92 protein-coding genes and 3 pseudogenes (2 of these 95 running past the window's edge) are annotated in these 114,366 nt (G+C 72.5%); 49 read left to right on the forward strand and 46 right to left on the reverse strand.

Annotation, left to right across the window (positions count from 1 at the left end):
* The 3 genes in view from STRBO_RS0125815 to STRBO_RS0125825 are tightly spaced (at most 8 nt apart) and all read left to right on the forward strand, a layout consistent with a single transcriptional unit that may run on beyond the window.
* Window positions 1–670, forward strand: the final stretch of a protein-coding gene (locus STRBO_RS0125815; RefSeq protein ID WP_005483873.1) for an STM4012 family radical SAM protein. It extends 713 nt beyond the left edge of the window; 670 of the gene's 1,383 nt are visible here — the last part of the coding sequence; the start codon falls outside the window, past its left edge; the stop codon is at window positions 668–670.
* An 8-nt stretch (window positions 671–678) separates the two neighbouring features.
* Window positions 679–1,557, forward strand: a complete 879-nt coding sequence (locus tag STRBO_RS44230) for an STM4011 family radical SAM protein (protein WP_005483874.1) — start codon at window positions 679–681, stop codon at window positions 1,555–1,557.
* Window positions 1,554–2,303 (forward strand): thioesterase II family protein, encoded by a 750-nt coding sequence (locus tag STRBO_RS0125825; protein WP_005483876.1) that lies wholly within the window; start codon window positions 1,554–1,556, stop codon window positions 2,301–2,303. Before STRBO_RS44230 ends, STRBO_RS0125825 begins: the two co-directional genes overlap by 4 nt.
* A 67-nt stretch (window positions 2,304–2,370) precedes the next feature.
* Here the strand turns inward: STRBO_RS0125825 and STRBO_RS0125830 are convergent, their stop codons facing one another.
* Together STRBO_RS0125830 and STRBO_RS0125835 are read right to left on the reverse strand one after the other, a co-directional pair.
* The gene (locus tag STRBO_RS0125830) at window positions 2,371–3,084 is read right to left on the reverse strand and encodes a response regulator (protein ID WP_005483878.1); all 714 of its coding nucleotides are present in this window, start codon (window positions 3,082–3,084) and stop codon (window positions 2,371–2,373) included.
* Window positions 3,081–4,790, reverse strand: a complete 1,710-nt coding sequence (locus STRBO_RS0125835) for a sensor histidine kinase (RefSeq protein WP_005483879.1) — start codon at window positions 4,788–4,790, stop codon at window positions 3,081–3,083. Before STRBO_RS0125835 ends, STRBO_RS0125830 begins: the two co-directional genes overlap by 4 nt.
* 293 nt (window positions 4,791–5,083) lie before the next feature.
* Here STRBO_RS0125835 and STRBO_RS0125840 point away from each other — a divergent pair, with 293 nt between their 5' ends.
* From STRBO_RS0125840 to STRBO_RS0125845, 3 genes and pseudogenes are all read left to right on the forward strand, one after another.
* Window positions 5,084–6,067, forward strand: a complete 984-nt coding sequence (locus tag STRBO_RS0125840) for a Bug family tripartite tricarboxylate transporter substrate binding protein (protein WP_020665615.1) — start codon at window positions 5,084–5,086, stop codon at window positions 6,065–6,067.
* 58 nt (window positions 6,068–6,125) lie between these two features.
* Window positions 6,126–6,274 (forward strand): annotated as a pseudogene (locus STRBO_RS45085) (tripartite tricarboxylate transporter TctB family protein); the annotation flags it as partial.
* Window positions 6,254–6,538, forward strand: a pseudogene (locus STRBO_RS0125845) (tripartite tricarboxylate transporter permease); the annotation flags it as partial. The pseudogenes STRBO_RS45085 and STRBO_RS0125845, both read left to right, overlap by 21 nt.
* Before the next feature lie 37 nt (window positions 6,539–6,575).
* On the opposite strand, the gene STRBO_RS0125850 reads toward STRBO_RS0125845, so the two are convergent.
* Entirely contained in the window at window positions 6,576–7,103 is a 528-nt protein-coding gene (locus STRBO_RS0125850) for a hypothetical protein (RefSeq protein WP_020115068.1), read from the reverse strand.
* A 316-nt stretch (window positions 7,104–7,419) separates the two neighbouring features.
* On the opposite strand from STRBO_RS0125850, the gene STRBO_RS0125855 reads away from it, so the two are divergent.
* The 3 genes from STRBO_RS0125855 (at window position 7,420) to STRBO_RS0125865 (ending at window position 11,286) form a co-directional block, all read left to right on the forward strand.
* The gene (locus STRBO_RS0125855) at window positions 7,420–9,342 is read left to right on the forward strand and encodes an AMP-dependent synthetase/ligase (RefSeq protein WP_005483886.1); all 1,923 of its coding nucleotides are present in this window, start codon (window positions 7,420–7,422) and stop codon (window positions 9,340–9,342) included.
* Between the two features lie 87 nt (window positions 9,343–9,429).
* A complete protein-coding gene (locus STRBO_RS0125860; protein WP_245170622.1) occupies window positions 9,430–9,864 on the forward strand; it encodes a hypothetical protein in 435 nt (144 codons plus the stop codon).
* 174 nt (window positions 9,865–10,038) lie between these two features.
* Complete coding sequence (locus STRBO_RS0125865) at window positions 10,039–11,286, forward strand: DUF4032 domain-containing protein (protein ID WP_005483889.1); 1,248 nt, start codon at window positions 10,039–10,041, stop codon at window positions 11,284–11,286.
* 31 nt (window positions 11,287–11,317) lie between these two features.
* Here the strand turns inward: STRBO_RS0125865 and STRBO_RS0125870 are convergent, their stop codons facing one another.
* A complete protein-coding gene (locus STRBO_RS0125870; protein WP_020115070.1) occupies window positions 11,318–12,190 on the reverse strand; it encodes a universal stress protein in 873 nt (290 codons plus the stop codon).
* A gap of 57 nt (window positions 12,191–12,247) precedes the next feature.
* Between STRBO_RS0125870 and STRBO_RS0125875 the strand changes: the two genes are divergently transcribed.
* From STRBO_RS0125875 to STRBO_RS0125900, 6 genes are all read left to right on the forward strand, one after another.
* Window positions 12,248–12,604, forward strand: a complete 357-nt coding sequence (locus STRBO_RS0125875; protein WP_020115071.1) for a VOC family protein — start codon at window positions 12,248–12,250, stop codon at window positions 12,602–12,604.
* Between the two features lie 96 nt (window positions 12,605–12,700).
* Window positions 12,701–14,377, forward strand: a complete 1,677-nt coding sequence (locus tag STRBO_RS0125880) for an NAD(P)/FAD-dependent oxidoreductase (RefSeq protein WP_005483891.1) — start codon at window positions 12,701–12,703, stop codon at window positions 14,375–14,377.
* Between the two features lie 19 nt (window positions 14,378–14,396).
* Window positions 14,397–15,914 carry an ATP-binding protein gene (locus STRBO_RS0125885; RefSeq protein WP_005483893.1) on the forward strand — a complete coding sequence of 506 codons (1,518 nt, stop codon included), beginning with the start codon at window positions 14,397–14,399 and terminating at the stop codon, window positions 15,912–15,914.
* On the forward strand, window positions 15,911–16,261 hold the full coding sequence (locus tag STRBO_RS0125890) for a UBP-type zinc finger domain-containing protein (RefSeq protein ID WP_005483896.1): 351 nt from the start codon (window positions 15,911–15,913) through the stop codon (window positions 16,259–16,261). The genes STRBO_RS0125885 and STRBO_RS0125890 overlap by 4 nt, the downstream gene beginning before the upstream one ends.
* Window positions 16,262–16,726: 465 nt before the next feature.
* A complete protein-coding gene (locus tag STRBO_RS0125895; RefSeq protein WP_020115072.1) occupies window positions 16,727–17,704 on the forward strand; it encodes a threonine/serine dehydratase family protein in 978 nt (325 codons plus the stop codon).
* Window positions 17,705–17,734: 30 nt separating this feature from the next.
* Window positions 17,735–18,934 carry a 4-hydroxybenzoate 3-monooxygenase gene (locus STRBO_RS0125900; RefSeq protein WP_005483900.1) on the forward strand — a complete coding sequence of 400 codons (1,200 nt, stop codon included), beginning with the start codon at window positions 17,735–17,737 and terminating at the stop codon, window positions 18,932–18,934.
* Window positions 18,935–18,965: 31 nt separating this feature from the next.
* On the opposite strand, the gene STRBO_RS0125905 is transcribed toward STRBO_RS0125900, so the two are convergent.
* From STRBO_RS0125905 to STRBO_RS0125920, 4 genes are all read right to left on the reverse strand, one after another.
* Window positions 18,966–22,181, reverse strand: coding sequence for an amidohydrolase family protein (locus STRBO_RS0125905; RefSeq protein WP_020115073.1), 3,216 nt, complete (start codon window positions 22,179–22,181; stop codon window positions 18,966–18,968).
* Between the two features lie 430 nt (window positions 22,182–22,611).
* Window positions 22,612–23,097 (reverse strand): DUF6328 family protein, encoded by a 486-nt coding sequence (locus STRBO_RS0125910; RefSeq protein WP_005483902.1) that lies wholly within the window; start codon window positions 23,095–23,097, stop codon window positions 22,612–22,614.
* A gap of 126 nt (window positions 23,098–23,223) precedes the next feature.
* Entirely contained in the window at window positions 23,224–24,042 is an 819-nt protein-coding gene (locus STRBO_RS0125915) for a DUF1206 domain-containing protein (RefSeq protein ID WP_020115074.1), read from the reverse strand.
* Window positions 24,042–24,431, reverse strand: a complete 390-nt coding sequence (locus tag STRBO_RS0125920) for a hypothetical protein (RefSeq protein ID WP_005483904.1) — start codon at window positions 24,429–24,431, stop codon at window positions 24,042–24,044. Before STRBO_RS0125920 ends, STRBO_RS0125915 begins: the two co-directional genes overlap by 1 nt.
* A gap of 156 nt (window positions 24,432–24,587) precedes the next feature.
* Here STRBO_RS0125920 and STRBO_RS0125925 point away from each other — a divergent pair, with 156 nt between their 5' ends.
* The 5 genes from STRBO_RS0125925 (at window position 24,588) to STRBO_RS0125945 (ending at window position 29,204) form a co-directional block, all read left to right on the forward strand.
* Window positions 24,588–25,511, forward strand: a complete 924-nt coding sequence (locus tag STRBO_RS0125925; RefSeq protein WP_005483905.1) for a MurR/RpiR family transcriptional regulator — start codon at window positions 24,588–24,590, stop codon at window positions 25,509–25,511.
* A 280-nt stretch (window positions 25,512–25,791) separates the two neighbouring features.
* The gene (locus tag STRBO_RS0125930; RefSeq protein WP_020115075.1) at window positions 25,792–26,175 is read left to right on the forward strand and encodes a hypothetical protein; all 384 of its coding nucleotides are present in this window, start codon (window positions 25,792–25,794) and stop codon (window positions 26,173–26,175) included.
* Between the two features lie 105 nt (window positions 26,176–26,280).
* The gene (locus STRBO_RS0125935) at window positions 26,281–26,598 is read left to right on the forward strand and encodes a YkvA family protein (RefSeq protein WP_005483907.1); all 318 of its coding nucleotides are present in this window, start codon (window positions 26,281–26,283) and stop codon (window positions 26,596–26,598) included.
* A gap of 40 nt (window positions 26,599–26,638) precedes the next feature.
* Window positions 26,639–27,958: a CAP domain-containing protein gene (locus STRBO_RS0125940; RefSeq protein WP_005483909.1), complete on the forward strand. Its 1,320-nt coding sequence runs from the start codon at window positions 26,639–26,641 to the stop codon at window positions 27,956–27,958.
* Between the two features lie 130 nt (window positions 27,959–28,088).
* Complete coding sequence (locus STRBO_RS0125945; RefSeq protein WP_167336831.1) at window positions 28,089–29,204, forward strand: serine hydrolase domain-containing protein; 1,116 nt, start codon at window positions 28,089–28,091, stop codon at window positions 29,202–29,204.
* Window positions 29,205–29,228: 24 nt separating this feature from the next.
* Here the strand turns inward: STRBO_RS0125945 and STRBO_RS0125950 are convergent, their stop codons facing one another.
* Genes STRBO_RS0125950 through STRBO_RS0125960 form a run of 3 tightly spaced genes read right to left on the reverse strand, consistent with a single transcriptional unit; the run spans window position 29,229 to window position 33,273 of the window.
* The gene (locus STRBO_RS0125950; RefSeq protein ID WP_005483912.1) at window positions 29,229–31,589 is read right to left on the reverse strand and encodes a glycoside hydrolase family 65 protein; all 2,361 of its coding nucleotides are present in this window, start codon (window positions 31,587–31,589) and stop codon (window positions 29,229–29,231) included.
* Window positions 31,586–32,344 carry an HAD family hydrolase gene (locus STRBO_RS0125955; RefSeq protein WP_005483914.1) on the reverse strand — a complete coding sequence of 253 codons (759 nt, stop codon included), beginning with the start codon at window positions 32,342–32,344 and terminating at the stop codon, window positions 31,586–31,588. The genes STRBO_RS0125950 and STRBO_RS0125955 overlap by 4 nt, the downstream gene beginning before the upstream one ends.
* 56 nt (window positions 32,345–32,400) lie before the next feature.
* Window positions 32,401–33,273, reverse strand: a complete 873-nt coding sequence (locus tag STRBO_RS0125960) for an ANTAR domain-containing protein (protein ID WP_020115079.1) — start codon at window positions 33,271–33,273, stop codon at window positions 32,401–32,403.
* 91 nt (window positions 33,274–33,364) lie between these two features.
* Here STRBO_RS0125960 and STRBO_RS0125965 point away from each other — a divergent pair, with 91 nt between their 5' ends.
* A complete protein-coding gene (locus STRBO_RS0125965; protein ID WP_028796851.1) occupies window positions 33,365–34,018 on the forward strand; it encodes a nucleoside/nucleotide kinase family protein in 654 nt (217 codons plus the stop codon).
* Window positions 34,019–34,211: 193 nt separating this feature from the next.
* Here STRBO_RS0125965 and STRBO_RS0125970 read toward each other — a convergent pair whose 3' ends face one another.
* The 5 genes from STRBO_RS0125970 to STRBO_RS0125990 all read right to left on the reverse strand — a co-directional run bounded on the left by STRBO_RS0125970 (window position 34,212) and on the right by STRBO_RS0125990 (window position 40,605).
* A complete protein-coding gene (locus STRBO_RS0125970) occupies window positions 34,212–35,930 on the reverse strand; it encodes a hypothetical protein (RefSeq protein ID WP_005483920.1) in 1,719 nt (572 codons plus the stop codon).
* Window positions 35,931–35,932: 2 nt separating this feature from the next.
* Window positions 35,933–36,835 (reverse strand): carbohydrate ABC transporter permease, encoded by a 903-nt coding sequence (locus STRBO_RS0125975; RefSeq protein ID WP_020115080.1) that lies wholly within the window; start codon window positions 36,833–36,835, stop codon window positions 35,933–35,935.
* A complete protein-coding gene (locus STRBO_RS0125980) occupies window positions 36,832–37,743 on the reverse strand; it encodes a carbohydrate ABC transporter permease (RefSeq protein ID WP_005483927.1) in 912 nt (303 codons plus the stop codon). Before STRBO_RS0125980 ends, STRBO_RS0125975 begins: the two co-directional genes overlap by 4 nt.
* Window positions 37,744–37,888: 145 nt before the next feature.
* The gene (locus STRBO_RS0125985) at window positions 37,889–39,211 is read right to left on the reverse strand and encodes an ABC transporter substrate-binding protein (RefSeq protein ID WP_005483928.1); all 1,323 of its coding nucleotides are present in this window, start codon (window positions 39,209–39,211) and stop codon (window positions 37,889–37,891) included.
* A 275-nt stretch (window positions 39,212–39,486) separates the two neighbouring features.
* A complete protein-coding gene (locus STRBO_RS0125990) occupies window positions 39,487–40,605 on the reverse strand; it encodes an ROK family transcriptional regulator (protein WP_020115082.1) in 1,119 nt (372 codons plus the stop codon).
* A 261-nt stretch (window positions 40,606–40,866) separates the two neighbouring features.
* On the opposite strand from STRBO_RS0125990, the gene STRBO_RS0125995 reads away from it, so the two are divergent.
* Entirely contained in the window at window positions 40,867–41,781 is a 915-nt protein-coding gene (locus STRBO_RS0125995) for a BadF/BadG/BcrA/BcrD ATPase family protein (RefSeq protein ID WP_005483931.1), read from the forward strand.
* 96 nt (window positions 41,782–41,877) lie between these two features.
* The gene (locus STRBO_RS0126000; protein WP_005483933.1) at window positions 41,878–43,782 is read left to right on the forward strand and encodes a phosphatase PAP2 family protein; all 1,905 of its coding nucleotides are present in this window, start codon (window positions 41,878–41,880) and stop codon (window positions 43,780–43,782) included.
* Window positions 43,783–43,833: 51 nt separating this feature from the next.
* Here STRBO_RS0126000 and STRBO_RS0126005 read toward each other — a convergent pair whose 3' ends face one another.
* From STRBO_RS0126005 to STRBO_RS0126015, 3 genes are all read right to left on the reverse strand, one after another.
* Window positions 43,834–46,224 (reverse strand): SpoIIE family protein phosphatase, encoded by a 2,391-nt coding sequence (locus STRBO_RS0126005; protein WP_005483935.1) that lies wholly within the window; start codon window positions 46,222–46,224, stop codon window positions 43,834–43,836.
* An 89-nt stretch (window positions 46,225–46,313) separates the two neighbouring features.
* Window positions 46,314–47,120, reverse strand: coding sequence for a peptidoglycan-binding protein (locus STRBO_RS0126010; protein ID WP_005483936.1), 807 nt, complete (start codon window positions 47,118–47,120; stop codon window positions 46,314–46,316).
* 76 nt (window positions 47,121–47,196) lie between these two features.
* The gene (locus tag STRBO_RS0126015) at window positions 47,197–48,441 is read right to left on the reverse strand and encodes a sensor histidine kinase (protein ID WP_005483938.1); all 1,245 of its coding nucleotides are present in this window, start codon (window positions 48,439–48,441) and stop codon (window positions 47,197–47,199) included.
* Between the two features lie 163 nt (window positions 48,442–48,604).
* Between STRBO_RS0126015 and STRBO_RS0126020 the strand changes: the two genes are divergently transcribed.
* From STRBO_RS0126020 to STRBO_RS0126035, 4 genes are all read left to right on the forward strand, one after another.
* Window positions 48,605–48,973 (forward strand): hypothetical protein, encoded by a 369-nt coding sequence (locus STRBO_RS0126020; RefSeq protein WP_005483940.1) that lies wholly within the window; start codon window positions 48,605–48,607, stop codon window positions 48,971–48,973.
* 21 nt (window positions 48,974–48,994) lie between these two features.
* The gene (locus STRBO_RS0126025; RefSeq protein ID WP_005483941.1) at window positions 48,995–49,678 is read left to right on the forward strand and encodes an ABC transporter ATP-binding protein; all 684 of its coding nucleotides are present in this window, start codon (window positions 48,995–48,997) and stop codon (window positions 49,676–49,678) included.
* Between the two features lie 118 nt (window positions 49,679–49,796).
* Window positions 49,797–51,800 carry an FtsX-like permease family protein gene (locus tag STRBO_RS0126030; protein WP_005483943.1) on the forward strand — a complete coding sequence of 668 codons (2,004 nt, stop codon included), beginning with the start codon at window positions 49,797–49,799 and terminating at the stop codon, window positions 51,798–51,800.
* Between the two features lie 81 nt (window positions 51,801–51,881).
* Window positions 51,882–52,583 carry a response regulator gene (locus tag STRBO_RS0126035; protein WP_005483944.1) on the forward strand — a complete coding sequence of 234 codons (702 nt, stop codon included), beginning with the start codon at window positions 51,882–51,884 and terminating at the stop codon, window positions 52,581–52,583.
* Window positions 52,584–52,622: 39 nt separating this feature from the next.
* Here STRBO_RS0126035 and STRBO_RS0126040 read toward each other — a convergent pair whose 3' ends face one another.
* Complete coding sequence (locus STRBO_RS0126040) at window positions 52,623–53,012, reverse strand: PPOX class F420-dependent oxidoreductase (protein WP_005483945.1); 390 nt, start codon at window positions 53,010–53,012, stop codon at window positions 52,623–52,625.
* A 91-nt stretch (window positions 53,013–53,103) separates the two neighbouring features.
* The gene (locus STRBO_RS0126045) at window positions 53,104–53,739 is read right to left on the reverse strand and encodes an HAD family acid phosphatase (protein WP_005483946.1); all 636 of its coding nucleotides are present in this window, start codon (window positions 53,737–53,739) and stop codon (window positions 53,104–53,106) included.
* 288 nt (window positions 53,740–54,027) lie between these two features.
* Between STRBO_RS0126045 and STRBO_RS0126050 the strand changes: the two genes are divergently transcribed.
* The 3 genes from STRBO_RS0126050 to STRBO_RS0126060 all read left to right on the forward strand — a co-directional run bounded on the left by STRBO_RS0126050 (window position 54,028) and on the right by STRBO_RS0126060 (window position 56,879).
* The gene (locus STRBO_RS0126050; RefSeq protein ID WP_005483948.1) at window positions 54,028–54,867 is read left to right on the forward strand and encodes an SAM-dependent methyltransferase; all 840 of its coding nucleotides are present in this window, start codon (window positions 54,028–54,030) and stop codon (window positions 54,865–54,867) included.
* A gap of 238 nt (window positions 54,868–55,105) precedes the next feature.
* The gene (locus tag STRBO_RS0126055) at window positions 55,106–55,399 is read left to right on the forward strand and encodes a hypothetical protein (RefSeq protein WP_005483950.1); all 294 of its coding nucleotides are present in this window, start codon (window positions 55,106–55,108) and stop codon (window positions 55,397–55,399) included.
* Window positions 55,400–55,499: 100 nt separating this feature from the next.
* Window positions 55,500–56,879, forward strand: a complete 1,380-nt coding sequence (locus STRBO_RS0126060; protein WP_028796852.1) for a S1 family peptidase — start codon at window positions 55,500–55,502, stop codon at window positions 56,877–56,879.
* A gap of 58 nt (window positions 56,880–56,937) precedes the next feature.
* Here the strand turns inward: STRBO_RS0126060 and STRBO_RS43930 are convergent, their stop codons facing one another.
* Both STRBO_RS43930 and STRBO_RS0126070 read right to left on the reverse strand, forming a co-directional pair.
* The gene (locus tag STRBO_RS43930; RefSeq protein WP_020115084.1) at window positions 56,938–57,120 is read right to left on the reverse strand and encodes a hypothetical protein; all 183 of its coding nucleotides are present in this window, start codon (window positions 57,118–57,120) and stop codon (window positions 56,938–56,940) included.
* Between the two features lie 78 nt (window positions 57,121–57,198).
* Window positions 57,199–58,359: an ROK family transcriptional regulator gene (locus tag STRBO_RS0126070; RefSeq protein ID WP_005483953.1), complete on the reverse strand. Its 1,161-nt coding sequence runs from the start codon at window positions 58,357–58,359 to the stop codon at window positions 57,199–57,201.
* Window positions 58,360–58,526: 167 nt separating this feature from the next.
* On the opposite strand from STRBO_RS0126070, the gene STRBO_RS0126075 reads away from it, so the two are divergent.
* Window positions 58,527–59,729, forward strand: a complete 1,203-nt coding sequence (locus tag STRBO_RS0126075; RefSeq protein WP_005483954.1) for a Gfo/Idh/MocA family protein — start codon at window positions 58,527–58,529, stop codon at window positions 59,727–59,729.
* A 40-nt stretch (window positions 59,730–59,769) separates the two neighbouring features.
* On the opposite strand, the gene STRBO_RS0126080 is transcribed toward STRBO_RS0126075, so the two are convergent.
* A complete protein-coding gene (locus STRBO_RS0126080; RefSeq protein ID WP_005483955.1) occupies window positions 59,770–60,465 on the reverse strand; it encodes a L,D-transpeptidase family protein in 696 nt (231 codons plus the stop codon).
* Between the two features lie 134 nt (window positions 60,466–60,599).
* On the opposite strand from STRBO_RS0126080, the gene STRBO_RS0126085 reads away from it, so the two are divergent.
* Entirely contained in the window at window positions 60,600–61,085 is a 486-nt protein-coding gene (locus tag STRBO_RS0126085) for a carboxymuconolactone decarboxylase family protein (RefSeq protein WP_037627549.1), read from the forward strand.
* A 107-nt stretch (window positions 61,086–61,192) separates the two neighbouring features.
* Here STRBO_RS0126085 and STRBO_RS0126090 read toward each other — a convergent pair whose 3' ends face one another.
* From STRBO_RS0126090 to STRBO_RS0126115, 6 genes are read right to left on the reverse strand one after another with little or no spacing between them, the layout of a single operon-like run.
* Window positions 61,193–61,987, reverse strand: a complete 795-nt coding sequence (locus STRBO_RS0126090; protein WP_005483957.1) for an aminotransferase class IV — start codon at window positions 61,985–61,987, stop codon at window positions 61,193–61,195.
* A 25-nt stretch (window positions 61,988–62,012) separates the two neighbouring features.
* The gene (locus STRBO_RS0126095; protein ID WP_005483958.1) at window positions 62,013–63,194 is read right to left on the reverse strand and encodes an FAD-dependent monooxygenase; all 1,182 of its coding nucleotides are present in this window, start codon (window positions 63,192–63,194) and stop codon (window positions 62,013–62,015) included.
* Window positions 63,191–64,819, reverse strand: a complete 1,629-nt coding sequence (locus STRBO_RS0126100; protein ID WP_005483959.1) for a class I adenylate-forming enzyme family protein — start codon at window positions 64,817–64,819, stop codon at window positions 63,191–63,193. Before STRBO_RS0126100 ends, STRBO_RS0126095 begins: the two co-directional genes overlap by 4 nt.
* A gap of 4 nt (window positions 64,820–64,823) precedes the next feature.
* Complete coding sequence (locus tag STRBO_RS0126105; protein ID WP_005483962.1) at window positions 64,824–66,410, reverse strand: benzoate-CoA ligase family protein; 1,587 nt, start codon at window positions 66,408–66,410, stop codon at window positions 64,824–64,826.
* Window positions 66,407–68,527 carry an aminodeoxychorismate synthase component I gene (gene pabB, locus STRBO_RS0126110; protein WP_005483964.1) on the reverse strand — a complete coding sequence of 707 codons (2,121 nt, stop codon included), beginning with the start codon at window positions 68,525–68,527 and terminating at the stop codon, window positions 66,407–66,409. The genes STRBO_RS0126105 and pabB overlap by 4 nt, the downstream gene beginning before the upstream one ends.
* A gap of 30 nt (window positions 68,528–68,557) precedes the next feature.
* On the reverse strand, window positions 68,558–69,199 hold the full coding sequence (locus STRBO_RS0126115) for an antibiotic biosynthesis monooxygenase (protein WP_020115087.1): 642 nt from the start codon (window positions 69,197–69,199) through the stop codon (window positions 68,558–68,560).
* Between the two features lie 176 nt (window positions 69,200–69,375).
* On the opposite strand from STRBO_RS0126115, the gene STRBO_RS0126120 reads away from it, so the two are divergent.
* Window positions 69,376–70,155 (forward strand): DUF3050 domain-containing protein, encoded by a 780-nt coding sequence (locus STRBO_RS0126120; protein WP_028796853.1) that lies wholly within the window; start codon window positions 69,376–69,378, stop codon window positions 70,153–70,155.
* 125 nt (window positions 70,156–70,280) lie between these two features.
* Here the strand turns inward: STRBO_RS0126120 and STRBO_RS0126125 are convergent, their stop codons facing one another.
* Window positions 70,281–71,090 (reverse strand): SDR family NAD(P)-dependent oxidoreductase, encoded by an 810-nt coding sequence (locus tag STRBO_RS0126125; protein ID WP_005483969.1) that lies wholly within the window; start codon window positions 71,088–71,090, stop codon window positions 70,281–70,283.
* Between the two features lie 79 nt (window positions 71,091–71,169).
* Between STRBO_RS0126125 and STRBO_RS0126130 the strand changes: the two genes are divergently transcribed.
* Window positions 71,170–71,769 carry a hypothetical protein gene (locus STRBO_RS0126130; RefSeq protein ID WP_020115088.1) on the forward strand — a complete coding sequence of 200 codons (600 nt, stop codon included), beginning with the start codon at window positions 71,170–71,172 and terminating at the stop codon, window positions 71,767–71,769.
* A 7-nt stretch (window positions 71,770–71,776) separates the two neighbouring features.
* Here the strand turns inward: STRBO_RS0126130 and STRBO_RS0126135 are convergent, their stop codons facing one another.
* From STRBO_RS0126135 to STRBO_RS0126145, 3 genes are all read right to left on the reverse strand, one after another.
* Window positions 71,777–72,691 carry an SDR family oxidoreductase gene (locus tag STRBO_RS0126135; protein ID WP_020115089.1) on the reverse strand — a complete coding sequence of 305 codons (915 nt, stop codon included), beginning with the start codon at window positions 72,689–72,691 and terminating at the stop codon, window positions 71,777–71,779.
* 217 nt (window positions 72,692–72,908) lie between these two features.
* Window positions 72,909–73,538: an MBL fold metallo-hydrolase gene (locus STRBO_RS0126140; protein ID WP_005483973.1), complete on the reverse strand. Its 630-nt coding sequence runs from the start codon at window positions 73,536–73,538 to the stop codon at window positions 72,909–72,911.
* On the reverse strand, window positions 73,538–74,626 hold the full coding sequence (locus STRBO_RS0126145) for an S-(hydroxymethyl)mycothiol dehydrogenase (protein WP_005483974.1): 1,089 nt from the start codon (window positions 74,624–74,626) through the stop codon (window positions 73,538–73,540). Before STRBO_RS0126145 ends, STRBO_RS0126140 begins: the two co-directional genes overlap by 1 nt.
* A gap of 307 nt (window positions 74,627–74,933) precedes the next feature.
* Between STRBO_RS0126145 and STRBO_RS0126150 the strand changes: the two genes are divergently transcribed.
* The gene (locus STRBO_RS0126150) at window positions 74,934–76,694 is read left to right on the forward strand and encodes an ABC transporter ATP-binding protein (RefSeq protein ID WP_020115091.1); all 1,761 of its coding nucleotides are present in this window, start codon (window positions 74,934–74,936) and stop codon (window positions 76,692–76,694) included.
* 14 nt (window positions 76,695–76,708) lie between these two features.
* On the opposite strand, the gene STRBO_RS0126155 is transcribed toward STRBO_RS0126150, so the two are convergent.
* Together STRBO_RS0126155 and STRBO_RS0126160 are read right to left on the reverse strand one after the other, a co-directional pair.
* Window positions 76,709–78,169 (reverse strand): aldehyde dehydrogenase family protein, encoded by a 1,461-nt coding sequence (locus tag STRBO_RS0126155; RefSeq protein WP_005483977.1) that lies wholly within the window; start codon window positions 78,167–78,169, stop codon window positions 76,709–76,711.
* Between the two features lie 183 nt (window positions 78,170–78,352).
* Window positions 78,353–78,649: a hypothetical protein gene (locus STRBO_RS0126160; RefSeq protein ID WP_005483979.1), complete on the reverse strand. Its 297-nt coding sequence runs from the start codon at window positions 78,647–78,649 to the stop codon at window positions 78,353–78,355.
* A gap of 165 nt (window positions 78,650–78,814) precedes the next feature.
* On the opposite strand from STRBO_RS0126160, the gene STRBO_RS0126165 reads away from it, so the two are divergent.
* Complete coding sequence (locus STRBO_RS0126165) at window positions 78,815–79,180, forward strand: nuclear transport factor 2 family protein (protein WP_005483981.1); 366 nt, start codon at window positions 78,815–78,817, stop codon at window positions 79,178–79,180.
* Window positions 79,181–79,269: 89 nt separating this feature from the next.
* Complete coding sequence (locus tag STRBO_RS0126170; protein WP_028796854.1) at window positions 79,270–80,496, forward strand: glycosyltransferase; 1,227 nt, start codon at window positions 79,270–79,272, stop codon at window positions 80,494–80,496.
* Window positions 80,497–81,148: 652 nt separating this feature from the next.
* Here STRBO_RS0126170 and STRBO_RS0126175 read toward each other — a convergent pair.
* A complete protein-coding gene (locus tag STRBO_RS0126175) occupies window positions 81,149–81,811 on the reverse strand; it encodes a TetR/AcrR family transcriptional regulator (RefSeq protein ID WP_005483984.1) in 663 nt (220 codons plus the stop codon).
* 216 nt (window positions 81,812–82,027) lie between these two features.
* Here STRBO_RS0126175 and STRBO_RS0126180 point away from each other — a divergent pair, with 216 nt between their 5' ends.
* Entirely contained in the window at window positions 82,028–83,293 is a 1,266-nt protein-coding gene (locus STRBO_RS0126180) for a YncE family protein (protein WP_005483985.1), read from the forward strand.
* On the opposite strand, the gene STRBO_RS0126185 is transcribed toward STRBO_RS0126180, so the two are convergent.
* Both STRBO_RS0126185 and STRBO_RS0126190 read right to left on the reverse strand, forming a co-directional pair.
* On the reverse strand, window positions 83,286–85,151 hold the full coding sequence (locus STRBO_RS0126185) for a cellulase family glycosylhydrolase (RefSeq protein WP_037627967.1): 1,866 nt from the start codon (window positions 85,149–85,151) through the stop codon (window positions 83,286–83,288). The two genes, STRBO_RS0126180 and STRBO_RS0126185, sit on opposite strands and share 8 nt — an antisense overlap.
* 226 nt (window positions 85,152–85,377) lie before the next feature.
* On the reverse strand, window positions 85,378–87,408 hold the full coding sequence (locus tag STRBO_RS0126190; protein WP_005483987.1) for an elongation factor G: 2,031 nt from the start codon (window positions 87,406–87,408) through the stop codon (window positions 85,378–85,380).
* Window positions 87,409–87,631: 223 nt separating this feature from the next.
* Here STRBO_RS0126190 and STRBO_RS0126195 point away from each other — a divergent pair, with 223 nt between their 5' ends.
* Window positions 87,632–88,771 carry an XdhC family protein gene (locus STRBO_RS0126195; protein ID WP_005483988.1) on the forward strand — a complete coding sequence of 380 codons (1,140 nt, stop codon included), beginning with the start codon at window positions 87,632–87,634 and terminating at the stop codon, window positions 88,769–88,771.
* 33 nt (window positions 88,772–88,804) lie between these two features.
* On the opposite strand, the gene STRBO_RS0126200 is transcribed toward STRBO_RS0126195, so the two are convergent.
* Together STRBO_RS0126200 and STRBO_RS0126205 are read right to left on the reverse strand one after the other, a co-directional pair.
* Complete coding sequence (locus STRBO_RS0126200; RefSeq protein WP_005483990.1) at window positions 88,805–89,308, reverse strand: metallophosphoesterase family protein; 504 nt, start codon at window positions 89,306–89,308, stop codon at window positions 88,805–88,807.
* Window positions 89,309–89,471: 163 nt separating this feature from the next.
* Window positions 89,472–91,892, reverse strand: a complete 2,421-nt coding sequence (locus STRBO_RS0126205; RefSeq protein WP_005483992.1) for a SpoIIE family protein phosphatase — start codon at window positions 91,890–91,892, stop codon at window positions 89,472–89,474.
* Window positions 91,893–92,143: 251 nt separating this feature from the next.
* On the opposite strand from STRBO_RS0126205, the gene lanKC reads away from it, so the two are divergent.
* The 4 genes from lanKC (at window position 92,144) to STRBO_RS0126225 (ending at window position 99,092) form a co-directional block, all read left to right on the forward strand.
* Complete coding sequence (gene lanKC, locus STRBO_RS0126210) at window positions 92,144–94,906, forward strand: class III lanthionine synthetase LanKC (RefSeq protein ID WP_005483993.1); 2,763 nt, start codon at window positions 92,144–92,146, stop codon at window positions 94,904–94,906.
* An 84-nt stretch (window positions 94,907–94,990) separates the two neighbouring features.
* A complete protein-coding gene (locus STRBO_RS0126215) occupies window positions 94,991–95,107 on the forward strand; it encodes a SapB/AmfS family lanthipeptide (protein WP_005483995.1) in 117 nt (38 codons plus the stop codon).
* Window positions 95,108–95,331: 224 nt separating this feature from the next.
* Entirely contained in the window at window positions 95,332–97,140 is a 1,809-nt protein-coding gene (locus STRBO_RS0126220; protein WP_005483996.1) for an ATP-binding cassette domain-containing protein, read from the forward strand.
* On the forward strand, window positions 97,140–99,092 hold the full coding sequence (locus tag STRBO_RS0126225) for an ATP-binding cassette domain-containing protein (RefSeq protein WP_020115094.1): 1,953 nt from the start codon (window positions 97,140–97,142) through the stop codon (window positions 99,090–99,092). Before STRBO_RS0126220 ends, STRBO_RS0126225 begins: the two co-directional genes overlap by 1 nt.
* On the opposite strand, the pseudogene STRBO_RS42240 reads toward STRBO_RS0126225, so the two are convergent.
* Window positions 99,015–99,653: pseudogene (locus STRBO_RS42240) on the reverse strand (response regulator); the annotation flags it as partial. The gene STRBO_RS0126225 and the pseudogene STRBO_RS42240 overlap by 78 nt on opposite strands.
* A 164-nt stretch (window positions 99,654–99,817) precedes the next feature.
* On the opposite strand from STRBO_RS42240, the gene STRBO_RS0126230 reads away from it, so the two are divergent.
* A complete protein-coding gene (locus tag STRBO_RS0126230) occupies window positions 99,818–101,962 on the forward strand; it encodes a SpoIIE family protein phosphatase (RefSeq protein ID WP_020115095.1) in 2,145 nt (714 codons plus the stop codon).
* Window positions 101,963–102,175: 213 nt separating this feature from the next.
* Here STRBO_RS0126230 and STRBO_RS0126235 read toward each other — a convergent pair whose 3' ends face one another.
* Window positions 102,176–103,633, reverse strand: coding sequence for a S1 family peptidase (locus STRBO_RS0126235; RefSeq protein ID WP_202500362.1), 1,458 nt, complete (start codon window positions 103,631–103,633; stop codon window positions 102,176–102,178).
* A 785-nt stretch (window positions 103,634–104,418) separates the two neighbouring features.
* On the opposite strand from STRBO_RS0126235, the gene STRBO_RS0126240 reads away from it, so the two are divergent.
* The 4 genes from STRBO_RS0126240 (at window position 104,419) to STRBO_RS0126255 (ending at window position 110,601) form a co-directional block, all read left to right on the forward strand.
* Window positions 104,419–104,634, forward strand: coding sequence for a hypothetical protein (locus STRBO_RS0126240; protein WP_005484006.1), 216 nt, complete (start codon window positions 104,419–104,421; stop codon window positions 104,632–104,634).
* Between the two features lie 102 nt (window positions 104,635–104,736).
* Entirely contained in the window at window positions 104,737–105,543 is an 807-nt protein-coding gene (locus tag STRBO_RS0126245; protein ID WP_005484007.1) for an HlyD family efflux transporter periplasmic adaptor subunit, read from the forward strand.
* Window positions 105,544–105,659: 116 nt separating this feature from the next.
* The gene (locus STRBO_RS0126250) at window positions 105,660–107,777 is read left to right on the forward strand and encodes an NHLP family bacteriocin export ABC transporter peptidase/permease/ATPase subunit (RefSeq protein ID WP_237547784.1); all 2,118 of its coding nucleotides are present in this window, start codon (window positions 105,660–105,662) and stop codon (window positions 107,775–107,777) included.
* Window position 107,778: 1 nt separating this feature from the next.
* On the forward strand, window positions 107,779–110,601 hold the full coding sequence (locus tag STRBO_RS0126255; protein ID WP_005484009.1) for an NHLP bacteriocin export ABC transporter permease/ATPase subunit: 2,823 nt from the start codon (window positions 107,779–107,781) through the stop codon (window positions 110,599–110,601).
* A 103-nt stretch (window positions 110,602–110,704) separates the two neighbouring features.
* Here STRBO_RS0126255 and STRBO_RS46065 read toward each other — a convergent pair whose 3' ends face one another.
* Complete coding sequence (locus STRBO_RS46065; protein ID WP_078531589.1) at window positions 110,705–111,340, reverse strand: ISAs1 family transposase; 636 nt, start codon at window positions 111,338–111,340, stop codon at window positions 110,705–110,707.
* Window positions 111,282–111,926 carry a hypothetical protein gene (locus tag STRBO_RS46070; RefSeq protein WP_005484012.1) on the reverse strand — a complete coding sequence of 215 codons (645 nt, stop codon included), beginning with the start codon at window positions 111,924–111,926 and terminating at the stop codon, window positions 111,282–111,284. Before STRBO_RS46070 ends, STRBO_RS46065 begins: the two co-directional genes overlap by 59 nt.
* Before the next feature lie 409 nt (window positions 111,927–112,335).
* Between STRBO_RS46070 and STRBO_RS42245 the strand changes: the two genes are divergently transcribed.
* Window positions 112,336–113,043, forward strand: coding sequence for a CDP-diacylglycerol diphosphatase (locus tag STRBO_RS42245; RefSeq protein ID WP_078531591.1), 708 nt, complete (start codon window positions 112,336–112,338; stop codon window positions 113,041–113,043).
* Between the two features lie 217 nt (window positions 113,044–113,260).
* On the opposite strand, the gene STRBO_RS0126265 is transcribed toward STRBO_RS42245, so the two are convergent.
* A protein-coding gene (locus tag STRBO_RS0126265; protein WP_005484014.1) for an MDR family MFS transporter crosses the window boundary here: on the reverse strand, window positions 113,261–114,366 show its 3' portion. 235 nt of this gene lie beyond the right edge of the window; only the last 1,106 of its 1,341 coding nucleotides appear in the window; its start codon lies off the right edge, out of view — the gene reads right to left on this strand; its stop codon occupies window positions 113,261–113,263.

Consider the following 114,366-nt stretch of genomic DNA (forward strand, 5'->3'; position numbering starts at 1 on the left):
GGCCCTCGCCTGGCGGCCGGAGGAGATCTACCTCTATCCGCTGTACGTCCGGCCGCTGACCGGACTCGGCCGCCACGCGGACCCGGCGGTCGCGGACCGCGCCTGGGACGAGACCCGGCTGCGGCGCTACCGCGAGGGCCGCGACCATCTGCTCACGCACGGCTACGAGCAGGTCTCCATGCGGATGTTCCGCCGCACGGACGCGCCGCCGCAGGGCCCGGACGACTACGCCTGCCAGACCGACGGCATGATCGGCCTGGGCTGCGGCGCCCGGTCGTACACGTCGAGGCTGCACTACTCCTTCGACTACGCGGTCGGCATGAGCCGGATCCGCACGATCATCGACGAGTACACGGCCACCGAGGACTTCGGCCGCGCCGTGCACGGCCGCGCGGTCGACGAGGACGAGGCACGGCGCCGTCATCTGCTGCAGTCGCTGCTCCAGGCCCGGGGGCTGCCGGTGGCGGACTACCGGCGGCGGTTCGGATCGGACCCGTACGCGGACTTCCCCGCGGAGCTGGAGCTGCTGGCCGGGCGCGGCTGGCTGACGGAGGCGGGCGAGGGGATGCTGCGCCTGTCCGCCGAGGGACTGGCCCACTCCGACGCGATCGGGCCCGGCTTCTTCTCGCCCGCCGTCCGGGCCGCGATGACCGAGTACGAGCTGCGGTGACGGAGCCCATGGACCTGACGATCCTGTACCGGGGCCCTCTCGCCTCCTGCGACTACGACTGCCCGTACTGCCCGTTCGCCAAGCGCCGTGACTCCACGGACCGGCTGCGGGCCGACCGCGCGGCCCTCGACCGCTTCACCACCTGGGCCCGGGAGCAGACCGGTGACCGGCTCTCGGTCCTCTTCACGCCGTGGGGCGAGGGGCTGGTGCGCTCCTGGTACCGCGAGGCGCTGGTCGGCCTCTCCCACGAGCCGCACATCGACCGGGTGGCGATCCAGACGAACCTCAGCTGCCGTACGGAGTGGCTGGCGCGGGCCGACCGGGACACGGTGGCCCTGTGGTGCACGTACCACCCGGGGCAGACCCCGTACGAGCGGTTCCTCGACAAGACGCGGCGGCTGGCCGGGATGGGCATCCGGTTCAGCGTGGGGGTCGTCGGGCTGCCCGAGCATCTGGAGGACGCGCGCCGGCTGCGCGGGGAGCTGCCGCAGGAGGTGTACCTGTGGGTGAACGCCGCCGAGGGGCACACCTACACCGACGAGGAGGCGGCGGTGTGGAGCGGGCTGGACCCCCTCTTCCCCTTCAGCCGTCATCCGCACCGCTCGGCGGGCCGGGCCTGCCGTACGGGCTCCACGGTCGTGTCGGTGGACGGCACGGGGACGGTGCGGCGCTGTCACTTCGTCAAGGCGGAGCTGGGCAACCTCTACGACGGTTCCTTCCGGGCGGCCCTCGCCCCCCGCCCGTGCCCGCTGTCCGTCTGCGACTGCCACATCGGCTACGTCCATCTGGAGACACTGCCCCTGTACGACGTCTTCGCGGGCGGCGTCCTGGAACGCGTACCGACGGTGGAGGCGCGACAGGTGATCGGAAAGCGAGTGGGTTCATGACCTCGGCGGTCGACGGCGGCGCGTGGATCCGCCGGTTCCGGCCCGCCCCCGAGGCGGCGGTCCGGCTGCTGTGCCTCCCGCACGCGGGCGGCTCGGCGAGTTCCTGCCTCGCCATGGCGCGCGCCCACGCCCCGGCGGCCGAAGTGCTGGCCGCGCAGTACCCGGGGCGTCAGGACCGCTACGCCGAGCCGCCGTCGCGGAGCATCCGGGAGCTGGCCGAGCGGGTCGTCGAGGCCGTCGGCGGGGACGACGGCCGTCCGCTCGCCCTCTTCGGCCACAGCATGGGCGCGGTGGTCGCCCACGAGGCGGCGCTGCGGCTGGAGGCGGCGGGCCGGGCCCCGGTCCGGCTGTTCGTGTCGGGGCGGCGCGCTCCCTCCACGCTCGGCCACCGCGGGAGCCTGCACACGGCGAGCGATGCCGAACTCCTCGCGGCGGTACGCGCGCTGAACGGCACCGCCGGCCAGGTCTTCGAGGACGAGGAGCTGCTCCGGCTGGTCCTGCCGGCCCTGCGCGGTGACTACCGGGCCCTGGAGACGTACGAGCCGCGCCCCGGCGACCGGCTGGGCTGCCCGGTCACCGTCCTCACCGGCGACGCCGATCCCGTGACCCCGGTGGCGGACGCGCGTGCCTGGGCGGACCACACCGACGGGCCGACCGAGGTGTGCGTGTTCCCCGGCGGCCACTTCTACCTCGACGACCGGCCGGAGGAGGTCTTCGACGTCGTGCGACGGCACCTGGGGCTGTAGTACGGAGACGGCGGCGCGGGCCGGCACCCGCCGGCCCGCCGGCGGGTGTCAAGGCGACGCGTGTGCGTCACACCCGCCAGCTGTACCGGCGCTCCGGCCGTCCGGCCACCCCGTAGCGCAGGGACACGTCCGCGCTGCCGGTGCCGTGGAAGTACTCCAGGTAGCGGCGGGCGCTGACGCGGGAGATGCCGGTGAGGGTGGCGCACTCGGTGGCGGACAGGCTGCCGTCGGTGCCGCGCAGGGTGCCTTCGATGAGCTCGGCGGTCTCGACGCTCATGCCCTTGGGCAGGGCGCCGGCCGCCGAGGCGGGCGTGGCGGCTCCGGCGAGGACACGGTCGACGTCGGCCTGGCCGCGGACGACGGTGGTGAGGAGGCGGCCGCGCTGGGCGGCGTACCGCTGGAGCCGGGAGCGCAGTTCCTCGAACTCGAAGGGTTTGAGGAGGTAGTCGACGACGCCGTGGCGGACCGCGCCGCGCACGCTGTCGGCCTCCCGGGCGGCGCTGATGACCATGACGTCGCAGTCGTGGCCGGCGGTGCGCAGCCGGGGTATGACGTCGAGGCCGAAGCCGTCGGGGAGGTAGAGGTCGAGCAGGACCAGGTCGGGGCGGAGTTCGTCGACGGCCAGGACGGCCTGTTCGCCGGTGCTGGCGACGCCGACGACGCGGAACGGCTCGACGCGTTCGACGAAGGTGCGGTGGACCCGGGCCACCATGAAGTCGTCGTCGACGACGAGCACGTCGATCGGGCCGGGTGGGCTGCTCGTGCCGTTCGTGCCGCTCATGGTGTCGCTCCTTCCGCCACCGCGTCGGCGAGGTGGCTGACGGTCATGCGGGCGGTGAACATGGCCCCGTCGGGGGTGTTGGTCACCGAGATCTCCCCGCCGTGGCGTTCGCAGACCAGACGGGTGAGGGCCAGGCCGATGCCGCGTTCGCCCTCCCGCGCGGCCTTGGTGGTGAAGCCGTGGGAGAAGACCTCACGGGCGAGTTCGGGGGCCACTCCGGGGCCCGAGTCGCGGACGACGATCTCCACGCTGGAGGCGTCCTGGCGCAGCTCCACCTCGACCCAGGCCTCGTGGGCCTCGGACACGGTGGTGGTGGCGGCCGCGTCCACGGCGTTGTCGACGAGGTTGCCGACGACGGTCGCCACGTCGGCGGCGTCCTCGGGGGCGAGCCGGTCGAGCGCGGTGCTCTCCGAGACGCGCAGGATGACCCGGCGTTCGGCGGCGAGGGAGGTCTTCGCCATGAGCAGCGCGGCCACGGCGGTGTCGCGGACGCGGCGGCTGAGGGTGACGTCGAGGGAGTGGCGGTGGCGGCTCAGCGCGCGGATGTAGTGGACGACCTCGTCCTGCTCGCCGATCTGGATGAGCCCGGAGATGGTGTGCAGCTGGTTGGCGAACTCATGGGCCTGGGCCCGCAGCAGTTCGGCGGAGCTGCGGAAGGAGCCGATCTCGCGTTCGAGCCGGGCCAGCTCGGTGCGGTCCCGCAGTGTGGTGACGGAGCCGAGATGGCGCCCGTCCTTGGTGACGGTCATCCGGTTCATCACGAGAACCCGGCCCCGGCGGACGACGACCTCGTCACGCCGGTCGGCCGGGGCGTCACCGTCGCCACGGCCCTGCGCACCCCCCTCACGAGCCCCGGGCTCGCCGCCACCGGCGCTCGTCCCTCCCTCACGGCCGCCGGCCCCCGCCTCCTGCGCTCCCACGAGGACGTCCCGCAGGCGGCCCTCCACACCCAGGTCGGCCAGGCTCTTGCCGACGCAGTCCTCGGGCAGGTCGAGCAGGCGCCGGCCCATGTCGTTGGCGAGGGTGAGCCGGTGCTGGGGGTCGAGGGCGATCACTCCCTCGGCGATGCCGTAGAGCATGGCCTCGCGGTGTTCGGCGAGGCCGGCGATCTCCTGGGGCTCCAGGCCGAGGGTCTGCCGTTTGACGCGCCGGGCCAGCAGCCAGGAGCCGGCGAGACCGAGGCCGCTGGCGATGCCGAGGTAGGCGAGGAGGTAGGAGGAGGCGCCGCCGAGGCGCTGCCACACGGTCGGGGCGGCCTCGCCGATCATCACCGTGCCCAGCAGCCGGCCCAGGTCGTCGTCGACCGTCGCGCCGAGCACGGGGACCTGGGCGACCAGTTCGCGGCTGCCGTCGAAGGTCAGCGGGCCTGACCAGCCGCGGCCGGCGACAGCGCCCTCGCCGACGGGCATCGCCCGGTCGATCACGGTCGGGTCGGTGGAGCTGACGATCCGGCCGTCGGCGTCCGCGACGGTGACGGAGGTGACCCCCGACTGGGTCTGGACGGAGCTCACCAGGGGCGCCAGTGCCTCGTGCGCGACGGGCCGGGCGAGCCGGTCGCGGACCAGGGGGTTGGCGGCGAGCTGCTCGGCGAGCGCGGTGACACGACGGCCCTCGACCCGGTTGAAGGTGGCCGCCGACTGCGTGAGCGAGACCCCGGCGACCGCCAGCAGCACCACCACGACGATGGCGAGCTGGAGGACCAGCATCTCGCCTGCGAGACTATGGCGGCGGAACACCACGACGGACTCTTCTCTCGTGCCGACACGATGTCAGGCGGCTCGGGCGCCGGTTCGTGCGGTGGGTCGCACAATCATGGCGCCCGGTCCCGATCCGGGAAAGAGAGGTGTGCGGGACGTGCTCATACGGTGACAGGGGCCGTGACCACTACGACCACAACCTCCGTTGTTTGCGCAACGGAGTCGGCACCGCCCCCACGCGGGCACGATGTGGCCCAGATCACCTTCCTCCCCCTCGACCTGACCGACAGGTGGTGGCTCTCGTGCGGCTGCGCACCCCCCTCGCCCTGCTCGGGGCGGCCGCTCTCGTGCTCGTGGGACCACCGCTGCTGACGACCGGCAGCGGCGGCGAGAGAGGCACCCAGATCCCCGGCCTGCGCTTGATGGTCCCGAACACACCCGGCGGCGGCTACGACATCACGGCCCGCACGGCCGCGAAGAACGCCGAGGACGCCGGGCTCACCCACGACATCGAGGTGTTCAACCTGCCCGGAGCCGGCGGCACGGTCGGTCTGAGCCGGCTGGTCGGCGAGCACGGCAACGGCAAGCTGGCGATGTCGATGGGCCTCGGCGTCGTGGGCGCCGTCCGCTCCAACGACGCTCCCAGGACCCTCGCCGACACCACGCCGATCGCCCGCCTCACCGAGGAGCAGGACGTCGTGGTGGTCGCGAAGGACTCGCCGTACAAGACGATCGACGAGCTGATCGGGGCGTGGAAGGAGGACCCCGGGAAGCTGCCGGTGGGCGGCGGGTCGGCGCCGGGCGGGCCGGACCATCTGGCGCCGATGCTGATGGCGCGGGCCGCCGGGATCGCCCCGAAGGACGTCGACTACATCCCCTTCGACGGCGGCGGTGAACTGCTCGCCTCGATCCTCGGCAGCAAGGTCGCCTTCGGCGTGTCCGGCGTCGGCGAGTACCTGGACCAGATCAAGGCGGGCGAGCTGCGGCTGCTCGCGGTGACGGGGCCGAAGCGGGTGGCCGGGCTGGACGCCCCGACCCTCCAGGAGGCGGGCTACGACGTGAACTTCACCAACTGGCGCGGCATCGTCGCCCCGCCCGGCCTCACCGAGGCCCAGCGCGACACACTCACCCGGCTGATCGAGGAGCTGCACGACTCACCGCAATGGCGGAAGTCGCTGAAGCGCCACGGCTGGGACGACGCGTTCCTGACCGGCGACGCGTTCGGCGCGTTCCTGGACGCCCAGGACAAGCGCGTGGTGTCGGTGCTGAAGGAGCTGGGGCTGTGACCACGGACGAGGGCACCACCGGCACTCCCCCGCCCCCGCCGTCGAGCGCCGCGCCCGGCTGCGCGACCACTCCGAGCCGGGCGTCTGCGTCCTGCTGCCGGCCCTCGGCCTTCTATCCTGACCGACGCGCCGACCATGGACGTCGACCTCACGCGACGCGGTCCCGTCGGCCCGAGGACCGTGCCGCTGTGGGTCGCCGCCCACCTGCGGCGCAGCCCGCCCGAGCCGATCCCGGTGGGCCGCCCGTGGCTCGGCCGCTCCGATGTACGGCGGACCTGGAAGTCGTGGCTGCGGGGCCCGTTCATCGGCTTCCCGTTCGGCGCGGTCCCGGCGGACGGCGCCGAGATACCCACCTTCCTGTCGTATGTCACCGAGAAGCGGCTCTCGAAACACCCGGACGAGTGGGGCAGGGGCGCCATCGAGGGGGTGGCGGGGCCGGAGTCGGCCGGGGACCGCACGCCCGCCGGAACCGGGTGACCTCCGGACCGGCCGACCCCCGGGGCGGGGCTCAGCCCGCAGCGCCCCGTTCCGCCTCCTCGTGCAGGAACGCGCTGATCTGCCCGGCGATACCCTCCCGGCCCGCACCGGCGGCCGGGTCGAGGAGGTCCTCGTCGACGCCGATACCGCCGGACCACAGGTACCGCTCGGTCCACTCCTCGTCGACCCGCAGCTGGACCTGGATGTCGAACTGGGTGAGGTGGCCCTCGGGAGCCGCCGCGTACAGCACGGAGGTGGCGCGGCGCAGCGGGTAGAGGTCGAAGCCCTCGATGAACCGGGAGTTGCGCCAGTCGAGGAAGGCGCTCTCGCCGTCGGGGCCGGTGCGGATGTCGAGCTGGCCGTCCTCCAGGTGGAGGCCGACGTGTTCGGCGCCCCGGTTCTCCACCGTGACCCGGAACCGGAAGTACGCCAGGCCCTCGGCGGCGTCGTCGCGCCCCCGTGGGGGTTCGGCGCACTCCGCCTGGTGGACGCGCACGCGCAGGCCGGCCAGGTCGCCCTCGTACTCCTGCCAGTCCCCGATCACATTGGGCTCGCGCACCGTCCACCTCTCCACATCGGCGGGACATCTCCCGCGTTCGCGCGCACCACAGTGCCACACCCGTCCGGCGTCCCGTCGCGGGGCATCACCGCCGGTCAGAGGTGATCAAGCCGTGGGCAGCGACGATTGCCGGGAGGGCGCCGACAGGCAGGTTCCGTACGTGCCGCACATCACGTCCACGGTCCACCGTGCGGATGGACGGGAGCCGAGTTGCCGATTCCCCGCGCGCGACGCCGACGCCGTACGCTACGTTCGATCACCGCCGGTTGGCGCACCGCTCGGCGAGGTCGCGTGCAGGGAAGGTTCTGAGCGTCGCATGGGCAACTTCGGTTTTGCTCCACCGACGGGACCGGTCATGACCGGAGGGCTGGCCGATCCGCTGTTCGAGACGGCGTACCGTGATCCCGCTCTGCCGCAGATCGCGCGCCGCGATCCCGCCTTCCCGGGCACCTGGACCCAGGTCAGCGCGGCCGAGGCACGGGACGAAGTGGCCGACCTGGCCAAGGGGTTGATCGCGTCCGGGATCCGGCCGGGCAACCGGATCGCCGTGATGGCCCGCACCCGCTACGAGTGGACGCTGCTCGCCGTCGCGCTGTGGGCCGTGGGCGCCGAGATCGTGCCGGTCTGTCCGACGTCGTCGCGCGACCAGATCGAGTGGATCCTGCGGGACGCGACCTGTGTGGGCGTGGTCGTCGAGGACGAGCTGGGCGTGATGACTGTCGGCTCGGTGTGCGCCAAGCTCCCCCTGCTGCGCCACGTCTGGCAGTTGGACACCGACTGTCTGCCGCGGCTCGTCGAGGCCGGCCGGGACGTGCCGGACGCGACGGTGGACTCGTTGCGTCGCATCGTCATGCCGGACTCCACGGCGGTGATCGCGTACACGTCCGGCACGACCGGCCGCCCCCGGGGCTGCGCGCTCTCCCACCGCAGCCTGGCCAGCCCCTGCGACGCACTGCTCGCCGGCTGGCGGCAGACGGCCGCCCGGCCGGGCGAACAGCCGGCGATCCTGGCGTTCCTGCCGTTCTCGCACGTCTACGGCCTGATGATCCAGGGGATGTGTCTGCGCGGCGGGCTGCTGCTCGCGCACGAACCGGAGCCGACCGAGGAGGCGCTGTCCGACGCGCTGCGGTCCTTCCGGCCCACGTTCCTCTTCGGTGTGCCCTATCTCTTCGAGAAGATCTACAAGAACTTCCTGCGCAAGGCCCAACAGGCCGGCCGGGGGCCCCTGTTCGAGCGCGCGGTGCGCACGGCCCAGGACTTCGCCCTCGCCGCGGAGCGGCAGCGGCTCGGCACGGGCGCCGGTCCCGCCATGGATCTGAAGCTGCAACACGCGTTCTACGAGAAGACGGTGTACCGCAAGCTGCGCGGGGCCCTCGGCGGCCGGGTACGCGGCGGCTGTTCCGGCGGCTCCCCCCTCAACCGCGACCTCACGCTCTTCTACGCCGGTATCGGCATCCTCGTCCACGACGGGTACGGCCTCACCGAGACCGCCGGCGGCATCACGGCCCAGCCGGTGGGCCGGGAGAAGTTCGGCACCGTGGGCCGTCCGCTGCCGGGTACGGAGATCCGGGTGGCCCGGGACGGGGAGATCCTGGTCAACGGCCCTTCCGTGTTCCAGGGTTACGTCAACGACGAGGCGGGCACGCGGGCCGCGCTGCAGGACGGCTGGCTGGCCACGGGGGACATCGGGCGGCTGGACAACGAGGGGTACCTGTCGATCACGGGCCGCAAGAAGGAGATCATCATCACCAGCGGGGGCAAGGGCGTGGCCCCGGCGCCGCTGGAGGAGCAGCTGCGGATGCACCCGCTGATCCACCAGGCGGTGGTCGTGGGCGACAACCGGCCCTGCGTGGGCGCCCTGCTCACGCTGGACCCGGAGTTCCTCGCGCACTGGCGGGGCTCGCTGTCCGCGCCCGGTGAACTGCTGGGCCGGGAGGCGCGGGAGGAGAACGCGCTGCGCCAGGAGGTCCTGCGGGCGATCGCGGCGGCCAACAGCACGGTCTCGCGCGCGGAGTCGATCCGTGTGTACCGCATCCTGCCCGAGCCCTTCGACCTCGCCAACGGCCTGCTCACCCCGTCGATGAAGCTGCGCCGGGACGCCATCGTGCGGCGGTACGAGGCGGAGATCGAGACGATGTACGCGACCTCGGCGCGAGCCGTCCGCCGCGGCGTGCCGGAGGAGACCGGGGGCTGGGACGACTCGGACTCCGACGACGTCTTCCGCCGCATGCGGCACTGACGAAGCGGAACGACCGCGCGGGACGCGCGAGAAGAACGGCCGGGAATCCGGCCGAGAAGCCGCACAAAACACACAGGGGGATCATCGATGGCGCGTATGGGTCCGAGAAAGCTGCTGACCACGGTGGTGGCGCTGGGCGGAGGGGCGTTTCTGTTCGGCGCGGCGGTGCTCCGGCTGGAGACTCAACTGAACGGTGTCGCGGGGCAGTTCGTGGTCTCCGGGTGCAAGGTGTCCGAGTCGCGCGGCGACGACGAGTGGCAGTGCAGGGGCTCCTTCCGGGCCGACGACGACTCGTTCCGCATCCCCGAGGTCGAGGTGGACACCACGTTCGCCACCAGACCCACCGGCCTGGTGCCGGTCTACGTGGACGACGCGTCCTCGACCACGGCCGTCGAGCGGGACAACGGCGTCTGGCTGTACCCGGGCGTCACCGGGCTGGCGTGCCTGGCCGTGGGCGGCTGGAACGTCCGGTCCGCGCTCAGGCGGCCGACGGAGGAGCCGGTGGCTCCGGCTCCCGCCTGACCTTCTGACCTCCTGACCTCCTGACCTCCTGACCGTAGGACCGCCCGACCGCGGATCGGGCGGCTGTTGACGAAACGGTCCTCGGGATGCGGAGATGCTCCGGGCGACAGCGGGAAACCGCTTCCCCACGAGCACTCCGCACCACCGTGAGACGAAGGCTGAGGACCAGGACCCATGGCACTGCAGATCAGCGCCACCAATCCGGAACACCCCGCGCTGCTGCTCGAACTGCCGTGGCACGTGCCGCTGGAGGAGTGGCCCGAGCACCATCTCGTGCCGCTCCCCCGCGGTATCTCCCGGCACGTCGTGCGCTACGCCCGGGCCGGCGACGAGGTCGTCGCCGTGAAGGAACTCGCCGAGCGGCCCGCCCTGCGCGAGTACGAGCTGCTGCGTGACCTGGACCGGCTCGGCATCCCGGCCGTGGACGCCCTCGGCGTGGTCACCGGGCGGCTCGACGACGCGGGCGATCCCCTGGAGTCCGTGCTGATCACCCGGCACCTCGGCGGCTCGATGCCGTACCGCTCGATGTTCGAGACGACCATGCGTCCGGCCACCATGCACCGTCTGATGGACGCCCTCGCGGTCCTGCTGGTGCGACTGCACCTCGCCGGGTTCGCGTGGGGCGACTGCTCGCTGTCCAACACACTGTTCCGGCGGGACGCGGGCGCGTACGCCGCCTATCTGGTGGACGCCGAGACGGGTGATCTGCACACGCGGCTCAGCTCCGGGCAGCGCGAGTACGACCTCGATCTCGCCCGGGTGAACATCAGCGGCGAACTGCTGGACCTGGAGGCGTCCGGGGCGCTGCACCCCTCGGTGGACCCCATCGAGTTCGGCAACGAGATCTGCTCCCGCTACCACGGGCTGTGGGAGGAGCTGACGCGCCGGTCGGTGTACCCGGCCGGGAAGTACCACTACATCGAGCGCCGGATCCGCCGTCTCAACGAACTCGGTTTCGACGTCGCCGAGATGCAGATCGAGCACGCCGACAACGGCGACACGGTGACCTTCGTGCCCAAGGTCGTCGACGCGGGCCACCACCAGCGCCAGCTCCTGCGGCTCACCGGCCTCGACACCGAGGAGAACCAGGCCCGGCGGCTCCTGAACGACCTGGAGAGCTGGATGGCCACCCAGGACGACTACGCCCCGGGCGACCCCCTCGGCGCCCGCCCGGAGGTACTGGCCCACCGCTGGGTGCGGGAGGTGTTCCGCCCGACCGTGCGGGCCGTCCCGCTCGAACTGCGCGGCTCGATGGACGCGGCGGAGATCTACCACCAGCTCCTCGAACACCGCTGGTACCTGTCCGAGCGGGCCCAGCACGACATCGGCCTGGACACGGCGGTGAAGGACTACATCGACAACGTCCTGCCGAGGACCCTGGCGCTGCTGCCGCCACCGGCGCAGGACGTCACCCCCATGTGAACCGCCGGGCGGCCGGGACCGCCGGCCGCCCTCACCGGTGCGGGACCACGGCCACCGGGCAGTGCGCGTGGTGCAGGACACCGTGCGTGACCGAGCCGATCCGGGCGCCGACGGCCGTACGGCGGGCGCGGCGCCCGACCACCATCAGCTGGGCCCGCTGCGCCACGGACAGCAGCACCTGCCCGGCGCTGCCGATCTCGACGTGCTCGGTGACCGGCACCTCGGGGAACCTCTCCCGCCACGGCTCCAGCGCGGCGGCCAGCGCCTTCTTCTCGTACGGCTCCATACCGCCGGCCTCGTCGAGGAGCCTCAGCGAGCTGGGGCTGTACGCGTACAGCGGCGGCAGCGCCCACGCCCGGACCGCGCGCAGGGACGCCCCGCGGGCCGCCGCCGTCTCGAAGGCGAACCGCAGCACGTCGGCGCTGTCCTCGGCCGTGCCCTGCTGGCCCACCACGACCTCCCGCCCGGCGGCCTCACCCGCCGGACTGTCCGCGGCGCGGACGAGCACCACGGGACACGGCGACTCGACGATCACCTGCTGGCCGACGGAGCCCAGCAGGAAGCCGATCACCGCGCCGTGCCCGCGCGAGCCGAGCACCAGCGTCTCGGCCTGCCCGGCGGCGCCGACCAGGGTCTCGACCGGCGGGCCCTCCAGCAGGTCCGTCGTCACCGCCAGCTCCGGGTGCCGCTCGGAGACGCTTCGCGCCGCCTGCGCGAGCGCCTCCCCGGCCCACTGTGCCTGTCCGTCCCGGTCCACGGCGACCGCCTCGTGCGGCTCCCACTGCCACGCGTGCACCACCCGCAGCTCCAGGCCCCGGCGTACGGCCTCCCGGCCGGCCCAGGCCAGTGCGGCCAGGCTCTCGGGCGTGCCGTCCACTGCGGCGGTGATCGGGCGCGTCGTCATCGGCCACCTCTCTGTCCTCACATCGCTGACGGGCCCAGTCTTCACTACGCTCGCCTTATGGCCTTGGAGTGGGAGCAGTTGGTGGTGGACGCGGCCGATCCGGCGGCCCTCGGACGCTGGTGGGCGCAGGCGCTCGGCTGGGTCGTGGTCGACGAGTCCCCCGAGGAGTTCGAGATCCGTCCGGCCCCGGACCGCCTTCCCGGCCTCCTGTTCGGGCTCGACCGAGGGAGCAAGACCGGCAAGAACCGGTTGCACCTCGACTTCCGCCCCGACGACCAGGCGGCGGAGGTCGCCCGCCTCCTCGCCCTCGGGGCCCGGCACGCGGACGTCGGGCAGAGCGGTGACGAGCCGTGGGTGGTGCTCGCGGACCCGGAGGGCAACGAGTTCTGCGTACTGGCCCCGCGCGGGAGCTGAACCCCCGCGAACGGCCCCGGCCTGCGGCTGAGCGGAAACCGAGCGAACCCGGACGGCCGAACATACGATGGGCGCATTGGCTCGGGGTGGAGGCGTATGACTCAGGCGGTCGGTCCGGCGCGGAACGTGATCCTCACGGTGGATGACGATCCCGGGGTGTCCCGTGCGGTGGCACGGGACCTGCGGCGCAGGTACGGCGAGTCGTACCGGATCGTGCGGGCTGAGTCCGGGCAGTCGGCACTGGAGGCCCTGCGGGAGCTGAAGCTGCGAGGGGACCAGGTGGCGGTGATCCTGGCCGACTACCGGATGCCGGAGATGAACGGCATCGAGTTCCTGGAACAGGCGCTGGACGTCTATCCGGGCGCCCGGCGCGTCCTGCTGACCGCCTACGCCGACACCGGCGCGGCGATCGACGCGATCAACGTCATCGACCTCGACCACTATCTGCTGAAGCCGTGGGACCCGCCGGAGGAGAAGCTCTACCCGGTGCTGGACGACCTGCTGCAGGCATGGCGGGCCGCCGACCGTACCTGTGTGGGCGCCACGAAGGTCGTCGGGCACCGGTGGTCGGCGCGGTCGTCCGGCGTACGCGAGTTCCTGGCGCGCAACCAGGTGCCGTACCGCTGGTTCTCCTCGGACGAGCCGGAGGGGCGGCGGCTGCTCGCTGCGGCCGGCGCGGACGGCGCGCGGCTGCCGCTGGTCGTCACCCCGGACGGCACACCGCTGGTGGCTCCGGAGGACCCGGAGCTGGCGGAGAAGGTGGGGCTGGCGACCACACCGGCCCAGGAGTTCTACGACCTGGTCGTCATCGGCGGCGGGCCCGCCGGGCTCGGCGCGGCCGTGTACGGGGCCTCGGAGGGGCTGCGGACCCTGCTCGTCGAGCGATCGGCCACGGGCGGGCAGGCCGGGCAGAGTTCACGCATCGAGAACTACCTGGGCTTCCCCGACGGGGTGTCCGGCGGGCAGCTCACCGGCCGCGCCCGGCGCCAGGCCGCCAAGTTCGGGGCGGAGATCCTCACCGCCCGCGAGGTGAGCGGCCTGGAGGTGAACGGGGCGGCCCGGACCGTCCGGTTCTCCGACGGTTCGACGGTCGCCGCGCACAGCGTGATCCTGGCGACCGGCGTGTCGTACCGCCAGCTCGCCGCGCCGGGCTGCGCGGACCTCACCGGCTGCGGGGTGTTCTACGGCTCCGCGCTCACCGAGGCGGCCGGCTGCCAGGGGCACGACGTGTACATCGTGGGCGGCGCCAACTCGGCCGGACAGGCCGCGATGTACCTGGCGCGCGGCGCCAAGTCCGTCACCCTGCTCGTACGGGGCGAGTCGCTCACCGCGTCCATGTCGCACTATCTGATCCAGCAGCTCGGGGAGGCGCCGAACATCTTCGTGCGCCCCGGCACGGTCGTCGAGGCCGCGCACGGCACGAACCAGCTGGAGCAGCTGACGCTCAGGGACCTGGCGAGCGGGCGTGAGGAACTCGTCGACGCGCAGTGGCTGTTCGTGTTCATCGGCGCCGAGCCGCACACCGACTGGCTGGAGGGGACCGTCCTCCGCGATGAGCGCGGGTTCATCGTGGCCGGGCCCGACATGACCGCCGACGGGGGTCCGCCGCCGGGCTGGGAGCTGGACCGGCCCCCGTACCACCTGGAGACCAATGTGCCCGGCGTGTTCGTCGCCGGGGACGCGCGGTCGGAGTCCGCGAAGCGGGTCGCGTCCGCCGTGGGAGAGGGAGCGATGGCCGTGATGCTGGTGCACAGGTATCTGGAGCAGTCGTGACAGCCGGACGGACGTCGTCGTGAGCGGGCAGCCGTCGCCGTGCGACCGGGCCGAGCTGGGCAGGCTGTTCCTCTTCGAGAAGCTGGACGACGGGCAGTTGGACCGGCTGTGCCGTGAGGGCCGGGTGGAGCGGTTCGAGCCCGGCCCCGTCTACCGGGAGGGCGAGCCGGCCACCTGCTTCTTCGTGCTCCTGGAGGGCACGGTGGTGATGTCCCGGCAGGTCGGCGAGGACGACGTGGAGATCAGCCGCAGCTCCCAGGTCGGCGTGTACGCGGGCGCCTTCCAGGCGTATCTCGGCGACCAGGCGGACCAGGCCCGCTACAAGGGCTCGATGCGGGTCACGGTCCCCTCCCGGTTCTTCGTCCTGCCCGCGGACTCGTTCGCCCGGATCATGCGCGACTGGTTCCCGATGGCCGTCCACCTGCTGGAGGGCCTGTTCTTCGGTCAGCAGAACACCCAGCGGACCATCAACCAGCGCGAACGCCTGCTGGCGCTCGGCTCGCTGTCGGCCGGGCTCACCCATGAGCTGAACAACCCCGCCGCGGCGGCGGTGCGGGCCACCTCCGCGCTGCGGGAGCGGGTGGCCGGGATGCGGCACAAGCTCGGGGTCATCGCCGCCGGGCCGTACAAGCGGGCCATGCTGGAGTCGCTGGTCGATCTCCAGGAGCGGACGGCCGAGCAGGTCGCCAAGTCGACCCCGCTCAGTCCGCTGGAGGCCTCCGACCGGGAGGACGAGCTGTCGGACTGGTTCGACGACCACGGCATCGCGGGCGGCTGGCAGCTCGCGCCGAACTTCGTCCAGGCAGGACTCGACACCGCCTGGCTGGACCGGGTCGCGGCCGCCGTCGACGAGCACACCCTCGAAGGCGCGGTCCGCTGGCTCAACTACACGGTCGAGACCGAGCTGTTGATGAACGAGATCGAGGACTCCACGACCCGTATCACCCAGCTCGTGGACGCGGCGAAGCAGTACTCGCAGCTCGACCGGGCGCCCTACCAGAACGCCGACGTCCACGAACTCCTCGACAGCACCCTGCTGATGCTGTCCGGGAAGATCGGCGAGCGGATCGAGGTGGTCAAGGAGTACGACCGCTCGCTGCCGCGCATCCCGGCCTATCCGGGTGAGCTGAACCAGGTGTGGACGAACCTGATCGACAACGCGGTCTCCGCGATCAACGAGACGGGCGGCGCGGGCACGCTGACGGTACGCACGGCGCTCGACCACCGGGACCAGGTGCTGGTCGAGTTCCGTGACACCGGTCCCGGCATCCCGGCGGAGATCAAGGGCCGCATCTTCGACCCGTTCTTCACCACCAAGCCGGTCGGGCAGGGGACCGGGCTCGGCCTCGACATCTCCTGGCGCATCGTCGTCAACAAGCACCACGGCCACATCGAGGTCCGGTCCCGGCCGGGCGAGACCCGCTTCCAGGTGTTCCTGCCACTGACGGCGCCGGCGGCGGACCTGGACCTCACGCTCGCCGACGACCCCGCCGACGGCTTGCCCCACGCCCCCGACCTGTCCGAGGAGACCCGATGACGCCGCCCGCCGGAATCGACCCCGATGTGCCGCCGAGCGGCGAGGGCTGCGTGGAGTGCGAGGCGGCCGGGGGCTGGTGGTTCCACCTTCGGCGCTGCGCGCAGTGCGGGCACGTCGGCTGCTGCGATTCATCGCCCTCGCAGCACGCGACGGCCCACGCGGGTGGCGCCGGGCATCCCTTCGTGCGGAGCTTCGAACCCGGGGAGTCCTGGTTCTGGAACTACGAGACCTCCGAGATGTACGAGTCGGGACCCGACCTCGCCCCGCCGCTCAGCCATCCCGCGGAACAGCCGGTGCCGGGCCCTGCCGGGCGGGTGCCGGACGACTGGGCGGATCGGCTGCGGTGAGGTGACGCGGGGGGGGTGGGCAGTGGCTGGGGCTGTCCTGCGGGTGCGGGCCCGGTGGGGGCTTCTCGCGCAGTTCCCCGCGCCCCTGAAGAACCGGGGCTGCGCCCCGCGCTTTCAGGCCCGCAGGACGGTGGCTTCAGGCCGCAAGGCCGTAGCTTTCGGCCCGTAGGATCATGGCTTCAGGCCCGCAAGGCCGTAGCTTTCGGCCCGTAGGATCATGGCTTCAGGCCCGCAGGACCGTGGCTTCTCGCCCGCAGGGCCGTGGTCTTTCAGGCCCGCAGGGCCTGTGCTTTCAGGGGCGCGGGGAACTGCGCGAGCAGCCCCACCGGAGCCGCACCCGCAAGGCAGCCCCGGCCACCCCGGTCCTCGGGCCCGCAGGGCCTGGGCTTCAGGGGCGCGGGGAACTGCGCGAGCAGCCCCCACCGGGCCGCAGATGACCGCACCACCGAACGGAGTGCCACCGTGTTGATCGGGATCGACGAGATCAGGGAAGCCGCCGCCACCATCGCCGGCCATGTCGTGCGGACGCCGACCGTCCCGAGCCCGGGGCTCTCCGAGCTGCTCGGTGTCCCCGTGACCACGAAGCTGGAACTGCTGCAGCGGACCGGCTCGTTCAAGGCGCGCGGCGCCACGGCGAAGCTGCTGGCGCTGACGCCCGCCGAGCGGGCGGCCGGCGTCGTCGCGGTCAGCGGCGGCAACCACGGCATCGCGCTGGCGCACATGGCCGCCGCGCTGCACACCAAGGCCACGGTCGTGATGTCCCGGTCCGCACCCCGGCGCGCCATCGACCGCGTCGAGGCGGCCGGCGCCTCGCTGCGGCTCACGGACGGCATGGCGGAGGCGTTCGCGCTGACCGAGCGGCTGCGCTCGGAGGGCCTCACCCTCGTCCACCCCTTCGACGACCCGCTGGTGATCGCCGGCCAGGGCACCGTCGACCTGGAGTTCGCCGCGGACACCGAGGGGGCGGACGGCCCCGGCGCGCTCACCGACGTACTCGTGAGCATCGGCGGCGGCGGCCTGATCGCCGGTGTCGCGGCGGCCTTCGAGGCCCTGCGTCCCGGCGTCCGCGTCTGGGGCGTGGAGACCGTCGGCGCGACGGCCATGACCGAGGCCCTCGCGGCCGGCGGCCCCGTCACGGTCCCCCTCTCCTCCGTCGTCACCACGCTCAGCGCACCCTCCGTCTCCCGGCTGACCTACGACCATGCGACCGCCCTCGTCGGGGACGTCCTCGTGGTCCCCGACGCGGAGGCGGTACGGGGCGTCCTGGAGTTCGCCGAGCACGCCAAGGTGTGGACGGAACCCGCCGCCGGATGCCTGCTGCCCGCGGCCCGGCAGGTGCTGGAGCGGGTCGGCGACGGCGCCCGGCTGGGCCTCGTGGTCTGCGGCGGCAACGCGACCACGGCCGACATCACGGACTGGGCAGAGCGGTTCGCACTGCGGTGACGGGCCGTCCGGGACCGGCATAATGCTCGGATGACCTCCCCCACCGAGCACGTCCCCGTGGTCGTCGTCGGTGCCGGACCCGCCGGGCTGACCGTCGGCAACATCCTGCGGGCCGCCTCCGTGGACTGTGTGGTGCTGGAGACCGAGAGCCGGGAGTTCATCGAACGGCGGCCCCGGGCCGGGTTCCTGGAGGAGTGGGCGGTACGGGCGCTGGAGCGGCGCGGGCTGGCCGGGCGGCTGGTGGAACGGGCGCCGGTGCACACCGAGTTCGAGTTCCGCTTCGCGGGTGAGCGCCGGCGGTTCCCGTACACGGAGATCACCGGGCACCACCACTACGTGTATCCGCAGCCGTTGCTCGTGACGGACCTGGTCGGGCAGTACGCGGACGTCCGGGGCGGCGACATCCGCTTCGGCGTGCGGGACGTCGAGCTGCACGACATCGACGGCGAGCGCCCCTCGGTGTCGTACGTGGACCCGTCGAGCGGCGAACGGCGGCTGCTGCACTGCGAGTTCGTCGCGGGCTGCGACGGCGCGCGCGGTGTCACGCGGACCGCGCCGCCCGCCGGGCACGCCACGGTCGCCCGGCACGACCACGGCGTCGGATGGCTGGCGCTGCTCGCCGAGGCGCCGCCCTCGTCGGACTGCGTGATCCTCGGCGTCCATCCCCGGGGCTTCGCCGGGCACATGGCGCGCGGCCCGGAGGTCACCCGCTACTACCTGGAGGTCCCGGCGGGCGACGATCCGGCGAACTGGCCGGACGAGCGGGTCTGGTCCGAGCTGCACACCCGGCTGGCGGTGCCCGGCACCCGGCCGCTCACGGAGGGCCCGCTGGTCGAGAAGCGGGTGCTCGACATGCACAACTACGTCACCGAGCCGATGGCGTACGGCCGCCTCTACCTCGCGGGCGACGCGGCGCACCTCGTCGCGCCGATCGCCGCGAAGGGCATGAACCTCGCGCTGCACGACGCCCTGCTCCTCGCGGACGCCCTGATCGCCCGGCTGCGCGAGGGGGACGACCGTGGGCTGCGCGGGTACTCGCAGGCCTGTCTGCGGCGGGTCTGGCACTACCAGGAGTTCTCGCAGTGGCTGGCGGAGCTGCTGCACGGGCCGTCGTCCGGCGACGCGTTCCGGGCGGGTGCCGCGACCGCCCGGCTGCGTCGCGTCCTCGGCTCCCCCGCCGCCGCGTCCACCTTCGCGGAGCTGTTCATCGGCAAGGACACCGACCACTAGGCACCGACCACCAGGCACGGAACGGACGCCCTCAGCGGTCGTCGTGGCAGCAGCCGTCCTGGCGCATCAGCCGGCCCACCTCCAGCCAGTCCTCCTCGGTCCCGGCGGCCTTCGCGCGCCGGGCCGCGGGCCGGTACGCGGCCACCAACTCCTCGGTGGTGTGGAGGTGTCCGCCCCGCAGGACCGACACCGTGCGGACGAGGTCGGCGAAGTCCGTGAACGGGTCGCCGTCGACGACGGTCAGGTCCGCGAGCCTGCCCGTGGCGACCGTCCCGAGGTGGTCGTCCAGGCCGAACAGCCGGGCCGGGAGCGCGGTCGCGGTGCGCAGGGTCTCGGCCGGGGTGAGTCCACCGGCGTGCAGGGCGCGCAGGGCGAGGTGGAGGAAGAGGCCGACGGGGCCCAGCGGCTGGTCCGTGCCGAGGGCGACGACCCCGCCGGCCGCGAGGATCCGCCGGTAGATGTCGGTCTCGGTGCGCAGAGCGGCGAGTTGGTCGGGTGTCGGCGGGACCTCCGCCCCCTGCCGGACGAGGGCGGCGTCCCACGGTGGCATCACGACCGTGACCCGGGGGTCGTCGGCCAGGGACGGGTCCGCTCCCATGAGGGGCGCGGCCGTGAAGGGGGTGGCGATCAGGGAGAAGTCCACGCCCTGTCGGGTGTAGATCTCCACGACGTCCTCGTAGGACCGCCCGGCGGCGGTCGTGGCGTGGCCGAACTCGGCCCGCTGGGTGGCCTGCAGATGGGTCGTCAGGTCCTGGCCGAGCTGGACGCCCGGAGAGAGCAGATGACCGCCCGTGCGGACGCCGAGACGTTCGTGGGCGAAGCGGGCGGCCTCGCTCATCACCCAACCGGGCGCCCGCACGTACGTCTTGACGAAGTCCCAGTCGAGCGCGGCGGCCCGCTCCAGTGAGCGGCGCAGGCCCGCCCTCGTCCGGTGGGCGCGTCCCATGCTGTACGCGACCCGTCCGCCGTCGAGGAGTTCCCCGGTGGTGAGCAGCCGGGGCCCGGCGAGCCGGCCGGCGTGCACCTCCTCGCGGATGCGGGCCTGTTCATGGGCGAAGCCGCCGAGGGAGACGGCGGTGGTGACGCCGTAGGTGAGCTGACCGGCGGCCTGGCGGCTGCCGTAGGTGCTCTGCCAGGGGTGGGTGTGGGTGTCCCACAGGCCGGGCAGCACGGTGTGCGCGGAGGCGTCGACGCGGCGGAGGGCGGCAGGGCGACTGCCCCGGTGGGGTTCGACGGCGGTGATCCGGCCGTCGCGTACGACGATGTCGACGTCGTCGCGGACCGTCTCGCCGGTGCCGTCCCACAGGCGGCCCGCGTGGACGACGGTGTCGGCGGGGGCGGGCCGGGTGCGGTCGAGCGGTACGCGGACGGTGCGCCGACGGTCGCCGGAGACGTCGACGAGGCGCAGGCGGATGCCCGACTGGTACAGGAGCGTGGTGGAGTCGCCGGACCAGCTGGGGTGGTCGGCGGGTTCGGTGGTGAGGGTGCGGAGCCTGCCGCGCGGGGTGCCGTCGGGGGTCACGGGCAGCAGGCAGAGCGCGGACTCGACGATCACGGCCATCCAGCGGCCGTCGGGCGACCAGACGGGCCCGGAGTCGTACCGGTCGGCGATCGAGGTGTGCGGTGCGACCGTGTGCAGCCGGTCGGCGCCCGTCGTGGCGTCGACGATCCGGATCAGGTTGTAGCCCTCGCGGAAGCGGGCGCCGAGCCGGTTGCGGTCGCACAGCGCGAGGTACCGGCCGTCGGGCGACCAGCTCGGCCTGCCGGGGATGCCGCCTCCACCGAGCGGGGCGGCGAGGACGCGTTCCTCGCCGCTCGCCAGGTCCCGGACGACGAGGCGGCCGGCCATGTCGAGGCACGCGAGCCGCTGCCCGTCGGGCGCGAGGGCGGGCATCACCCGGCCGCCGCCGGCGAGGGCGGTCTCCTCGCCGGTGGCCAGATCGTGCCGGTACACACCGAGGAGGCCGTCGCGGTCGTCGGCATGGACGAGGGACCGCCCGTCGGGGGCCCAGGAGGGTGCGAGGAGCCAGCGGGTGGGCGGGGACTGCCGCAGCCGCTTCGGCGGGCGACCGCCCGACGTGCCCGCCAGCCAGAGCGCGTTGAGGGCGGCGAACGCGACGCTCCGCCCGTCCGGGGAGAGTGCGGGCAGGTGGATGCCTTGTGCGGGCCGCACGCGTGCCTCTCCGAGGTCGTACTCCTTGACGCGGCGGCGCGGCCGGTCCACGGGGAGGGTTCCCTCGAAGGGGATCTCCCGCGGTCGGGCGGGCGCTTCGGGCCGTAGGAGGGTGAACCGGCCGTCCACCGTGAGCAGCAGTTCGCCGTCGGCCGTCCAGCGGGGCGGCACGGGCGCGAGGTCGCCGTCGACCGGGACGGGTTCCCCGGCGACGACGAGGGTGCAGGAGCCGTGGGGGGAGGCGGTGGTGCGCAGGTACGCGAGGCGGCCGTCCGGGGCGAGGGCGGGGGTCATGACCTGCGCGGTCGCGGTTTCGGTGTGCTCGACGGTCACCGGGCCGGTGCCGTCGGCGGCCACGGCGGCGACGGTGCGGGACTCGACGGCCGGGGTCGTGCCGGCGGTGACGACCTTGCCGCGTACGAACAGCAGCCGGGTGCCGTCCGGTGACCAGGTGGGGTCGAAGTCCTCCCAGCCGTCGTCCTGGAGGGGGCCGTCCTGGCCGGGGAGGCCGGTGACGCGGGTGATGTCGCCGGTGCCGAGGTCCAGGACGTGGACGCGGTAGGGGCATCCGCCGGCGGGTGCGTCGGGGTCGCCGCCGCGTTCGGAACAGAAGGCGATGCGAGTGCCGTCGGGAGACCAGGCCGGGGCCCGGTCGTCCCAGGGGCCGTCGGTGCGCCGCTGGAGTTCGGAGCCGTCGGGGCGCATGGTCCAGAGGTGGAAGCCGCCGCCCTGGTAGGCGCAGAACGCGACGAGGTCGCCGTCCGGGGAGTAGGTGGGCCGGTTGGGTTCGAGACCGGCCGGGGTGAGGGGGAGCGCTCTGCCGCCGCCGCGCGGCAGGGACCACAGGCCGCTCTGGATCTCGGCGATCAGGGTGTCACCGGTGGGGGCGAGAGTCGCCGAGCCGTTGGTGGCCCGGGTGAAGGTGAGGGCGAGGCCGGAGGTGCCCGGCCGGGCGGTGCCGGACGCCGCCGCGCCGGTGGTGCCGAGGACCGCGGCCGCCCCGGTGGCCCCGGTGGCGGCGAGGAGTCGGCGGCGGGTCAGGGGCGGGGTGCGGTGACTCTGGTCACGGTCCATGACACCGCACGCTCGCGCACCTCGCGGCCCACCGGCAACACCGCCATTCCCGCCATCGGGGATGTCACCCGGGGGTGTGACGGCGGCCGGTGGCACGCGCCGGCGCGACGATGCCCGGGGCCGGTGGTCGGCGCCACGACGACGCCCGAGGCCGGCGGTCGGCGCCACGACGGCCGGGGCCGGGCGTCCACGACGGCGGCACGACGGCCCGGGCCCGGTCGGCGGCGACGGTGCCGGGATCGGGCGTCGGCGCAACGGCGCGGCGGGCAGTCGTCGGCACGACGGCGCCCGAGAACGGTCGTCGACGCAACGACGGCCCGGGCCGGGCGTCCACGACGGCGGCACGACGGGGCCGGGATCGGGGCGGCGGCGACGGTGCCGGGATCGGGCGTCGGCGCAACGGCGCGGCGGGCAGTCGTCGGCGTGGCGGTCAGTCGTCGGCGTGGCGGCGGCGGATCCAGGTGGGCAGCACGAACCAGCACAGGAGGTACCAGAGGAGCACGCAGCCCACCAGCCAGGGCACGAACTCGTCGTGCGTGGCCACGCGCAGGATCAGCAGCAGCGCGGCCGTCATCGTGGCGAGCAGCAGGACCAGGCCGACGACGGTCAGCCGTGCGGCCCACCGCACGGCGGCGGGCTTGATACGGCGTCCGGCGACGATCCGGTGGAAGGAGACGGGCCCGATGAGGGCGCCGGTGGCGGCGGCGCCGAGGACGACGGTCACGATGTAGATCGTCTTCTCGGTCTGCGCCAGCTCGTCGTAGCGCGGGGTGAACACGACGGTGAGCAGGAAGCCGAACAGGATCTGCACACCGGTCTGGGCGACCCTCACCTCCTGGATGAGTTCGCTCCAGCGGCGGTCGGCCCGCTCGTCCTCGGTCTCGTCACGCCCTCGCTCGCCTCTCACCTCGGTCACGCGCCCTCCCTGTCATGTCGATGTTCCCTTTCCTGCATGGCGCCGTTCCCTCGACCACCAAGCACCTGCCTCGCCGTTCCAGTCGCACGAGCGAATCCGGCCAGGGCCCGCCCGCCGGGGCCCGGCTCACACCTTGCGCCAGCGCGCCATGGCGAAGGAGAAGATCCCGAACAGCACGAGCCCGGCCGCGACACACGCGAGGAGCGCCGGGCCGACGGGGGTCTCGGCGAAGGAGCGGATGGTGTCGTCGAGGCCCTTGGCCTCGTCCGGTTCGTACTGGATCGCGGCGCGCACCGCGAAGCCACCCGCCGTGGCGAACACCAGGCCGCGCGCCACCCCGCCGCCCACGCCGGTCACGTCGACGAGCCGACGCATCCGCCGGGACATCTCCCCGAGCCGCAGATGCTTGTGGTACGAACGCATCACGGCCCGGACGCCGATCCACACACCGGCGGCGATCACCCCGGCCCCCGCCCCGCCCACCAGCCACTGCCCACCGGGCAGTTCCAGGGCCCGCGCCGTCACGTCGCGGGACTGCTGGTCGCTGGAACCGCCCCCGCCGCCCTCACCGGCGGCGAAGGTCAGCACCGAGTAGGCGACGAAGGCGTAGAAGACGAAGCGCGCGGCGGACGCCAGCCGCTTGCTCACCTTGCGGCCGTCCGGCCCCGCCGCGCCGAACACGGCCTCCGACAGCCGCCACAGCGCCATGCCCACCAGGCCGATGCCCAGGGCCCACAGCAGCACGGAACCCAGTGGTTTCTCGGCGATCTCCTCCAACGCGCCCTGTCTGTCGGCCTGTTCCGAGCTTCCGCCGAAGGCGATCTGCAGGGCCAGTGCCCCGACGAGCAAATAGATGACGCCGCGTGCGGTCAGTCCCGCACGCGCCGCGCCCTCCGTCACCGAACCTCGCGCGGCACGCCCGCGCCCCACCCCCAGAGTGGTCATCAGCCGCGCCTCTCCCGTCCTTCGACCCGCAGTTGCAGTTGCACTTCCTGATCACCGGCGTCCACACCGACCTGGCGGACGCTGTACGCCTCCTCCAGCGCCTCGCGCAGCAGCCGTACGGCGGGGGGACTGCCCTGCACCTCGACCGTGACGGGCGCGGACGGCGGCTCGGGGGGTGTTCCCCCACCGGAGGCGACCGCGGCGGCGGTGTCGTACATGCCGGTCCACATCGTCGGCCGGCCGGTGCCGGTCTCGTGCGGCGGATCGTCGGCGCGCCGGTCCGTCTCGAAGTGGGTGCGCAGACAGGCGAAGACGCGTTCGGCGTCGTCGGCCGAGCAGTCGCAGAGCACGACCTCGACCTGGGACACCGGCAGACTGGGCAGGGTCACGAGCCTTCTCCCTCGTGTGGGCGACAGGATGCGGGTACCCCGAGTACCCCCATGGTGTGCCCGAAACGGGGTTCTCGCAGGTCGCGCGCGAGGCGCCGGGGGCGGACGGGCCGTGGGCTATGTTGAGTGCTCGTGGCAGACGAAGGAGGCGCGCGCGTGCCATCGCCGCAGCAGGCACGTGCGCAGGCATCAGCGATCACGTCCGGGCGGACCGCCCCGGAGACCGAGCAGTCGCCCACGTCCCGGCTCAGGGAACTGTTCGACGGCCCCCGGCTCTCCCCGGGGCAGCGGCGGATCGCCCAGTACCTGATCGAGCACATCACCGAGGCCGCGTTCCTGTCGATCACGGATCTGGCGGAGCGGGTCGGCGTGAGCCAGCCCTCGGTGACCCGGTTCGCCGCTGCCGTCGGATTCAGCGGCTATCCCGCGCTGCGCGAGCGCCTCCAGGCCATCGCGCTCGCCACTCTCGGCAGCGCCCCGGGCGTCGTCGCCGCGGACCGCAGCAACGAGTTGCAGGCCGCCGTGGACGCCGAGATCGAGAACCTGGAGAACCTGCGGCGCGACTTCGCCGACCCCGACCAGGTGATCCAGGTCGGCCGCGCCCTGTCCCGCTCGGCCCCGCTGACCGTCCTCGGGCTCAGGATCTCCGGTGCGCTCGCCGAGTACTTCGCGTACGCCGCCCGCCGTATCCACCCCGACGTCCGGCTGGTGACGAAGGGCGGCACGGTCGCCTACGACGCCCTGCTGCAGTCCCGGGAGGCGGGCGGCACCTGGGTGCTGGCGTTCTCCATGCCCCGGCACGCGCAGGAGACGCTGACCGCGCTGCGCGTCGCCCACGGCGCCGGTCTGAGGGTGGCCCTGGTCACCGACCTGGCGCTCGGCCCGCTCGCGGACGAGGCCGACGCCGTCTTCGCCATCGGCACCGGCTCACGCCTGGTCTTCGACTCCTACGCCGCCCCCGTGATGATGTCCTCCGCCCTGCTCCAGGCCATGACGGACGCCGACCCCGAGCGCACCCAGGCCCGGCTGGAGGCGTACGAGCAGGTCTCGGAGCAGCACCACTTCTTCCTGCGGGACTGATCCCGCACCGCCCGCCGGGCCGGGACGGCAGGGGATTCTTCACCCCGCCCCCTGAATGAATTTTTCCATGCCCTTGCGTACTCGGGGGTATATATAAATACTGCTCCCCGGATCGTGACCCGGTGGAACGCCGGGTCACGCCGTCCACCCGGGTCCGTCCGCTCCTACCCGCCACGGCGCCCCGGGTGAGGCGGCCCCGGCCATCCCCTATGCCGGGGCCGCCCAGACTCCACCACCCGCTGCAACCCCATGGCGTCGACGCAAGACCGGAGTGTTGAACATGGCCCTGACCACCTCGCCCCTCCGCACGGACTGGCCGTGTCAGGTCAAGACACCCGGCAGTTACGACTGGGAGAGGTCCGCGGCCAAGTGGCTGCGCGAGCTGGTGCCGGCCCGGTACGGCAGCTACCCGGCGATGATGCGGCACCCCGTGCTGCTCGCACGCCACGCCCAGATCCAGGTCCAGCACGAGATCCGGGTGGCCCGCACCGCCCTGCAGACCGCCCGCTCCGAGCTGCCCAGCCTCGGTATGTCCGAGTCGGTCATCGAGCACACGATCAAGATGTACGCCGCCGAGGTCATGCAGCTGAACCACATGGCCCGCTCCATCCGGGCCGTCAGCCAGGCCCTCGTGGACCACAACCTCGCCCGCGCCTCGAACTGACCCCGCCCCGATCCCCGCGCGCCGCGATACCGCGCGCCCTGCGGGGGAAGACGATGGGCAGGCACAGGCCGGGCGCACCGCCCGGCCCGACTGAGGGGCGGACCGATGGATTCCTGGACATGGGGTGTGATCGCCGCGATCGCCCTGGTCGCGGCCGCCGTCCTCGGCGTGGCCGTCTGGCTGCTGCTGAGGCTGGTGCGCACCCGGCGCGAACTGAACCGGGCCGGGCTCCCCACCGGTCCCAAGTGGGTCTTCTGGGGCGCCGTCCTCTATCTCGTCCTGCCCACCGACCTCGTACCGGACCCGGTGTACCTGGACGACATCGGCGTCCTCCTGCTCGCCCTGCGGACGATGCGCTCCGGCCGCCAGGACGCGCTGGCCGGCGAGGGCCAGGAGGGCACGGGAACCGCCCTGCGGGGGTGAGACGTTGTCGGGCTGACGGTCACTGCGACGGACGGCACCGATGAGCGAGCTGGTCCCCGGGGGCAATCTCCCCCTGCCGAGCGGCACCCTGACGATCAGGGTGCCGGGCCCCTTCGACGTGTCCGCCCTCGTCACCGACGACACCGGCAAGGTCCGCGGCGACGCCGACTTCGTCTTCTACAACCAGCCGGCGGCACCGGGCGCCCGGCTGACCGGCCAGACCCTGACGGTGGACCCGGGCGCCCTGCGCCCCGGCGCGACCCGCCTCACCGTCGCGATCAGCCCGGCCGCCCCCGACACGCCGTTGGGCCACCTGCCCGCCCCGACCCTGCTCGTCACCGGGGCCGCCGGCCGCACGATCGCCCGCTTCACCCCGCCCCGGCCCCGGCGCGAGACCGTACTCCTCCTGGCGGAGCTGTACCGCAGGGGCGCGGACTGGAAGCTGCGGGCCCTGGGCCAGGGATACGCCGACGGACTGGCGGGGGTGGCGAGGGACTTCGGGGTGGACGTGGTCGAGGAGACTCCCGCCGCGGCGTCCGGGCCCGCGCCCACGCGCACCGCGCGAACGGCTCCGCCGGACCCGCACACGGACGGCTTCCTCGACCTGGTCAACTCCGTCCGGGCCGCCGCGGGTTCCCCACCCGTGGTGCTGGACTCCCGGCTCACGGCCGCGGCCCGGACGCACGCCACCTCGATGGCCGCACAGGGCCGGCTGACCTCCGAGGGCGAGGACGGTGTCTTTCTCCACCAACGCCTCACCGCCACCGGATACGCCTATCTGGCCGTCGGCGAACACCTGGTCTCCGGTCCCCGCACCCCCGCCGAGTTCGTGGACCACTGCCGTTCCGACCGGCGAGCCGGGCAGATTCTCCGCGAACCCGCCTGCACCGAGACCGGCCTCGGCCGGGCGACCGACCCCCGGTCGGGGACGGTGTACTGGACAGCCCTGTGGGCCGAACCCTTCTCCCCCGCGGGCCTGCGCCGGACGGCAGCGGACGTCATCACCCTCACCAACGCCGAACGGGCCGGCGCCGGTCTCCCCCCGCTCTCCCCCGACCCCCTCCTCGCGCACGCCGCCCAGGCCCACAGCGCCGACATGGTGGCGCGGGCCTTCTACGCGCACACCTCGCCCGACGGCGGCGAGCCGTGGCACCGCGCGGCGGCGGCCGGATCCACCCACCAGTCCGTCGGGGAGAACATCGCGTGCGGCCAGCGCTCCGCCGCCGAGGTCGTGACCGGCTGGATGAACAGCCCCGGACACCGCGCGAACATCCTCAAACCCGGCTTCACCCATATCGGTGTCGGATTCGTCGGCGGCGGCGCGGCCGGCACGTACTGGACCCAGCTCTTCGGCGGCTGAAACCGACCCGCCGCGGCTGTCCCTCTTTCGAGTCGCTCAACTCACCCCCGCCTCCGGCTACTTGACTCTCCGTGATCGCTGGACTCCAATGCACCCTGTCGATGACGGAGAGCGACAGGAGACGAATCAGATGGTTTCGACAACGGTGGGCACGGGTGTGGCGACGCTCGGCGCGATCGTCCTGTCCCTCGTGGCGGTCCCCGCCCACGCGGCCCCCCAGGCCGGGCCCGACACGACGGGGCTGCGAAAACTGCTGCGCACGGCGCTGTCGCAGGGAGCGCCGGGAGCGTTCGCGAGGATCGACGACAACGGCACGGTGCACCACCTGGCGGAAGGTGTCGCGGACCGGAGCACCAAGCGGGCCCTCGGCACCGGGGACCGCATCCGCGTGGGCAGCGTCACCAAGACGTTCACGGCGGTGGTCCTGCTGCAGCTGGTCGACGAGGGAAAGGTCAAGCTCGACTCCTCGGTCGACACCTACCTGCCGGGGCTGCTGCCCGACAAGAAGATCACCGTGCGCCATGTGCTCAGCCACCGCAGCGGGCTGTACGACTACGCCAACACCCTCTTCTCCCCCAGCGTGGCGGGCTTCGAGAAGGTCCGCAACAAGGTGTTCACCTACCGCCAGCTGATGGACATGTCGCTCGCCGAGCCGCGCACCAACAAGCCGGGCGCGCTCTACGCGTACTCGAACGCCAACTTCGTGGTCGCGGGCATGCTCGTCGAGAAGATCACCAAGAAGCCGGTGGCGACGGCCTACCAGAACCGGATCATCAAGCCGCTGAAGCTGGCCGACACCTTCTACGTCCACCCGAAGAACACGATCCCCGGCAAGTACTCCCGCGGCTACATGACCGCCGACTCCACCGGCCGGAAGATCGACTCGACCCAGCAGACCACGTCGTGGGCGCAGAGCGCGGGCGCCCTGGTGTCCAGTGCCAAGGACCTGAACAAGTTCATGTCCGCGCTGGTGCAGGGCAAGCTCACCTCGGCCGCGCAGCTGAAGCAGATGCTGAAGTGGACACCGGTCAACAGCACCCAGGCGTACGGGCTGGGGCTGCGCCGGCGTGATCTGTCGTGCGGGGTCTCGGTGTACGGGCACACGGGAACCGTGCAGGGCTACTACACCTGGGCGTTCACCTCCAAGAGCGGCAAGCGCAGTGTGACCTCGTTCGCCAACACGTCCAACAACGGTCCCGTGTACGCGACGGTGAACAGCACGCTGGAGTCCACGTTCTGCGGCTGAGGTCCGGTCGGGGCCACCTGCGTCTCAGTCCGGCCGCCTCCGGCGGCGGCCGGGACGCCGGTGCGGGGGCTGCCGCGGCACCGGACCGGAGGGTTTCGGTGCCGGGATGTCCATGCGGCGGGGTTTGTCGCCGTCGAGGGTGACCGGCTCACCGTGGTGGCGGATCGTCAGGGTGTCGCCTGAGAGCAGTTCGTAGGTGGCGTGCCGGGGTTCGATCCGTACGCGCAGACAGGTGTCGAGCAGGCCGACGTGGAAGGCGAGCCCGCTCAGGCGCTCGGGGAGGCGAGGCGCGAAGCTCACGGCCGTGCCGTGCTGCCGCATTCCGCCGAAGCCGGCGACGAGCGCGGTCCAGGTGCCGGCGAGGGAGGCGAGGTGGAGGCCGTCGCGGGTGTTGTCCTCCAGATCCGCCAGATCCATCATCGCCGACTCGGTCAGATAGTCGTAGGCGAGATCGAGGTGGCCGACCTGGGCGGCGACGACGGCCTGGCAGCAGGCGGAGAGGGAGGAGTCGCGGACGGTGAGCGGCTCGTAGTAGGCGAAGTTGCGGGCCACCTGGTCGTCGTCGAAACGGTCGCCGCACTTGTACATCGCGAGGACCAGGTCCGCCTGTTTGACGACCTGTTTGCGGTACAGGTCGAAGTAGGGGAAGTGCAGCATCAGCGGGTACCGGTCGGGCCCGGTGTTCTCGAAGTCCCAGCGCTGGTGGCGGGTGAACCCGGCGTGCTGTTCGTGCACCCCTCGCTCGTGGTCGTAGGGGACGTGCATCGCGTGGGCGGCGTCGCGCCACGCGGCGCTCTCCTCGTCGTCGACACCGAGGCGGGCGGCACGGTCGGGGTGGCGTTCGACGGCGTCGGCGGCGGCCAGGAGGTTTCCGCGGGCCATGAGGTTGGTGTACGTGTTGTCGTCGACGACGGCGCTGTACTCGTCGGGGCCGGTGACGCCGTCGATGTGGAAGGCGCCGTGGTGGTCGTGGTGGCCGAGGGACCGCCAGAGCCGGGCGGTCTCCACCAGGAGTTCGACGCCGGTGTCGCGTTCGAAGGCGGTGTCACCGGTGGCGGCGGTGTGCCGGACCACGGCGTCGGCGACGGCGGCGTTCACGTGGAAGGCGGCCGTGCCGGCGGGCCAGTAGGCGGAACGTTCCCGGCCGTTGATGGTGCGCCAGGGGAACGCGGCGCCCTTGAGGCCGAGTTGGGCCGCGCGGTCGCGGGCGGCCGGCAGGGTGTTCTGGCGCCAGCGCAGGGCCTCGGCGACCGCGCCGGGCGCGGTGTGGGTGAGCAGCGGCAGGACGAAGGTCTCGGTGTCCCAGAAGGCGTGGCCGTCGTAGCCGGAACCGGTGAGGCCCTTGGCGGGGATGGCGCGCTGTTCGGCGCGGGCGCCCGCCTGCAGGACGTGGAACAGGGCGAACCGTACGGCCTGCTGGATCTCCTCGTCGCCGTCCACCTCGACGTCGGCGCGGGCCCAGAAGTCGTCGAGGTAGGACCGTTGTTCGTCGACGAGGCCCTGCCAGCCGGCGTACGCGGCGGCGGAGAGGGCGGCGTCGACCTGGTCGCCGACGGCGGGCAGCGAGCGGGTGCCGGACCAGCCGTGGGCGACGGTCTTCTCCACCCGCAGCCGTTCGCCGGGCCGCAGGACGGTGGTGGCGGTGAGGCGGGCGACGTCGTCCCTGCTCTCCGCGCCGGTGGTGATGTCACCGGGGCCGGTGACGACATGGTCGGCCGCGGCGCCGACGCGCAGGCCGCTGCGCCGGGTGCGGTGCACGAGCCGCAGCCGTGTCCCGTCCGCGAAGTGCTCCTCCGCCTCCAGCGGTGTCCTCAGGGCGACGGCGGCCCGTGGATCGCCCTTCCGTTCGGGCAGTTGCTCGTTGGCCACCAGCTCCGACTGCACGACGACACGTGCCTCGCCGTCGACGGCCTCGACCTCGTAGGCGACGGCGGCGATGGCCCGCTGGGTGAACGACACCAGACGGGTGGTGCGGACCCGGACGGTCGTGCCCGCCGGGGAGGTCCACTCGCAACTGCGGCGCAGGACGCCGGCGCGCAGGTCGAGGACGCGTTCGTGGGAGCGCAGCCGGCCGTAGCGCAGGTCGAAGGGTTCGTCGTCGACGAGCAGTCGCAGGATCTTGCCGTTGGTGACGTCGATGACCGTCTCCCCGGATTCGGGGTAGCCGTAGCCGGCCTCGGCGTACGGCAGCGGGTGGAGTTCGTGGACGCCGTTGAGGTAGCTGCCTGGCAGGCCGTGCGGCTCGCCCTCGTCGAGGTTTCCGCGCCAGCCGATGTGCCCGTTGGACAGCGCGAACACGGATTCGCTCTGGGGCAGGACGTCGAGATGGAGGCCCTGTTCGCGCAGGGACCAGGGTTCGACCGCGTACGACCTGTGGGTGATCACGCCCACTCCCCCAGTTCCGTCAGGTCCGCTACGACGACGTCGGCGCCGTGGGCGCGCAGGGCGTCGGCCTGGCCGACGCGGTCGAGTCCGACGACCTGGCCGAAGTGGCCCGCGCGTCCGGCGTCCATGCCGGCGAGGGCGTCCTCGAACACGGCGGCGTCGGCGGGTTCGACCCCGAGGTCGTGGGCGGCGGCGAGGAAGGTGTCCGGGCGGGGTTTGCCCGGCAGCCCCCGCTCGGCGGCCACCACTCCGTCGATGCGTACGTCGAAGAGGTGCTCGGCGCCGATCGAGCGCAGCACGTCCCGGCAGTTGGCGCTGGAGGAGACGACGGCGGTGCGCAGCCCGTGGTCGCGGACCCGCTCGACGTAGCGCAGGGTGCCGTCGTAGGCCTCGACGCCGTCGGTGCGGATGAGGTCCAGCAGGATCTCGTTCTTGCGGTTGCCGAGGCCGTGCACGGTGGGGGCGTCGGGCGGGTCGTCGGGGGTGCCCTCGGGGAGGCGGATGTCCCGGGAGGCGAGGAAGGTGCGCACGCCGTCGGCGCGGGGGCGGCCGTCCACGTACCGGTCGTAGTCGGCGGACGGGTCGAAGGGCCGGAAGGCGTCGCCGTCGCGGCGGCGCAGGAACTCGTCGAACGCGCGCCGCCACGCCGCGGCGTGCACGACGGCGGTCCTGGTGATGACCCCGTCGAGGTCGAAGAGGCAGGCGCGGATCCTTTTCGGCAGGCCCAGTTCGGTCGGTCGGGTCGTCTGTGTCATGGGAGGGGGGTTCCCCCCGCGGCGGGGGTCAGTGGCCGGGGCGGGTGAGAAAACGGTCATCGGCGGCTGAGGCTGCCGCCGCCGTGGGCGCGGCCGAGGGCGTGGAGGTGTTCCAGGGCGTCGAGGACGACGGTCCGGTCGTACCAGGCGAGCCACTCGCCGGCCTCGGCGCCCACGACGGACAACTCCTTGGTCTGGGCCCGCGTCAGGCCGCGCAGCGGACGGTCGAGATGGGCGGAGACCATGCCGACGACCAGCCCGGACGAGGTGGTCAGCGGCACGCTGTGGCAGGCGCGGCTGCCCGCGCGCAGGATCGCCTCGCGGGCGTCCTCGGTGAACACCGGGTCCGTCGCCACGTCATGGACGGTGACCTGGGACACGTCCCGCGCGGCCTTGGCGCAGGCGGTGCCGTCGTCGCCGACGTGGGCGAAGAAGTCGACGAAGTCCGCCGTGAGTCCCGTGTGCCGCTCGATGCGCAGTCCGCCCTCCGCGCGGTCGGCGATCTGGACGTTGCCCATGTCGGTGCCGACGACGGCGAGGGTCTGACTGAGGACGGCGGCCAGGACCCCGCCGCGGTTGCCGCGGCGGTCGCGCGCCGCCCCGAAACCGAGGGCCGGCTCCGCGCGCCGGATCCGGCCGGGGAACCACAGGGTGCGGCGATCCTCCGGACGGGGCGCGCCCAGCGCCGCCTCGGCCAGGATGCGCAGCTTGACGTTGTACTGCTGCGAGGCCCGCTGGAGCAGTGCGAAGGCGGACTCGGCGTCCGGCAGGGCATAGCGCTCCCGCAGCATGCCCTGGGCCTCGGCGATCAGGGGGCGGCCGTCCATCCGGGTGCGCAGCTGCCGTACCTCGGCACGCAGCCGCGCCAGTTCCTCCCGGACCTCCTCCTCGTCCTCGCCGTCGGGCTCCGACCAGGGACTCGCTCGCATCCCGCACCTTCCGCTGTTCTCGTTCGGCAGCAGCAGTGCTCGTCTGCCCGCTCCCTGTCCGCGTACGCCGGATCGGTCTACCGTCGACGGCATGCCTGTGACCTTCGACGACCTGCTGCACCGGGCCGCCGCTCTGTCCCGCCCCGGCCGCCGTGCGCTGCTCGGTATCGCCGGCAGCCCCGGCGCGGGGAAGACGACCCTGGCCGAACGGCTGACCCGGGCGCTCAACGGCGACGGCGAGCCCTGGGTCGCCCATGTCCCCATGGACGGCTTCCACCTCGCCGACGTGGAACTCGACCGTCTCGGCCGCCGGGACCGCAAGGGCGCGCCGGACACCTTCGACGCGGCGGGCTACGCCGCCCTGCTGGAGAGGCTGCGCCGGGACGAGGACGACGTCGTGTACGCGCCGGGCTTCGAGCGCACCCTGGAGCAGCCCGTCGCGGGTGCGATCCCGGTGCCGCCGTCGGCCCGTCTGATCGTCACCGAGGGGAACTACCTCCTGCTGGACGAGGGGCCCTGGGCGCGGGTCCGCTCCCGGCTCGACGAGGTCTGGTTCTGCGACCTCGACGAGACCGAGCGGGTACGCCGGCTCGTCGCCCGGCACGAGGAGTTCGGCAAGGGGCACGCGGAGGCGGTCGCCTGGGTCGACGGTACGGATCGGCGCAACGCGGAGGCGGTGGCGGCGAGCAGGCGTCACGCCGACCTGGTGGTGGCGGCGTCGGCGATGCCGGTGGTGCGGGCGTAGAGGGGGTGGGGTGCCGGGTGCGGACGGGCAGCAGCCCGGCGTCGTCAGGAACGCCGGGCTGCTGGTATCGGGGCCTGTGATCAGGCGTGGGGCGTCAGGGTCGGTTCCCCCCGGTCGTCGCCCGCCGGGTCAACCGATGACGTGTCCCCGTCGTCTGCGGGGTACGGCACTGCCCGTGCGGGTGCGTGGTGCGTCACGCGACGGGGGCGGACCGGCGGGCGCGCAGGGCGACGGTGAGGGTGTGCGGGCCCATTCCACCGAGGTGGACACGGTTTCCGGTCGTGGCGTCGGTGCCGCGCACGACGGTGTGGTCCTGGCCCGGGTCGTACCGCAGTACCTCGCTCCGGTCCGGCCCGGCGAGCGGTTCGCCCGCCTCGACGGTGGCCTCGACGCGGATCTCGTCGTCACCGGCCCGGTAGGTCATCGGCCCGTCCGTCAGGCACCAGCGACCGTCGCCCAGCGGTACGGCGCCGTGCGGCACGCCGCCCGGCCGGAAGGTCAGTTCCAGGGCCCAGGGCACCCGGGGGCCGCTGAGGTCGATCCGCAGGTCGGCGCCGTCCTCCCGCAGGTCGACCTCGACGCGGGTCGTGTGGGAGACCTCGTCGCGGGGCCGGTCCGGGAAGGCCATCGCGGCCGAGAAGCGGCCCTCGTCCCCCAGCCGGTAGCCGCCGTCGTCCCGCCTCCGGTCCTTCGGGAGCGGCTGGTAGTAGGCGGCGGTGAGGGTCTCGGTGAGCCGGTACCGGCTCTCGGCGAGCTGTTCCATGTCGGCGGCGCGGAAGGGGCCCAGGTCGAAGAACCCCCGCGAGAGGCGGACCGCGTCGAGCACGGCCTCTCCGGCGAACAGGCGCAGGAAGGTGGGGTTGCAGGCGAGGCCCGAGCGGATGCGCCGGTGCTCGGGCACGTCGGAGCCGCCGTACACCACCGTGTGCGCGGCGGCCGAGGCGCGTGCGGCGAGGCGGGCGGTGGTGAGGTACCGCTCGCGCGGAAGCGTCTGCGCGGCAGGGGCCGGCAGGGCGCGGCACAGGTCCGGGGTGAGGAGGGTCTGGGCGAGCAGGTCGGGGTCCTCGACACCGTCGGCGGCCGCCAGCCGTGCCGCCCGGGCGAGGTCGCCCCGGCCGGTGCGGATCGCCAGCAGCCGGTAGTGCGGCAGATAGGGCGCCAGCGGGAAGGGGGCGTACTGGTCCTGCCGCCGCGAGTGGACGGTCTCCACCGTGCCGTCCGGTCGGATGAGGTCCAGGGTGGTGGCGAGGTTGCGTTCGACGGCGTGCAGCAGATCGGCGCGGCCGAGCACCTCGGCCAGGAGCAGCAGGGACGGGTTGGACACGTGGGCCGCGTAGTTGGCGCTCCGTTCCGAGTACAGGCCGTCCGCGTCGATGTCGACGCCCTCGGCGAGCCACTCCTCGACGCGGTCGAGCAGCCGGCCGTCGGGGAACGACCGGTGCAGCCGGGCCAGCGCCGCGCACAGCTCCCAGCGGTGGTTCGGGGTGTGCACCCCGCCCGTCCGCAGGCTGTCGGAGGCGGCGCCGGCGATCTCGGCGAGGGCCGCCGTGACCTCGCTCAGCTCCGGCCCCGCGCCGGCGGCGAGGAGGTGCGCGTCGCACACGTCGTTGACGGTGAACGCGGAGTCCGGCGGGGACTGCACGTTGTCGCCGCCGGCGAAGAGGCCGGTGGTGGTCTGCGTGGCCCGCAGGGCCCGCAGGTGTGTCATCGCGGCGGCGACCGCCCGCCCGCTGCCGTGCAGGGCGGAGTCGGGGGACCGGTATGCCGCGACCAGGGTCTTCACCCGCCGCGCCAGACCGCGGTGCGGCACACCTGCGGGTTCCTCTTCGGGGCGGTCCGCGAGCGGGGCGGCCTGCCGGTCGGCGGCGCGGGCCACCGACCGGACGAACTCGTGGTCGAGCGGGGTGGGCAAGATCAGTCCTTCAGTCCGGCGTTGATGTCGGCGCCCATGACGTAGCGCTGGAAGACCAGGAAGACCAGGATCAGCGGGATCATGGAGATGACCGACGCGCCGAGCAGGACCGACCAGTTGATGTTCTGCGCGCCGACGATGCTCTGGATGCCGATCTGCACGGTGAACTTGTTGGGGTCGTTGAGCATCAGCAGCGGCCAGATGTAGTCGTTCCACCGCCACTGGAAGGAGAGGATGGCGAGGGTCAGCATGATGGGCCGGGAGATCGGCACCATGATCCGCATGAAGATCGACAGCTCACGCGCGCCGTCGATGCGCGCGGCTTCCACGAGTTCGTCGGGAACCGTCAGGAAGAACTGGCGGAACATGAAGCATCCGGTCGCGGTCAGCACGGCCGGCAGGATGATGCCGCTGAACGAGTTGTAGAGGCCGAGGTCGCGGACCACGAGGAACGAGGGGGCGAGCATGACCTCGCCCGGCAGCATCGTGGTGGCCAGGATGCAGATGAAGAAGGCCTTGAGCCATCTGTTGTCGTACTTGGCCAGCGCGTACCCGGTGCAGCAACTGACACCCACCGTGAGGATCGTCGTGATCACGCACACGATGGCCGTGTTGATGAAGTACTGGGAGAAGTTGGCGCTGTCCCACGCTGCCTCGAAGCCCGACAGGGTGGGATTGCGCGGAACCAGCGTCAGCGGATACGAGAACAGGTCGCTGGCCGGCTTGAGGGAGCTGAGGATGAACCACAGCACCGGCAGCCCGTACAGGCACGCCAGGATCCACAGCAGCGTCGTCGCGGACACGGCCTGCCGGAGGCCACCGGTGGCGGCACCGCGGGGCCGCTTCTTGGAGACGGGTCGCGCGGACCCGGCGTCGACCGGGCGGGGGATGTCTGTGGTTGTCATCGGTTCTCCACCCGCCGGTTGACGATCAGCTGAACGATCGCGACGGCCATCAGGATGAGCATGAGCACGAACGACGCGGCGCTCGCGTAGCCGATCTGGCCCCGTTTGAAGCCGGTCTCGTAGATGTACTGCACGAGCAGGTTGTTCGACGTGCCGGGTCCGCCGTTGTTGAGGGCGACGAACACCGGGTATTCCTTCATCGCGTTGATCGTGTTGAGCAGGATGACGATGAACGAGGTGGGGGCGATGCTCGGCAGCGTGATGCTGAAGAACTGGCGCCAGGGGCCGGCGCCGTCGAGCGAGGCGGCCTCGTAGTAGGACACCGGCACGTTCTTGATCGCCGCGATGAACAGCAGCATCGAGAAACCGGTCCAGGCCCAGGACGCGGCCATCACCACCACGATCAGCGACAGGTCCGCGTTGGACTGCCACGGAACGGCGCTGCCGCCGAACTGCTCGATGATGTAGTTGACCAGTCCGAAGTTCTCACCGAACAGCCAGCGCCACAGGACACCGACGACGATGGGCGACAGGAGCCAGGGGATGAAGAAGATGACGCGGGCGACCGAGGCTCCCTTGGCGTGCTTGCTCACCAGCAGGTTGGCGGTGAGCAGCGAGACCGCGAAGTTCAGCGGTACGAAGAGCACGGCGTACAGCAGGGTCCGGGTCAGCGCGGCGTAGAAGGTGGAGTCCCCGAACAGGTTGTGGTAGTTGTCCAGCCCGATGTACTGGAACGCCCCCACTCCCGTGTAGTTCGTGAAGCTGTAGATGAGCCCGATCACCGCCGGCCAGACGAAGAACAGCGAGAAGAGCACGACATTGGCCGCGATGAGGACCAGCGGCGCAAGGGTGTACTTGCTCCGTCTCCTGGGTGGGCTCGCGGACACGGCCGAGGCGCGTTTTGTCATCTTCCTGACTCCGTGCTGGTGGAATGGATTGCTGCGGGCTCACCGGCGTGAGCCCCGTGGGCTCACACCATGAGCCCGGCACTGGGTGGGCGCCCGGGCCGGGCGGCGGCGTCTGGACCCCGCCGCCCGGCCCCTGGGCCTACGCTCAGCCGCCGACCTGCTGGTTGTAGCCGGCCACGATGTTCTCCAGGGCCTTGTCGGCCGACTGCTGGCCGTTGATCGCCTTGCCGAGTTCCGTCTTGGTCGGGTCCTCGGTGAGGCTCTTGCCCTTCAGCACCCATTCGGTCTGCGCGCTGTTGAAGTAGCCGGAGATCGGGTCGTACAGCGGGATCGACTCGTTGTAGAGCTTGTACGCCGCCTGCGCCGCCTCGGACTTGAACGGGTACTTCGGGTCCAGACCGCTCTCGACCGGCAGGAAGCCGGAGGTCTCGCACAGCGTCCGGTAGTGGTCGGGCTCGTACAGCCAGGACAGGAACTTCTTCGCGGCGGCGGACGCGTCGGCGTTGTTGTCGAAGCCCACCGTCATGCCGCCGCTGTTGACGTCACTGGCCTGCACCGGCTGGGCGGGGGTCGGGACGCTCGCCCACTCGAACTTCTTGATGCTCTCCGCGAAGGCGGGGACCTGCCACACACCGGACCAGTAGGCGACGACGTCACCGCTCTGGAACATCGCGGACGGGTCGGCGCCGCTGGTCCACACCGACTTCGGCATGGTCTTGTCGTCGTTCCACCCGACGAAGGTGTTCACGGCCTTCTTGGTCGCGTCGTCCACCGAGAACTTGCCGGCGTCGTCCGCGTGGACGTACTTGCCGCCCATCTCGTAGACCATCGCGCGCAGCCGGGACGGCGACTGGTCGAAGGTCAGGGAGTACTTGGCCTTGGTCTTCTCGCGGACCTTGTCCGCCGCCTTGATGAAGTCGGTCCAGGTCCAGGTCTTGTCGGGCGAGGTCGGGTAGGAGACGCCGGCCTTCTCGAAGAGCGACTTGTTGATGAACATGCCGGACGCGGTGACGTCCGAGGGGATGGACAGCACCTTCCCGGACGAGTCCTTCGCCAGGAAGTTGGCGTTGATGTTGTTGCTCTTCTTCTCGGCGATGGAGCTGAGGTCGATCAGCTTGTTCGACCAGATCGGGTCCAGCGCCGGCACGGCGGCCACGTCGGGCAGGGAGTTCGCCTGCGCGGCGTTGTGCAGCTTCGTCGTGTAGCCGTCGTAGGGGATGTTGACGAGCTTGACCTTGACGCCGGTTTCCTTCTCGTACTGCGCCACCATCTTCTTCCAGCCCGCGTCCTGCCCCGGAACGGTGGAGATCCAGAACGTCAGCGACTTGGAGGTACCGCCCGAGTCGGATTCCCCTCCGCAGGCGGAGAGCAGCAGGGTCCCTGCCGCGGCAACGGCAGTGAGGGGAACCAGGCGGCGCATACCGCCGCGGCCGAGTCGGCGGGAGCGCCGCACACCCACAGTGGTCATCTTCGATCCCTTTTTTCGTCGATAGGGGACAGAGCACGGGGCCGACCGAGGCGGCACGGGTGCAGTTTGCAGGAAACGTCGCTTCCGGGCGCAGCCTCGCCCGGCCGCGTCGTCCACGCGGGGCGGGATCCCCGGCCGTTCTGGCCGTCACCGCACGGGCACGCCCTCGTGCGGTCGCCGTACGTCGCGTACAGGCGGGATGCTCACCCCAAGTCGGCGTCCCGGCCGACCTAGAAAGCGCTTGTCCGGACATTGGCAGACCGAGTCCGAAACCGTCAATCCTTCGTCCGCGCCACCTCGGTCACGGTTTGGACTCCTCTGGCGACCGCGAGCCTCGCCGCGCCCACCACGGTACCGAGATCGCCGACCTGGCTGCTGACCACTTCGGTGGGCCAGCTCAGCCGCTCCAGCTCGGCCCGCACACCGGGCAGGAGCTGCGGAAACGCGCCGGTACTGCCGCCGAGGACGAGCAGCCCCGGGTCCAGTACGGCGGTCACCGCGGCGGCCAGCCGGCCCACGTCCACCGCGTGCCGGTCGACGATCGCGCGGGCCGGGGCGCAGCCCTGTCCGGCCAGCGAAAAAAGCCGATCTACGGTACGAGGGCATGAATCGCCGGTTTCCGGCCAGGCCTCGGCGGCCCGGCGCAGCAGCGAGCGGGCGCCGATGTACTCCTCCAGGGCCTCGTGGCGGGGCTCCAGGTCGTCGTTCCAGGGGTAGGGCAGCCGGGCGAGCTCTCCGGCCGCCCCGTTCGCCCCGGCCAGCACCTGGCCTCCCACCACGATGCCCAGACCGACACCGACACCGATCCGCAGATAGCCGAAGGTGTTCCGGCCGCGCGCCGCGCCCTCGTGGAGTTCGGCGAGCGCGGCGCAGTTGACGTTGTTCTCCAGATGGACGGGCACCCCGGGCGGCAGCGCCACGGCCACCGCGTCGAAGGCGGGCCCCGCCTTGGCGGTCGCCGGACGCTCGGTGCCCTCCTCGGCGCGCGCGGTGACATCACCGACGGCCACGACGATGGTGCGCAGCGGAGCTCCTGCGGGGAGCGCGCACAGCGCTTCGCGCACCGCGTCGGCGGCCCGCTCGCGGGAGCCGGTGCCCTCGGCGAGCAGGGTGCCGTCCAGGGCGCAGACCCGTGCCCGGGTGAGGCTCGGGCCGAGGTCGACGGCCAGTACGGCGCCGGCGGCCGCGCCGAGGTCGTACACGGCCGCCGACCTGCCGGTTCCGCCGGAGAGCGTGCCGGACCGGGCGACGAGACCGGCGGCCTCCAGCTCCGCGACGGCGGTGGAGACGGTCGGCTTGGAAAGCCGCGCCCCGGTCGCCAGTTGGGGGCGGGTGGCGGTGCTCGACGCGGCCAGTACGGCGAAGACAGCGCGGGCGCTCTCGCTCAGTTGCATGCTCTCCCCAGTCGTGCCAGTCGTGCCGCGATCTTCCGGCCGCACGGTCGTGCGGTATCCGGGTCCGAACCCTTGACGCACCCTTATTCGTTAGTTAATTTCCTAACGAAGTCAAGCGGTACTCGCCTACCGCGCCGCCAGAGGCCCGTCCCGGGGCTTCCCTAGCACCCCAACAGCACCCCACAGCCCCTGTGGGTCCAGGCACGGTTTCGCCCAGCCGTCGCTGCGCCATCGCAACGCAACGACGAAGGAGGAGTCTCCGTGCAGGACTCCGGACCGGTCGCGGTCGGTATCGACGTGGGCGGCACCAAGACCCATCTCCGTGCTGTCACGGGGACGGACACCGTCGCCGACCACGTCCGTACGAGCCGCGGCTGGCGGCCGCACGACCCGGCGGCCGCGACCGCTTGGCTGGCCACGCTGGTCGAGGAGGCGCTGCCCGCGCGCACCCTCCCGTCCGCCGTGGCCGTCGGCGCGCACGCCTGCGAGACCCCCCGGCAGTGCGAAGGGATACGTCTCGCCCTCCAGGAACGGCTTCAGGTGCCGTGCCTGGTGGTGGGCGACGCCGAGCTGCTGGCCCCCGCCGCCGGTTTCGAGCGCGGGGTGGGGCTGGTCGCGGGCACCGGATCGGTGGCCGTCGGCCGGGCCGCCGACGGCAGGTCCGTGCAGGTCGGCGGCTGGGGGGCGGTCCTCGGCGACGAGGGCGGCGCCGCCGGTCTCGTCCGGGAGGCCGCCCGTGCCGTCTGGGCGGCGCACGACCGGGGCGAGGCGCCCGACGCGCTCGCCGAGCGGCTCGTGGCCGCCTTCGCGGTGAGCGAGGTCCCGGCTCTCGGCGGGGCACTGGAAGCGGCCACGGACGTGTCCGCCGACTGGGGCCGGCACGCGCCCGTGGTGTTCGAGGCCGCCGAGGAGGGCTCTCTCCTCGCCCGCCGGGTGATCGCCGACGGGGGCCGCGCACTCGCCTCGCTCGTGGCACGGCTCGACGCCCGCGGGGTCGCCGTGGACGACGTGGTGGTGGCCGGCGGGACGATCCTCGCCAGGCCCGCCCTGTACTCCGCATTCGCCGAAGCACTGCTCGACGTTGTACCGTCCGCGCGACCGCACATGCTCCAAGTGCCGCCGGTCGTAGGGGCGTTGGCACTCTCACGCACTCTCCTCCGACCGGCCATGCGCTGATCACCGTCCGGTCGCCGACCGGACATCGACCGGTCATGCGTCACCCTCACGCTCAGCCCGCACCCGATCACCACCTCGCGAAAGGAGCGGCGCTCCATGCCGTCATCCGCCGGGCACCACTCGCTCGACCGCCGTGTCTTCCTCAGGAACTCCCTCGGCGTGTCGGCCGGCCTGATCGCCGCTCCGACCCTCACGAGCCTGTGGCAGGCCCCCGAGGCCAAGGCCGCCACCGCGTTCGCCGCGTTCGTCGACGACTACTCCACCAACACCACGGCGAACCAGACCGCCGAGACCAACGCCGTGGTCCGCGCGCTCGGCGGCTTCGCCGAGATATGGAAGACGGGCGGCGCCTGGAACACGGGCACCCCGCTGCTGCCGGAGATCCTGCGCGACAACATGCGCTACTGCGCGCGTCTGACCGGCCGCCGCACCGAGGCCCAGGCCCGCGAGGCGTTCGTCTACGACCGCCAGCACCAGAGCTACGCCATGATCGGCGGGCTCGGCCCGCTGGCCGACCTGTACCGCTCCGGCGCCAAGGCGGTCACCTCGATCACCGCCGCCCCCGACGGCATCCCCGCGACCAAGATCAACGACGCGGTCCCCGCCGGCGCGCCCGCCGGCTCCGCGCTGGGCGCCGGCTCGTACGACTCGGACCTCGGCCTGGTGGCCAAGCTCGTCGACACCGTGCGCGGCGACTTCACCTCCAGCAACCCGGCCAAGTTCACCTTCCAGTACCCGCGGCCGTGGCGGATGAACGAGGACAGCGAGGTCGTCGACACCGGCGAGAAGGACGCGCTCGGGTACCCGGTCTACGACTCCGACGTCGTCGTCGTGACGCAGCTGCTGCGCCAGCGCAGCGAGGTCCCGGCCGAGGACGGCGGTTTCCCCAGCGGCCACACCAACGCCTTCCACCTGGCGGCCCTGGCGTACGCGTACGCGGTCCCGGAGCGCTTCCAGGAGATCATCACCCGTGCCTTCGAGCTGAGCCACACCCGGATCATGTCCGGCATGCACTCCACGGTCGACGTCATGGGCGGCCGGATCATGGCCACCGCGCTGGCCGCCGCCGTGCTGCACAAGCCGGGGAACACCGCGCTCAAGGCCGCCGCGCGCAAGCAGGCCGCCGAGTACTTCCAGGCGAGGACCGGCACCACCGCCGACACGCTGTTCGCCTACGCGCACTCCGACGCGGGCGACCGGTACGCCGACCGCGGGGCCAACGCCCGTCTGGTCGAGCCGAAGCTGACGTACGTGCTGCGCCGGCGCGGTGACTCCGTCGGCATGACCGTGCCCAAGGGCGCCGAGGTCCTGCTGGAGACGCGTCTGCCGTACCTCGACGCGGCGCAGCGGCGCGAGGTGCTGCGCACGACCGCGCTGCCCTCCGGGTACGTCCTGCTGGACGGCTGGGAGCAGTGGGGCCGGCTCAACCTGTTCGCGGCGGCGGACGGCTACGGCGCCTTCGACACGGACGTCACCGTCACGCTGGACGCCGCGCTCGGCGGTTTCGCCGCGGCCGACGCCTGGCGCAACGACATCGACGGCAAGGGCGGTCTCGTCAAGCGGGGCAGCGGCACGCTGACGCTGACCGGCGCCAACCGGTACAAGGGTGACACCGTCGTGGAGGCCGGTGTGCTCGCGGCCGGCTCCGAGGAGGCCCTCGGCCGCGGTGACGTCCGGGTGAAGGACGGCACGCTGGCCATCGGCGGGCGGTCCGTGCGCGTTCGCGGCGACTACACGCAGGCCGGTGTCCTCGACGTGACGCTGGACCGGGGCACCGGCCCGGCCCTCGACGTGGACCGGCGCGCGGTCCTGGAGCGGGGCAGCAAGCTGGTGGTCCGCTTCGACGCCGCGCAGGCGCCGCGTTCGGGCGACACGGTGGCGGTCATCGGGGCGCGGTCCGTGCAGGGCCGGTTCGCCGAGGTCTCCGTGGCCGTCGAGGGCTGGACGGCCGAGCAGGTCTTCACGGCGCACGGCGTGTCGGTCCACCTGCGGAAGAAGTAACCCCACCGTGAACGGCTGTCGGGGGTGGCGCGAGCCGCCCCCGACAGCCGTTCACGGGCTCGGCGGCAGGGCCTGCTCGGCCCAGATGGTCTTGCCCGCGCCGCTCGGGCGGCTGCCCCAGCGGTCGGTGAGCTGGGCGACGAGGAGCAGACCGCGGCCCCCCTCGTCGAAGCTGCGGGCCCGGCGCAGATGGGGCGAGGTGCTGCTGGCGTCGGAGACCTCGCAGATGAGGGCGCGGTCGCGGATCAGGCGCAGCTGGATGGGGGCGCCGCCGTAGCGGATGGCGTTGGTGACCAGTTCGCTGACCACGAGTTCGGTGACGAAGACGGCCTCCTCCAGCCCCCAGCGGGTGAGCTGGTCGGTGGCCAGCTTGCGCGCGCCGGCGACCAGCGCCGGATCGTCGGTCAGGTTCCACACGGCCACCTGTTCCGCGTCGAGGGCGCGGGTGCGGGCGAGCAGCAGGGCCACGTCGTCGCCCGGGGTCTGCGGCAGCAGCGCCTTCAGCACGGTGTCGCAGGCGCTCTCCAGACTGCCCACCGGCCCTCGCAGCGCGGCGCACAGGGCGGCGGTGCCCGTGTCGATGTCGCGGTCGCGGGCCTCGACCAGACCGTCGGTGTAGAGGGCGAGGACGGATCCCTCGGGCAGCGCCAGTTCCGTCGCCTCGAACGGGAGTCCGCCGACGCCGAGCATCGGTCCCGCCACCACCTCCACGACCTCCACGCCGCCGTCGGGCCGCACCACCACGGGCGGCACATGCCCGGCCGAGGCGATCGTGCAGCTGCGGTCCACCGGGTCGTACACCGCGTACAGGCAGGTCGCGCCGATCTCCCCCTCGCCCGTGCCGTCACCGGCGGCCAGGTGCTCCACGAGGTCGTCGAGGTGGGTGAGCAGTTCGTCGGGCGGCAGGTCGACGTCGGCGAGCGCCCACACGGCGGTGCGCAGCCGGCCCATGGTGACGGAGGCCTGGATGCCGTGCCCGACGACGTCCCCGACGACCAGCGCCACCCGGGTCCCGGACAGCGGGATCACGTCGAACCAGTCGCCGCCCACCCCGGCCTGCGACAGCGCGGGCAGATAGCGGGAGGCGAACTCCACGGCCGCCTGTCCGGCGACCGTCTTCGGCAGCAGGCTGCGCTGCAGCGCCAGCGCGGTCGTCCGCTCCTTGGTGTAGCGGCGGGCGTTGTCGACGCAGATCGCCGCCCGGCTGCACAGCTCCTCCGCGAGCGACACGTCCTCCCGGTCGAAGGCGTCGGGGTGCTCGGGGGTCAGGAGCCGCACGAAGACGGCCACCCCGAGCGTGGTGCCCCGCGCGACCAGCGGCACGGCCATCAGCGACAGGTCGTTGTCCTCGGCCTCCCGGAGCTTGCGGGAGCGGGCACCGTGCCGTGCGAACCACTCGTCGAGGGAGCCGTCGCCGGTGCCGGTGAGCACGGGCTCACCGGTGAGCAGGGCGCGGGCGGGCGGCGAGGAAGGGGGATAGACGTCGGCGGAGCCCTGGGCGATCGCCGCCTCCGGGACACCGGGCGTGGGCGATCGGTGAGCGGCCCGGCTCAGTCGGACACCGCCGCCCAGGGGGTTCATCTCGGGTTCCTCGCCCCGCAGCACGGACTCCAGGAGGTCGACGCTGGCGAAGTCGGCGAGCCGGGGCACGACCAGCTCGGCGAGTTCGCGGGCGGTCTGGACGACGTCGAGCCTGGTGCCGATGGACCCGGCGGCCTCGTTCAGCAGGGCGAGGCGCTGGCGGGCCGCGAACTGCTCGCTGCTGTCGAACGCGGCGAGCGCGGTGCCGATCAGCCGGCCGGAGTCGTCCCGGACCGGCCACATCTCGGAGGTCCAGGCGTGCATGCGCCGACCGGAGGGCGACCGGGTCCAGCTTTCGTAGCGGACCGGCCGCCCGGTCTCCACCACCATCTCCAGGTGGCGCAGGAAGCCCTGGCTGTGCTCGGCGTCCTCCACGGTGTCGGGGAAGTACCGGTGCCGGAACTCCTCCTCCGGCCGGCCCATGACCTGGCACGCCCAGTCGTTCATCCGCAGATAGCGCTGCCCGGTGTCGAAGACGGACATGGACATCGAGGCCTGGGCGAAGGCCAGCTCGCCGAGACCGCGCTCGGCCCGGTCGGGCGCGGCCTTGACGACGAACCGCCGCTGCTCGCCCTCCCCGGCCCACAGGGGGCAGATCCGCAGCGCCACCTTCCGCGGCCGCCCGTCCCGGTAGCGCAGGTCCACCACCGCGTCGCGGTGTGCCAGCAGCATCCGCCGGACCGCCGCCGCGTCCCCGTCGAGGAGGTCCGCCGCCGGCTTGCCGGTCACGTCCCCGGCGGCGTACCCCGTGAGCCGCCGGGCCCCTTCGCTCCAGCCCACGACGAGGCCGCGCGCGTCGACCACCGCCATCGCCTCACCGGCCGTGGCAGCCCGCGAGACACCGGACCCCTTCGTCACCATATGGCCAGGATGGTCCGTCCGAGGCGGGGCAACAACCCGGATCCGCCCGTGACGTACCGGGTGCGCGGCCCCGCCTCGGCCGCACGGGGCTAGAGGGCGGTACGGGACTCCAGGTCCTGGCGGGTGTCGTTGCCGTAGACGCCCGTTTCGTCCCCCCGGATGCCGTACCAGAGCTGGAAGCGGGCCACCGCCTCTTTCAGTACGCCGTCGTACCGGCCCGAGGTGGAGCCGCCCGCGTACACGTCGGGGATACGGAGCAGCCGCTGCTGGAGTTCGGAGACCTGGGGGCCGCTGTCGCCCTCGCGGAGGGTGCCGGCGCCGTCCGGGTCGACGTCGCCGTCCGGGGCGGGTGCCGAGGTCGCGGGCGCCGGGGCGGCGGGGGCCGTGGGGGTCGGTTTCGGGGTGACGGTGCGCGCCTCCTTCTCGGTGTCGCCGCCGGGCAGCAGGAGCGCGGCGGCGAAGCCGAGGAGGGCCGCCGCGCCGACGCCGACGACCACCGCCGCGCGCTTCAGGCCCGGTCCGCCGCCGGCTGCCGCGCGCCGCCGCTGCCGCTGCCGCCGCTCGGCGCGCGGCGGGACCGTGCCGGAGCCGAAGTCCTCGCCGACCATGACCGGGGGCAGTTCCTCGGTCTCGTACTCCACCCGGGGCAGGATCCGCTCGGCGGCGGGCCGCGCCCGCGGTGCGGGCTCGGGCGGTGGCGCCGGAGCGGGCGTCGGCTCGGGTGCCGGCGGCACGGCGACGGTCTCGTACTCGTCGGGCGCGGGGGCCGCCCCCTTGTACTGCTCGAACTCCCGCAGCAACTCGGCCAGGGCCTCGGTCCGGCGTCGGCGCATGACATACGTCGGCTCGATCGTGGGACGCTTCGTCGTCCGGCCCGGTTCGGGCGGTTTCGACACGCTGTTCTCCTTCCGTGCACGCGGTCTCCCGCCATCCCCGAGAGGAGATACGGGAAGCCGGGCCGGGAGGTTCAGCTCACCCGGCCGTCACCGGGGCGGCCGGGAGCACGGCGACGGTCTCCCAGCCGGGCCCGTCCTCGCGCGGCCGGGCCGTGATCCGGCCGCCGAGCGCGGTCACCCGTTCGGTGAGACCGACGAGGCCGAAGCCGCCGCCCCGGGCCGCCTCCGGCAGCCGGGCACCGCCGCGCCCGTCGTCGCGCACCGCGACCTCCAGCTCGCCGCGGGCGTAACGGAGGTCGACGGTGACCTCGGTGGCGTCGGCGGCATGACGGCGGACGTTCGTCAGGGCCTCCTGCACCACGCGGAAGGCGGCGGCCTGCACCTCGTGCGGCAGGTCGGCGGGGACGGTGGGGTCGTGCCACAGAACCGCGCGTCCGTCGGCCTCGCCGACACCGCCGAAGCCGCGCACCAGTTCGTCGATACCGGCCAGATCCCCGACCGGGCGCCGGTCGGCGGTGCCGCTCTCCTCCTCGTGGTCGCGCAGGACGCCGACCGTGCGGCGCATCGAGGCCAGCGCCTCGGTCGCGGCCCGCTCGATGCCCGCGAGGACGGGGTCCAGGCGCTCGGGTTCGGTGCCGGCCATCATCCGCGCGACCTGTGTCTGCACCAGGATCCCGGTGACGTGGTGGGCGACGAAGTCGTGCAGGTCGGCGGCCATCGCGAGGCGCTCCGCCCGGCGGGTCCCGGAGACGACCCGGGCCCGTCGGTCGTCCAGGGTGCGCAGGTAGGCGGCCACGGCGGCCGCGCTCCCGCCGATGAGCAACAGGACCATGGCGACGCCGATGAGGCTGGCGTCCGGCTCGGCGGCGTAGTACGGCAGCGGAAGCATGAGCAGGACGAGACCGTCGAGGAGTCCGCAGGCGAGCGCCCAGCCGGGCGGGCAGGTGCGGATGGCGATCACCATCAGGCACAGCAGCACGGCGGCCTGTCCCGGGCCGAAGCCGCCGGGGTGGTGCGCCACGAGGAGGGTCACCACGTTCGCCGCGGCGGCGAGGGCGGGTGCGCCGGTGCGTACCTGCGGGGTCAGCCAGGCGGGCCGGCGGCGCGCGGGCCACAGCAGCGCGGCGAGGCCCACGGCCACGGCGGACAGGTGCAGCCACAGGTGGTCGGTGTCCTCCAGCGGCAGGATGAGGAGGTCCGAGACACAGGCCAGGAGCAGGGCCACGACGCCGCCGACGGTGACACAGCCCGGCCGGGCGGGCCGGGCCGGGCGTCCGGTGCCGTCGCCCACGGGTTCCTTGGTGTCGAGCAGGAGGTTCACGCCCTACACAGTAGGCAGCCCCGGCGGCAGCCGGATCGGCCGAACGGCTGAGCGAACGCGGTCGGCGGGCCGGGAAGCCTGGCCGTTCGGCCGAGGCGGACGCCACCGCCGCCGGGAGAGGTTGGGTGCCGCAACCCCACCCCCTTCCCACCGGGAGCACCTCATGACACGCCGCCCCCTCGTCATCACCGGCGCCGCCGTGGCGGCCGTGGCCGTCGGCGGCGGAGCCCTCACCTACGCGCTGAGCGGTACGGAGTCCACCACCGGCCTCGACCGGTTCAGCAGCGTGACCGTGGACGGGCAGAAGGCGCTCAAGGGAGGCCTCGTCGCCGGCCGCACCGCGTCCAAGTACAGCCCGCTGCCCTGGATCGGCGGCGCGACCTCGGACCTGACGTGCCCCGACCTCAAGGCGGTGGCCGGCACCAAGGTGACCTGCACCGCGAGGGACGGCGACGGCAGGGACCTCGCCATACCGGTCACCGTCGTCAAGGCCGACGCCTCCAGCGTCACCTGGAAGTTCGAGCGCAAGTAGAGAAGGGCCGTACCGCACCTCATGAACACCGTCCTGGCCGGCAACGGCCTCATCAAGAAGTACGGCTCCACCACCGCCCTGGCAGGGGTGGACGTGGCGGTCGCCGAGCGCGAGTCCCTCGCCATCATGGGTCCGTCCGGCTCCGGCAAGTCGACCCTCCTGCACACCCTCGCCGGGATCGTCCGGCCCGACGGCGGCCAGGTGCTGCTGCGCGGTGAACGCATCGACCACTGGGGGGAGAACAAGCTCAGCGCGCTGCGCCGCAAGCGGTTCGGATTCGTCTTCCAGTTCGGCCAGTTGCTGCCCGAACTGCCCGCCGAGGAGAACGTCGCCCTGCCCCTGATGCTGGAGGGCGTGCCCCGCCGCCAGGCCGTGCGGCAGGCCCGCAGGTGGTTCGCCCCGCTGGGCCTCGCGGGCCTGGAGCACCGCCGCCCCGGCCAGCTCTCCGGCGGGCAGGCCCAGCGGGTCGCCATCGCCCGCGCCCTCGCCGTGGAACCCGACGTGGTCTTCGCCGACGAGCCGACCGGTGCCCTCGACCAGTCCACCGGTGAGGAGGTCATCCGCCTCCTCACCTCGGTCACCCGCGAGCAGGGCGCCTGTCTCGTCATGGTCACCCACGACGCGGAGGTCGCCGCCCACTGCGACCGCGTCCTGCAGGTGCGGGACGGCCGGGTGAGCGGCTACAGCCAGTACACGGTGACGTGAGCGCCACCGACACCCATGGGGACGCGGGGACCCGCGCGACCGGCCGCACACGCGTCACGTCCCCTCTCCGACCGATCCCGCCCAGCTCTCAGGCACACCACTCACCGGAGACCAGAACATGCGCTCCCCCGTCCTGCCCCTCACCTGGCACCTGACCCGCTCCTCCGGCAGGTGCGGTCTGCAGAGCCACCTCCTCTCCGCCGCCGCGGCGGCGACCGGAGCCCTGGTCCTGCTGACCCTCCTCGCCGCCTACCTGGGCGCCGGCGCCCGGGCCGACCGCACGGCCTGGCGCACCCCCGACGCCGTACCGGCGCGACAGGCCACCGCCGTCCAGACGCTCGGCACGACGTACGTCGACCACCGTCCTGTCACCGTCGTCTCCCTGGCCCAGCTCCCCCACCGGCCCCGGACCCCCGCACCGCCCGGCCTGGAACGGTTCCCCGCCGCCGGCCACACCTACCTGTCCCCCGCCCTGGTGGAGCTGATGCGCGAGCTGCCCGCCGGGCGACTCGCGGACCGCTTCCCCACCGGGGCAGGCCAAGGCACCATCGGCGAGGCCGGTCTCGCCTCCCCCGAGGAACTCGTCGCGGTCGTCGGCCGCGCTCCCACCGACCCCGCGATCACCCACGCGGCACGGGGCAACGCCCTGGACACCCTCTCCGCCCGCGCCCGCGTGGACGGCTTCGAGGGGACCCGGCCCAGCCTGTTCACCGCCTTCGACCAGCAGGCCTCCGTGCTCGGCGGCGCCCTCCTCGTCGTCCCCGTGATCGTGCTGGCCTCGGCCGCCGGACGCCTCGGCGCCGCCCGCCGGGAGCAGCGCCTGGCCGCCCTGCGCCTGGCCGGGGCGACCCCTCGGCAGATCCTGGCGATGACCGGCGTCGAGTCGGCGGCGGTGGGCCTGGCCGGCGGTGTCCTCGGCGCTGTCGCGTACACCCTGCTGCTGCCGGTCCTCGCGCGGGTGCCGTACGGCATCGGCACCTGGTACACCGGACAGCTGTGGGTCGGCCTGCCCCTGCTGCTCACGGTGGTGGGGCTCGTGGCCGTGCTGACCTCCGTCAGCGCCATGACGACGCTGCGCGGGGTGGCCCGCTCCCCGCTGGGCGTCGCCCAGCAGGCCGATCCGCGCCGGACGAAACTGATCCGGCTGGTGCTGTTCGTCGCCGTCGGGCTGTACGTGGCGGTGAGCGCCCACGGCGGCGGGCTGAGCACCGGCCGGACGCTCGCGCTGGTGGTCCTGGTGTACGGGGCCTTCTGGGCCCTCGGCCCCTGGGTCGTCGACATGCTGGGCCGGCTGCTGAGCCGCTTCGCGCGCCGCCCGGCCACGCTGCTGGCCGCGCGCCGGCTCAGTGACGATCCGCGCGCTGCCTGGCGCACGGTCAGCGGTCTGGTCCTGGCGGGTCTCGTCGCCGGGTTCTTCACCGTCGGTCAGGTCGGTCTCGTGGGGTACGACTATCCGGGGCAGGTGGCGGTCCGCGCGGAGCACGGAAGGACCGCCGAACTCGCGGCACGGGCGAAGGAGTTGCTCGCGGACGCCGAGGTGCGGGCGCGGGTGGGGACCCCGGACCCGGGCACCTGGGACGGGCTGCTGGGAGGCGACGAGGGCCTCGTGGTCCACGTGCGCGGCGGTCAGGATCAACTGGACACCGCCTCGACCGCGCTGTCCGCCCTCTCCCCCGGGAACCTTCCGTTCACCCAGGACCACGTCAACGCCGAGGGGGACACCGTGACCCGGCTCATCGGCCGGGTGGGCCTCGCGGTCCTGGCCCTGGGGTTCCTGGTGGCCGCCGCCTCCGCCGGACTCACCGCGGCGGCCACGGTGCTCGACCGGCGCCGGGTGTACGGCCTGCTGCGGCTGGCCGGTACGCCGCTGAAGGTACTGGACCGCGCCCGGATGCGGGAGACCGCGCTGCCCCTGGTGGTCCTCGCCGGTGGCACGACGGCGACCGGGATCTACGCCGGGCTGAAGGTCGACGAGATGTTCCACCTGGAGCCGGACGCGTCGGGAGCCGTGCGTCTCGCCCTGTGTGTCGCCCTCGGCACGCTCACCATGTTCGCGGCACTCGCCGGGAGCAGGCCGCTGCTGCGGAAGGTCACGGAGGAACGGGACCAGGACCCCGGCTGACACCCCGCGTCACCCCGTCGGTCCGTCCCGCTCCCCGCTCCCCCCGCCAGATCTCCTTCACCGCTCAGGCATGATGCGCCCATGAACGACCGCAGCCCGATCCGGGTCCTGATCGCCGACGACCAGGACATGGTCCGCACCGGCTTCCGTTTCTTCCTCGACGCACAGCCGGACATCACCGTGGTCGCCGAGGCCGCCGACGGCGAGACGGCCGTACGGCTGGCCCGTGAGCTGCGGCCCGACGTGTGTCTGCTGGACATCCGTATGCCGAGGCTGGACGGTCTGGAGGCGACCCGGATGCTGGCCGGTCCGGGTGTCGCCGATCCGCTGCGGGTGGTCGTGGTGACGACGTTCGACCTCGACGAGTACGTCTACGGGGCGTTGCGCGGCGGTGCCTGCGGCTTCCTGCTGAAGGATTCCGGGCCCACCCTGCTGGCCGAGGCCGTCCGGGCTGCGGCGGTGGGCGATGCGCTGGTGTCGCCGTCGGTGACGGTCCGGCTGCTCAAGCACGTCACGCAGGAGAGGGCGGGGACAGCGGAGAAGGGCGCCGCGCCCGGTTCCGGGGCCCCGCCCGCCCAGGAGCCGTTGACCGACCGGGAGCTGGACGTCGTGCGCCTGGTCGCCCTGGGGCACACCAACGCCGAGATCGCCGCCTCGATGTTCGTCTCCCTCTCCACGGTCAAGACCCACCTCGGCAGCATCCAGCTGAAGCTCGCCGCCCGGAACCGGGTGGAGATCGCGGCGTGGGCGTGGCGGACGGGGCACGCGGGCGACCGCGGGTGACGTCCGCCCGCCCTGAAAGTCCGCGGCGGCCCGGGAGACCTACGGCGTGAGGGTGACGCGGATGCCGACCGTGCCCTCGGCGCCCCGGCGGAGCCGGCTGCCCAGCAGGGTGAGTCGGCCGAGGACGCCGTACTTGCGGGCGATGAGCCCGCGGTAGGCGGCGGAGCCGGCCGCGTCCAGGATCTCGGCGCGCGCGGGTACGGTGCCGCCGGTGGGGTTGCCGCGCACGTCGCAGGGGCCGACCAGGACGTCGGCACGGTTGCGGACGCGCTTGACCTTCCAGGAGTCCGCGACCGTCCAGACACCGAGCGCGTCCCCGTCCCGCACCACCCATACCGGCGTGGGGACGGTGGTGCCGTTCTTGCGGTAGGTGGTGAGCAGCAGGTACTTGCCCGCGCCGAGCGCGTCGAGCGAGGTGTCGTCGGCCATGGCGCGAGTCTAGAGCCCTCCTGAGGGGCCCAGGCATACGGCCGCCGGCGGGAACCGGCGGCCGTACCCAGGAACGAACGGTGGGGCGGGGTCAGTCGAGCAGCCCGTCGTAGTCGGGCAGCTTGTACGTCCGCTCGGCGTGGCCGCCGACGAGGTCGGTGGTGTTGTTGCCGACGTTGGCGATGATCGTGTAGCCGTCGGACTCGATGTCCGCGCGCGAGGCGGTCTTGTAGGCGGAGACCTCGGCGAACAGGTCGGGCAGGTCACGGACGTAGAGACCGTCGACCGGGTAACCGACGTTCTTCAGGTTCCACTTGGTGACGCTCTCGATGATGCCCGGCCGGGCGGTGACGAAGAAGACGGCGACCCCGCGGGACTTGGCGTACTTGGCCAGCGCCAGGGAGGGCTTCAGCGCCGGGGTCGGCAGCTGGTACCAGGGCGTGTAGTGCGTCTCCAGCGTCGTGTTGTCGATGTCGAAGACGATGGCGAGCTTCTGCCCCGAGGAGTTCGCGGTGCGCTGCTGGACGTAGGGCGTGGCCGTGTCGACGACGGCCTTCACGTCCGTCTGCCAGGTCGCGTAGGGCACCTCGGCGGCCGTCGCCGCGGCGACCTCGGTCCCGCTCTGCGCCGCGACCGCCGGCACCGCCGCGGCCACCGAACCGCCCAGACCCAGTACGGCCACCGCGGCGACCGTGGTGATGCGGCGTCCCACACCGCTTCCTGTCATCTTCGTCCCCTTTTTCTCATGTCAGAGCGGCGAGGTCGATGAAACCCCCGCCGCACTGGTCATGGTCATGCCCATTGGTGGCCGGGAGACTACCTAAGAGTTACTGATAAGTAGAGGGGTCGCGACGACCCTTGTTCGGCGGCCCTCGCGCGAAGCCGGGCGGCGCCGGGCGGAACCCGTCCGGTCCGGCCGCCGAGAAGATCGCCGAAGTCTCGGCAAAGGCCAACCGACAGGTCTACATTGCCGGTTGGATGAAGCACCTTCACAGAAGATCCAGGAGTCGACTCCGTGACGGACAACCCGGCAGCCCCGGACTTCCCCTCTTCCTCGCTGAACCGCCGCATCGTCACCACGCGGCCCGCCGCGGCACGGATCTGGAACTACTGGCTCGGCGGCGGCGACTACTACGAGGTCGACCGGAAGGCCGGGGACGAGATACGCCGGCTGTATCCGAGCATCGGCGACTACGCCCGCGCGGACCGGCAGTTCCTGGGGCGGGCCGTCCGTCATCTGGCCGCCGAGGTGGGCATCCGGCAGTTCCTGGACATCGGCGCCGGGCTGCCGACCGCGGAGAACACCCACGAGGTCGCCCAGCACATCGCGCCGGACTCCCGGATCGTCTACGTCGACAACGACCCGCTGGTCCTGGTGCACGCGCGCGCCCTGCTGACGAGCGCTCCCGAAGGCCGCACGGACCACGTCGACGAGGACCTGCGCAATGTCGACTCGGTCCTCGCCCACGCGGCCCGCACCCTGGACCTGACCCGGCCGGTCGCGCTGCTGCTGCTCGACGTGCTGGCCTTCATCCGCGACGACGAGGACCCGTACGGCATCGTGCGTCACCTGCTGCGGGCCCTGCCTTCCGGCAGTCATCTGGTGCTCTCCCACACCATCACCAGCCCGGAGTGGCCCGATGTGGACATCGCGGCCGCCTGGTGGAACGAGCACGGCATCCCGCCGCTGACCCAGCGCACCCCGGAGAAGATCGCCCGGTTCTTCGACGGCCTCGACCTGCTGGAGCCCGGCATCGTCTCGTGCACACGCTGGCGACCGGAGGCCACCGGCGATCCTGATGGCGGGGAACCCGCGGTCGTGCCCATGTACTGCGGCGTGGGAGGCAAGCCTTGACGGGAACGGACATGGTCCGGCTCCCACTGGACGTCAGCCGCGTCGACCTGGCACGTTTCCAGCCGTAGGTCGACAGGTGCCGCACCTGCCGACATCCGGCTGACGACCCTCCGGCGAACTCGGCGACACCCCACGGCACCGCCGGACGCTGTACGAACTCACCAAGGAGTGCTCGGCGGACATCCCGGGGCGCGGCCCCTTCTTCGCGTACGACGAGTACCACCGGCTCCGCTTCGAGGTGCCCGCCCACGATCCGCGCGGGGTCGTCCTCGCCCTGGACTCCCTCGACGGCGACCGGTGGATCGGCAGGGCGGCCACCTCGGACCGGCGGCGGTCCGGGTTCGTGTTCAACGAGATGACCGGGGTGCGCGCCCTCCACCGGGGCCGTGGGATCTCGGTGGCCATGAAGACCTTCGGCATCGGCTTCGCCGGGGTCCGCGGTGTGAGCACCGTCCGTACGGTGCACCACCCGGCCGACGCGCGCGCGATCGCCGTGAACCGGACGCTGGGATACGTCGACGCGGACCGGTGAACATGTGCCGACCCCCGCACGTAGAAGAGGAGGGCGCTCAAGGACCGGACGCCCTGGCGGTGTTGACACCGTGTCGGACGGGGTTCGGGAGAGCCAGGCGATGAGGCACGCACGACGACGAGTCGTGAAGCGGGTGGCGCGGCTGACGGCCGCCGGTGGACTGATCTGCGGAGCCCTGATGGTCACGCAGGCGGCGATGGCGACCGAACCCACCACCTCCCCGCCCGCGACCCGAAGCGCGGTGCTGGCCGCCTCCGGCACCGGGAACGGCCTGGTGCGCGAGCTGGGGTCCGAGCGCACGGCCGGCACCTGGATCGCCGACGACGGCAAGCCGGTCGTCGCGGTCACCGACGACAAGGCCGCCGCCGAGGTCGAGCGGGCGGGCGCCCGGCCCAAGATGGTCGAGTTCAGCGGCGAGGACCTGCGGTCCGCCGCGAGGACGCTGCGCTCCGCGCCCCGGGTGGCGGGCACCTCCTGGGCAGTCGACCCCGCCTCCAACGAGGTCGTGGTGCGCGCCGACAGCACCGTGTCCAAGAAGGACTGGTCGAGCCTGACCGATCTCGCCGAGACGATCGGCGGGTCCGTGCGGATGGAGCGCGTCGAGGGCACGTACACGATGCGCCTGAACGGTGCCCAGCCCATCTTCGGCACGGGCGGGCGCTGCTCGATCGGCTTCAACGTGACCGACGGCGACAGGGACTACATGCTCACCGCCGGGCACTGCGGTCCGGCCGGTTCGGTCTGGTTCTCGGACAACGAGGGCCGGCAGGAGATCGGCCGGACGACCGAGACCAACTTCCCCGGGTCCGACTACTCGCTCGTCCAGTACCTCCAGGACGCGCCGAGCAACAAGACGAACATCGTCTCGGTCGGTGACGGGCGCGGGGTGCGCATCACCTCCGTCGGTGAGGCGGCGGTCGGCCAGCGGGTCTTCCGCAGCGGCAGTACCAGCGGCTTCCGCAACGGCGAGGTGACCGGCCTCGACGCCACGGTCAACTACCCCGAGGGCACCGTCAGCGGTCTCATCGAGACCACGGTCTGCGCCGAGCCGGGCGACAGCGGTGGCCCGCTATTCTCGGAGGGGGTGGCCCTGGGGGTGACCTCCGGCGGCAACGGCGACTGCGAGAAGGGCGGTACGACGTTCTTCCAGCCGCTGTCCGACACGCTCGACGATCTCGGCGTGCGGCTGACCGGTCTGCCCCAGTCCGCCGCCCAGCCCACCGCGGCGGCCGACGGCTCCTCCGGCGACGACTCCCAGGGAGCCGCCGCTCCCGGCGGGGCCGAGCCGGGGTCCGTGGAACCCGTCGAGTCCATCGGCGCGGCCTCCGACCTCCTGGACCGCCTCGTCGACCCGCGCAACGTCGGGCCCGGCCTGCTGGTCATCGCCGGCAGCATGGTCGCCCTGGCGGCCACCCGCTTCATCCGCACGGAACAGGACCGGCAGGCGTACCGCCGCCAGTACTCGGGGAGTTGGAGTTAGGGCCCAGGGGCCGACGCCCCCGGTGATCCGCGCCCCGGCGAGGGGCGCGGCCGACGGACTACGAAGCGGCGGCCCATTCGAGGACAAGACGCTCGTACTCGCTCCGCTGCTCCCTGTTCAACGTCCCGCCGCTCCGGAACCAGAGCGCCCGGATCTCCTCGTTGACCTCGGCGGCCGTTCGCGCCGGTACTTCCGCTCTTTCCAGGACGACATCAGGGGTAGTGGACATGGTGTAAACCATATGTCCTCGAACGTGAAGCCGACGTGAGTAAAGATCCCACTTCGGACATTACGGACCGTGAAGCTGATCACTCTGCGTTTACGGCTCCACCGTTCCGAGTACGAGGACCTGAATGGCCAGCACTGCGGCCCCCCGTGCCCAGTCGTGGAAGTCGGACACCTTCGTCTCCAGCGGGACGGGTGCGGCCAGCGGATGCCGGTGCGCGCGGACGGCCTCGTCCACCGCCTCTCCCGCCACCTCCATCAGCCCCACCCCCTCCCCCGCGAGCAGGATCCTCTGCGGCATCACGAAGTTGGCGATCTGGGCCAGCAGCGTGCCCAGCGCCCGCCCCGCCTCCCCGACGACCCGCGCGCACATCGGCTCGCCGTCGGCCGCGCCGGCCAGGATCTCCTCGTACGTCACCTCGCGCCCCGTCGCCGCCCGCACCTGGTAGCGGATGCTGGGGATGCTCAGCAGGGAGACGGCGCTGCCGCGCCTGCCGTCGGGAGTGAGGGGTCCCGCGGGGTCCACGATCCAGTGGCGGCCGAATCCCCGGTCCTCCTCGGCGTGCGCCACCCGCCTGCCGCCCAGGACGAGGCCGTAGCCGATGCCCGCGCCGATGGTGAGGACGACGAAACGGTCGAGGCCGCGCCCCGCGCCGAACCAGGTCTCGGCCTCGACGAGGGCGGCGACGTCGTTCTCGACGACGACCGGCAACCCGGTGCGCTCCTCGACGAGTTCGGCCAGCGGGACGTCACGCCACGACAGAAAGGGCGACTCCCCGACCACCGCGCGGCGCCGGACGAAGCCGCCGACCCCGATGCCGATGCCGGCGAGCGCGGGATGGGTACGGGCGAGTTCGGCGGCCATGCCGGCGAGGAGGTCGGCGACCCGCTCCGGGTCATGGGTGGTGAGGGGGCGGTCGAGACGGGTGACGATCTCGCCGCGGAGCGTGGTGACGACGCCGTACACCATGTCGTCGGTGATCTTGAAGCCCAGGAAGGCGCAGGACTCGGCGACGATGTCCAGCGGCTGTGAGGGGCGCCCCTGACGGACTTCGGGGAGCGCGGCGCCCTCGGCGGACTCCACCAACAGTCCCGATTCGATCAGCGGCTTGGTCAGCCGGGTGAGGCTTCCGGCGGAGAGGCCGAGCCGCCGGGCCAGTTCCGTGCGCGAGAGCGGACCGTGCACGAGCACCTCGATCGCCACCGCGCGTTCCCCGGGACTGAGCGGCAGCCAACTGGCGGCGAGTGCGGTCATGAGGGTCAGACTCCCACATCAGATTTCTTCCGTCGCGGAAACAATCTATCCGAAGCAGCCCACCCAGACGGCCACAAAATGGTGCCCGGCAACCTCTTGACGCCACAATTCTTTCGTGGCGAAAGTAAGTAGGCAGTGACTCTCCAGCAGAGAAGGACATTCCTCACATGACGTTCTCCCTCGGCGTCGTCGGCGCCGGCCAGTTCTCCGGCCAGTTCGCCACGCTGTTCCAGGCCCACCCCGGCGTCGGCGACGTCTACGTCACGGACCTGCTGCCCGAACGGGCCGAGGAGCTCGTGGCCGCGCAGGGCCTGGCCGGCACCTTCCCCTCCTACGAGGCGATGCTGGAGTCGCCCGCGGTCGACGCGGTCGCCGTCTTCACCCAGCGCTGGACGCACGGGCCGCTGGTCCTCAAGGGGCTGGCGGCGGGCAAGCACGTCTACTCGGCCGTGCCCATGGCGATCACCACCGACGAGATCGCGGCGATCATCGACGCGGTCCGGGAGACCGGGCTGACGTACATGATGGGCGAGACGAGCCAGTACAACCCGGCGACCGTGCACGCCCGCAACCAGATCGCGGAAGGGGCGTTCGGGCGGATCTTCTACGCCGAGGGCGACTACGTCCACGACATGGACCTGGGGTTCTACGAGGCCTACCGGTACAGCGGCGGCGAGGACTGGAAGCGGACCGCCAGCTATCCCCCGCTGCTCTACCCGACGCACTCGGTGGGCGGCGTGCTGGGCGCCTGGCAGACGCACGCGGTGAGCGTGTCGGCGATCGGGGTCGTGGACGGGCGCGGGGACGGGGTGTTCGACAAGGAGGTCAGCCAGTTCGGCAACGACTTCTCCAACGCGACCGCCCTGTTCGAGGTGGCGGGCGGAGGTTCGTTCCGGACCAACGAGTTCCGGCGGGTCGGTTACCCCTCGCAGATCCGGGAGTCGCGGTTCCGGTTCTTCGGCACGGAGGCCAGCATGGAGCAGCTCGCCACGGTGGCGTTCTGGCAGGACAAGAAGGGGGTGACGGACATCAGCGAGCTGCTGGAGCCCAAGCAGACGCTGTCTCCCGACGATCCCTCCCTCCAGCACATCGCGCCGGACCTGCGGGCCGCCTTCACCTCCGGTTCGGCGCCGGTGCACGACCGGTCGCGGCTGCCGCGGGAGTTCGACGAGCTGCACAACGGGCACGAGGGCAGCCACCACTTCCTGGTGGACGACTTCGTGACCGCCGTCACCACCCGGACCCTGCCGTCGGTCAACGCCTGGGTGGCCGCCCGCTACACCCTGCCGGGCATCGTCGCGCACGAGTCCGCGCGGCAGGGCGGGGTCAGGCTGGAGATCCCGGACTTCGGGGACGCCCCCGGGGCGTGACGTCCCGCCCCGGCCGACGGGCCGGGCTCCTGGTTGCCTGTCAGGTGCCCGGCTTGCGGCCGTACACGTAGACGTCGTCGCCCTTCTTCAGCAGCGACCAGTACTTCTTGGCGTCGGTCTTGGTCATGTTGGTGCAGCCGTGGGAGCCCGGCGGGTTCCACATGCTGACGCCGACGGAGTGGAAGGCCTGACCGCCGTCGAAGAACTGGGCGTAGGGCATGGGCACGTGGTAGATGGAAGAGACGTGGTCGATGTTCCGCCAGTAGATCTTCTTCAGACCGGTGCGGGTCTCGTAGCCGTCGCGGCCCGTGCGGACCGGGACGGGCCCGTAGACGAGCTTGCCGCCGTCCTGGATCCAGCTCAGCTGGAGGGTCAGGTTCACACAGGCGATACGGCCCTTGTTCGTCGGGCACTTGCCCGCCGCGTTGGGGTTCTTGCCCACGGCCTTCTGCTTGTTCATCAGGTCCATCACGCCCCAGGTGACGGAGCCCGCGTAGCCGAGGTTCGGCGAGATGCCGTGCTTGGTCTGGAAGGCCCTGATGGCCTCGCAGTCGGCGGTGGACTGCTTGCCGTCGACCGGCCGGCCGAGGAACTTCTCCACCTGCTTCTGGTACGGACCCTTCGTCGCCGTACAACTCGCCGCCTGCGCGGGCGCGGTGCCCATCGCGAGCGTGAGCGGTGTCAGCAGACCGGTGATCGTGAGTGCGACTGCGCCTCTTCTGCCTATGTCCCCCATGCCGGGCCCTCCCCCTTCATACGTTCTCGCTGCTTCTGCCTGTCCAGACATGCAATCGGCGCCCGCGGTTGTACTTCGGCCCACGTCGAGACGAAACAGTTACACAGCCTGGAATTCGGATATAGAGTTCCCCCATGAGCGACAGTCATTCCCCTTCTCGTGTGGCCCTCAAGAAAATAACTCCCGATGTGTCCAAGGCGATGGGCTCCTTGCACGGTGCCGCCGTTTCCGCGGCCCAGGACGCGAAGGTCGAGCCCGAGATACTCGAACTGATCAGAATTCGCGCGTCGCAGATCAACGGCTGTGCGTTCTGCCTGGACATGCACACCAAGGACGCCCGCGCGCAGGGCGAGACCGAGCAGCGGATCTACGCGCTCAGCGCCTGGCGCGAGACCCCCTTCTTCACCGGACGCGAGCGCGCCGCCCTGGCGTTGACCGAGGCCGTGACCCTCGTCGCCGACGGCCAGGTGCCCGACGACGTCTACGCGGCCGCCGCCGAGGTGTTCGACGAGGAGCAGGTCGCGGCACTGATCTGGGCGGCCACCGTGATCAACGCGTACAACCGGATCGCGATCGCCACGCGTATGGTCCCCGGGGCCTACCAGCCCGTCCAGAAATAACCCCGAAGCCGCCGAGACCTTTCCGTCAGCATTTCCGAACGACTTTCAGCGCCGGGCCGAATTCCTTTCGGTCCGGCGCTTTTTTGCGCCCCTGTGTCGCTGTCGATTCAGCGATCCGGCAACTGCTCCATGAGGCTGTCCAGCCAGATCCGCCACCGCGGGGCGTGGACGGCCGGGCCCGGGGTCATCGGGCGCCCGGTCCAGGCGGCGACCGGCCGGATGCCGTGGAGGGCGTTGACGAGCCACACCTCGCGGCCCTCCAGTTCGGGCAGGAAGCGTTCGCGGTGGGCGACCCGGACACCGGTGCGGGCGGCCCGTTCCTGGACCAGGGCCTGGGTGACACCGGGGAGCAGGGGGAGGCGGGGCGGCGGCAGGCAGAGGGTGTCGTCCTCCCACCACAGGACACTGGAACTGGCCGCCTCCAGCACCAGGCCGGAGGGCGCGATGAGCACGGCGTCGTCGGCGTCGGCGCCCGCCGCCCGTCCGCGCACACGGGCCAGGGCGTCCAGGTCCGGCCCCTTGCGGCGGGGCACGGTCCGCGGGTCGGGCTGACCGGCCGCCCATACCCGCACCTCGGCCGTGAGGGCCGGCGCGGGGCGCAGCAGGAGCCGCAACTCCAGCGATCCGGCGGCGAGTTCGACCCGGGGGAACCACTCCCCCGTGCGCGGCAGGGCCCGGGTCATGTCCTGCCAGAAGTCGACGGCCTGCGCCAGGGCGGGTGCGCCGCACTCGCCGCAGGATCGCAGGAACCGTTCGCGGTGCCGGTCGAAGCCGCGCACCCGTCCGTCGCGCAGCAGCCACGAGTCCGCCACGAGGAGGCGGCCGCCGTGTGCCTGGCCGGGGACGAGGCCGTGTTCGGGTGACCAGGTCAACAGACCTTCCGCGATGGCCGGTTGTGTCACTCGGTGCTCCTGTCGGTCTTCCGGGTCAGTACTTGCGGCCCGCGACGGCCGGGGAGCCGTGCCGGGGTCCGTAGGGGGCGTGCTCCAGCCAGGCACCGCAGCGGGGCACCATGGGGGCGAGGGCGGCCGCCGCCCGCTGTTTGACGCGGACGATACGGCGCCGGGGCCGTAGGTGGTCCAGGGCCGTGCCGGCGGCGGCGCTGTTGAACAGCCCCGCCGAGCGCCGGACCTCGGCGAAGGAGTCGACCGCCGCGGGTGTGCCGTCGGCGATGGCGCGGGCGGCGGCGACCGCGTCCGCGATGCCGCTGTTCATCCCGCGCGCGCCGAACGGCGGGAAGAGATGGGCGGCCTCGCCGGCCAGCAGCACCCGGCGGTGCGGGTCGGTGAAGTCGGCGGCGACCTTGCGCAGGAAGCGGTAGGTGGACACCCACAGGACGCGCTCGTCGTACCCGTCGCCGACGACCTCCGGCAGCCAGCGCCGTACGGCCTCCTCGGTGCCGAACTCCTGTGTCGCGTCGTCGTCGCGGCACTGCAGGTCGAGCTGGAAGCCGCCGGTGAACGGCACCCGCATCACGCTGCGGCCGCCGAGCGCCGGGTGCTCGTAGTGGAAGACCCGCTCCAGGGCCAGTTCGGCGCCGGGAATGTCGGCGATGTCGGCGACGACGTGGAAGCCCTCGCCGTGGGTGCCCTCCATCGGGATGCCCAGTTCACGCCGGACGGCCGAGCGGGCGCCGTCGGCGGCCACCGCGTGGACGCCGGTCCAGGTGCGGCCGTCCTCGCCGGTGAGGCTCACCCCGTCCGGATCGGTCGTCACGGCGGTGATCCGCGCGTCCCACACGAACTCCACGCCGGCGTCCCGGCAGGCGGCGAGCAGGAAGCGCTCGGTGTCGACCTGGCGGAGGCTGGTGAAGGGCGGGGTGCCGGTGGGCGGCGGGAAGGTGCGGGCGTAGACCTCGCGGCCCCGGTACAGGGTGCGTCGGGTGTGCCAGGTCCGGCCGTACGAGGCGATCTTGCCCGCGAGTCCGGGGTGGATGCCCTCCAGAAGCTCCAGGGTCTCGCGGTGCACGAACAGGGCGCGGCTGCCGGGGCGTTCGCGGCCCTCGGGGTCGGCTTCCAGGAGGGTGACGGGGAGGTCGTGGGCGCGCAGGGCGAGAGCGGCGGTCAGGCCCACGGGGCCGGCGCCCACGACGAGGACAGGGGGTGTCATGCGCGGGCGCTCTCGGTGAGCATGCGGGTGATCTCGACCCGCTTGACCTTCCAGGTGGACGTCATCGGCAGTTCCTCGAACCGCCACTGCCGGGGCTCGGCCATGGTGGGCAGGTCGGCCGTGGCCTCGTGCCAGCGCCGCAGGTCCAGCGGGCGTTCGCCGCGCACGCACACCACGGGGACGGGCTCACGGTCGGCGCCGGGGACGATGACGACCTCGCGCAGCTCCTCCAGGCGGGACATCAAGGTGTCCTCGACCTCCAGGTTGCTGTGCACGGAGTCGATCTGGTCGATCTCGCGGTCGATGAGGTAGAGGCCGCCCCAGCGGCTCTGGTAGCCCATGTCGCCCATCTGCCACCAGCCGCTGTCGAGTTGGCGGAGGTAGCGCTCCCGGGCGCCGAGATAGGTGAGGATGCGGCCCCGGGTGCGGGCCTCGATGCGGCCGGCGGTGCCGGGGGCGACCCGGCGGCCGGCGTCGTCGGCGACCCGGACCCGGGTGAAGCCCGGGATGCCGATGCCGACCCGGCGGCCGTCGGCGCGGGCGGCGCTGCGGCGGGTGAACCACTGGAAGGCGACCGGACCCGTCTCGCTCTGCCCGTACAGCTGGATCAGCCAGGGCGAGCGCCGCCGGGAGGCGTCCAACAGCCGCTGCACGGTGCGCGGGTGGATGGCGTCGAAGGTGGAGCCGTAGGAGCGGACGCGGGACAGGGGTGCTCCGGGCGCGTCGGCCAGCTCCTCCCACAGGACGAAGGTGTTGGGGTGGGTCTCGACGATGCCGGGGCGGTGGCGCGCCAGCAGCGGACCGACGTTCGACGGTTCCGGGTCGATGATCAGGAGCAGCGGGCTGCCGAAGTGCAGCAGGACGCCGAGCAGGTGGTAGAAGCGCGAGTGCACGAACGACATGTGCAGGGCGGCGGTCTCGCCGCGCGTGGGCCAGCCCATGGCCTTCTGCGGGACGAGCCGGTTCCACATGGTGTTCGGGCAGTGCACGGCCAGCTTGGGCAGGCCGGTGGTGCCCGAGCTGTGGGTGATGAGGGAGGGGTCGCGGGGGTGGAGGCGGACGGCGGCCGGAGTCGGGGCGCCCGCGTACTTCTGCAGCGGTTCGGCGCCGGGGGCGTCGTCGACGGACAGCGTGCGCCGCACCAGGCCGGTGAGACCGACGTCCGCCAGGGGGCCTTCGAGCTTGGCCCTGTCCGTGATCAGCCAGGGCCGGTGGAGGCGTTCGAGGAGCTGTCCGACCACGGGGCCCGCGAGGCCGGGCGACAACAGGACGGGGACGGCACCGATACGGGAGACCGCACAGGTCAGCAGCACGAGGTCGACGTTGTCCGTCTTGTGGACGACCACCTCCTCGGAGGGGCGCACGCCCGCTTCCCAGAGACGGCCGGAGAGTTCGTCGACCACGTCGGCCAGCGTCGTGTAGGCGAGGTCGGTCCCGAGGTCGGGGCGGACGTCGAGGGGCCGGTCCAGGGTGACGAAGACAGGGCCGTGGCGGTCGGCGGCCTCGCGGAACATGGAGCCCAGGTAGAAGCCGCGGCCGGTGAGGGCGAGTGCGGGCTGCCGGTCGGCCTGGAGCTGGTCGCGCATGGGACTCGGCCTTTCTGCGGGGGTGCGGGTGTCGGCCATGGCGTCACCACGCCCCTTGACGGACGAGGTGGCGGCGGAGCTTGCCGGTCGCGGTGCGGGGCAGCGTGGGCACGAAGCTGACGCTGCGGGGGACCTTGAAGGCGGCGAGCCGGTCGCGGGCCATGCAGATCAGCTCGGCCTCCAGGCCCACCCCGATGGGCGGGACGGGCACGACGAAGGCCCGCAGCCTGCTGGCGCCGCGCTCGTCGGTGACCGCGGCCACGGCGACGTCCCGGACCCCGGGGTGGGTGCGCAGCAGGGCCTCCACCTCCAGCGGGGAGACGGTGATGCCCCCGACCATCTCCATGTCGTCGGCCCGGCCCAGGTGCCGGTAGGTGCCGTCGGGTTCGCGCACGGCCCGGTCCCGGGTGGCCAGCCAGCCGCCGACGAGGGTGCGTGCGGTCTCCTCGGGCCGGTTGAGGTAGCCGGGGGTCACCGTCGGGCCCCGGACCCACAGTTCGCCGGCCTCGCCGTCCGCGACCTGGGCGCCCGCGCGGTCGCGGAGTTCGACCTCGAAGCCGGGGACGGGCCGGCCGACCGTGCCGGGATGGTTGTGGTCGAAGCCGTTGGCGCAGAAGGCGTGTCCGGCCTCGGTGGAGCCGATCTGTTCGAGGACGGGGGCGCCGAGCAGTTCGGTGACCTGCTTGCCGAGTCCGGCGGGCATGCCCTCACCGGCCGACACCGCCGCGCGCACCGAGGCGAAGCATTCCTCGTGGCCGTCGGCGCGGTCGGCGACCAGGGCGGCGTACGCCGAAGGCACCGAGTACAGGAGGGTCACGCGATGCCGGGCGACGAGTTCGTCGACCGCCGCGGGGGTGGGACGGCGGTCGGCGAGGACGGCGGAGGAGCCGGAGAAGAGGGGGAAGACGAGGGCGTTGCCGAAGCCGTAGGCGAAGTACAGCCGGGAGACGGACAGGGTGACGTCGTCCGGGGTGATGCGCAGGAGCCGGCGGCCGATGAGGTCGTGGTAGGTCCTGGGGTCGCCGTGGACGTGGACGACGCCCTTGGGGCGGCCGGTGGTACCGGAGGTGTACTGGATGTACAGGGGGGTGTGGGCGTCGACGGGGTGGGCGCGCCGGGCGGGGGCGGCCGTGGCGCTCAGGGCGGTCAGCTGGTCGGACCCGAGGCGGGGCGGTGAGGTGGTGGCCCCGCGGGCCGGGTGGGGCCGGTCGCGCCCCGTCCGGGGCGCCGGGATGTAGGTGTCCAGCGCCGGCCCCGTCACCCAGAGCACCGCCTGTGTGTCCTCCGCCATGAACTGCAGTTCCGGCGGGGTGAGTTCGGGGTTGACCAGGACCGCGACCGCGCCCAGGCGGGCCAGGGCGAGGAACGTGGTGACCCAGGTGACGGAGTCGGGGAGGGCGAGCAGGACGCGGTCGCCGGGGCGGACGCCGTGCTCGGTGAGGACCGTGGCGGTGCGGGCCGCGAGGTCGTGCACCTCGCCGTGGGAGTAGGCCCGGTGGCCCTGGTGGAAGGCGGGGCGGGCTGTCCAGCCGCGGCGGTCGGCGAGGGCCGCGAGGTGCGCCGCGAGGTTGCCGGGGGCGCCCGCGTCGGCGGGGAGCCGGGTGGGCTTCGCTGTGGTCGTGATCGTCATCGCGTCGGCTCCTCGGTGACGGCCGGGGCGGAGGCGTGCTCCCGGTGGGCGCGCATCGGCGCCGCGGTCTTCAGCAGCATCTCGTCGTACTCGGCGGCCGGATCGGAGTCGAGGACGATCGCGCCGCCCGCGCCCAGATGCATACGGCCGCCCTGGAACACGGCGGTACGGATGACGATGTTGAGGTCGGCGCCGCCGCTGCACCCGAGGTAGCCGAGGGCTCCGGAGTACACGCCCCGCGCCTCGGTCTCCAGCGAGTCGATGATCTCCAGCGTGCGGAGCTTGGGGGCCCCGGTCATCGATCCGCCGGGGAAGCAGGCTCGGACGCAGTCGACGGCGTCGGTGCCCTCGCGCAGTCTGCCCTCGACGGTGGAGACCAGCTGGTGCACGGTGGCGTAGGTCTCGGTGGCCATGAGGCGGGTGACCTTCACGGACCCGGTGCGGGAGACCCGGCCGAGGTCGTTGCGGAGCAGGTCGACGATCATCAGGTTCTCGGCGCGGGTCTTGGCGTCCGCCGCCATCTCGGCGCGCAGCCGCTCGTCCTCCGCCGGGGTGGCGCCCCGGGGGGCGGTGCCCTTGATCGGCTTGGCCTCGGCGATGCCGTCGCGGGTGATCCGCAGGAAACGCTCGGGCGACGAGCCCGCGATGTCGAGGTCACCGAACCTGAGGAAGGCGGCGTACGGGGCCGGGTTGATGCGGCGCAGCACCCGGTAGAAGTCGTACGGGTCGTACGGGGCGGGTAACCGGGCGGCGTTGGTCAGACAGATCTCGTAGCTCGTGCCCGCGTTCAGCTCGGCCTTGCAGGCGTCGATGTCGGCGAGGTAGGTGGCGCGGTCGCGGACGAGCCAGGGTTCGGCGGCGCGCGGGTAGGGCGGCGTGGCCGACCGCAGGGGGACCGTGGTGTCCGAGCCGATGAAGGTCAGCTGGGCCAGTGCGGAATCGAGCCAGTCGCCGGCCTCACGGGACGCCGCCGGGGTGTCCTCGGCCAGGCAGACCGCGTAGGTGTGGCCCTCTTGGTGGTCCACCGCGATCAGCCGGTCCGCGAACAGCCAGGAGGCGTCCGGGGTCTGGGCCCGGTGCCGGTTCGGGGACCCGGTGTCGGCCTTGAGTTCGTAGCCGAAGTAGCCGACGTATCCGCCGGTGAAGTCGAAGGGCAGGCCCGTCGCGTCGACCTTGCGGCTCGCCAGCTGGCGCTTCAGGTAGTCGAAGACGCTCGCCTTGACCCTGCGGGTCGGGCGCCCCTCCCGCTCGATCTCGCACAGGCCGCTGTCGACGTCGTAGCGGACGACCTCGGCGAGCGGGCCGCTGCCGTCGCCGAAGAACGAGAACCGCGACAGGCCCTGCTCCACGCGGGAGCTGTCCAGCCAGAACGCGTGCGGCGCGTCGGCGTGCATGCGGGTGAAGGCGGCCTCGGCGTCGATCGCGCCCGCGATACGGCGGGTGTGCAGCCGGTAGGCGGGCCCCTGGGCCCGCCGGGGGCGGGGGATCGCACCGCTGAGGGAGATGACCGCGGTGTTGTTCGTACGCGGGCTGCCGGCCCGTTCCTCCGTGAGGTCACGGAAGTTGACCAGCAGACGGTGGCCGTGCTCGGTCAGGATCGACTCGGGGTGGAACTGCACGCCCCACAGCGGTCGTTCGCGGTGACGCAGCCCCATCAGGACGCCGTCCTCCGACCAGGCGGTGGCCTCCAGGGTCGGCGGCAACGGCTCGCGCACGGACAGCGAGTGGTAGCGGACGACCGTGAAGTTCTGGGGCAGCCCCCGGAACAGGTCGCGTCCGTCGTGCCGGACCGTGGACAGGTGCCCGTGGCGGGGCCACGGGGCGGGCTCCACATCGGCCCGCTCGCCCACCGCGATGCCCTGGTGGCCCAGGCACACGCCCAGCACCGGGATCCGGGCCTCGGCGATCACCCGGGCGGCGATGCCGAAGTCGCGCGGTTCCGAAGGGTGCCCGGGCCCCGGCGACACCACCACGTTGTCGAATTCCCGCAGCTCCGGGATGTCTTCGACCGCGGCGTCGTTCAGCACGACCACCGGTTCCTCGCCGTTGACCTCGGCGATCAGCTGGAACAGGTTGTACGTGTACGAATCATAATTGTCGATGAGCAGGGTCTTCACCCGCCCACCCCCCTCTGATCGTTCGCGGACCTAGGCGGTCCGTCGTTTGTGCCGGCCGCGCAGCGCCTGCAGCGGCGGATACAGCCATTTCTTCAGGAAACGCTGGAGTCTCGGCATGAGAATCCAGGTGACAATGGCGGTCACGGCCAGACACAGCAGAAGTGTACGAAAAAGCGGATTCAGGTCGTTGAGATAGGGAAGTATCAGCAGGTTGAATAAGAGTACGGGCGGGAAGACCGCACTCATGTTCACCAGCCACAGTTTCCATTTCGGGGGTGGCCCGGGAGGGCCGGCAGACGCCGGGGCCCGGGAGGTCTGGGAGTCGAACCAGGCCCTGGACCCTGCGATGCTCCGGCGCCCGGTCTCCTGCGCCAGCGCGTCGACACGGGCCGACCACTGAGCCCAGACCACGGAGTTCTCCCAGGTCCGGGCCGTATCCTCGCTGTCGAAGCGGTAGACCACATGCCAATCCGCCTCTCCGTCGACGAGTACGCCACCCCCCAGAAAACCCGGCTGCTGCGCACTCGTACGCAGCGCGGCCCACCCCCAGGAGTGGAAGTCGGCCTCGCGCCCCGGCACCACCTGGTACGCGACGGTGACGGTAACGGGATTCCTGCTCACGATGTCGAATACGAGAGGAACCAAGACCCCGTTCAAATCTTCAACGAACATTTTCAAGGTGTCCGGAACGTGCGCCTATGACTCTGTTTCAGATGCCTTGACGTCTTCTGCGAGAGGTACGCCTGGGTAACTTCCGGCAAATCCAGGAAGCGGTTGCCCGACCGGTCGGAAAAGGAGCACCATCACTCACAGGCTCGGGGGGAATTGCTGGAGACGAAGGAGAGCCGATGTCCAGGTACGACTGGGATATGAACCACGACGGAATCGACCGGGCGCGCGCCGCGATCGAACCCGTACGGAAAGAAGTCACCGCACATCCGGTCTATCGGCGCATCGACACCCGCGCCGATATGGCGGTGTTCATGGAACACCATGTCTTCGCGGTCTGGGACTTCATGTCCCTCCTGAAATCCCTCCAGCGGGACCTGACCTGTGTGGACGTCCCCTGGGTGCCACGCGGGTCCGCGGTCGGCCGACGGCTCGTCAACGACATCGTGCTGGTGGAGGAGAGCGACGAGCTGAACGGCGGGTTCACCAGCCACTTCGAGCTGTACCGGGCGGGCATGGGCGAGGCGGGCGCGGACACCTCCCGCCTCGACGCGTTCCTCGGGCTCGTCGGCGAGGGCCACGACGTGCCCGCGGCACTGCGGGTGGCCCGAGTACCCGGCCCCGCGGCCGAGTTCGTCCGCACGACCTTCGAGATCATCCGGGAAGGGCCGCTGCACTGCCGGGCCGCCGCCTTCGCGTTCTCCCGCGAGGACCTGATCCCGGACATGTTCGACCAGGTGATCAAGAAGGAGGGCACCGAGCGGTTCCCGCTGTTCTGCGACTATCTCGCGCGGCACATCGAGGTGGACGGGGAGGAGCACACGCCGATGGCGATGGCCATGGTGGCGGAGCTGTGCGGAGGGGAGGACCGGCGCTGGGAGGAGGCGGTGGAGACGGCGACGGCGGCACTGGAGGCACGCGTACGCTTCTGGGACGGGATCGTCGCGGCGATGGGGTGAGGCCGCCGAGCACGGTCGGGGACTTCCGGACGACCGAGCACGGTTGTGCACCTTTCGGACCGCCGAGCACGGCTATGCACCTTTCGGACCGCCGAGCACGTTCGGGCACCTTCGGACGGCCGCCCCTATGTCTCGTTCTCCGCCTCCCGCCATGCACGGGCCACGCGCTCGAACGACGTGTTGACGGCCAGCAGGCCGCCGTCCACGCGCAGGGTCGTACCGGTGATCCAGGCCGCGTCCCGCGAGGCGAGAAAGGCCACGGCCGCCGCGATGTCCGCCGGCTCCCCGACCCGGCCCAGGGGATAGATCTCGGCGAGGTCGTCGAGATGGGACTCCCGGCCCGCCCAGCCGGGGGTGCGGATCGTGCCGGGGGCCACCAGGTTGACGCGGACCCCGCGCGGCGCGGCGTCCCCGGCGAGGGTGCGGGTGAGCGAGACCAGGCCCGCCTTGGCGGCGCTGTAGGCGTGGTTGCCGAAGTCCTGGAGCCCGTTGACGGAGCCGATGTTGACGATCGCCCCGCGGCCGGACGCCACCAGGTGCGGCAGTGCCGCGCGCGAGCAGCGGAACGCGCTGGTCAGGGTGAGGTCGAGGTCGCGGGCCCAGGTCTCGTCCGGGGTGTTCTCGAAGAGCGGCTCGTCCTGGGTGCAACCGAAGGCGTTGTTGACCAGGACGTCGAGGGAACCGAGGACCGACACCGCGTGCGCGACCGCCGCCTCGACGGACTCCCCGTCCCCCACGTCGCACCGGTACGCCTCGACGGCCAGCCCCTGCCCCCGCAGCTCCGTCACGCTCCGCTCGGCCGCCGGCAGGTCCACGTCGGTGACCAGCACCCGGGCCCCTTCCTCGGCCAGCCGCCGGGCCGTCGCCGCGCCGATCCCCCGCGCCGCGCCCGTGATCAGAACCCCGTACCCCTCGAAGCGTTCCGTCGTACGCATATTGGCGACCGTACTGCGCCGCCGATCACCGGGACAGACGCGACGCGATCTCCGTCCCGGATCCGGATACCGTCTGCTCATGTCGACCTTCGTGCAGCAACTCCCCGCCCTGCTCGGTGTCGTGATAGGCGCGCTCGGCTCGTATCTGGTGGTGATGCGCGGCGAGCAGGTGCGGTTCCGGCGCGAGCGGGAGACCCGCTGGGAGGAGCGGCGGCTCGCGGTGTACGCCGACTGGGCACGGGCCGTGAAGCAGTCGGTCACGCTCACCTACCGGGTCGCCGCCCATCTCGGCAACGACCCGCACCCCCACCCCCTGTCGCCGGAGGAGGCCGCACCCCTCATGGCGGAGGCGACGACCGCCCGGGACCCCTCCGGTGAGGCACTGCTGCTCCTCGGCAGCCCGGAGGTGGTGGAGAGGGCCCGCGCCTGGGTCGTCACGGTGATGGGGATGGAGGAGTTCCTGCGCGCCGGGACGCGGGACCCGGGGGCCTGGCAGTCGCTGCTGGAGAGGCAGCGCGCCGGGCGGGACGCCTACTACGCCGCCGTACGCGAGGACTTGGCGCTGCCGCCCGGCCACTCGGGGCGGTGGCAACTGCGGCCCGCGTCGGCGGCGGGACTCACGGGGACCACGCCTCCCTCCGCCCCACCGTCGGCGCCGGCGCCGACGCCGCGCACCTGAGCACGGTTCAGCGGTAGCCGGCGGTGTCCGCCGGCTTGCCCGTGTCCTGGACCTCGACGACGTAGCGCCAGGCGTCGGGGCGGCTGCCGTCGAGGTCGGTGAAACCGTAGGTCCGGGCGAGGGAGCCGCTGGAGAGCGAGTCGCCGTTGAAGCGGGCGACCTCGGGGTCGGCGGCGAGGGCGGCGACGGCCCGGCCGACGTAGCGGGGCGTCTCGGAGATGGCGAAGTGGGGGACGCGGTCGAGGGCGTCGCGCCAGGTGTCCTCGGTGACGCCGAACCCGTCGAGCATCATCTCCGAGCGGAGCCAGCCCGGGGTGAGCGCGACGGCGGTGGCGCCGCGCGGGCCGAGTTCGTGGCCGAGGGCGAACGCCATGCGCAGGACGGAGGCCTTGGCGAGGTCGTAGAAGAAGGAGTTGCGGTAGTGGGCGCCGTTGTACTCGGCCGTGCCGTCGGTCATCTCCACGACCAGGCCGCCGGGGTGGCGCAGCAGCAGGGGCAGGGCGAGGTGGTTGGTGATGGCGTGGGTCTCGACGGCGAGGCGCAGGAGCCGCAGTCCGTTGTCGAGGTCGTGCTCCCACACCGGGGTGTCCCACTCGAAGAGTTTCTCACCGCCCCAGACGTCGTTGACGAGGACGTCGAGCCGCCCGCTCTCCTCGGCGATCCGGTCCACCAGGGTGCGGACCTGCGCGGGCCGGAGATGGTCGGTGGGTACGGCGATGCCGTGGCCGCCCGCCTCGGTGACCAGGTCGGCGGTGTCCTCCAGGGTTTCCGGGCGGTCGTACTCGGAGCGCCGCTCCCGCGTGGAACGGCCCGTCACGTACACCGTCGCCCCGGCCGCCCCCAGTTCCACGGCGATTCCGCGGCCCGCTCCGCGCGAGGCTCCGGCGACCAGTGCGACCTTGCCGTCCAGCGGCTTCGGCATGTCCGACCTCCTGTGTGTGGCTGCCACCTTGGAGGACACGGGGGGTTCCGGTGTCCTCGACACGAGGGTGTCGTGGAAGCCGGACATCTTGTGTCGGGTTTTCGGTGGGGCACCGAATAGCTCGGCCGTTCGGGTGAATGGGCGGCCGCGGGTTCGCTCGGGTTTCTCGCGCAGTTCCCCGCGCCCCTTGAGGGCGCGGGGTGCTGGACTCTCCTGATCAGTGGCCCCGGTTGATCCACTCCTCCAGGTGCGGGGCCTCCGCCCCGATCGTCGTCGTGTCGCCGTGGCCGGTGCGGACGACCGTGTCGGGCGGAAGGGCGAGCAGACGGTCGCGGATGGAGTCGATGATCGTCGGGAAGTGGGAGTACGAACGGCCGGTGGCGCCGGGGCCGCCGGAGAAGAGGGTGTCGCCGCTGAAGACCGTGCCGAGGCCCGGGTCGTACAGGCAGACGGCGCCGGGCGCGTGGCCGGGGGTGTGCAGGACGGTCAGGTCGGCGCCGGCGGCCTCGATGACCTGCCCGTCGGCCAGCCAGTGGTCGGGCAGCCGGTCGGGGTGGGTCTGCTTCCACAGCGGCAGGTCGTCCGGATGGAGCCAGATCGGCGCACCGGTGCGCTCGGCGAGGGCAGGGGCCGCGTCGATGTGGTCGTTGTGGGCGTGGGTGCAGATGATGGCCGCCAGTCGGCGCTCGCCCACGGCCTCGGCGATGGCGTCGGCGTCGTGGGCGGCGTCGATGACGACGACCTCGTGGTCGTCGCCGACGAGCCAGACGTTGTTGTCGACGTCCCAGGTGCCGCCGTCGAGGCTGAACCGGCCGGAGGTGACGAGGTGTTCGATGCGGGCGGCCATCAGAGCGTCACCACCGAGCGCAGGACGTCGCCGCCGTGCATCCGCTCGAAGGCCTTCTCCACGTCGTCGAGCCCGATGGTCTCGGTGACGAACGCCTCCAGGTCCAGGCGGCCCTGCAGATACAGGTTGATCAGCATGGGGAAGTCACGGTCGGGCAGGCAGTCGCCGTACCAGGAGGACTTCAGGGCGCCGCCGCGGCCGAAGACGTCGAGGAGGGGGAGTTCGAGTTTCATCTCCGGGGTGGGCACCCCGACCAGGACGACCGTGCCGGCCAGGTCGCGGGCGTAGAACGCCTGCTTGTACGTCTCCGGGCGGCCGACCGCCTCGATGACGACGTCGGCGCCGAAGCCCCCGGTCAGCTCGCGGATCGCCTCGACGGCGTCGGTGTCCTTGGAGTTGACCGTGTGGGTGGCGCCGATGCTCTTGGCGGTGGTCAGCTTCCGGTCGTCGATGTCGACGGCGATGATCTTCTCGGCGCCGGCCAGCCGGGACCCGGCGATGGCCGCGTCCCCGACACCGCCGCAGCCGATGACGGCGACGCTGTCGCCCCGGCCGACGTTGCCGGTGTTGATGGCGGCGCCGATGCCCGCCATGACGCCGCAGCCCAGCAGTCCGGCGACGGCCGGGGCGGCGGCCGGGTCGACCTTGGTGCACTGGCCGGCGGCGACGAGGGTCTTGTCCGCGAAGGCGCCGATACCGAGCGCCGGGGACAGCTCCTGGCCGGTCGAGGCGAGGGTCATCTTCTGCGTGGCGTTGTGGGTGCTGAAGCAGTACCAGGGGCGCCCGCGTCGACAGGCCCGGCAATTGCCGCACACGGCACGCCAGTTGAGGATCACGAAGTCGCCGGGGACGACGTCCGTGACACCTGCGCCGACCGACTCCACCACACCGGCGGCCTCATGGCCGAGCAGGAAGGGGAAGTCGTCGTTGATGCCGCCCTGCTTGTAGTGGAGGTCGGTGTGGCACACGCCGCACGCCTGCACCTTCACCACGGCCTCCCCCGGCCCCGGGTCGGGCACGACGATCGTCTCGATCCGCACCGGCTCGTTCCTGCCCGGTGCGATCACGCCGCGTACTTCCTGTGCCATGGTGAACCCAGCCCTTCCGTCGATCCGAGATCGGGCGGTCGCCCGCCCATGGTCACCCTACGGAGTGACCAGCCGGTACGGCCTCCGGAGGGGTTCGTGCGTCGCGCCGGACCGGCGCGCGCCACCTGGGCCGGGGAGCGTCGTCGTGCTCTGCACCGCCGGTGTGCTCGTACTCGTCGGGCGGGGGGCTCCTGTCGGTTCGGCAGCGCTCCCGTCCGGGCGTGCGGTCCGCCGGCCCGCGCCCCCGACGTAGGGTGAAGCTCCGCGCCCCGGTCCCCACTCCCCGACCGACCTGCCGAGGAGCCTCGTGAGCACCCCTGAGACCACGATCGAGCGACAGCCGCCCACCTGGCGGCTGTTGCTCGGTTATGTACGGCCCCACCGCTGGGCGCTGCTGCTGGGCGCGCTGCTGTCCCTCGTCACCGGCGCCACCGGCCTCGCGCTGCCGCTGGTGGCCCGGGAACTGATCGACGACCTCTCGCACGACCGGACCATCACCTGGGCGCTGGTCCTGATGTCCGTGCTGGTCGTCACCAACGCGGCGGTGGGCGCGGTGGGTTCGTACGTGCTGCGGCGCACCGCCGAGTCGGTGGTGCTCGGCGCGCGGCGCGCCCTGTCCTCCTATCTGCTGCGGCTGCGGATCACGGCGGTGGACCGCAGCGAGCCGGGCGACCTGATGGCGCGGATCACCTCCGACACCACGCTGCTGCGCGAGGTCACCACCGACACCCTGGTGGGCCTCGGCACCGGTGGGCTGACGCTGGTGGCGACGGTGGTGCTGATGGGGCTGGTGGACCCGGTGCTGCTGGGCGTCACCCTTGGCGTGATCGTGGGCGCGGGTGTGGTGTTCGGGGTGATCGTGCCCCGTATCAACCGGGCGAGCCGGGCCGCGCAGGACGCGGTCGGCGCGATGGGCGCCTCCCTGGAGCGGATCCTCGGCGCGCTGCGCACGGTGAAGGCGTCCGGCGCCGAGCACCGCGAGGAGGCGACGATCCACGCGGCGGCCGAGGAGTCGTGGCGGCAGAGCGTACGGGCCGCCAAGTGGTCGGCCGCCGCCGGGAACACGGCCGGGCTCGCCATGCAGATCGCCTTCATCACGGTGCTTGCGGTGGGCGGCGCCCGGGTCGCGACCGGCGCGATCGACGTGGGCACCCTGGTGGCGTTCCTGCTGTACGTCTTCTATCTGATGTCGCCGATACAGCAGGTCGTGGGCGCGATCACCCAGTACCAGACCGGTGCCGCCGCGCTCTCCCGCATCCAGGAGGCGCTGCGGCTGCCCGCCGAACCGGCCTCCGCGCCCGCTCCCCTGCCCTCCCCCGACGCCGCACCGGCCGCGCTCTCCTTCGACGAGGTCCGCTTCCGGTACGCCGACGATCTGCCGTACGTCCACCACGGGGTGACCTTCGAGGTCCCGGCGCGGGGCATGACGGCGTTCGTGGGGCCCTCGGGCGCGGGCAAGACGACGGTCTTCTCGCTCATCGAGCGGTTCTACGACCCCGAGGCCGGGCTGATCACCGTCGACGGCCGCGATGTCGCCGAGTGGGAGCTGTCCCGGCTGCGGTCCGCGATCGGTTACGTCGAGCAGGACGCGCCCGTGCTGTCCGGGAGCCTGCGCGACAACCTGCTCCTGGGCAACCCCCGCGCCGACGAGAGCGACCTCACGCGCGTGCTGAGGACGACCCGGCTGGACGGTCTGGTGGCCAAGCTGCCGCAGGGCCTGGAGACCCTGGTCGGCCACCGGGGCACCAAGCTGTCCGGCGGTGAACGCCAGCGCGTCGCCATCGCCCGCGCCCTGCTGCGCCGCCCCCGTCTGCTGCTGCTCGACGAGGCGACGAGCCAGCTGGACGCGGTGAACGAGGCCGCGCTGCGGGACACGGTCGCCGACGTGGCCCGTACGACGACGGTGCTGGTCGTGGCCCACCGGCTGTCGACGGTGACGATGGCCGACCGCATCGTGGTGATGGACGCGGGCCGGGTCCGCGCGGTCGGCACCCATCGCGAACTGGTGGCCGCCGACCCGCTGTACGCGGAGCTGGCGGCCACGCAGTTCCTCGCGACGGCCGGCTGAACGACCGGGGCCGGTCAGAAGGGGAAGTGCGCCTGCTGGGTGGCGATGGTCACCCAGCGGGTGTTGGAGAAGGCCTCGATGCCCCAGCGGCCGCCGAAGCGCCCGTAGCCGGAGGCCTTCACACCCCCGAAGGGGACCATCGGCTCGTCGGCCACCGACTGGTCGTTGACGTGGACGATGCCGGTGCGGATCCGGCGGGCGACGGTCAGGCCGTGCGTGGCACTCTCGGTGATGACGCCGCAGCTCAGGCCGTTGTCCGTGTCGTTGGCGATGGCCACGGCCTCCGCGTCGGCGGCGAACGTCTGCAGCACGCAGACCGGGCCGAAGGACTCCTGGTAGTAGAGGTCGGCGTCCTGGGGGACGTCGGTGAGCACGGTCGCCGGGTGCACCGCGCCCTCCGGCTGCCCGCCTCCGGTGAGCACCGTGGCGCCCTTGGCGACGGCGTCCTCGACCAGCGCGGCGATCCGCCGGGCGGCGTCGGCACTGACGAGCGGGCCGACCACGGTGTGCGGGTGGTTCGGGTCTCCGGCCTGGAGGGTGGCGACCTTGGCGGTGAACTTCCGCGCGAACTCCTCGGCCAGCGACTCGTGGACGAGGATCCGGTCGCCGGACATGCAGATCTGTCCGGCGTTCATGAAGACGCTGAAGGTGACGGCGTCGACGGCGTAGTCCACGTCGGCGTCCTCGAGCACGATGACGGCGTTCTTGCCGCCCAGCTCCAGTACGGCGGGCTTGAGGTGCTTCGCCGCGTGCGTGCCGATGATGCGGCCGACGCCGGTGGAGCCGGTGAAGTTCACCGCGCGCACCCGCTCGTCGGAGATCAGCGCCTCGGCGATCTCCGCGGCGTCCTCGGGCGCGTTGGTGACGACGTTGAGCACGCCGTCGGGCAGCCCGGCCTCCCGGAGCACGTCCGCGACCAGCAGCCCGCAGGCGATGGGCGCGTCCTCGCTGGGCTTGACGACGACGGTGTTGCCGGCGGCCAGCGGTGCCGCCACGGCCCGTACGCCGAGGATGACCGGCGCGTTCCACGGCGCGAACGCGGCCACCACGCCCAGGGGTTCGCGCACCGCGAGACTCAGCGCACCCTCCTTCTGGGTGGCGAGCACCTCGCCGCGCGGAGCGGTGATCGCGGCCGCCGCCTCGCGCAGGATGTTCGCCGCGAGCGCCACGTTGAAGTAGGCCCAGGGGCGGGTGCCGCCGGCCTCGCGCGCCATGATGTCGGCGACCTGGTCGCCCCGGCCCTCCAGCAGGTCGGCGGCCTTGAGGAAGATCGCCCGCCGGGCGAAGGGGGCGAGCGCGGCCCATTCCTCGAACGCGGCGTCGGCGGCGTCCACGGCCCGGGTCACGTCCTCCGGCCCGGCCGCCGCGACCGTCGCGTACACCTCCCCCGTGTACGGGTCGAGGTCTTCGGCGGTGCGGCCGGACGTGGCGGGCACGTCCTTGCCGCCGATCAGAAGGTCACGGGTCAAGGCCATGGTGCGGCTTCCTCGGGGTACGTATCGACGACGGTACGTGATCGAGCATGAGCGCTCGCGAACGATCGTAGTGCGAATTTCAATTACGTTACTGTTCCGTGATGCTCTGCCCGGTTCCCGGGGATGTCAAGAGCCCCACCACGCTGATCGCGGCGGGGCTCTCGCTCTGTTCGACCGGCTGCGCTACTGGACGGCGCCCAGCAGGCCGAGGGCGGGCGCGGCGAGGTCGGTGACCTGGTGCAGCTCGTTCAGCCGGTTCAGCTCGTGGACCTGGTTGAGGCCGGCGAGCTGCTGCGAGGGACGCGGAAGGCTTCGCTTCTGCTCCTCGGGGAGGTCGCCGACGGCGAGCGAGTCCAGCGTGGAGATCGGGCTGAAGCGGGTCGCGTCCGCCGTCGCGTCCGCGTTCGCCATCGGTGCGGCCAGGCCCGTGACACCCACGGCGAGACCCACGGCGGCGACGATGCGTCGAGTTGAGATCATGCCCTCAGCAACGCTCTCCGGCCCCGGTCGGTCACGGCCGCTCACCCGTGAGGCGCACGTCCGCCTCCGCACTTGCCGGGCGCCGCTCGGCGGAGGAGCCTGGCAGGAGAGGCCCTGAGCGGCCCGCTGCCCCCTGCCGGGCCCGGCCTTCTGAGGAGGTCAGCCATGGGCACCTCGACGAGCCCCGCCTTCGATGTCGAAGCGCTGCGCCGGGGCACGGAGGAAGCGGACGCGGCGACACTGACGTCGCTCTACGCGGACGACGCCGAGATGCGCGTCGTGGACCGCAACACCCAGCCCAGCCATCCCAAGGTGCTGCACGGCCGGGACGAGATCGCCGCGATGTACGACGACGTCTGCAGCCGGGAGATGACGCACAAGATCGAGCAGTGCCTCGTCCAGGGTGATCAGGTCGCCGTCACGGAGTCCTGCGAATACCCCGACGGGGCGCGGGTCTGGGCCAGTTCGATGATCTCCCTGCGCGACGGCAAGATCATCGACCACACCCTGCTTCAGGCCTGGGACGAGTAGCCCGGACCGTGCTGGCGGTTTCGGACAGCGGCTATTTCGGGTCATCGCGGTGCGGCGACGCCATACTGTCGGGCGTGCGTGTTGCGATCATGACGGCGGGTTCCCGGGGTGACGTGGCCCCGTACACCGGGCTGGGGCACGGGCTGGCGCGGGCCGGGCACGAGGTCACGCTGGTGACGCACGCCCGGTTCGAGCCGCTGGTGGCGGGCTCGGGGGTCGCCTTCCACGCCCTTCCCGTGGATCCCCGGGCGGAGCTGGAGTCGGAGCGCGGACGGGGACTGCACCGGAGTTCCACCGGGGCCGGGAAGCTGTACCGGGCGGCGGAGATGGCCCGGAGGCTGGTCGGGCGGATGGCCGGTGATCTGGAGGCCGCCGCCCGTGCCAGTGAGGTTCTGCTGCTGGCCGGCACGGTCGCGCCGCTCGGCCACGCCATCGCCCGGGGACTGTCGGTCCCGAGCCTGGGCGTCAATCTGCAACCCCTCGCGCCGACACGGGAGTTCGCCCCGCCGATGACCGGGGTCCGGTCCTGGGGCCCGGTCGGCAACCGGGTGGCCGGGCACGCGGTGAACGCGGCCGTCGAGTGGATCTTCACGGAGGAGGTGCGGCGGCTGCGTACCGAGTACGGGCTCCCGCGCACCGGCCCGGTGGCCTCGCGCCGGGCCCGCAAGCGGCAGGGCCGACCGGTCTTCCACGGCTTCAGCCCCCGGGTGGTGCCCCGCCCCGGCGACTGGCGGGCCGGGCACGACGTCACCGGCTACTGGTGGCCGTACGACCGCGAGGACCGGCTGCCGGGGCCATTGCTGGACTTCCTCGACGCCGGGCCGCCCCCGGTCTTCGTGGGCCTGGGCAGCGCGACCGTGCCGGATCCGGAGCGGATGAGCGGCGAGGTCGTACGGGCCCTGCGGGCGGCGGGGCTGCGCGGGGTGATCCAGCGGGGCTGGGGTGAACTGCGGGGCGAGGGCGAGGACATGTTCACGGTGGGCGAGGTGCCGCACTCCCTGCTCTTCCCGAGGATGGCCGCCGTCGTCCACCACGCGGGCGCGGGCACCACGGCGGCGGGTCTGCGTGCCGGGGTCCCGGCGGTGCCGGTGCCCGTCCAGTTCGACGAGGCCTTCTGGGCCGCCCGCCTCGTCGCCCTCGGCGTGTCGCCCACGGCCGTACCCCTGCGCGGCTTCACCCCCGCCGCACTGGCGTCCGCCCTGCGCCGCGCGACCACCGACCCGTCGTACGGCCACCGCGCCCGGACACTGGCCGGGGAACTGCGCGGGGAGGACGGGGTGCGACCGGTCCTGACGGCCCTGGACCGACTCTCCTGACGCCGGACCTTCGCACTCCTCTCCCACACGCGGGCCTCGGGCTCCTCTCCCACACGCGGGCCTCGGGCTCCTCTCCCACACGCGGGCCTCGGGCTCGGCCGCCGGCCACCTCCTGGTCGCCGGCCACCGACCGGGACCCTTCCCGATCGTCGACCTCCGCCTGGTTCACCTCCGACTGGTTCACCTCCGACTGGTTCACCTCCGGGTCGCCGACCTCCGGCCCGGCCTCGCCCCGCCGCCACGGTTTCGGCTCCCCGATCGCTCGGCCGCACCTTCCGGGCCACTGCGGACTCAACCTGCCCCCATTCACCGGCCTCCGCTCCAGCCGTCCCCCGGTTGTGCACGGGTTCGCAGTCACCACCCGTCGGGCCGGCTCCTCCTCGGTCAACGTCCCTCGGCGCCCCGCCTTGCCGGTTCCACCCTCCCGGCCGGCACCTTCCTTCCTCGCCGACCCCGCTCACCGGCCCCGGCCCCCGGACCAGCCATCCCCGGTTCACCGCTCGGGCCTCCCGCCCACCGGCGTCCGGTGCGTCCTCGCCGGGTCCCGCACGCGGGTTCGGACCGACCGCCCCGGCTCACCCCGCCCTCGGGCGCCGCCCGTGCGGTGCGGCCCTTGCCCGCACCCGGCCGCAGCCTCCGCCCCGGCTCCGGTTCAGTCCGTCTGTGGGCTCCACCCCATCGGACGCAGGATCCCGAGCAGCAGGCCGACCAGTTCGTCGACCACCTCGTCGAGGGGGGCGTCGACGAAGCCTGCCTGCCAGTCGTGGAGGAGGCCGTTGACGCTGCCGATGAAGGCCGTGGCGGCGATGCGGTAGTCGCGGTGCGCGGCCTCGCCGCGTTCGGCGGCCGCGGTGGCCTCGGCGCAGATGAAGTCGACCCAGCGGGAGCGGCGTTCGAGGCGCTGGCGCTCCAGGCGAGGGCTGACGCCGATGATCTCGGTGAAGGTGATCCGCAGTCGGCGCGGGTCACCGGTGACGTTCGCGGCGTAGGCGCGGAACGCGGCGGTGGCGCGCTCGGCGATCGACTCGCCCTGTGCCGCCGCGAGACCGGTGAGCGCGGCCTCCTCGGCCCAGTCGTTGACCCGGAGGTGGAGGGCGGCCAGCACATCCTCCAGGGTGTGGAACTCCTCGTAGAACTGGCGGGTCGACAGTCCGGCGGCCTCGCTCAGACCCGCGATCGTGGTCGCACGGAAGCCGGGGGTGTCGCCGAACATCCGAAGACCCGCGTCGAGGAACCGGTCCCGGCGCTCGGCCCGGCGCTCCGCCGCGGACCTGCCCCCGTACCGGCCGGTGGGCTGTTTGAGCCTGCCCGCCACGCTGCTCCTCCCGACGAAACGCCACTCGCTGCGACGGCCGGGTTCGGCCGTCGGCTGATTTTGTCGTGTCTTTGGTCTTGTGGTGAAGCGGGGCCGTTCCTTACTTTCCAGTAAGTCCATTTGAACGCTGCCGTATTCAGACTTCCCGTAGCCGCTTCCGACCTTCACGGTCCCCGAGCCGCCTTGTCATGCCCTGAGCAAGCAGGAGGAACCGATATGCCCCTCTCCCCCACCCCCCGCCGCCGGAGGACCCGGCATGTCGGTGCCGCCGTAGCCGCGCTCGCGCTCACCGCCACCGCCGTGGCGACCGCCGGCCCCGCGAATGCCGCGGCCGACCTGCGGGAGGTGATGTTCGTGGGCAACAACTGGGAGGGCACCGCGGACGTCATCAAGGCCTCCGGCGACTTCGCCAAGATCGGCCGGATCAACGTCATCCCCGACAAGGCCGCCCGGATGGCGGAGATCAACGCCGATCCGATCCGGTGGATCGCCTACATGACGATCCGCAACAGCGTGGGCGAGGGCCACGACCAGTACGTCGACGACATGTACTCCACGCCCGACGGCTCCTCCATGGTCGTCTCCCGCCCGAGCTTCGCCGACGTGGTCTCCATCAACGTCAGGACCGGCGCCATCAACTGGCGCTTCCCGGTGTCGGGTTACCGCTCCGACCACATGGCGGTCTCCGCCGACGGCAAGCGCGTGGCGGTGTCGGCGTCGACCGGCAACACCGTGCACGTGCTGGACATCGTCACCGGCAAGCAGCTCGGCTCGTTCAAGACCGGCGACAAGCCGCACGAGAACATCTTCACCAAGGACGGCAAGTACATCTGGAACATGGCGATCGGGGACGTCAACACCCAGAGCGACGCACCCTGGCTGGACTGGACGAAGGGCGACCGCAAGATCACGGTCGCCGACGCGAACACCTTCCAGCAGGTCAAGGTGATCGACATGCGCGCGCGGCTCGACGCCATCGGGCTGCGCGACTACTCGGACGCGGTCCGTCCCGCCGCGTTCTCGCCCGACGAGACGAAGCTGTACTTCCAGGTGTCGTTCTTCAACGGCTTCTTCGAGTACGACATCGCCACCGACAAGATCACCCGCACCAAGACCCTGCCGAAGTCCCCGGGCGTCAGCGACGACCGTACGACCTTCGTCAACGACTCGCGCCACCACGGCCTCACGATGAAGCCGGACGGCACGAAGCTGTGCATCGCCGGCACGATGGACGACTACGCGGTCGTCGTGGACCGCGCGACCTTCCAGGAGGGCCCGCTCGTCCCCGTCTCCAAGCCGTACTGGTCGACCGTCAGCGGTGACGGCAAGTCCTGTGTGGTCTCCGAGAGCGGCGCCGACCAGGTCACGGCCATCGACTTCGCCACCGGGAAGAAGACCGTGTCCGTCGCAGTCGGCGACCACCCCCAGCGGGTGCGCGTGGCACAGGTGCCCGCCGACTGGACCGGACCCTCGGCTAACTGAACCTGGCGGTCAGCCAGTTCGACAGCTCCGTCCGTGCCGCGCCCAGTTGCGCGGCGGACGGGGCTGTCGCGCCGTTGGTGACCAGGGCGTAGTGGAGCTTGCCCGTGTCGGCGGCGGTCAGCAGCAGACGGCGGCTGCCGGTGCCGCCCGGCTCCTTCGCGGCGGCGACCGGCGTGGACGTGGTGTACGCCGGCGGCGCCGCCGTCACCCCGAGGTCGGACACCACCGTGGTGGACGCGGTGGGGAAGGACGCCGGCAGGTGCAGCTCGGTCGGCTCCGTACTGCCGTCCGAGCGCCAGACCAGCAGGGAGTACTGTCCGGAGCCGACGAGCGAGGAGACGTTCGGCATCGAGCCGGGCACCGGGTTCCACGTCAGGGTCGTGGAACCGTCCCGCGAGCGGTCCTCGTAGGTGAAGGCGACCGTGCTGCCCGCCGTGGCGCTCGGGTAGATCCGGTCCAGCATCCGGGCGTCCTGGCGGAGCACGGCCGTACCGGAGTCGTCGAGACGTACGGCGGAGAGGTCCTCACCGTTCCAGCCGTCGGCCTCGGCCTGCACCTTGTCGGGGTTGTCGTTCATCAGCTCGTGGTGGCGGCCCCAGTAGATGTCCCACTGCCACTGGGAGCCGGAGAGGACCGGGCCGGAGGAGGCCGGTTTCGACCACCAGTCGACGCCCTTCACCCGGGAGTCCAGCGCCTGGTACATGGCCTTGTAGACCGTGGGCGCCTTGTCGGAGACCGAGCCGCTGAGCGGGTGTCCGAACTCGCTGATGATCGCCGTGGTGCCGCCGGCGGTGGCCCGGTCACGCACCGTCCCGAAGTCGTTCACGTACTGGCCGTTCTCCGCCTTGCCCCACATGAAGATGCCGGAGATCGCCTTCTGGTCGTAGAAGTGGGTGTTGAAGACGTAGCGCGGTCCGATGGTGCCCGCGTCGAGGAGTCCGCCCTCCTGCTTCTGGAAGTCGATGTTGGCGTTCCAGAAGAGGTTCGGCTCGACGAAGGCCGGCTTGGCCTGCCAGCCCGCCGCGTCCATCCGGGAGCGGAACTTGACGTAGAACGGCCACAGGACGTCCTTCTCCCACGTCCTGCTGGTCTGCCCCGAGTCGAGGACGCCGGGATGGGGCTCGTTCCACGGGTCGAAGCCGACGACGCCCTGGAACTGGGCGGACGTGAGGTTGGACTTCACGTACGCCATCGTCTTCTGCGCGGTGTCCAGGAAGGAGTCCTGGACACCGTAGGTGTTGTGCCAGAAGTCGTACGTCGACTTCGTCACCGCGGCGTTGGAGGTGATGTTCTGGCCCCAGAACGGGCAGATCCCGCAGTACTCGTCGGGGTAGTTGCCGAGGTCCACGGCCCACTTGGGGGCGCCGTCGCCGGTGTACCAGCTGTCGGAGTCGAACAGCCAGCGGGAGTACAGGTCCTGGTGGAAGTCGGGATAGACCCTGATCCCCGCGTCCAGGAACGCGCCCATCTGCGCGGTGGCCGCCGCGAGGTAGGAGGTGCTCACCTGCCCGCGCACCGGCTCCGCGTACGCCCAGGAGAGCAGGAAGCGGACGGAGTTGCCGCCGCCCAGCGCCCGGAGCGCGGTCGCCGACTTCCTCGCGTCGGCGACCGAGGCGAAGGGCAGACCGTTGTTCTCCTTGAGTTTCGTCTCACCCGAGACGTTGTAACCGCGCAGGACGACCTCGCGGCCGAGTCCGTCCTTGAAGCGGCCGCCCTCGACGGTGAGGGTGGCCGCGGCCTGCGAGTCGAACCAGAGATCATCAGTGAGAGCGGAGGCGGGCTGGGTGGGGCCCGCCGTGGTCAGGAAGCCGGTGACGAGTACCAGGACACCGAGCAGACGAGTGCGCAATCTTGACATGTCCGCCACATTCGACATGTGCACTACCGTCCCAATGGTCAGGCGGGCCGTCAATAGCAACTGACGCACGAGTAAGTACCCGTTTTCGCAAGACAGTTCACCATCCACGGCCGATTCTTTGCCCTGTGCGACCCGGTGGGCCCTTGCGCGCCCGCGCGAGGACCCGATAAAGACCCCCTAGCCGCTCCTGCCCCAGGAATCCCGCGCGCCCCTCCCGCGCCGCCGCTCAGACACCCGTCCGGCGGGTCAGGTGCAGCAGGTACTCCTTGCGGTCGAGGGGATTGAGGTCGGTACGCGGCCGGGAGGGAACGGCCGCGCAGTCGACGGGCGCGTAGTGGTCGAACGCCGTCTCCAGCTCACCCTCCCCGTTGGTCGGTCCGGGCAGCCGCTGCTCCAGGGCGTGCACCCGGGCGGCGGGCACCAGCCCCTCCAGCCGTACGGCCGCCCCGCTCGTCCGGGTATCCCGGGGCACGGCACGCAGCGCGGCGAGCACCGGCAGCACCGCGCCCAGGGTGTCCGCCGGGGCGTCGATGCGGAAGCGGTGCATCGGCTCGTGGACGCGGGTACCGGCCCGCCGCAGGGCGTCCGTCAGCACCAGCGGGGTCAGCCCGCGGAAGTCCGCGCCCGTGCTCGACATGCTCTTGTCGAAGCCCTGGTGGGCGTGGCTCTGCCGGGGCGAGTAACCGGAGTGCGTCATCGTGACCGTGCAGTCGGGGACCCGCCAGCCGTGCAGCCCCTGCTCCAGCGTCTCCCGGACGGTGTCCTCGACGGCCTTGAAGAAGGCGTACGGCATGGACCCCAGCTCCACCTCCAGCCGGAAGGCGACCCCGGAGCCGGCCGGCGCCGGTTCCACCCGCAGCCCGACCGTCGCGAGGAACGGGTTGCCGTCCTTCTTGTCGAACTCGACGGCCGCGCCGACCCCGGCGAGACGCTCGACGCAGAGGGTCGTCGTCTCGCGGAAGGTGACGTCGAGGCCGTACTCGTCGGCGAGCGTCGCCTGCACCACCTCCTTCTGCACCTCCCCGTACAGCGACACCGAGATCTCCCGCCGGAGTTCGTCGTGGCGCAGGCCGATCAGCGGGTCCTGCTCGGCGAGTTGGGTGAGGGCGAGGTGCAGGGCGGCGCCGTCCTCCGCGCGGGCGGGGAGGACGACCGTTTCGAGGGTGGGCGGGGCGAAGTGGTGCCCGTAGGCCGTCGCCCGGTCCCGGGGCACGCCGACGGTGTCGCCGATCCGGATGTCGGCGAGGCCCCACAGCCGTGCGATCCGGCCCGCGGACACGGCTGCCGCGCGCACGTCCGCGCCGCCTTCGAAGACGCTGATCGCGGTGACCTTGCCTTCGCGGGCGCCGTCACGGAAGGCCAGTCGGTCGCGGATGCGTACGGTTCCGTCGAACATCCGCACATAGGCGATCTTCTCGCCCGCCGGGCCGCGCTCGACCTTGAAGACGGTGCCCGAGGGTGGGGCGGCCGCTTCCCCGTCTCCGCCGCCCGCCGTGTCGTCTCCCTGGTCCGCGTCGGTCGAGGGCAGCAACTCCCGGATGCCGTCGACGAGTTCGGTGATCCCCGATCCTGTGATCGCCGAGCCGTGGAACACCGGGTGGACCTGGGCCCCGCCGGTCCGGGCGGCGAGGGCCGCGCGCAGTCGGGCCTCGGGGACGGCCGTCTCGTCGTCGACGTAGGCGGCGAGCAGGTCGTCGTCGTACTCGGCGAGGAGTTCGAGGAGCCGGGGCGGGAGAGGGTCGTAGGGGAGGAAGTGGGCCTCGGGTGTGCCGAGTCCGGCGACCTCGCCCATGGGAACGATCGCCGGGGTGAGGCGTGCCGCGATGCTCTCCAGCAGGTCCTGGTGGCGCGCGCCCCGGCGGTCGATCTTGTTGACGAAGATCAGCGTGGGGATGCGCAGGCGTCGCAGGGTGCGCATCAGGACCCGGGTCTGCGCCTGGACCCCTTCGACGGCCGAGACGACGAGGACGGCGCCGTCAAGGACGTCGAGGACGCGTTCCACCTCGGCGATGAAGTCGGGGTGGCCGGGGGTGTCGATGAGGTTGACGGTGAGATCGTCGATCGCGAACGAGACGACGGCGGCCTTGATGGTGATGCCGCGTCGCCGTTCCAGGGCGAGGGTGTCCGTGCGGGTGCTGCCCTCGTCGACGCTGCCGATCTCGTCGATGACTCCGACGGTGTGCAGCAGGCGTTCGGTCAGGCTGGTCTTACCTGCGTCGACGTGCGCGAGGATGCCGAGGTTGAGCGTGCGTGACAAGCGTCATGTCCTTCGAAATGGGGTGCATTCCTTCCTGGTGGGACATGGACGCTGCGCGCATCGGGGCTCTCCTTGATCGCTGGGGGGGTTCCTTCGCAGTGAAGCAGAGCGGTTTGCGCCGTCGCAAACGGTTTCCTCGCCCTCGGGGCGTTGGTCCGGCGGGCGGTGCGGGCCGAGTCGGCGGACGCTGGAGGCACGGGGCGGCGGTGAGAGGAGCGGGTCCGTGCGTGAGGTCCTTCCGGCGCTCGGCGCCTGGTACGCGGCGGGTTCCCCCTTCGGGCTGGCCACGGTGGTGGCGGTCAGCCGGAGCGCGCCGCGCGGGCCGGGGGCCGCCATGGCGGTCGGGCCCGGTGACGAGGTCGTGGGCGGCGTCTCCGGAGGATGTGTGGAGGGCGCGGTGTTCGAGCTGGCCCGGGAGGTCGTGGCGTCCGGGGAGGCGCGACTGGAGACCTTCGGTTACAGCGACGAGGACGCGTTCGCGGTGGGGCTGACGTGCGGTGGGGAGATCACGCTGCTGGTGCGGCGGGTGACGGCGGCCGAGGACCCCGCGTTCGGGCGGGTCGCGGAGTCCGTGGGCGCCGGGCACCCGGTGGCCGTGGCCACCGTGCTCGACGGTCCGGCCCCACGCGGCGCCACCCTCGCCGTGTGGCCGGACGCCGTGCCCGGCGGGTCCCCCGCGTACGGCACCCTCGGCACCCTCGGTTCGGCGGGGCTGGACGTGGCCGTCGCCGCCGACGCGCGGGGTGAGACGGCCCAGGGTGCCACCGGGCAGCGGCACTACGGGCCGCACGGCGAGCGACGCGAGGACTCGGTCACCGTCTTCCTGCACTCCTTCGCGCCGCCGCCCCGCATGCTGGTGTTCGGCGCGATCGACTACGCGGCGGCCGTCGCCCGTATCGGCGACTTCCTGGGCTACCGCGTCACGGTGTGCGACGCCCGCCCCGTCTTCGCCACCTCGAAGCGCTTCCCCGCCGCCGTCGAGGTGATCGTCGACTGGCCCCACCGCTATCTGCGGGGCACCGCGACCGACGACCGCACGGTGATCTGCGTCCTCACCCATGACCCCAAGTTCGACGTGCCGCTTCTGCGGGAGGCGTTGCGCCGGCCGGCCGCGTACATCGGGGCGATGGGCAGCCGCCGTACGCACGACGACCGGGCACGGCGGCTGCGGGAGGCGGGGCTCGGCGCGGCCGAGATGTCCCGGCTGCGCTCCCCGGTCGGCCTGGACCTCGGCGCCCGCACACCGGAGGAGGTGGCCGTGTCCGTGGCGGCGGAGATCGTCGCTCTGAGGTGGGGCGGCAGCGGGGTGCCCCTGACGGCGACGACCGGGGTGATCCATCCCCCGCCGGACCCGTCCCGGTGAGCCCGGCGGCGAGCGCCTCGGTCAGGTCCTCGGTCAGGTCCGGGGCGGCAGTCGGTGCAGCCGGACGTCCGTCAGTCGGCCGTCCTGCGCCGTCGCCGTCATGTAGGTGCAGTGGGGCTGGCGGCGGCGGTCGGTCGGGGAACCGGGGTTGAGCAGGCGCAGACCGGTGGCCGTGGTCGTGTCCCAGGGGATGTGACTGTGGCCGAAGACGAGGACGTCGGTCTCGGGGAAGCGGGCGGCGCAGCGCGGCTCGCGGCCCTGGGCGGGGCCCGTCTCGTGGACGACGGCGAGGCGCAGACCGGCCAGTTCGGCGTGGGCGACCTCGGGGAGGCGGGCGCGCAGGGCGGGGCCGTCGTTGTTGCCGTACACGGCGATCAGCCGGCGTGCACGGGTCTCCAGGAGGTCGAGGGTGTCCTCGTCGACCCAGTCGCCGGCGTGGACGGCCACGTCGGCCTCCGCGATCTCGGCGAGAAGCCGCTCGGGCAGCGCCTTGGCGCGCTTGGGCAGGTGGGTGTCGGTCGTCAGCAGGAGGCGCACGGAGACAGGGTCGCATCCGGTGAGGGCATTGCGCCGTCGGCGGCGCTGGAGCCACCCGCCGAGCGCGCCTCACGCGACGGCACCCGCACCGGCACCCGCACCCGGCCCCGGCCGCGTATCCGCACGCACACCGACCCGCCGGCCGATCCGGCCGGTACCCGCCTCAGTCGAGGGGGATCTCCGCCCACACCTGCTTCCCGCCGCTGACGGGGACGGTGCCCCAGGCCGCGGACACGGCCTCGACGAGGAGAATGCCGCGGCCGCCGGTGGCCTCCCAGCCGATGACCGTGGGCTTCGCCGGCGTACGCGGGGAGGAGTCGGCGACCGCGACGCGCAGGCGGTCGGCCAGGAGGGTGAGATCGAGGCGTACGCGGCCGTCGGTGTGGACGAGGGCGTTGGTGACGAGCTCGGAGACGACGAGGAGCACGGTGTCGGCCATGGACTCCACGCCCCAGCGGCGCAGGACACGCCGGGTGTAGCGGCGGGCCTGGCCGACCGCCTGGGGGACCCGCCAGACACTCCAGTTCTCGCGCTGGGGGCGCAGGGCCATGCCGTCGTAGCGCAGGAGGAGCAGGGCCACGTCGTCGTCGCGGTTGGCACCGCCGAGCAGGGTGTCGGCGACCACGCCGAGGTGGGCGGGGGCGGCGGCGGCCAGTTCGGCGGCGAGATGGTCGAGGCCGTCCTCCACGTCGATGTCGGCGGACTCCACGAGGCCGTCCGTGGTGAGGGCCAGCAGTGTGCCGGGGGCCAGCCGCAGGGGGCTCATCGGGAAGTCGGCGCGCATGACGACGCCGAGCGGCGGGCCGCCCTCCGACTCGCTGATCTCGGTGGAGCCGTCCGGGTGACGCAGCACCGGCGGGATGTGTCCGGCGCGCACGTACCAGGCGGACCCCTCCTCCAGATCGATGTCGACATAGCAGCAGGTGGCGAAGAGGTCGGTCTCCATGTCCATGAGGAGCCGGTTGGCGTGCGAGACCACGACGTCCGGTGGGTGCCCCTCGACGGCGTAGGCGCGCAGGGCGGTGCGCATCTGGCCCATGAGGGTGGCGGCGCCCGCGTTGTGGCCCTGGACGTCACCGATGACGAGGGCGACGTGGTTGTCCGGGAGCGGGATGACGTCGTACCAGTCGCCGCCGACCTCCAGACCGGCGGTGGTGGGCAGATAGCGGGCGACGGCGACCGCGCCCGGCAGCTGGGGCAGCCGGCGCGGCAGGAGGGTGCGCTGGAGCATGCCGACGAGTTCGTGTTCGGCGTCGAAGGCGTGGGCCCGCATCAGGGCCTGCCCGGCGAGGCCCGAGGCCGCGGTGAGCAGGGCACGCTCCTCGGGGCCGAAGTCGTGGGGGCTGTCCCAGCCGATCAGACAGGCCCCGGCCATCCGGCCCCCGGCGGGCAGCGGGAGGACGGCCAGGCCGCCGGGGCCGACCTCGGCGAGGGCGGGCTCCAGATCGGCGCCGGCGGGCCAGATCCCGGCGCGTCCCTCGCGGAGCGCGGTGGCGAGGGTCGGCATGGTGCGCACGGGCGCGTCTGGCCACTCGTAGCGCCATTCGGAGCGCCACACCTCGGGCCAGACCTCCGGCTGCGGCGGATCGAGGACGGTGACGACCAGGCGGTCGCCCTCCAGCTCGGCGAGGGCGATCCGGTCGGCCCGCAGCGGCTTGCGCAGGGCGGTCACCACGGCCTGGCTGACGTCGCGGACCGTGCCGGCGGTGGCCAGGGAGGCGGCGAGGCGCTGGATGCGGGCCACGTCGCCGCGGCCGGTGCGCAGGGTGGAGGCGTCGGCGACGGTGCCGACGAGACGGGCGGGCCGGTCCTCGCCGCCGGGCAGGATCCGGCCGCGCAGCCGGAGCCACTTCTGTTCCCCGGAGGGCTGCAGGATGCGGAACTCCAGCTCCCGGTCGCCGATGGACATGTGGTCCGCCTCCACGACGGACATCAGCGCGGGCAGGTCCTCGGGGACGGTGAGCGCGATCAGGGTCTCCACCCGGCCGTCGAAGTCGTCCGGACCCATGCCGAACAGCTCCAGCAGCCCCTCGTCGACCTCCACCCGCCCGGTGTCCATGGCCAGGTCGAACGAGGCGCCGGGTCCGGCGGGCGGCGCGGGTGCGGAGCTGGTGACCGCCTCGGCAAGCAGGTCCAGGCACTGCCGGTCCTCGGGCCCGAAGGCGTCCGCGCCGTCGCCGACGGCGACGAGGCAGCCGCGTTCACGCAGCGGCAGCACGCCCAGTGAGAATTCCTCGGCGTGGGCCCGGCGGACGTCGCCGTCGTGCTGGAGGTCGGCGGAGGCGAGCCAGCGCCGCCGGCCCGAACGGCACACCTCGGCGACCGGGGTGGTCCCCGCCGCCGGATAGCTGTCCCGGAGTCCGTACAGGTTCCTCGGGACGCCGGCGGAGCCGGCCAGCAGCAGCGCCTGGCCCTCGCCGTCCGGGAGGTACACGGCGGCGACGGCCGCACCCGTGAACACGAGCACCTGTTCGAGGATGGCGTGCAGCCGCTCGTGGGGATCGAGATGGCCGCCGAGCGACTTGAGCGCGAGTTCGGCACGCAGCGTCCTCGTTCCGCGTTCCGCAGCGCCTGCACTGACCACGTCCGCAATTACAGCGCTTCCGGCACGGTCGCGCAGCCCCTGGGACCGTTCCGCCGGGTCGCCGGCCCGCCGCGGGCTGCCCGTTTCGAAGAACGTCGAACACATCTTTACGCGTGCGTTCCGCACGGTGAGCGCGTGACAGCCGTGACGGGTTTCTGGTGACAGCCGTGACTGTCGGGCGCCGCGGCGGGCTGGAAGGCTCGTCGTCACTTGGCCCAGGGAGCGACGGCACACGACCCGGGGGAACCGGCATGGACAAGCGGTACGAGGCGTACGCGCTCGCCGACAGACACTTCTACGAGACACCGGACCGGCTCTCGGCCGGCGACCGCGTCGGCGCGGCGGCTCCCGGTTACGCGACCGCCGGGCGCGCGGTTCCCGAGGGCTGGCGGGCCGCCCGGATCGGGGACTGGCTGACGCTGACACCGGTCGACGACGGCGGGCGGCCCCGTCCCGGGCCCACCCAGGGATGGAAGGTGCACGCCTCCGCCACTCGGGGGAACGCGGACCGGATCGCGGCGATCGTGTGGGACTACTGCGTGCCCCGCGGCATCCCGTTCAAGTTCGTGCCGGGCCCGCATCTGCTGCATCTGCGCAACGCCAAGTACGCGGCCCGCGACACCAGCGGCAAGTTCGTCACGGTCTACCCGGCCGACGAGGAGCAGCTGCACCTCGTCCTGTGCGAGCTGGGCGATCTCCTCAAGGGCCACGAAGGGCCGTACATCCTCACGGACCTGCGCTGGAACGAGGGACCGCTGTACGTCCGCTACGGCGCCTTCGCCCGCTCCTTCGTCGTCGACGAGCGCGGCACGCTCGTACCGGCCGTCCGCGACGGCGCGGGCACCCTGGTGCCGGACCAGCGGAAGCCGACCTTCCATGTGCCCGAGTGGGTGACCCTGCCCGCGTTCCTGGAGCCGCAGCTGGCGGCGCGCAACACGACCACGGTCGGCGATCTGCCGTACCGCATCGACAAGGCCCTGCACTTCTCCAACGGCGGCGGGGTGTACGTCGGCACGGACACCCGTGACGGCCGCCGGGTCGTCCTCAAGGAGGGGCGCCCGCACGCCGGGCTGGCCGCCGACGGGGCCGACGCGGTGACCCGGCTGGAGCGGGAGAAGGACGCGCTGGAGCGGCTGGCCGGGCTGGGTGTGGTGCCCGAGGTGCGCGACTGGTTCACGCTCGGCGACCACCGCTTCCTCGTCATGGACTTCGTCGAGGGCCGCCCGCTGAACTCCTGCGTCGCCGAACGGCACCCCCTGCTGGCCCCGGACCCCGGGCCGGACGCGGTCGCCGCGTACACGGCCTGGGCGCTGCACGTGCACCGGGCCGTCGAGGAGGCGGTGGCGGCGGTGCACTCGCGCGGGATCGTCTTCAACGACCTGCACGTCTTCAACATCATGGTCGCGCCCGACGATCGGTCGGTGTCCCTCCTCGACTTCGAGGCGGCGGCGCCCGCCGAGGACGACGGCCGCCAGACCGTCGCCCACCCCGGCTTCCTCGCGCCCCCGGACCGCACCGGCCCGGACGTCGACCGCTACGCCCTGGCGTGTCTGCGCCTCGCGCTGTTCCTGCCGGTCACGTCCCTGTTCGTGGTGGAGCGGGAGAAGGCCGCCCATCTGGCCACGGTGATCGCCGAGCAGTTCCCGGACGTCCCGCGCGCGTTCCTCGACGAGGCGGTGGCGGAGATCACCCGCGCGGGCGGCGCCGCCGGCCACCGGCCGGCCGGGGCACGGGGGACACGCGCCCCGGAGGGCGACTGGCCCCTCGCCGGGCCCGCGGACTGGCCGTACAGCCGTGACTCGATGGTCAAGGCGATCCTGGCCTCGGCCACGCCGGAGCGCGACGACCGGCTCTTCCCCGGGGACGTCGCCCAGTTCTCCGACGGCGGCGGACTCGGCCTCGCGCACGGAGCGGCGGGCGTCCTGTACGCGCTCGCGGAGGTCGGCGCGGAGCGCTACGAGGAGGGCGAGCGCTGGCTGCTCGACCACACCGCCCCGGTGCCGATCGGGACCCCGCTCGGCCTGTACGACGGGCTCGCGGGCGTGGCCCTGACCCTGGACCGGCTGGGCCACCGGCAGCGGGCCCTGGACCTGGTCGAGCGGATCCTCGCCGAGAAGTGGCACCGGCTGTCGTCCGATCTGCGCGGGGGTCTGGCCGGGCTCGGTCTGGTGCTCGACGAGCTGGCGCGGACCACCGGTGAGTCGGGGCTGCGCGAGCGGGCGGCCGAGGCCGCGCGCCTCCTCGTCGACCGCCTCGCCGAGCCCCGCCCGGCTCCGCCCCGCCGCCGCGCCGGCCTGCTGCGCGGCGCGAGCGGGCCCGCCCTGTTCCTCCTGCGCCGGTACGAGGCGACGGGCGATCCCGCGCTGCTCGCCTCGGCCGGTGAGGCGCTGCGGCAGGACCTGGAGTGCCTGGTCGAGCAGACGAACGGCGGTCTGGCCGTCGACGAGGGATGGCGGACGATGCCGTATCTCGGCGACGGGAGCGTGGGCGTCGGCATGGTGCTCGACGACTACACGGCCGCGGCCGCCATCGCGACGGACGGCTCCAGGACCGACGGCTCCTGGACCGCCGCCCCCGGGGCGGGTGCCTCAGCGGCGGGCGCCTCCGCGGCGGCCGTCTTCGAAGCGGAGGAGGCCACGGCCCAGGGAACCCTCGGCGTGGAGAACTTCGCGGAGGACTTCGTCCGGATCCGTGCGGGCGTCCTGACCGCCGCGACCTACCGCTTCTACGCCCAGCCGGGGCTGTTCGAGGGCCGCGCCGGGATGATCCTGCACCTCGCCCGGACGGGCGCCCCGCGCGAGGCGCTGACGGAACAGATCGCGGCTCTCGGCTGGCACTCCATGCCGTACGGGGGGCAACTGGCCTTCCCCGGCAACCACTTGATGCGGCTCTCCATGGACCTCGGTACCGGGACGGCGGGTTGCCTGCTGGCGCTCGGCGCGGCACACGCCGCCGCCGACGACGCCACGCCACACCTTCCGTTCCTGCCGCCGCTACGACGGCGGCCCCGATGACGCGGTTCCGCCACCCGGCGGAGTCGTGACGCAACACCCCCGTCCCCAAGGCCCCTGAAGGGGCCACGACCGAAAGGAATCGACATGGCACTCCTCGACCTGCAGACGATGGAAGCCGACGAGACGACCGGCACCGGCGGGCCCAGCTCCCTGAGCGTCCTGTCCTGTGTGAGCGCGGCCAGCATCACGCTCTGCCTCTGACCCGGCCGGGGCGTCCGGGTGATCCCGGGCGTCCGTCCGACCGGCACGGCGGCTGAGCCGCGCCGACGGCTCCGGACGGTTCCTCTCCCCTGCCTGGGGAGGGGCCGTCCGGGGCTCACTCACCTCCGCGCCACGGTCACACGGCGGTCGTGCGGCCTCCGTCCACGCCTCCGCCCCTTCGTCCGGTCCTCCCGGTCACCCGGTCATCCCACGTCAGGACGGGTATGACGACCCTCTCCGAAGCCGGCGCCCCCGGCCCGGCCGCGTCCCTCTCCCTGCCGCGCTCCACCGTCCGGCACTCCGGCCCCCGTTGTGCGGTCCTGGCACTGGTGTCCATGGCCGCGACGGGGGCGAACCTGTCGCTGCCGCTCGCCCTCGGGCGGGCCCTGGATCTGCTGCTGGCCGGCGACCCCGGCGCCTCGCGCCGGGTGCTGTGGTGTGCCGGGCTGGTTCTCGCCGTCGCCGCCCTGGACGCGGTCGAGACCGTCCTCGCCGGGACCACGAACGCCCGGTCCACCGCCTGGCTGCGCCACCGCACGGTCGGACACGTACTGGCGGTGGGTCCACGGGCCGTCGGCCGGTTCGGGCCGGGTGACCTGGTGGCCCGCCTCGTCGGGAACGCGGCCCAGGCGGGAACGGCGCCCGCCACCGTCGCCGCGCTTCTCGCGGCGCTCGCGGGGCCGTTGGGCGCGGTGGTGGCCCTGGGCCTGATCGACCCGTTCCTCGCGGTGGTGTTCCTGGTCGGAGCGCCGCTGCTCGCGCTGCTGCTGCGCGCGCTCGCCCGGGACTCCTCCGAGTGCGTCGCGCGTTATCAGCGGGCCCAGGGGCGTATCGCGGGCGGTCTGGCCGAGGCCGTCGCCGGACACCGCACGATCGCCGCCGCGGGCATCGCCGACCGAACCGTCGCCCGCGTCCTTGGCCCCCTGCCCGAACTCTCCCGTGAAGGGCACCGGATGTGGCGGGTCCAGGGCCGGGCAGCCGCGCGGGCGGCCGCCGTGGCACCCCTGCTGCAGCTCTCCGTCGTGGCCACGGCGGGCGTCCTGGTGACCCGGGACCGTCTGTCCGTGGGCGAGTTGCTCGCCGCGTCCCGCTACGCGGTGCTCGCCGCGGGCATCGGTGTCCTGGTCGGCCTTGTCTCGGGCCTCGTCCGCGCCCGGGCGGGGTCGGACAGGCTCGCCGAGATCCTGGCCGAGCCTCCGACCGCGTACGGCGAACGGCTGCTCCCACCACCGGGGCAGGGCGCCCCCGAGGGGCGGCTGGAACTGCGCTCCGTGACCGTCCGGCGCGGGGGGCGCACCGTGCTGGACGGAGTCGATCTCGTCGTACCGGGCGGGACCACGCTGGCCGTCGTGGGCCGGTCCGGGGCGGGCAAGTCGCTGCTCGCGGCCGTCGCGGGGCGGCTCACGGACCCGGACGAGGGAGAGGTACGGCTCGACGGGGTGCCCCTGCCCGAACTGGACCGCCGGGAGCTGCGCCGGGCGATCACCCACGCCTTCGCACGCCCGGCGCTGCTGGGCGAGTCCGTGGAGGACACCATCGCCTTCGGTGTCCCCCGGCCCTCCCCCGCCCGCGTCCGGGAAGCCGCCCGCGCCGCGCACGCCGACGCCTTCGTCCGGCGCCTGCCCGACGGCTACGCCACCCCGTGCGCCGACGCCCCCCTGTCGGGCGGGGAGGTCCAACGCCTCGGTCTCGCACGGGCGTTCGCCCGCGACAGCCGTCTGCTCGTGCTCGACGACGCCCTCTCCAGCCTCGACACCGTCACCGAACGCCACATCACCGCCGCCCTGCTGCGCCCCGCCGGCGGCAGCCGCCTGATCGTCGCCCACCGCGCCACCACGGCCGCCCGCGCGGACACGGTGGCGTGGCTGGACGGGGGGAGGGTCCGGGCGGTGGCGTCCCACGCCGAGTTGTGGCGGACGGCGGCGTACCGGGAACTGTTCGGAGAGGGAGGCGAGGAGGGCGTCTCCGCCTCGCCCGGCTCGGGCGGGGCGAAGGCCGCCGAGGACGACACACCCCCGTACGGCGGTTCGTGATGGGCGACCGGGACGAACGTCGTACGACCGACCGGCCGGCCATCGGAGCCGGCCTGCCGGGACAGTCCTTCCCCCCACCCGGCCTCCCCCGTCGCGGCCTGCGCTTTCTCCGGCGCCGGGCGCGTGTCGTCGTCAGGCTGGTGCTGTGGTCCGTGCTGGAGGCGGTGCAGACGTTTCTGACGGGGTACGCGCCGGCGCGGGCCCTCGACGAGGGGTTCCTGGCCGGGCGGGCGGGCGTCGGACTGGGGTGGCTCGGGGTCGGGGCGGGGGCGGTGGTCGTCGGGGCGTTCGGCACCGGGCGGGTGTACGGGTGTGTGGCGGGGCTGGTGGAGCCGCTGCGGGACCGGCTGGTGCGCGGGGTGGTCGGGCGGGGGGTGCGGGAGGCGGACGGCGGGGCCCTGTCCGGGCTCACCCAGCAGGTGGAGATCGCCCGGGACACCTTCGCCGGGCTGGTGATGGTGTCGCGCTCGTTCGTGTTCACCGCCGCCGGGGCGCTCGTCGGACTCTTCTCGCTGGCGCCGCCGCTGCTGCTCGTGGTGGTGCCCCCGCTGGTCGCCGGCGTGGCCCTCTTCCTGGCGACGCTCAGGCCGCTGGCCCGTCGCCAGGAGACCTTCCTCGCCGCCGACGAGGCGCTCGCCGACCGGCTCGGCGACGTCTGCCCCGGGCTGCGCGACATCACGGCGGCCGGCGCGGAGGACATCGTCGCCGCCGACACCGGCCGTCGCGTCGACGCCGAGCACCGGGCCGCCCGCGCGCTGGCCCGCTGGGGCGTCGTCCGTGTCGCCGCCCTCGCGATCGGCGGCCACCTGCCCGTCGTCCTGCTGCTGGTCACCACGCCCTGGCTCCTGGCCCGGGGCGTCACCGCGGGCGCCCTGATCGGCGCCCTCGCCTACGTCACCCAGTCGCTCCTGCCCGCCCTCCAGAACCTGGTCCACGGCCTCGGCACCAGCGGCTCCCGGCTCGCGGTGGTACTGCGCCGCCTGCTCCCGCCGGGCGACCCGCCCCACCCTCCCGACCCGCCGCACACCTCGCCCCTCCCCACCCCGTCCGCTCCCGCCCTCTCGCTCTCCTCGGTCACCTTCGCCTACGGCTCCTCCGCCATGCCCGTCATCGACGGCCTCAGCCTCCACATCGCCCAGGGCACGCACCTGGCCGTCGTCGGCCCCAGCGGCATCGGCAAGTCCACCCTCACGGGGCTCGCCGCGGGTCTGCTGCTCCCCCGGCACGGCAGCGTCCGCTTGTGCGGGGAGCCGGTACCCGGCGCCACAGCGCGTGCACACCGGGTGCTCATCCCGCAGGAGGCGTACGTCTTCGGGGGATCCCTCGCCGAAAATCTCGCCGAACTGCGGCCGAAACCCGTGCCCGAGGAGGAGCTGTGGGGCGCCGCGGAGGCCGTGGGGCTCACCGAGGTGATGGTCCGGCTGGGCGGTCCGGCCGCCGAGGTCGACCCGCGCGCGCTGTCCGCCGGGGAGCGGCAGCTCATCGCGCTGGCCCGGGCGTACCTGTCGCCGGCGCCGGTCGTGATCCTCGACGAGGCGACCTGTCACCTGGACCCGGAGGCGGAGGAGCGCGCGGAACGGGCCTTCGCCCGGCGGCCGGGCACGACCCTCGTGGTGGTCGCCCATCGCGTCAGCTCGGCCCGCCGCGCCGACCGGGTGCTGGTCATGGACGGGCGGTCCGTCGCCCACGGGGAGCACGGCGAACTGCTGGCCCGCTCGCCGCTCTACCGGGACCTGGTCGGCGCATGGTCCCCCGTACCGGCCCCGCCGCACCCGCGCGGCGGGCGCTGTTCAGAGCCAGCCCTCCCCCTGCGAGATCCGGATGGCGTCGATCCTGTTGCGCGCCCCGGTCTTACGGGTGATGGCGGCCATGTAGTTGCGCACGGTCCCGTGGGAAAGGTGCAGGCTGCCGGCGATCTCGGCCACCGAGGCACCCTCGGCGGCCAGGGATAACACGCTCAGCTCGCGGCGCGTGAACGGCATCTCGGCGGCCTTGAGGAATCCGAAGCCGAGGGAATCGTCGACGAAGCGTTGCCCTCGGGCGACCTCGCGTATCGCCGACACCAGCCGCCGGGGCGAGCCCTTCTTGTCCACGTATCCGAGGGCCCCGGCCTCCGCCGCGCGCTTCAGCAGGCCGGGTCTGCCCGCGTGGGCCAGGACCAGCAGCCCGGGGGCGGGGCCGCCCGCGGCGCGCAGGTCGCCGAGGGGCGGGATGCCGACCGCGTCGGCGCAGTCCAGGTCCGCCGCGCACACGTCCGGCCGCAGGGACCGGACACGGCCCGGCGCCGCGCGCCAGGACGCGTCGTACACCACCAGGTCGGGTTCCTGGCGCAGCCACTCCGCGAGGACCGACCTGACCAGACATTCGTCGTGCACGAGCAGTACCCCGATCACGTTCGCCCTCCGCCTCCCGGCCCACCGATGTCCTCCGCCCCAAGCGCGTGCCCATTGTCGGCGTCCCCGACCACACGCCAGGGCACGGAGAACCAGCCATCGGGGGGCGCGGGGGCGCACTCGCGGCGCCCGCGCGCGAGCGCGCGCATCAGACGAGGGGGCATGGGCCGGGCGGGAGGGGGTACAGCGTTTCGTCCGGGCGGGCGCTCGCCGTGCGTGGGCGGCCCCCTAGGAGGAGCCTGGACCCTGGAACCGTCGCGCGGCCGTGCGAGGAGGTGGTGGGCATGTCCGACGTCCATGCGTCCGCGGGGCGGACGACCGTGGAGACGGGCCGTGTCGGCCATCCGCTGCTCTCCCTGGCGCTGGCCTCGATGATGGACGACGTCGGGGCGCACTCCGGGGCGGTGTATCTGCTGGCGCCGGACGAGCCGGTCCTGGAGATGGCGGTCATGGCGGGACTGCCGAGGTCGTTCGCCGCGCCGTGGGAGCGGGTGGGGCTGAGCGCCCCCGTCCCCGTCTCCGAGGCGGTGCGGGGACAGCGGCTGGTGTGGGTCAGCGGCGAGGAGCAGATGGCCCGCCGCTATCCCCGGATCGCCGTGGTCCTGCCCTATCCGTTCGCCCTGGCCGCGTTGCCGGTGGCGACCCGCGACACCACCTACGGCGCCGTCTTCCTCACCTGGCCCGGCTCCCATCCGCCGGAGCTGAGCGAACGCGAGCGGGACCAGCTGACCTCGGCCTGCGACCGGCTCGCCAAGCGGCTGCGGCGCGCGGAGGAGGAGGGCCGCCCGGTGCTGCCGGAGCCGGACCTGTCGGCGCCGTCGGCGACCATGGTCGCGGGGACGCTCGGCACGGTGGAGGCGGCGCGGATGGTGGCGCGGCTGCCGTACGGCATGTGCGCGCTCGACCTGCACGGGCGGATCACCTTCGCCAACGCGGCCACGGCCGAGCTGCTCGGCATCCCGGTGAGCGGTCTGCTGGGCACCCAGCTGTGGGTGTCGGTGCCGTGGCTCAACGATCCGGCGTACGAGGACCGGTACCGGGCGGCGCTGATGAGTCAGCACGTGACGTCGTTCGTGGCGCTCCGACCACCGAGCGACTGGCTGTCGTTCCGGCTGTACCCGGGGACGAACGGGCTGAGCGTACGGATCTCGCGGGCCCGCGCGGTAGCCGAGGCCGAGCACGCCGCGCAGGTGGAGAGCGACGGGCCGGGCCGCCTGGTGACCATCCACCACGTGCTGGCGCTGGCGAGCGCGCTCACGGAGGCGGTGAGCGTGCAGGACGTGGTGGATCTGGTCGCCGACGAGATCGTCCCGGCCATCGGCGGGCAGGCCCTCGTGATGTACGGCTCGCGTGCCGGGCGGCTGCATGTGCTCGGCCATCGCGGCTACGCCGACCCGCACCTCGTGGAGCGCTTCGACGGCACCCCGCTCACGGCGCCGATGCCCGGGGCGCACGCCCTGACGACCGGGGTGCCGGCCTTCTTCGAGTCCCGGCAGCAGCTGGAGCACCTGTATCCGGTGCGGCGGGACACCCCGGACGGGCTGAGCGCCTGGGCGTACGTGCCGCTGATCGCCTCGGGGCGGCCGGTGGGCACGTGGGTGCTCGGGTACGCGGAGCCGCATCCCTTCCCCGCCGACGAGCGCGCGGTGCTGACCAGCCTCAGCGGGCTGATCGCCCAGGCCCTGGAGCGGGCGCTGCTGTACGACGCCAAGCACCAGCTCGCGCACGGTCTGCAGCAGGCGCTGCTGCCGCACTCGCTGCCGTCGATCCCGGGAATCGAGGCCGCCTCCCGCTATCTGCCCGCCACCCGGGGCATGGACATCGGCGGCGACTTCTTCGACCTGGTCCTCTCGCACGGGCGGGCCTCCGCCGTGATCGGGGACGTGCAGGGGCACAACGTGACGGCGGCGGGCCTGATGGGGCAGATCCGTACGGCGGTCCGCGCGTACACGACCGTCGGGCAGTCACCGGAGGAGGTGATGAGCAGTACCAACCGGCTGCTGATCGACCTGGGTTCGGAGCTGTTCGCGAGCTGTCTGTATCTGCGGCTCGACCCGGCGCACGGCACGGCCGTCATGGCACGGGCGGGGCATCCGCCGCCGTTGCTGCGCCGGCCGGACGGGAACGTACGGGTGCTGGACCTCGCGGGTGGTCCGCTGCTCGGCATCGACGCGGCGGCGACGTATCCGACGACCGAGGTGGCGCTGGCACCGGGGTCGGTGCTGGTCCTGTACACCGACGGGCTGATCGAGTCGCCCGGGGTGGACATCGAGGACGCGCTGGCCGCTCTCGGGGAGCGGCTGTCGACGGCCGGGGAACGGCCCCTGGAATGGCTCGCCGACCGACTCGTGCGCGAGACGGAGGCGGCGGAGGAGCGGGCGGACGACGTGGCCCTGCTGTTGCTGCGGGCCACGGGCGCCGCCGGGTGACCGCCCGCGTGCGGCGGGTCGGGGGTCCTCGCCGCACGGACGAGAGCGCACCGGACGGACGAAAGCGGTCCGGCCCTCCCGCCGGAGGGCCGGACCGTTCCACCTGCCGGCCGCACCGCTGGGGTGGGCCGACAGGTGGGTCGTGGGGTGACGGGCCGGAGATCAGTGGCCGCTGAGCCCGGGCCGTCGTCCACGTGCGGGGGGGGTGTCCGCCTACTGCCGGACGCCCTGCTGCTCGGCGCCCTGGTCGCCGGCACCTTGTTCGCCGACACCCTGGTCACCGGCGCCCTGGTCGTGCTGCTGGCCCGCTCCGGCGTCGTCACCGGCACCGGCCGCGGCGCCGGCGTCACCGGCACCGCCCACGACGCCCTGCTCCTCGCCCGCACCGGCCGCGGCCGCGCCCTCTTCCTCGCCCGCGCCCGCGGCGGCCGCGCCCTCTTCCTCACCGGCACCGGCGGCGGCACCGCCGTCGGCCTGCTCGCCTGCGCCCGCGGCGTCACCGGCACCGCCGGCGGCCTCCTCACCGGCGCCCGCGCCCGCCTCGCCGAGGGTCGCGCCGACCGCCGCGAGGGCGGTGGTGACCGGCTGGAAGAAGGTCTCGCCGCCGGCCGTGCAGTCGCCGCTGCCGCCGGAGGTCAGGCCGATGGCCTGGCCGTCCTCGGTGAACAGCGAGCCGCCGCTGTCGCCGGGCTCGGCGCAGACGTCGGTCTGGATGAGACCGGTGACCGTGCCCTCGGGGTAGTTCACCGTGGCTTCGAGGCCGGTGACCTGGCCGTCGGCGAGACCGGTGGTGCTGCCCATGCGGAAGACCTGGAGGCCGACCTCGGCCTCGCCGGCCGCCTTGATGTCGACCGTCTGGCCGTTGCCGAGGTCGACCGTGCTGGCCGCCTGGGTCGCCGGGTCGTTGTAGTTGACCAGGGCGAAGTCACCGGCGCCGGGGAAGGTGGCGGTCGCGGCGTCGACCGTGGCGATCGGGGCGCCGCCCTCCTCCTCCGACCATTCGGCCTCGACGACACCGCAGTGACCGGCGGTCAGGAAGGCCGGGGCGCCTTCGGCGTTGACGACGTTGAAGCCGGCCGAGCAGCGCGCGGCGCCGGCGAAGATGGCGTCGCCGCCCTCCAGGAACGTCTTGAAGGTGCCGGCGGACTTCTTGATCGTCGCCATGCCCGTGCCGAGCGACTTGGTGGCCGACTCGATGGTGTCCCAGTTCTCGCCCGTGACCGTGGAGTCGGCGGTGACCTGGATCTTGTTGGTGCGGGGGTCGATCGCCCACGCGGTGCCGGGGACGCCGGCCTTCGCCTTCAGCGTCGCCGCGCCCTTCTGCAGCTCGGACCAGCTGTTCTCGACCTCACGGACCTCCGCACCGGCCGACTGGGCCTGGACGATCACGTTGTTGTCGTCACCGGCGGTCTGGAGGCCGTCGACGACGTTGATGACGAGCTGCTTCTCGGCCGAGTCGTAGTACGCGCCTGCGAACGCGTCACCGAGTGCCTCCCGGAGCTGGGAGGCGAGGTCCGAGGCGTCACTCGCGGCGAGCGTCTTCGGGGCGGCGTCCTTCGACTCCGTCTGGGAAGCCATCGCGTTGGGCAGGATGAGGGCTGCCGCGCCGAGCGCCGCCACGCCGCCTGCGGCTATGAACGCCTTACGCTTGGTGGCTCGTTTGTGACTCAACTCTTGACCTCCTGGGGACGGGGTCCGTACCGCCGTCGTGCGGGTGAACTGGGGGCGCCTGGTTGCCAGTTGGTACGGATGGTTCCGGTGGGGCGTTCAACGCTCCGCAAAAAGATTCCGGTCTTCCATTTCGCAAAGCGCGCTACGCCCCCAGTTCGCCCGCCATGTCACGACTTCCCGCACGCACGGGCCCGTCGAGGGCCGCGGAGCCCCTCCGCGGCGACGGCTGCGGCCCTCCTCCGGACCCCTCCGGCCCTCCTGCGGCCCTCCTGCGACCCTCCTCGGACGCGCTTTCGCGATCCGTCGCGGGCAGGGCGGCCGACTGCCCGGCCCCGCACATTCGGCGATCGGCCGGTGGCCCTGCGTCGTCGGCGTCGGACCGGAAACCGGCTTCGGCGAATCTCCACACCGCGTACCCGGCGGGGTCACGGTCGACGACGGTTCCGCACAGGGCCCGGGCGTGTGCCGTGCCTTTGGGGCGGGACTGTCCATTTCGCTTTCCGGCGGGCCATGGACGACCTATGACGATGCCGGGATCCGTGTGAAGAAGCTGCCCCCAACACGTGCGCGACCCTGCACGGATAAACCGTCATGGTCACCAAGTGCGCTGGTGGGAGGCCATGTTGATTGGAGATGCGCGGCGGCGATCTGCTTTGATCCATCGCACCGCGGGGGCCGCCGGACTCTCGGAGACGAGAGCGGGCATCCCCGTGCGCGGCCGTCGTTCTGTCCCCAGAAGGGGGCCGCTCCCCCCTATGAAGAGCTATACGAAGGGAAGTTCCCCCATGAACTCCACCCCCCAGGTCGAGACCGCCGAGATCTCGGACGCCGCCCTCGACGCCGTTTCCGGTGGCCTGTCCGTCAACGCCGTCGGCACCGTCACCGGCCTGGTGGACGGCGTCGCTCCGGTCTCCGGCCTGGTGAACACGGCCGTCGGCACCGTCGAGGGTGTCACCGGTCTGAACACCGCCCCGGTCACGAGCCTGGTCGCCGGTCTCTGATCGAGCCCCTGTGCCGTTGAGTCCCGGAACCACCTGACAGGTTCCGGGACTCTCCGGCGCTCGAACGTCCTCCTCCCGAGTCGCGCAGGTGAGGGAAGTCCCGTGCAGTTCCGCCAACAGGCCCTCGCCAAGCTCCAGTCACCGGAGGAACTCGACCTGCCGGTGCGTTTCGCCCGCCCGCAGGGCTGGCTGGTGCTGTCCGTGACGGTGGTCGCCATGGCCGCCGCGTCCGTGTGGGCCGTCACGGGTTCCGTCGCCTCCACGGTCAGCGCTCCCGCCGTCCTCACCCACGGGCAGGGCAGCTACATCCTGCAGAGCCCGGTGGCCGGCCAGGTCACCGCCGTGCTCGCGCGACAGGGCGAGCGGCTGCCCGCCGGAGCCCCCGTCGTCAAGGTCGCCACCGCCGGCGGCGAGACCGTCGTACGGTCCGTCGCGGCCGGCCGGGTCTCCGCGCTCGCCGCGACGATCGGCCGGATCATCCGCACCGGCGACGACGTCGCGGCGATCGAGAAGGTCGCCGACGCCGACGACCCGCTCTACGCGACGGTGTACGTCCCCGCCGAGAACGCCGCCTCGATCCCCGAGGACGCCCCCGTGGACCTGACCGTGCAGTCGGCGCCCACCCGCCGGTACGGCGTGCTGCGCGGCCATGTGACGAAGGTGGACCGCGCCGCGCAGACCCCGCAGTCGATCGGCGCGTTCCTCGGGGACAGCCGGCTGGGCGAGCAGTTCACCGCGAAGGGCCGGCCGGTGGCCGTCACCGTACGGCTGGACCGGAAGGCCTCGACGGAGTCGGGCTACAAGTGGTCCTCGCAGGACGGGCCGCCGTTCGAGCTGACCTCCATGACCATGGCCACGGGTTCGATCCGGCTGGCCGACGAGCGTCCGATCGATTGGCTGCTCCCGTGACCGCGTCCGAGGACACCGCCCGGCCGCCGACGCGCGGCAGACGCAAGGCCGCCCCGCGCAAGCCCCCGACACCCAAGGGCGGTCGGCGGGCCGTGCGCACCCCGACCGTCCTGCAGATGGAGGCCGTGGAGTGCGGCGCCGCCTCCCTCGCCATGGTCCTCGGCCATTACGGACGGCACGTCCCGCTGGAGGAACTGCGCATCGCCTGCGGTGTCTCCCGGGACGGCTCCCGCGCCAGCAATGTCCTGAAGGCGGCCCGCAGTCACGGGCTGACGGCCAAGGGCATGCAGATGGACGTGGCCGCCCTCGCCGAGGTGCGGGCGCCGGCGATCCTCTTCTGGGAGTTCAACCACTACGTCGTCTACGACGGCATGGGGCGCCGCCTCGGCCGGCGCGGTGTGCACATCAACGACCCCGGCAAGGGGCGCCGGTTCGTGCCCATGGAGGAGTTCGACGCCTCCTTCACCGGGGTCGTCCTGGTGATGGAGCCGGGCGACGACTTCGCCGAGGGCGGCCGCAGACCCGGTGTCCTCGGCGCCATGCCCGCCCGGATGCGCGGCACGGCCGGCACCCTGCCCGCCGCCGTCCTCGCCAGCCTGCTGCTGGTGGCGGTCGGCGCCGCGGTGCCCGCGCTGAGCCGCACCTACATCGACATGTTCCTGATCGGCGGCCAGACCTCCCTGCTGGGTGTGCTGTTCGGGTCGATGGGCGCGTGCGTGCTGCTGACGGTCCTGCTGACCTGGCTGCAACAGGCCAACCTGCTGCGCGGCCGTCTGATCTCCTCCACCCTGTCCAGCGCCCGCTTCCTGCGCCACCTGCTGCGGCTGCCCGTCACCTTCTTCTCCCAGCGCAGCCCCGCCGACCTCGTCCAGCGGCTGCAGTCCAACGACGCGGTCGCCGAGACCCTGGCCCGGGACCTCGCCGCCGCCGGCGTGGACGCGGTCGTCGTCGTCCTCTACGCCGTACTCCTCTATACCTACGATCCGCAGCTCACCTTCGTCGGCATCGCGGTGGCGCTGCTGAACGTGGTGGCGATGCGGGTGGTGATCCGGCTGCGCGCGACCCGTACGGCGAAGCTGCGCGCCGACAACGCCCGGCTCACCAACACGGCGTACACCGGTCTGCAGCTGATCGAGACGATGAAGGCGACCGGCGGCGAGGAGGGTTACTTCCGCAAGTGGGCCGGGCAGCACGCCACCACGCTGGAGGAGCAGCAGCGGCTCGGTGTGCCGAGCGCCTGGCTGGGGGTCGTCGCCCCGACCCTCGCCACGCTCAACAGCGCGCTCATCCTCTGGATCGGCGGCATGCGGGCGGTCGAGGGCCATATCTCCGTCGGCCTGCTGGTGGCCTTCCAGGCCCTGGTCACCCGGTTCACCGCGCCGATCACCCGGCTCAACGGAGTCGCGGGCCGCATCCAGGACTTCGCGGCGGACGTGGCCCGCCTCAAGGACGTCGAGAACTTCCGGGCCGACCCGCTGTACGCCCGCCCGGACGCCGCCGGGTCCACCCGCAGGCTGCAGGGGCATGTGGAGCTGGAGAACATCTCCTTCGGCTACAGCCCCCTCGACAAGCCCCTGCTCACCGGCTTCGACCTCACCGTCGGCCCCGGTCAGCAGGTGGCGCTGGTCGGCGGCTCGGGCAGCGGCAAGTCGACGGTGTCCCGGCTGCTCTCCGGCCTGTACACCCCCTGGGAGGGGGTGATCCGGATCGACGGCCGGCGTCTGGAGGACATCCCGAGGGGAGCGCTGGCCGCCTCGGTCTCCTTCGTCGACCAGGAGGTCTTCCTCTTCGAGGGCACGGTCCGCGACAACGTGGCCCTGTGGGACCCCTCGATCCCGGACGAGGCCGTCGTGGAGGCGCTGCGGGACGCGGCCCTGTACGACGTGGTGACCCGCCGTCCGGGCGGCATCCACAGCCGGGTCGAGCAGGACGGCCGGAACTTCTCCGGCGGTCAGCGCCAACGGCTGGAGATCGCACGGGCGTTGGTCCGCAGGCCCAGCATCCTGATCCTCGACGAGGTGACCAGCGCGCTGGACGCGGAGACCGAGCTGACCGTCATGGACAACCTGCGCAAGCGCGGCTGCGCCTGTGTGGTGATCGCCCACCGGCTCAGCACGGTCCGCGACAGCGACGAGATCGTCGTCCTGCGGCACGGCACGATCGTGGAGCGGGGCCGGCACGAGGAACTGCTGGCACGCGGCGGCGCGTACGCCCAGCTGGTCAGGGAGCGATGAGATGACCGCCGTACCCCAGGAGGGCGACCTCGTCCTCGGCGCGCTCGGCGCGCTGGGCACGCCCCTCGACTGCGCCGGCCACACCCGGCTCGACCTCGAAGGCCCGCAGACCCTGTGGCTGGTGGCGTCCGGCGCGCTGGACCTGTTCGCGGTCGACGCCGGCCGGCAGGGCCACTGGCACCACCTGGGCCGTCTCGAAGCGGGCGCGCTGCTGCTCGGTCCGGTCGCCGGGCCCCAGCACACCCTGGTGGCCCGGCCGTCGCGCGACTGCGTGGTGCGGCGCATCGGCCTGCGTGAGCTGTACCCACAGGGGGGCACCGAGACCTGGTCGTACGACGCGTGGGGCAACCCGCAGCTCGTGTCTCCCCGGACGAGCCCCCTCGAACACGCCCTCGCCCTGGGCGTCGGCCGGGGCCTGTCCATCCTCTTCCAGGCGCCGATGGCCACCGAGCAGGCCGCCGCGCCCACCGACGACGACGTGTTCTGGATGCGGGTGCCACCCGGCAGCGTCCAGTACGGCTCGCTGTACGGCGCGCAGGCGGCGGCCGACCTGCTGATGGACCCGGGGGTCTGGCAGAGCATGGTCGACCAGCAGTTCCGGCTGCTGGCCACGCTGGACCGCTGGATCGAGCAGCTGGAGCGCACCCACGAGGACCGTACGGCCGCCGGGATCAAGGCCGGTGAGGCGGTGCGCGCCCAGGCCGACCGCACGCTGCTCGCCTCCATCGGCAGATCCTCCGCGAAGCGGCCCGCCACGGCCGCCGACGCCGACGCCACGTACGCGGCCTGCGTGCTCGTCGCGCGGACGGCCGGCATCACGCTCTCGGAGCCGGCGCAGAGCGGCACCGAGAGCGACCGGCTCGACCCGGTGGAACGTATCGCGCTCGCTTCCCGGGTCCGGGTCCGTGCCGTCCGTCTCGCCGGGAACTGGTGGCGGGAGAACGTGGGCCCGCTGGTCGGGCACCGCGCCCTGTCCGGCGCGCCGGTGGCGCTGCTGTGGCGGCGCGGGGGCTATGTGGCCGTGCAGCCGTCGTCCGGCCGGGAGACTCCGGTCGAGAAGGCGAACGCGGCGGAGTTCGAGCCGCGTGCCGTGATGTTCTACCGGCCGCTGCCCGAACGGGCGCTGACCCCGCTGCGGCTGATGCGGTTCAGCCTCCACGGCACCGGTGGCGATCTGACGGGCCTGCTGCTGAGCGGCCTGGTGACGGTCGTTCTCGGCTCGCTCGTGCCCGTGGCGACCGGCACGATCCTGGGCGAGTACGTGCCGAAGGCGCAGGAGGACCTGATCGTGCGGGTCTGTCTGGCGATCATGCTCGCGAGTGTGGTGTCGGCCGCGTTCCTGCTGCTCCAGAACCTGACGATCCTCCGGATGGAGGGCCGGATCGAGGCGACACTCCAACCCGCCGTCTGGGACCGCCTGTTGAGGCTCCCCACGACGTTCTTCGCCTCTCGTTCGACCGGTGAGCTGGCCGGCGCGGCCATGGGCATCAGCGCGATCCGCCGCACCCTGGCCGGGGTCGGCCCGGTGGTCGCGCAGTCGGTGACGATCGGTGCCGTGAACCTCGGTCTGCTGCTCTGGTTCAGCGTGCCGATGGCCCTGGCGGCGATCGGCATGCTGGTGATCGTGGCCGCCGTGTTCCTGGGCCTCGGCCTGTGGCAGGTCCGCTGGCAGCGCCATCTGGTGGTACTGGGCAACAAGCTGAACAACCAGGCGTACCAGACCCTGCGGGGCCTGCCGAAGCTACGGGTGGCCGCCGCCGAGAACTACGCGTACGCGGCCTGGGCGGGCGAGTTCGCACGCAGCCGGGAGCTGCAGCAGAAGGTCGGCGGGATCAAGAACCTCAACACCGTGCTGGGCGCGGTGTATCTGCCGCTGTGCACCCTGCTGATGTTCATGCTGCTGGCGGGCCCGGCCCGGGGTTCGATGTCGGCGGCGGAGTTCCTCACCTTCAACACCTCGGTGACGATGCTGCTGACGTCGGTCACCCAGCTGACGGGGGCGTTCGTGTCGGCGGTCGCGGTGCTGCCGCTGTTCGAGGAGCTGAAGCCCGTGCTGGAGGCGGCCCCGGAGGTCCGCACGGCGAGCACCCGGCCGGGGGTGCTGTCGGGCGCGCTGGAGGCCCGGCGACTCTCCTTCCGCTACGCCGACGACGGCCCCCTGGTGCTGGACGACGTGTCCCTCGCCGTCGCTCCCGGGGAGTTCGTGGCGATCGTCGGTCCGAGCGGCTGCGGGAAGTCGACCCTGCTGCGCCTGCTCATCGGCTTCGACAAGCCGGTGTCGGGGAGCGTCCTGTACGACGGCCAGGACCTGGGCGCCCTCGACCCCTCCGCCGTGCGACGGCAGTGCGGTGTCGTCCTCCAGCACGCGCAGCCGTTCACGGGCTCCATCCTGGACGTCATCTGCGGCACCGAGCCGTTCACTCCGGAGGAGGCGATGGCCGCTGCCGCGATGGCGGGGCTGGCGGAGGACATCCAGCTGATGCCGATGGGGCTGCACACCATCGTCCAGGGCAACGGCGCGATCTCCGGGGGCCAGCGCCAACGCCTGATGATCGCCCAGGCGTTGATCCGCCGTCCGCGCATCCTCTTCTTCGACGAGGCCACGAGCGCGCTCGACAACGAGACGCAGCGGACGGTCATCGAGAGCACGCGGGCGTTGAACGCGACGCGGGTCGTGATCGCGCATCGGCTGTCCACGGTCATGGACGCGGACCGGGTGGTCGTGATGGAGGAGGGAAAGGTGGCGGAGGTGGGCGCCCCGGCGGAACTCCTGGCCGACCCCAGGGGCCACCTGCACGAACTGGTCCGCCGACAACTGGCCTAGGTCCCCCGTCGCCTCTGGCGGTTCGCTGTCGGGTGCGGGTCCGGTGGGGCTTCTCGCGCAGTTCCCCGCGCCCCTGAGAGGCAAGGGCTGCGCCCCCTGCTTCTCAGGCCAAGGCCACGGGGAGAATCCGGAACGTCCGCTTTTGATCGTGGGTTGCCGTGAAGGGTGAGGACGTCCTCCGGGCGGGTGTGAGCGCGTCGCCCGTTGGCGATGTCGGCCCAGCCGGCTCGGTGGGGGGTTGCCCGGGCGAGGTCGCGAGGGAGCTCATGACGGCAGGTGTGCGGTGGCGGCGGACCTGGCTGGCGTCCTCGGCGAAGGTGACGTCCTTGACCCAGTGGATCTTGTTTTCGATGATCCGGTGTCCCCTGCTCCAGGCGGCCGGCTCGGCCGGGGAGGCTTCGTGGGCTTCGAGGTCGGTGACCGCGTAGACGGTCTCGGTCGACCACTTCCGGGTGCCGGTCCGGCGTCGCTTGCGACGGATCCGCATGACCTGGCGGGCATGCGGGAACAGGAGGCCGTCGACGGTGACGACCTGCGGTTCGCGGATCTCTTCACGTCCATGGCCCCGGTCGCGGGAGCGGTCCATGACTGGGGCCCGCTTCCAGGGAAGGCGGCTCAACTGGCCTGCCAGTTTAGGCTGGTTGGACTTCACGGAGAGTAGGTAGTGGACCTTGCGCTGTTTAACGAGGTAGGTGGCATGGGCCCGCTGCGTGGAGGGCGTCGACCGTGACCACGGCATCGTTGAGGTCCTGGTCGTCGATGGTGTCCAACAGCGGGGCGAACTCGGTTATCTCGTTGGCTTTCGCGCCGATCTCACGCAGGGCCGTGGTCAGCGCGTCATCGTGACGGACAGCGGTCAGCACGAATACCCGGCTGCCATCAGCGCGGACGGCTCCGCGCAGGCACGTGCCGTCGACCGCGAACGCCCGCCGGCGCCGGCGCTGATCCCGGCTGCGTGCGGAGGTCCGGTGGGCGCGGCGCTGCTCGCGCTCCGGAATGCCCTCCGGGCCCAGCGGCCCTACCACGGACGGTGTCAGAGAGGTGAGTCGGGCGAATCCGGCCGCTGCGAGAGCGCCGGGGTCGACCCGGGCGAAGACGTCCCGCAAGGTCCGCTCTCCCGGCGCCCGGAAGCGGCCGGCGAACGGATCGAAGGGACAGCCCATCCGGGCCAGTACCGCCTGATCGCAGCGGTGGGCCCACTCGGCTATCGAGGACTTCGCGCGCAGGACGATCGGGCACTCGATGGCCGATTCGATGGCCAGCGTCAGCCTGACTCTCGTGACCGCCGACGAGCAGGACCGGCCGATCGGCGCTCTGTCCGTCACCGCGCCCGGAACTCGGCGTCGTAGATGTTACGGGACAACCTTTAGCATCCACGATTCGGGAATTAGTCCAAGCCTGTTTCGATTCCGGCCAGACGAGGCCGAGGACCTCCCCCTCACGGAGGCAGAGGACCAGGATCAGGACGTACGCGCCGTGCAGGTAGTCCCGGCAAAGCTGCGCGTTTTCCAGGAAGCAGGGCTGTGTGCCTGACGGCCTCGCCCGGGACCGCAGGCTGCCGTTCGTGGAGTTCACGTCAGGGCCGGAAGGTGCGTTACCCCATAAGGCTGGTTCAGAGGCCGGGGGGATTACGCGCCCACCCCAGGTCGGAAATATGGTTGTTGATTGACAGGGCCGACGCAAAGCGGTTCCGAGCGGGCGGCTGCGGGCTGCCCCCAAGCGCGGAGATTTCGCATGTACGATACGCAGCCAGAAAACACCCCGGCTTCACGCCTCGACCCAAAGAACTGTGGCGAGCCAGGTGACCACGGTCCTAGAGATGGTCTCTGGCTCAAGGTTCAGGAGTGCATCAGTGCGGGTAATTGCGTGGACGTCGACAAGGCACAGCGCTGCGCCGTGATGCACGGCGGCCTGGTGGTTCCCATCGATCGCGTGAAGGGCATCGAGTGCTATACGATCTGGCAACCCGGGGCCCCCAATTACTGGCACAGCGCCTGGGAATATGTTTGCAAGCACATGCCCCCGGCGTCCACCGGATTGGGAATCAATTCGAAGTCGGCCCGCACCAAGGATCAGTTGCACATCCACATGGCCGACTTTCACGAGAGGGCGAGCGGAGATCTTGTACACGAACTAAAAGGCCAGCAAAAAAATATGGCCCCCTACAGTGGCAAATCATGGGCGGAGTCACTGGTCACGGCAACGGGATGGGTTGCGTCGGCCCAAAAATGGGAGCAGAGAAAATATCGAGCACACCATGTCCTAAATCTGGGCAGCAACCTTTTCGAAACTTTGCAGAAGGAGGTGGCCCCGAGTTCGGAGCGAATGCAAGAGCAAACTATGATTGTGATTCCAGCGCCACAGGGCTTCTACGTTTTGAACAGCGAAAAAGGCATCCGCGATGGCACTAGTACATGCGACTATCTCCTCAGATGTAATTGAGGATCACGCGTCGGTGCGGTCTATGGGACCAGGGGCCCGAGGAGAGTTCCGTAGGTCGCGGTTTGGTCGGATGATCAACGATGGCCGGACATGAAACAGCACGGCTCTTGTGGATCATGGAGTTCCCTACGCTCCCAGATCAGCAAGGCTGCCGTGCTCGTCGATCCATCCTCCCTCATGTCCGCGCCCATACGCGAGGGGGCGCAGCCCCTGCTTCTCAGGGGCGCGGGGAACTGCGCGGGAAACCCCACCGGACCCGCACCCGACTACGAATCCCGCGCGGCAGCAGCAGCACCGAGGCCACCGGGACCACCGCCAGCACCACCCACGGCACCACCCCCGACATCCCCGCATCCATCAACGCCCCGACCCCCGCACTCCCCACCAACACGATCAACCCCGACACGGACGACATCGCCCCCGTGTACAGCCCCAACCGCCCCTCGGCCGCAAGATCCGGCACCCACGCCCGCGCGGCAGGCGCCACCAGCATCTGCCCCACCGTCAGCAACACCACGAACCCGGCGGCCGGCAGCAACCCCGCACCCCCCGTCCACCCCGCGGGCAGCGCCCCACCCACCACTGCGAACCCGGCGGCGATCAGCAACAACCCCACCGTCATCGCCCGCCGCAGATCCAGCCGCTCAGCCACCCACCGCGTGAGCGGCAGCTGCGCGGTCACGACGAGCAACGAGGACAGCCCGAACAGCCAGGCCAACGCCGTCTGCGACCCGGTGGCCCGCTCCACCTCGTCGGGCAGCAGCAGGTACAGCTGGTTGTAGGCCAGCAGATACGCCCCGTACGCGCAGCACAACGCCAGGAACCGCCGGTTGCGCAGCAGCCCCCCGAGGCCGCCCTTCACCGCGACCCGCTCCCGCCCCGGAAGGTGCCGCGGCAGCAGCCGGACGTGCCCGGCGAGGACGAGCACGAAGACCCCGGCGCCCGCGAGGCACACCACCCGGTAGTCCACCGCCAGCAGCAACGCGCCGATGAGCGGCCCGACGAACGCCCCCGCCTGCCCCGCCACCGTGAACAGCGCGAGCACGCTCGTCCGGGGACCGCCGCCCGACGTCTCCCAGACCACCGCCTGCCGGGCGACCTCGGACTCCACGGCCGGGGAGAACAACGCGGCGGCGAACCCGATGAGCAGGACCGCGCCGACGACCGACCAGGTCTCGTCCGCGTAGCCGAGCCACGCGAACCCGGCGATCCGCAGCAGACATCCGGCCAGCGCCACGGGCCGTACCCCATAGCGGTCGGTCAGCGCACCGCCCACCACGAACAGCCCCTGCTGACTGAAGGTCCGCAGCCCGAGCACGAAGC

Origin of the sequence: Streptomyces bottropensis ATCC 25435, from assembly GCF_000383595.1 — a bacterium.
GTDB lineage: Bacteria > Actinomycetota > Actinomycetes > Streptomycetales > Streptomycetaceae > Streptomyces > Streptomyces bottropensis.

Bases quoted from the DNA above. Each gene is read 5' to 3' on its own strand.
- STRBO_RS44230 (WP_005483874.1), top strand. From the start codon at position 679: ATGGACCTGACGATCCTGTACCGGGGCCCTCTCGCCTCCTGCGACTAC.
- STRBO_RS0125825 (WP_005483876.1), top strand. From the start codon at position 1,554: ATGACCTCGGCGGTCGACGGCGGCGCGTGGATCCGCCGGTTCCGGCCC.
- STRBO_RS0125830 (WP_005483878.1), bottom strand. From the start codon at position 3,084: ATGAGCGGCACGAACGGCACGAGCAGCCCACCCGGCCCGATCGACGTG.
- STRBO_RS0125835 (WP_005483879.1), bottom strand. From the start codon at position 4,790: ATGCTGGTCCTCCAGCTCGCCATCGTCGTGGTGGTGCTGCTGGCGGTC.
- STRBO_RS0125855 (WP_005483886.1), top strand. From the start codon at position 7,420: ATGGGCAACTTCGGTTTTGCTCCACCGACGGGACCGGTCATGACCGGA.
- STRBO_RS0125860 (WP_245170622.1), top strand. From the start codon at position 9,430: ATGGCGCGTATGGGTCCGAGAAAGCTGCTGACCACGGTGGTGGCGCTG.
- STRBO_RS0125865 (WP_005483889.1), top strand. From the start codon at position 10,039: ATGGCACTGCAGATCAGCGCCACCAATCCGGAACACCCCGCGCTGCTG.
- STRBO_RS0125870 (WP_020115070.1), bottom strand. From the start codon at position 12,190: ATGACGACGCGCCCGATCACCGCCGCAGTGGACGGCACGCCCGAGAGC.
- STRBO_RS0125875 (WP_020115071.1), top strand. From the start codon at position 12,248: ATGGCCTTGGAGTGGGAGCAGTTGGTGGTGGACGCGGCCGATCCGGCG.
- STRBO_RS0125880 (WP_005483891.1), top strand. From the start codon at position 12,701: ATGACTCAGGCGGTCGGTCCGGCGCGGAACGTGATCCTCACGGTGGAT.
- STRBO_RS0125890 (WP_005483896.1), top strand. From the start codon at position 15,911: ATGACGCCGCCCGCCGGAATCGACCCCGATGTGCCGCCGAGCGGCGAG.
- STRBO_RS0125900 (WP_005483900.1), top strand. From the start codon at position 17,735: ATGACCTCCCCCACCGAGCACGTCCCCGTGGTCGTCGTCGGTGCCGGA.
- STRBO_RS0125905 (WP_020115073.1), bottom strand. From the start codon at position 22,181: ATGGACCGTGACCAGAGTCACCGCACCCCGCCCCTGACCCGCCGCCGA.
- STRBO_RS0125915 (WP_020115074.1), bottom strand. From the start codon at position 24,042: ATGACCACTCTGGGGGTGGGGCGCGGGCGTGCCGCGCGAGGTTCGGTG.
- STRBO_RS0125930 (WP_020115075.1), top strand. From the start codon at position 25,792: ATGGCCCTGACCACCTCGCCCCTCCGCACGGACTGGCCGTGTCAGGTC.
- STRBO_RS0125935 (WP_005483907.1), top strand. From the start codon at position 26,281: ATGGATTCCTGGACATGGGGTGTGATCGCCGCGATCGCCCTGGTCGCG.
- STRBO_RS0125940 (WP_005483909.1), top strand. From the start codon at position 26,639: ATGAGCGAGCTGGTCCCCGGGGGCAATCTCCCCCTGCCGAGCGGCACC.
- STRBO_RS0125945 (WP_167336831.1), top strand. From the start codon at position 28,089: ATGGTTTCGACAACGGTGGGCACGGGTGTGGCGACGCTCGGCGCGATC.
- STRBO_RS0125955 (WP_005483914.1), bottom strand. From the start codon at position 32,344: ATGACACAGACGACCCGACCGACCGAACTGGGCCTGCCGAAAAGGATC.
- STRBO_RS0125960 (WP_020115079.1), bottom strand. From the start codon at position 33,273: ATGCGAGCGAGTCCCTGGTCGGAGCCCGACGGCGAGGACGAGGAGGAG.
- STRBO_RS0125965 (WP_028796851.1), top strand. From the start codon at position 33,365: ATGCCTGTGACCTTCGACGACCTGCTGCACCGGGCCGCCGCTCTGTCC.
- STRBO_RS0125975 (WP_020115080.1), bottom strand. From the start codon at position 36,835: ATGACAACCACAGACATCCCCCGCCCGGTCGACGCCGGGTCCGCGCGA.
- STRBO_RS0125980 (WP_005483927.1), bottom strand. From the start codon at position 37,743: ATGACAAAACGCGCCTCGGCCGTGTCCGCGAGCCCACCCAGGAGACGG.
- STRBO_RS0125985 (WP_005483928.1), bottom strand. From the start codon at position 39,211: ATGACCACTGTGGGTGTGCGGCGCTCCCGCCGACTCGGCCGCGGCGGT.
- STRBO_RS0125990 (WP_020115082.1), bottom strand. From the start codon at position 40,605: ATGCAACTGAGCGAGAGCGCCCGCGCTGTCTTCGCCGTACTGGCCGCG.
- STRBO_RS0126000 (WP_005483933.1), top strand. From the start codon at position 41,878: ATGCCGTCATCCGCCGGGCACCACTCGCTCGACCGCCGTGTCTTCCTC.
- STRBO_RS0126005 (WP_005483935.1), bottom strand. From the start codon at position 46,224: ATGGTGACGAAGGGGTCCGGTGTCTCGCGGGCTGCCACGGCCGGTGAG.
- STRBO_RS0126020 (WP_005483940.1), top strand. From the start codon at position 48,605: ATGACACGCCGCCCCCTCGTCATCACCGGCGCCGCCGTGGCGGCCGTG.
- STRBO_RS0126025 (WP_005483941.1), top strand. From the start codon at position 48,995: ATGAACACCGTCCTGGCCGGCAACGGCCTCATCAAGAAGTACGGCTCC.
- STRBO_RS0126030 (WP_005483943.1), top strand. From the start codon at position 49,797: ATGCGCTCCCCCGTCCTGCCCCTCACCTGGCACCTGACCCGCTCCTCC.
- STRBO_RS0126035 (WP_005483944.1), top strand. From the start codon at position 51,882: ATGAACGACCGCAGCCCGATCCGGGTCCTGATCGCCGACGACCAGGAC.
- STRBO_RS0126040 (WP_005483945.1), bottom strand. From the start codon at position 53,012: ATGGCCGACGACACCTCGCTCGACGCGCTCGGCGCGGGCAAGTACCTG.
- STRBO_RS0126045 (WP_005483946.1), bottom strand. From the start codon at position 53,739: ATGACAGGAAGCGGTGTGGGACGCCGCATCACCACGGTCGCCGCGGTG.
- STRBO_RS0126060 (WP_028796852.1), top strand. From the start codon at position 55,500: ATGAGGCACGCACGACGACGAGTCGTGAAGCGGGTGGCGCGGCTGACG.
- STRBO_RS43930 (WP_020115084.1), bottom strand. From the start codon at position 57,120: ATGGTTTACACCATGTCCACTACCCCTGATGTCGTCCTGGAAAGAGCG.
- STRBO_RS0126070 (WP_005483953.1), bottom strand. From the start codon at position 58,359: ATGACCGCACTCGCCGCCAGTTGGCTGCCGCTCAGTCCCGGGGAACGC.
- STRBO_RS0126075 (WP_005483954.1), top strand. From the start codon at position 58,527: ATGACGTTCTCCCTCGGCGTCGTCGGCGCCGGCCAGTTCTCCGGCCAG.
- STRBO_RS0126080 (WP_005483955.1), bottom strand. From the start codon at position 60,465: ATGGGGGACATAGGCAGAAGAGGCGCAGTCGCACTCACGATCACCGGT.
- STRBO_RS0126085 (WP_037627549.1), top strand. From the start codon at position 60,600: ATGAGCGACAGTCATTCCCCTTCTCGTGTGGCCCTCAAGAAAATAACT.
- STRBO_RS0126095 (WP_005483958.1), bottom strand. From the start codon at position 63,194: ATGACACCCCCTGTCCTCGTCGTGGGCGCCGGCCCCGTGGGCCTGACC.
- STRBO_RS0126100 (WP_005483959.1), bottom strand. From the start codon at position 64,819: ATGGCCGACACCCGCACCCCCGCAGAAAGGCCGAGTCCCATGCGCGAC.
- STRBO_RS0126105 (WP_005483962.1), bottom strand. From the start codon at position 66,410: ATGACGATCACGACCACAGCGAAGCCCACCCGGCTCCCCGCCGACGCG.
- STRBO_RS0126115 (WP_020115087.1), bottom strand. From the start codon at position 69,199: ATGTTCGTTGAAGATTTGAACGGGGTCTTGGTTCCTCTCGTATTCGAC.
- STRBO_RS0126120 (WP_028796853.1), top strand. From the start codon at position 69,376: ATGTCCAGGTACGACTGGGATATGAACCACGACGGAATCGACCGGGCG.
- STRBO_RS0126125 (WP_005483969.1), bottom strand. From the start codon at position 71,090: ATGCGTACGACGGAACGCTTCGAGGGGTACGGGGTTCTGATCACGGGC.
- STRBO_RS0126130 (WP_020115088.1), top strand. From the start codon at position 71,170: ATGTCGACCTTCGTGCAGCAACTCCCCGCCCTGCTCGGTGTCGTGATA.
- STRBO_RS0126135 (WP_020115089.1), bottom strand. From the start codon at position 72,691: ATGCCGAAGCCGCTGGACGGCAAGGTCGCACTGGTCGCCGGAGCCTCG.
- STRBO_RS0126140 (WP_005483973.1), bottom strand. From the start codon at position 73,538: ATGGCCGCCCGCATCGAACACCTCGTCACCTCCGGCCGGTTCAGCCTC.
- STRBO_RS0126145 (WP_005483974.1), bottom strand. From the start codon at position 74,626: ATGGCACAGGAAGTACGCGGCGTGATCGCACCGGGCAGGAACGAGCCG.
- STRBO_RS0126155 (WP_005483977.1), bottom strand. From the start codon at position 78,169: ATGGCCTTGACCCGTGACCTTCTGATCGGCGGCAAGGACGTGCCCGCC.
- STRBO_RS0126160 (WP_005483979.1), bottom strand. From the start codon at position 78,649: ATGATCTCAACTCGACGCATCGTCGCCGCCGTGGGTCTCGCCGTGGGT.
- STRBO_RS0126165 (WP_005483981.1), top strand. From the start codon at position 78,815: ATGGGCACCTCGACGAGCCCCGCCTTCGATGTCGAAGCGCTGCGCCGG.
- STRBO_RS0126170 (WP_028796854.1), top strand. From the start codon at position 79,270: ATGACGGCGGGTTCCCGGGGTGACGTGGCCCCGTACACCGGGCTGGGG.
- STRBO_RS0126180 (WP_005483985.1), top strand. From the start codon at position 82,028: ATGCCCCTCTCCCCCACCCCCCGCCGCCGGAGGACCCGGCATGTCGGT.
- STRBO_RS0126185 (WP_037627967.1), bottom strand. From the start codon at position 85,151: ATGTCAAGATTGCGCACTCGTCTGCTCGGTGTCCTGGTACTCGTCACC.
- lanKC (WP_005483993.1), top strand. From the start codon at position 92,144: ATGGACAAGCGGTACGAGGCGTACGCGCTCGCCGACAGACACTTCTAC.
- STRBO_RS0126215 (WP_005483995.1), top strand. From the start codon at position 94,991: ATGGCACTCCTCGACCTGCAGACGATGGAAGCCGACGAGACGACCGGC.
- STRBO_RS0126220 (WP_005483996.1), top strand. From the start codon at position 95,332: ATGACGACCCTCTCCGAAGCCGGCGCCCCCGGCCCGGCCGCGTCCCTC.
- STRBO_RS0126225 (WP_020115094.1), top strand. From the start codon at position 97,140: ATGGGCGACCGGGACGAACGTCGTACGACCGACCGGCCGGCCATCGGA.
- STRBO_RS0126230 (WP_020115095.1), top strand. From the start codon at position 99,818: ATGTCCGACGTCCATGCGTCCGCGGGGCGGACGACCGTGGAGACGGGC.
- STRBO_RS0126240 (WP_005484006.1), top strand. From the start codon at position 104,419: ATGAACTCCACCCCCCAGGTCGAGACCGCCGAGATCTCGGACGCCGCC.
- STRBO_RS0126250 (WP_237547784.1), top strand. From the start codon at position 105,660: ATGGAGGCCGTGGAGTGCGGCGCCGCCTCCCTCGCCATGGTCCTCGGC.
- STRBO_RS0126255 (WP_005484009.1), top strand. From the start codon at position 107,779: ATGACCGCCGTACCCCAGGAGGGCGACCTCGTCCTCGGCGCGCTCGGC.
- STRBO_RS46065 (WP_078531589.1), bottom strand. From the start codon at position 111,340: ATGCCGTGGTCACGGTCGACGCCCTCCACGCAGCGGGCCCATGCCACC.
- STRBO_RS42245 (WP_078531591.1), top strand. From the start codon at position 112,336: ATGTACGATACGCAGCCAGAAAACACCCCGGCTTCACGCCTCGACCCA.